The organism is Streptomyces sp. NPDC012474, assembly GCF_042955185.1.
In the GTDB taxonomy this organism is placed as follows: domain Bacteria; phylum Actinomycetota; class Actinomycetes; order Streptomycetales; family Streptomycetaceae; genus Streptomyces; species Streptomyces cahuitamycinicus.
In genome coordinates, this window is sequence record NZ_JBIBEP010000003.1 from 225594 (window position 1) to 336876 (window position 111283).

General features: G+C 69.1%; 118 protein-coding genes, 1 tRNA gene and 4 pseudogenes (2 of these 123 only partly in view). 99 read left to right on the top strand and 24 right to left on the bottom strand.

All coding sequences use genetic code 11. The annotated features are described in order from the left end of the window. Window positions 1-584, bottom strand: the start of a protein-coding gene (locus ACFY9S_RS09175) for an aminotransferase class I/II-fold pyridoxal phosphate-dependent enzyme (protein ID WP_391124786.1). It extends 643 nt beyond the left edge of the window; the window shows 584 of its 1227 coding nt (coding positions 1-584); it begins with the start codon at window positions 582-584; its stop codon lies beyond the left edge, outside the window. Between the two features lie 306 nt (window positions 585-890). On the opposite strand from ACFY9S_RS09175, the gene ACFY9S_RS09180 reads away from it, so the two are divergent. The 17 genes from ACFY9S_RS09180 (at window position 891) to ACFY9S_RS09260 (ending at window position 20993) form a co-directional block, all read left to right on the top strand. Next, a tRNA-Trp gene (locus ACFY9S_RS09180) sits at window positions 891-963 on the top strand. A 108-nt stretch (window positions 964-1071) separates the two neighbouring features. Next, the gene (secE, locus tag ACFY9S_RS09185; protein WP_102909645.1) at window positions 1072-1356 is read left to right on the top strand and encodes a preprotein translocase subunit SecE; all 285 of its coding nucleotides are present in this window, start codon (window positions 1072-1074) and stop codon (window positions 1354-1356) included. An 80-nt stretch (window positions 1357-1436) separates the two neighbouring features. Beyond that, on the top strand, window positions 1437-2285 hold the full coding sequence (gene nusG, locus ACFY9S_RS09190) for a transcription termination/antitermination protein NusG (RefSeq protein WP_391124789.1): 849 nt from the start codon (window positions 1437-1439) through the stop codon (window positions 2283-2285). 166 nt (window positions 2286-2451) lie between these two features. Next, complete coding sequence (gene rplK / locus ACFY9S_RS09195; RefSeq protein ID WP_003992325.1) at window positions 2452-2886, top strand: 50S ribosomal protein L11; 435 nt, start codon at window positions 2452-2454, stop codon at window positions 2884-2886. A gap of 77 nt (window positions 2887-2963) precedes the next feature. Continuing rightward, window positions 2964-3689, top strand: a complete 726-nt coding sequence (rplA, locus tag ACFY9S_RS09200; RefSeq protein WP_102909643.1) for a 50S ribosomal protein L1 — start codon at window positions 2964-2966, stop codon at window positions 3687-3689. Window positions 3690-3816: 127 nt separating this feature from the next. Further along, on the top strand, window positions 3817-4677 hold the full coding sequence (locus ACFY9S_RS09205; RefSeq protein ID WP_391124794.1) for a hypothetical protein: 861 nt from the start codon (window positions 3817-3819) through the stop codon (window positions 4675-4677). Window positions 4678-4769: 92 nt separating this feature from the next. After that, entirely contained in the window at window positions 4770-5597 is an 828-nt protein-coding gene (locus ACFY9S_RS09210; RefSeq protein WP_391124797.1) for a DUF1396 domain-containing protein, read from the top strand. A gap of 308 nt (window positions 5598-5905) precedes the next feature. Continuing rightward, the gene (gene rplJ, locus ACFY9S_RS09215) at window positions 5906-6436 is read left to right on the top strand and encodes a 50S ribosomal protein L10 (protein ID WP_283973857.1); all 531 of its coding nucleotides are present in this window, start codon (window positions 5906-5908) and stop codon (window positions 6434-6436) included. 114 nt (window positions 6437-6550) lie between these two features. Continuing rightward, entirely contained in the window at window positions 6551-6934 is a 384-nt protein-coding gene (rplL, locus tag ACFY9S_RS09220) for a 50S ribosomal protein L7/L12 (protein WP_102909639.1), read from the top strand. Window positions 6935-7503: 569 nt separating this feature from the next. Beyond that, window positions 7504-10989, top strand: coding sequence for a DNA-directed RNA polymerase subunit beta (rpoB, locus tag ACFY9S_RS09225; protein ID WP_391124801.1), 3486 nt, complete (start codon window positions 7504-7506; stop codon window positions 10987-10989). Window positions 10990-11092: 103 nt separating this feature from the next. Further along, window positions 11093-15016, top strand: coding sequence for a DNA-directed RNA polymerase subunit beta' (locus ACFY9S_RS09230; protein ID WP_391124804.1), 3924 nt, complete (start codon window positions 11093-11095; stop codon window positions 15014-15016). 159 nt (window positions 15017-15175) lie between these two features. Beyond that, a complete protein-coding gene (locus tag ACFY9S_RS09235) occupies window positions 15176-15694 on the top strand; it encodes a DUF1707 domain-containing protein (protein ID WP_391124806.1) in 519 nt (172 codons plus the stop codon). Window positions 15695-16014: 320 nt separating this feature from the next. After that, complete coding sequence (gene rpsL, locus ACFY9S_RS09240) at window positions 16015-16386, top strand: 30S ribosomal protein S12 (protein ID WP_003948652.1); 372 nt, start codon at window positions 16015-16017, stop codon at window positions 16384-16386. A gap of 2 nt (window positions 16387-16388) precedes the next feature. Then, the gene (rpsG, locus tag ACFY9S_RS09245) at window positions 16389-16859 is read left to right on the top strand and encodes a 30S ribosomal protein S7 (RefSeq protein WP_003974303.1); all 471 of its coding nucleotides are present in this window, start codon (window positions 16389-16391) and stop codon (window positions 16857-16859) included. A 39-nt stretch (window positions 16860-16898) separates the two neighbouring features. After that, a complete protein-coding gene (gene fusA / locus ACFY9S_RS09250) occupies window positions 16899-19025 on the top strand; it encodes an elongation factor G (protein ID WP_102912513.1) in 2127 nt (708 codons plus the stop codon). A gap of 156 nt (window positions 19026-19181) precedes the next feature. Next, a complete protein-coding gene (gene tuf, locus ACFY9S_RS09255; protein WP_030839706.1) occupies window positions 19182-20375 on the top strand; it encodes an elongation factor Tu in 1194 nt (397 codons plus the stop codon). Window positions 20376-20498: 123 nt separating this feature from the next. Then, a complete protein-coding gene (locus ACFY9S_RS09260; protein ID WP_391124811.1) occupies window positions 20499-20993 on the top strand; it encodes an NUDIX domain-containing protein in 495 nt (164 codons plus the stop codon). Here ACFY9S_RS09260 and ACFY9S_RS09265 read toward each other — a convergent pair. Further along, on the bottom strand, window positions 20891-21844 hold the full coding sequence (locus tag ACFY9S_RS09265; RefSeq protein WP_391124814.1) for a helix-turn-helix domain-containing protein: 954 nt from the start codon (window positions 21842-21844) through the stop codon (window positions 20891-20893). The genes ACFY9S_RS09260 and ACFY9S_RS09265 overlap by 103 nt on opposite strands. A 214-nt stretch (window positions 21845-22058) precedes the next feature. Beyond that, window positions 22059-22508: pseudogene (locus tag ACFY9S_RS09270) on the bottom strand (ATP-binding protein); the annotation flags it as partial. A gap of 155 nt (window positions 22509-22663) precedes the next feature. On the opposite strand from ACFY9S_RS09270, the pseudogene ACFY9S_RS09275 reads away from it, so the two are divergent. From ACFY9S_RS09275 to ACFY9S_RS09290, 4 genes and pseudogenes are all read left to right on the top strand, one after another. Further along, window positions 22664-22864, top strand: a pseudogene (locus ACFY9S_RS09275) (transcriptional regulator); the annotation flags it as partial. Window positions 22865-23515: 651 nt separating this feature from the next. Continuing rightward, window positions 23516-25267, top strand: coding sequence for a group II intron reverse transcriptase/maturase (gene ltrA / locus ACFY9S_RS09280; protein WP_391124817.1), 1752 nt, complete (start codon window positions 23516-23518; stop codon window positions 25265-25267). Window positions 25268-25343: 76 nt separating this feature from the next. Beyond that, window positions 25344-26020: pseudogene (locus ACFY9S_RS09285) on the top strand (DUF5753 domain-containing protein); the annotation flags it as partial. A gap of 5 nt (window positions 26021-26025) precedes the next feature. After that, a complete protein-coding gene (locus ACFY9S_RS09290; RefSeq protein WP_391125500.1) occupies window positions 26026-26226 on the top strand; it encodes a DUF397 domain-containing protein in 201 nt (66 codons plus the stop codon). On the opposite strand, the gene ACFY9S_RS09295 is transcribed toward ACFY9S_RS09290, so the two are convergent. Further along, window positions 26223-27608 carry a S41 family peptidase gene (locus tag ACFY9S_RS09295; RefSeq protein WP_391124819.1) on the bottom strand — a complete coding sequence of 462 codons (1386 nt, stop codon included), beginning with the start codon at window positions 27606-27608 and terminating at the stop codon, window positions 26223-26225. The genes ACFY9S_RS09290 and ACFY9S_RS09295 overlap by 4 nt on opposite strands. A 153-nt stretch (window positions 27609-27761) precedes the next feature. On the opposite strand from ACFY9S_RS09295, the gene ACFY9S_RS09300 reads away from it, so the two are divergent. From ACFY9S_RS09300 to truA, 38 genes are all read left to right on the top strand, one after another. Continuing rightward, window positions 27762-28271, top strand: coding sequence for a hypothetical protein (locus ACFY9S_RS09300; protein WP_391124821.1), 510 nt, complete (start codon window positions 27762-27764; stop codon window positions 28269-28271). 48 nt (window positions 28272-28319) lie between these two features. Beyond that, entirely contained in the window at window positions 28320-28967 is a 648-nt protein-coding gene (locus ACFY9S_RS09305; protein WP_362050583.1) for a hypothetical protein, read from the top strand. Between the two features lie 28 nt (window positions 28968-28995). Then, window positions 28996-29538: a barstar family protein gene (locus ACFY9S_RS09310; RefSeq protein WP_391124824.1), complete on the top strand. Its 543-nt coding sequence runs from the start codon at window positions 28996-28998 to the stop codon at window positions 29536-29538. A gap of 293 nt (window positions 29539-29831) precedes the next feature. Next, window positions 29832-34376, top strand: coding sequence for a DUF6531 domain-containing protein (locus ACFY9S_RS09315; RefSeq protein ID WP_391124828.1), 4545 nt, complete (start codon window positions 29832-29834; stop codon window positions 34374-34376). A 28-nt stretch (window positions 34377-34404) separates the two neighbouring features. Next, window positions 34405-34836: an SMI1/KNR4 family protein gene (locus tag ACFY9S_RS09320; RefSeq protein WP_391124831.1), complete on the top strand. Its 432-nt coding sequence runs from the start codon at window positions 34405-34407 to the stop codon at window positions 34834-34836. A gap of 150 nt (window positions 34837-34986) precedes the next feature. Continuing rightward, window positions 34987-35454: a hypothetical protein gene (locus ACFY9S_RS09325; protein WP_391124833.1), complete on the top strand. Its 468-nt coding sequence runs from the start codon at window positions 34987-34989 to the stop codon at window positions 35452-35454. After that, window positions 35445-36146: a hypothetical protein gene (locus ACFY9S_RS09330; RefSeq protein ID WP_391124836.1), complete on the top strand. Its 702-nt coding sequence runs from the start codon at window positions 35445-35447 to the stop codon at window positions 36144-36146. Before ACFY9S_RS09325 ends, ACFY9S_RS09330 begins: the two co-directional genes overlap by 10 nt. A 415-nt stretch (window positions 36147-36561) precedes the next feature. Continuing rightward, window positions 36562-36870, top strand: coding sequence for a 30S ribosomal protein S10 (gene rpsJ, locus ACFY9S_RS09335; RefSeq protein ID WP_003948644.1), 309 nt, complete (start codon window positions 36562-36564; stop codon window positions 36868-36870). Between the two features lie 17 nt (window positions 36871-36887). After that, a complete protein-coding gene (gene rplC, locus ACFY9S_RS09340; RefSeq protein WP_102909540.1) occupies window positions 36888-37532 on the top strand; it encodes a 50S ribosomal protein L3 in 645 nt (214 codons plus the stop codon). Window positions 37533-37536: 4 nt separating this feature from the next. Then, window positions 37537-38193, top strand: a complete 657-nt coding sequence (gene rplD / locus ACFY9S_RS09345; protein ID WP_102909541.1) for a 50S ribosomal protein L4 — start codon at window positions 37537-37539, stop codon at window positions 38191-38193. Next, window positions 38193-38612 carry a 50S ribosomal protein L23 gene (gene rplW / locus ACFY9S_RS09350; RefSeq protein WP_102909542.1) on the top strand — a complete coding sequence of 140 codons (420 nt, stop codon included), beginning with the start codon at window positions 38193-38195 and terminating at the stop codon, window positions 38610-38612. Before rplD ends, rplW begins: the two co-directional genes overlap by 1 nt. A gap of 38 nt (window positions 38613-38650) precedes the next feature. Continuing rightward, window positions 38651-39487, top strand: a complete 837-nt coding sequence (gene rplB, locus ACFY9S_RS09355) for a 50S ribosomal protein L2 (RefSeq protein ID WP_031141294.1) — start codon at window positions 38651-38653, stop codon at window positions 39485-39487. A 12-nt stretch (window positions 39488-39499) separates the two neighbouring features. Beyond that, the gene (rpsS, locus tag ACFY9S_RS09360; protein WP_003992359.1) at window positions 39500-39781 is read left to right on the top strand and encodes a 30S ribosomal protein S19; all 282 of its coding nucleotides are present in this window, start codon (window positions 39500-39502) and stop codon (window positions 39779-39781) included. Window positions 39782-39823: 42 nt separating this feature from the next. After that, on the top strand, window positions 39824-40171 hold the full coding sequence (gene rplV, locus ACFY9S_RS09365; protein WP_030839668.1) for a 50S ribosomal protein L22: 348 nt from the start codon (window positions 39824-39826) through the stop codon (window positions 40169-40171). Next, window positions 40171-40998 (top strand): 30S ribosomal protein S3, encoded by an 828-nt coding sequence (gene rpsC, locus ACFY9S_RS09370; RefSeq protein ID WP_030860973.1) that lies wholly within the window; start codon window positions 40171-40173, stop codon window positions 40996-40998. The genes rplV and rpsC overlap by 1 nt, the downstream gene beginning before the upstream one ends. A 5-nt stretch (window positions 40999-41003) precedes the next feature. Then, window positions 41004-41423, top strand: coding sequence for a 50S ribosomal protein L16 (gene rplP / locus ACFY9S_RS09375; protein ID WP_030839663.1), 420 nt, complete (start codon window positions 41004-41006; stop codon window positions 41421-41423). Then, on the top strand, window positions 41423-41647 hold the full coding sequence (rpmC, locus tag ACFY9S_RS09380) for a 50S ribosomal protein L29 (RefSeq protein WP_010036720.1): 225 nt from the start codon (window positions 41423-41425) through the stop codon (window positions 41645-41647). Before rplP ends, rpmC begins: the two co-directional genes overlap by 1 nt. Continuing rightward, window positions 41647-41934: a 30S ribosomal protein S17 gene (rpsQ, locus tag ACFY9S_RS09385; protein WP_010036717.1), complete on the top strand. Its 288-nt coding sequence runs from the start codon at window positions 41647-41649 to the stop codon at window positions 41932-41934. The genes rpmC and rpsQ overlap by 1 nt, the downstream gene beginning before the upstream one ends. 103 nt (window positions 41935-42037) lie before the next feature. Next, complete coding sequence (gene rplN / locus ACFY9S_RS09390) at window positions 42038-42406, top strand: 50S ribosomal protein L14 (protein WP_003992364.1); 369 nt, start codon at window positions 42038-42040, stop codon at window positions 42404-42406. A gap of 2 nt (window positions 42407-42408) precedes the next feature. Next, window positions 42409-42732: a 50S ribosomal protein L24 gene (gene rplX, locus ACFY9S_RS09395; protein ID WP_003992365.1), complete on the top strand. Its 324-nt coding sequence runs from the start codon at window positions 42409-42411 to the stop codon at window positions 42730-42732. Continuing rightward, entirely contained in the window at window positions 42732-43289 is a 558-nt protein-coding gene (rplE, locus tag ACFY9S_RS09400; protein ID WP_030839657.1) for a 50S ribosomal protein L5, read from the top strand. The genes rplX and rplE overlap by 1 nt, the downstream gene beginning before the upstream one ends. A gap of 5 nt (window positions 43290-43294) precedes the next feature. Next, window positions 43295-43480 carry a type Z 30S ribosomal protein S14 gene (locus ACFY9S_RS09405; RefSeq protein ID WP_003948630.1) on the top strand — a complete coding sequence of 62 codons (186 nt, stop codon included), beginning with the start codon at window positions 43295-43297 and terminating at the stop codon, window positions 43478-43480. 241 nt (window positions 43481-43721) lie between these two features. Further along, a complete protein-coding gene (rpsH, locus tag ACFY9S_RS09410) occupies window positions 43722-44120 on the top strand; it encodes a 30S ribosomal protein S8 (RefSeq protein WP_030839654.1) in 399 nt (132 codons plus the stop codon). Window positions 44121-44144: 24 nt separating this feature from the next. Beyond that, entirely contained in the window at window positions 44145-44684 is a 540-nt protein-coding gene (rplF, locus tag ACFY9S_RS09415) for a 50S ribosomal protein L6 (protein ID WP_102909543.1), read from the top strand. Between the two features lie 3 nt (window positions 44685-44687). Then, complete coding sequence (gene rplR / locus ACFY9S_RS09420) at window positions 44688-45071, top strand: 50S ribosomal protein L18 (protein WP_055622533.1); 384 nt, start codon at window positions 44688-44690, stop codon at window positions 45069-45071. 41 nt (window positions 45072-45112) lie between these two features. Further along, entirely contained in the window at window positions 45113-45718 is a 606-nt protein-coding gene (rpsE, locus tag ACFY9S_RS09425; RefSeq protein WP_102909544.1) for a 30S ribosomal protein S5, read from the top strand. A gap of 2 nt (window positions 45719-45720) precedes the next feature. Continuing rightward, entirely contained in the window at window positions 45721-45903 is a 183-nt protein-coding gene (rpmD, locus tag ACFY9S_RS09430; RefSeq protein ID WP_003974250.1) for a 50S ribosomal protein L30, read from the top strand. Between the two features lie 2 nt (window positions 45904-45905). Beyond that, window positions 45906-46361: a 50S ribosomal protein L15 gene (gene rplO, locus ACFY9S_RS09435; RefSeq protein WP_030839644.1), complete on the top strand. Its 456-nt coding sequence runs from the start codon at window positions 45906-45908 to the stop codon at window positions 46359-46361. Between the two features lie 234 nt (window positions 46362-46595). After that, on the top strand, window positions 46596-47909 hold the full coding sequence (gene secY / locus ACFY9S_RS09440) for a preprotein translocase subunit SecY (protein WP_391124849.1): 1314 nt from the start codon (window positions 46596-46598) through the stop codon (window positions 47907-47909). Continuing rightward, window positions 47909-48571: an adenylate kinase gene (locus ACFY9S_RS09445; protein WP_391124852.1), complete on the top strand. Its 663-nt coding sequence runs from the start codon at window positions 47909-47911 to the stop codon at window positions 48569-48571. Before secY ends, ACFY9S_RS09445 begins: the two co-directional genes overlap by 1 nt. Before the next feature lie 134 nt (window positions 48572-48705). Next, window positions 48706-49542, top strand: a complete 837-nt coding sequence (map, locus tag ACFY9S_RS09450) for a type I methionyl aminopeptidase (protein WP_391124855.1) — start codon at window positions 48706-48708, stop codon at window positions 49540-49542. A gap of 261 nt (window positions 49543-49803) precedes the next feature. Next, a complete protein-coding gene (infA, locus tag ACFY9S_RS09455; RefSeq protein ID WP_003948620.1) occupies window positions 49804-50025 on the top strand; it encodes a translation initiation factor IF-1 in 222 nt (73 codons plus the stop codon). A gap of 56 nt (window positions 50026-50081) precedes the next feature. Further along, window positions 50082-50195: a 50S ribosomal protein L36 gene (gene rpmJ / locus ACFY9S_RS09460; protein WP_003974245.1), complete on the top strand. Its 114-nt coding sequence runs from the start codon at window positions 50082-50084 to the stop codon at window positions 50193-50195. 194 nt (window positions 50196-50389) lie between these two features. Continuing rightward, window positions 50390-50770 (top strand): 30S ribosomal protein S13, encoded by a 381-nt coding sequence (gene rpsM, locus ACFY9S_RS09465; RefSeq protein ID WP_003974244.1) that lies wholly within the window; start codon window positions 50390-50392, stop codon window positions 50768-50770. A 64-nt stretch (window positions 50771-50834) separates the two neighbouring features. Then, complete coding sequence (gene rpsK, locus ACFY9S_RS09470; protein WP_003956432.1) at window positions 50835-51239, top strand: 30S ribosomal protein S11; 405 nt, start codon at window positions 50835-50837, stop codon at window positions 51237-51239. A 165-nt stretch (window positions 51240-51404) separates the two neighbouring features. Next, window positions 51405-52427, top strand: coding sequence for a DNA-directed RNA polymerase subunit alpha (locus ACFY9S_RS09475; protein ID WP_003966937.1), 1023 nt, complete (start codon window positions 51405-51407; stop codon window positions 52425-52427). A 180-nt stretch (window positions 52428-52607) separates the two neighbouring features. Further along, window positions 52608-53093, top strand: a complete 486-nt coding sequence (gene rplQ / locus ACFY9S_RS09480) for a 50S ribosomal protein L17 (RefSeq protein WP_391124858.1) — start codon at window positions 52608-52610, stop codon at window positions 53091-53093. Window positions 53094-53164: 71 nt separating this feature from the next. Beyond that, window positions 53165-54019, top strand: coding sequence for a tRNA pseudouridine(38-40) synthase TruA (truA, locus tag ACFY9S_RS09485; protein WP_391124861.1), 855 nt, complete (start codon window positions 53165-53167; stop codon window positions 54017-54019). 7 nt (window positions 54020-54026) lie between these two features. On the opposite strand, the gene ACFY9S_RS09490 is transcribed toward truA, so the two are convergent. Next, a complete protein-coding gene (locus tag ACFY9S_RS09490) occupies window positions 54027-54896 on the bottom strand; it encodes a hypothetical protein (RefSeq protein WP_391124864.1) in 870 nt (289 codons plus the stop codon). A 74-nt stretch (window positions 54897-54970) separates the two neighbouring features. On the opposite strand from ACFY9S_RS09490, the gene ACFY9S_RS09495 reads away from it, so the two are divergent. From ACFY9S_RS09495 to glmM, 4 genes are all read left to right on the top strand, one after another. Further along, window positions 54971-55282: a hypothetical protein gene (locus ACFY9S_RS09495; protein ID WP_391124867.1), complete on the top strand. Its 312-nt coding sequence runs from the start codon at window positions 54971-54973 to the stop codon at window positions 55280-55282. A gap of 217 nt (window positions 55283-55499) precedes the next feature. After that, window positions 55500-55943, top strand: a complete 444-nt coding sequence (gene rplM, locus ACFY9S_RS09500; protein WP_102912031.1) for a 50S ribosomal protein L13 — start codon at window positions 55500-55502, stop codon at window positions 55941-55943. Window positions 55944-55984: 41 nt separating this feature from the next. Continuing rightward, the gene (rpsI, locus tag ACFY9S_RS09505) at window positions 55985-56497 is read left to right on the top strand and encodes a 30S ribosomal protein S9 (protein WP_391124870.1); all 513 of its coding nucleotides are present in this window, start codon (window positions 55985-55987) and stop codon (window positions 56495-56497) included. A gap of 166 nt (window positions 56498-56663) precedes the next feature. Further along, window positions 56664-58022 carry a phosphoglucosamine mutase gene (glmM, locus tag ACFY9S_RS09510; protein ID WP_391124873.1) on the top strand — a complete coding sequence of 453 codons (1359 nt, stop codon included), beginning with the start codon at window positions 56664-56666 and terminating at the stop codon, window positions 58020-58022. Between the two features lie 103 nt (window positions 58023-58125). Here the strand turns inward: glmM and coaA are convergent, their stop codons facing one another. Beyond that, window positions 58126-59115: a type I pantothenate kinase gene (gene coaA, locus ACFY9S_RS09515; RefSeq protein ID WP_102912028.1), complete on the bottom strand. Its 990-nt coding sequence runs from the start codon at window positions 59113-59115 to the stop codon at window positions 58126-58128. Window positions 59116-59285: 170 nt separating this feature from the next. Between coaA and ACFY9S_RS09520 the strand changes: the two genes are divergently transcribed. The 3 genes from ACFY9S_RS09520 (at window position 59286) to glmS (ending at window position 63055) form a co-directional block, all read left to right on the top strand. Further along, window positions 59286-60293 carry an ATP-binding cassette domain-containing protein gene (locus ACFY9S_RS09520; protein WP_391124877.1) on the top strand — a complete coding sequence of 336 codons (1008 nt, stop codon included), beginning with the start codon at window positions 59286-59288 and terminating at the stop codon, window positions 60291-60293. After that, window positions 60290-61099 carry an ABC transporter permease gene (locus tag ACFY9S_RS09525; protein WP_391124880.1) on the top strand — a complete coding sequence of 270 codons (810 nt, stop codon included), beginning with the start codon at window positions 60290-60292 and terminating at the stop codon, window positions 61097-61099. Before ACFY9S_RS09520 ends, ACFY9S_RS09525 begins: the two co-directional genes overlap by 4 nt. A 108-nt stretch (window positions 61100-61207) precedes the next feature. After that, window positions 61208-63055: a glutamine--fructose-6-phosphate transaminase (isomerizing) gene (glmS, locus tag ACFY9S_RS09530; RefSeq protein WP_391124883.1), complete on the top strand. Its 1848-nt coding sequence runs from the start codon at window positions 61208-61210 to the stop codon at window positions 63053-63055. Window positions 63056-63163: 108 nt separating this feature from the next. On the opposite strand, the gene ACFY9S_RS09535 is transcribed toward glmS, so the two are convergent. Further along, window positions 63164-63523 carry a hypothetical protein gene (locus ACFY9S_RS09535; RefSeq protein ID WP_391124886.1) on the bottom strand — a complete coding sequence of 120 codons (360 nt, stop codon included), beginning with the start codon at window positions 63521-63523 and terminating at the stop codon, window positions 63164-63166. A gap of 152 nt (window positions 63524-63675) precedes the next feature. Here ACFY9S_RS09535 and ACFY9S_RS09540 point away from each other — a divergent pair, with 152 nt between their 5' ends. Then, window positions 63676-64047 carry a holo-ACP synthase gene (locus tag ACFY9S_RS09540; protein WP_102912033.1) on the top strand — a complete coding sequence of 124 codons (372 nt, stop codon included), beginning with the start codon at window positions 63676-63678 and terminating at the stop codon, window positions 64045-64047. Between the two features lie 28 nt (window positions 64048-64075). On the opposite strand, the gene ACFY9S_RS09545 is transcribed toward ACFY9S_RS09540, so the two are convergent. After that, window positions 64076-64348, bottom strand: a complete 273-nt coding sequence (locus ACFY9S_RS09545) for a hypothetical protein (protein ID WP_391124890.1) — start codon at window positions 64346-64348, stop codon at window positions 64076-64078. Between the two features lie 158 nt (window positions 64349-64506). Then, window positions 64507-65676: a hypothetical protein gene (locus ACFY9S_RS09550; RefSeq protein ID WP_391124892.1), complete on the bottom strand. Its 1170-nt coding sequence runs from the start codon at window positions 65674-65676 to the stop codon at window positions 64507-64509. A gap of 272 nt (window positions 65677-65948) precedes the next feature. Between ACFY9S_RS09550 and ACFY9S_RS09555 the strand changes: the two genes are divergently transcribed. The 5 genes from ACFY9S_RS09555 to ACFY9S_RS09575 all read left to right on the top strand — a co-directional run bounded on the left by ACFY9S_RS09555 (window position 65949) and on the right by ACFY9S_RS09575 (window position 71176). After that, a complete protein-coding gene (locus ACFY9S_RS09555; RefSeq protein ID WP_391124895.1) occupies window positions 65949-67397 on the top strand; it encodes an NAD(P)H-hydrate dehydratase in 1449 nt (482 codons plus the stop codon). Window positions 67398-67766: 369 nt separating this feature from the next. Next, a complete protein-coding gene (alr, locus tag ACFY9S_RS09560; protein ID WP_391124898.1) occupies window positions 67767-68933 on the top strand; it encodes an alanine racemase in 1167 nt (388 codons plus the stop codon). Window positions 68934-69079: 146 nt separating this feature from the next. Beyond that, window positions 69080-70339, top strand: coding sequence for an alpha/beta fold hydrolase (locus ACFY9S_RS09565; protein WP_391124901.1), 1260 nt, complete (start codon window positions 69080-69082; stop codon window positions 70337-70339). Beyond that, window positions 70308-70826, top strand: a complete 519-nt coding sequence (gene tsaE / locus ACFY9S_RS09570) for a tRNA (adenosine(37)-N6)-threonylcarbamoyltransferase complex ATPase subunit type 1 TsaE (RefSeq protein ID WP_102911879.1) — start codon at window positions 70308-70310, stop codon at window positions 70824-70826. Before ACFY9S_RS09565 ends, tsaE begins: the two co-directional genes overlap by 32 nt. A gap of 182 nt (window positions 70827-71008) precedes the next feature. Next, on the top strand, window positions 71009-71176 hold the full coding sequence (locus tag ACFY9S_RS09575) for a hypothetical protein (protein ID WP_391124905.1): 168 nt from the start codon (window positions 71009-71011) through the stop codon (window positions 71174-71176). A 31-nt stretch (window positions 71177-71207) separates the two neighbouring features. On the opposite strand, the gene ACFY9S_RS09580 is transcribed toward ACFY9S_RS09575, so the two are convergent. Further along, a complete protein-coding gene (locus tag ACFY9S_RS09580) occupies window positions 71208-71774 on the bottom strand; it encodes a hypothetical protein (protein ID WP_391124907.1) in 567 nt (188 codons plus the stop codon). A 111-nt stretch (window positions 71775-71885) separates the two neighbouring features. Between ACFY9S_RS09580 and tsaB the strand changes: the two genes are divergently transcribed. From tsaB to ACFY9S_RS09600, 4 genes are read left to right on the top strand one after another with little or no spacing between them, the layout of a single operon-like run. Beyond that, a complete protein-coding gene (tsaB, locus tag ACFY9S_RS09585; protein ID WP_391124910.1) occupies window positions 71886-72539 on the top strand; it encodes a tRNA (adenosine(37)-N6)-threonylcarbamoyltransferase complex dimerization subunit type 1 TsaB in 654 nt (217 codons plus the stop codon). Between the two features lie 29 nt (window positions 72540-72568). Continuing rightward, on the top strand, window positions 72569-73042 hold the full coding sequence (rimI, locus tag ACFY9S_RS09590; RefSeq protein WP_391125503.1) for a ribosomal protein S18-alanine N-acetyltransferase: 474 nt from the start codon (window positions 72569-72571) through the stop codon (window positions 73040-73042). After that, window positions 73035-74123, top strand: coding sequence for a tRNA (adenosine(37)-N6)-threonylcarbamoyltransferase complex transferase subunit TsaD (gene tsaD / locus ACFY9S_RS09595; RefSeq protein ID WP_391124913.1), 1089 nt, complete (start codon window positions 73035-73037; stop codon window positions 74121-74123). Before rimI ends, tsaD begins: the two co-directional genes overlap by 8 nt. Continuing rightward, window positions 74120-74377, top strand: coding sequence for a hypothetical protein (locus ACFY9S_RS09600; RefSeq protein WP_391124916.1), 258 nt, complete (start codon window positions 74120-74122; stop codon window positions 74375-74377). Before tsaD ends, ACFY9S_RS09600 begins: the two co-directional genes overlap by 4 nt. Before the next feature lie 135 nt (window positions 74378-74512). Here ACFY9S_RS09600 and ACFY9S_RS09605 read toward each other — a convergent pair whose 3' ends face one another. Then, window positions 74513-76825: a glycoside hydrolase family 3 N-terminal domain-containing protein gene (locus ACFY9S_RS09605; RefSeq protein WP_391124918.1), complete on the bottom strand. Its 2313-nt coding sequence runs from the start codon at window positions 76823-76825 to the stop codon at window positions 74513-74515. A gap of 137 nt (window positions 76826-76962) precedes the next feature. Here ACFY9S_RS09605 and ACFY9S_RS09610 point away from each other — a divergent pair, with 137 nt between their 5' ends. From ACFY9S_RS09610 to ACFY9S_RS09635, 6 genes are all read left to right on the top strand, one after another. Continuing rightward, window positions 76963-78027, top strand: coding sequence for a substrate-binding domain-containing protein (locus ACFY9S_RS09610; RefSeq protein WP_391124921.1), 1065 nt, complete (start codon window positions 76963-76965; stop codon window positions 78025-78027). 389 nt (window positions 78028-78416) lie between these two features. After that, window positions 78417-78728 (top strand): hypothetical protein, encoded by a 312-nt coding sequence (locus tag ACFY9S_RS09615; protein ID WP_391124924.1) that lies wholly within the window; start codon window positions 78417-78419, stop codon window positions 78726-78728. Between the two features lie 121 nt (window positions 78729-78849). After that, a complete protein-coding gene (locus tag ACFY9S_RS09620; protein ID WP_391124926.1) occupies window positions 78850-79056 on the top strand; it encodes a cellulose binding domain-containing protein in 207 nt (68 codons plus the stop codon). Between the two features lie 73 nt (window positions 79057-79129). Then, complete coding sequence (locus ACFY9S_RS09625; protein ID WP_391124928.1) at window positions 79130-80179, top strand: LCP family protein; 1050 nt, start codon at window positions 79130-79132, stop codon at window positions 80177-80179. Window positions 80180-80309: 130 nt separating this feature from the next. Further along, the gene (locus tag ACFY9S_RS09630; RefSeq protein WP_391124932.1) at window positions 80310-80666 is read left to right on the top strand and encodes a YciI family protein; all 357 of its coding nucleotides are present in this window, start codon (window positions 80310-80312) and stop codon (window positions 80664-80666) included. A gap of 308 nt (window positions 80667-80974) precedes the next feature. Further along, a complete protein-coding gene (locus ACFY9S_RS09635) occupies window positions 80975-82180 on the top strand; it encodes a sigma-70 family RNA polymerase sigma factor (protein WP_391125506.1) in 1206 nt (401 codons plus the stop codon). A gap of 3 nt (window positions 82181-82183) precedes the next feature. Here ACFY9S_RS09635 and ACFY9S_RS09640 read toward each other — a convergent pair whose 3' ends face one another. Further along, the gene (locus ACFY9S_RS09640) at window positions 82184-83353 is read right to left on the bottom strand and encodes a methyltransferase domain-containing protein (protein WP_391124935.1); all 1170 of its coding nucleotides are present in this window, start codon (window positions 83351-83353) and stop codon (window positions 82184-82186) included. A 291-nt stretch (window positions 83354-83644) separates the two neighbouring features. Here ACFY9S_RS09640 and ACFY9S_RS09645 point away from each other — a divergent pair, with 291 nt between their 5' ends. From ACFY9S_RS09645 to ACFY9S_RS09665, 5 genes are all read left to right on the top strand, one after another. Then, entirely contained in the window at window positions 83645-84580 is a 936-nt protein-coding gene (locus ACFY9S_RS09645) for a polysaccharide deacetylase family protein (protein WP_391124938.1), read from the top strand. Then, entirely contained in the window at window positions 84577-85326 is a 750-nt protein-coding gene (locus tag ACFY9S_RS09650) for a polysaccharide deacetylase family protein (RefSeq protein ID WP_391124941.1), read from the top strand. Before ACFY9S_RS09645 ends, ACFY9S_RS09650 begins: the two co-directional genes overlap by 4 nt. Before the next feature lie 169 nt (window positions 85327-85495). After that, window positions 85496-85804, top strand: coding sequence for a co-chaperone GroES (gene groES, locus ACFY9S_RS09655; protein WP_003974211.1), 309 nt, complete (start codon window positions 85496-85498; stop codon window positions 85802-85804). A gap of 115 nt (window positions 85805-85919) precedes the next feature. Continuing rightward, window positions 85920-87545, top strand: coding sequence for a chaperonin GroEL (groL, locus tag ACFY9S_RS09660; protein WP_391124944.1), 1626 nt, complete (start codon window positions 85920-85922; stop codon window positions 87543-87545). Window positions 87546-87718: 173 nt separating this feature from the next. Next, window positions 87719-88771 (top strand): hypothetical protein, encoded by a 1053-nt coding sequence (locus ACFY9S_RS09665; protein ID WP_391124946.1) that lies wholly within the window; start codon window positions 87719-87721, stop codon window positions 88769-88771. 35 nt (window positions 88772-88806) lie between these two features. Here ACFY9S_RS09665 and ACFY9S_RS09670 read toward each other — a convergent pair whose 3' ends face one another. After that, entirely contained in the window at window positions 88807-88989 is a 183-nt protein-coding gene (locus ACFY9S_RS09670) for a hypothetical protein (protein WP_391124949.1), read from the bottom strand. Window positions 88990-89280: 291 nt separating this feature from the next. Here ACFY9S_RS09670 and ACFY9S_RS09675 point away from each other — a divergent pair, with 291 nt between their 5' ends. Both ACFY9S_RS09675 and ACFY9S_RS09680 read left to right on the top strand, forming a co-directional pair. Next, entirely contained in the window at window positions 89281-89559 is a 279-nt protein-coding gene (locus tag ACFY9S_RS09675) for a type II toxin-antitoxin system Phd/YefM family antitoxin (RefSeq protein WP_102913711.1), read from the top strand. Continuing rightward, entirely contained in the window at window positions 89556-89813 is a 258-nt protein-coding gene (locus ACFY9S_RS09680) for a Txe/YoeB family addiction module toxin (RefSeq protein WP_391124952.1), read from the top strand. Before ACFY9S_RS09675 ends, ACFY9S_RS09680 begins: the two co-directional genes overlap by 4 nt. Here ACFY9S_RS09680 and ACFY9S_RS09685 read toward each other — a convergent pair. Beyond that, complete coding sequence (locus ACFY9S_RS09685; protein ID WP_391124955.1) at window positions 89807-90709, bottom strand: type II toxin-antitoxin system prevent-host-death family antitoxin; 903 nt, start codon at window positions 90707-90709, stop codon at window positions 89807-89809. The genes ACFY9S_RS09680 and ACFY9S_RS09685 overlap by 7 nt on opposite strands. A gap of 72 nt (window positions 90710-90781) precedes the next feature. Further along, window positions 90782-91324 (bottom strand): hypothetical protein, encoded by a 543-nt coding sequence (locus tag ACFY9S_RS09690; RefSeq protein WP_391124958.1) that lies wholly within the window; start codon window positions 91322-91324, stop codon window positions 90782-90784. On the opposite strand from ACFY9S_RS09690, the gene ACFY9S_RS09695 reads away from it, so the two are divergent. Further along, window positions 91304-91516: a hypothetical protein gene (locus tag ACFY9S_RS09695; RefSeq protein WP_391124961.1), complete on the top strand. Its 213-nt coding sequence runs from the start codon at window positions 91304-91306 to the stop codon at window positions 91514-91516. The genes ACFY9S_RS09690 and ACFY9S_RS09695 overlap by 21 nt on opposite strands. A gap of 22 nt (window positions 91517-91538) precedes the next feature. Here ACFY9S_RS09695 and ACFY9S_RS09700 read toward each other — a convergent pair whose 3' ends face one another. Together ACFY9S_RS09700 and ACFY9S_RS09705 are read right to left on the bottom strand one after the other, a co-directional pair. Beyond that, entirely contained in the window at window positions 91539-92492 is a 954-nt protein-coding gene (locus tag ACFY9S_RS09700; protein ID WP_391124964.1) for a hypothetical protein, read from the bottom strand. A 284-nt stretch (window positions 92493-92776) separates the two neighbouring features. After that, on the bottom strand, window positions 92777-93544 hold the full coding sequence (locus ACFY9S_RS09705) for a hypothetical protein (protein WP_391124967.1): 768 nt from the start codon (window positions 93542-93544) through the stop codon (window positions 92777-92779). Window positions 93545-93913: 369 nt separating this feature from the next. Here ACFY9S_RS09705 and ACFY9S_RS09710 point away from each other — a divergent pair, with 369 nt between their 5' ends. Together ACFY9S_RS09710 and ACFY9S_RS09715 are read left to right on the top strand one after the other, a co-directional pair. Next, window positions 93914-94762: a Scr1 family TA system antitoxin-like transcriptional regulator gene (locus ACFY9S_RS09710; protein WP_391124970.1), complete on the top strand. Its 849-nt coding sequence runs from the start codon at window positions 93914-93916 to the stop codon at window positions 94760-94762. After that, window positions 94759-94965, top strand: a complete 207-nt coding sequence (locus ACFY9S_RS09715) for a DUF397 domain-containing protein (RefSeq protein ID WP_391124973.1) — start codon at window positions 94759-94761, stop codon at window positions 94963-94965. Before ACFY9S_RS09710 ends, ACFY9S_RS09715 begins: the two co-directional genes overlap by 4 nt. Before the next feature lie 75 nt (window positions 94966-95040). Here ACFY9S_RS09715 and ACFY9S_RS09720 read toward each other — a convergent pair. From ACFY9S_RS09720 to ACFY9S_RS09735, 4 genes and pseudogenes are all read right to left on the bottom strand, one after another. After that, a pseudogene (locus tag ACFY9S_RS09720) lies at window positions 95041-95379 on the bottom strand (DUF7008 domain-containing protein); the annotation flags it as partial. 221 nt (window positions 95380-95600) lie between these two features. Then, the gene (locus ACFY9S_RS09725) at window positions 95601-96308 is read right to left on the bottom strand and encodes an ester cyclase (protein ID WP_391124976.1); all 708 of its coding nucleotides are present in this window, start codon (window positions 96306-96308) and stop codon (window positions 95601-95603) included. Between the two features lie 117 nt (window positions 96309-96425). Next, window positions 96426-97199 carry an SDR family oxidoreductase gene (locus ACFY9S_RS09730; protein WP_102908915.1) on the bottom strand — a complete coding sequence of 258 codons (774 nt, stop codon included), beginning with the start codon at window positions 97197-97199 and terminating at the stop codon, window positions 96426-96428. Between the two features lie 94 nt (window positions 97200-97293). Then, window positions 97294-97962, bottom strand: a complete 669-nt coding sequence (locus tag ACFY9S_RS09735) for an MOSC domain-containing protein (RefSeq protein ID WP_391124980.1) — start codon at window positions 97960-97962, stop codon at window positions 97294-97296. An 80-nt stretch (window positions 97963-98042) separates the two neighbouring features. Here ACFY9S_RS09735 and ACFY9S_RS09740 point away from each other — a divergent pair, with 80 nt between their 5' ends. Continuing rightward, window positions 98043-98939 (top strand): LysR substrate-binding domain-containing protein, encoded by an 897-nt coding sequence (locus ACFY9S_RS09740; RefSeq protein WP_391124983.1) that lies wholly within the window; start codon window positions 98043-98045, stop codon window positions 98937-98939. A gap of 67 nt (window positions 98940-99006) precedes the next feature. Here ACFY9S_RS09740 and ACFY9S_RS09745 read toward each other — a convergent pair whose 3' ends face one another. Then, complete coding sequence (locus ACFY9S_RS09745; RefSeq protein WP_004927066.1) at window positions 99007-99336, bottom strand: WhiB family transcriptional regulator; 330 nt, start codon at window positions 99334-99336, stop codon at window positions 99007-99009. 380 nt (window positions 99337-99716) lie between these two features. Between ACFY9S_RS09745 and ACFY9S_RS09750 the strand changes: the two genes are divergently transcribed. The 4 genes from ACFY9S_RS09750 (at window position 99717) to ACFY9S_RS09765 (ending at window position 104287) form a co-directional block, all read left to right on the top strand. Then, window positions 99717-100328 carry a response regulator transcription factor gene (locus ACFY9S_RS09750; RefSeq protein ID WP_003948568.1) on the top strand — a complete coding sequence of 204 codons (612 nt, stop codon included), beginning with the start codon at window positions 99717-99719 and terminating at the stop codon, window positions 100326-100328. Window positions 100329-100812: 484 nt separating this feature from the next. Then, window positions 100813-101400: a sigma-70 family RNA polymerase sigma factor gene (locus ACFY9S_RS09755; protein ID WP_033311556.1), complete on the top strand. Its 588-nt coding sequence runs from the start codon at window positions 100813-100815 to the stop codon at window positions 101398-101400. A gap of 153 nt (window positions 101401-101553) precedes the next feature. Continuing rightward, window positions 101554-103059 (top strand): IMP dehydrogenase, encoded by a 1506-nt coding sequence (gene guaB, locus ACFY9S_RS09760; protein ID WP_102908913.1) that lies wholly within the window; start codon window positions 101554-101556, stop codon window positions 103057-103059. A 103-nt stretch (window positions 103060-103162) separates the two neighbouring features. After that, a complete protein-coding gene (locus tag ACFY9S_RS09765; protein ID WP_391124988.1) occupies window positions 103163-104287 on the top strand; it encodes a GuaB3 family IMP dehydrogenase-related protein in 1125 nt (374 codons plus the stop codon). Between the two features lie 542 nt (window positions 104288-104829). Here the strand turns inward: ACFY9S_RS09765 and ACFY9S_RS09770 are convergent. Further along, the gene (locus ACFY9S_RS09770; protein ID WP_391124991.1) at window positions 104830-106038 is read right to left on the bottom strand and encodes a nucleotide sugar dehydrogenase; all 1209 of its coding nucleotides are present in this window, start codon (window positions 106036-106038) and stop codon (window positions 104830-104832) included. 269 nt (window positions 106039-106307) lie between these two features. On the opposite strand from ACFY9S_RS09770, the gene ACFY9S_RS09775 reads away from it, so the two are divergent. Beyond that, window positions 106308-108014, top strand: coding sequence for an FAD-dependent oxidoreductase (locus tag ACFY9S_RS09775; protein WP_391124993.1), 1707 nt, complete (start codon window positions 106308-106310; stop codon window positions 108012-108014). A 270-nt stretch (window positions 108015-108284) separates the two neighbouring features. On the opposite strand, the gene ACFY9S_RS09780 is transcribed toward ACFY9S_RS09775, so the two are convergent. Further along, entirely contained in the window at window positions 108285-109328 is a 1044-nt protein-coding gene (locus ACFY9S_RS09780) for a serine hydrolase (protein ID WP_391124996.1), read from the bottom strand. Between the two features lie 171 nt (window positions 109329-109499). On the opposite strand from ACFY9S_RS09780, the gene ACFY9S_RS09785 reads away from it, so the two are divergent. Continuing rightward, a protein-coding gene (locus tag ACFY9S_RS09785) for a protein kinase (protein WP_391124999.1) crosses the window boundary here: on the top strand, window positions 109500-111283 show its 5' portion. Its footprint extends 271 nt past the window's final position; the window shows 1784 of its 2055 coding nt (coding positions 1-1784); its start codon is at window positions 109500-109502; its stop codon lies off the right edge, out of view.

Below are 111283 nucleotides of genomic sequence, written 5' to 3' on the forward strand. Positions count from 1 at the left end.
GTCTCCTGCTCGGTGTAGACCGCGCCGGTCGGGTTGGACGGCGAGACGAAGAGGACGACCTTCGTCTGCTCCGTACGGGCCGCCTCCAGCTGATCCACGGTCACCCGGTAGCCGGTCGTCTCGTCGGCGACGACCTCCACCGGGACACCCCCGGCCAGCCGGATCGACTCCGGGTACGTCGTCCAGTACGGCGCGGGCACGATGACCTCGTCGCCCGGGTCGAGGATCGCGGCGAAGGCCTCGTAGATGGCCTGCTTGCCGCCGTTGGTGACAAGGATCTCCGAGACGTCGGGCTCGTAGCCCGAGTCGCGCAGCGTCTTCGCGGCGATCGCGGCCTTCAGCTCGGGGAGGCCACCGGCCGGCGTGTAGCGGTGGTACTTCGGGTTCGAGCAGGCCTCGATGGCCGCCTGGACGATGTAGTCCGGAGTCGGGAAGTCGGGCTCACCGGCGCCGAAGCCGATCACCGGCCGCCCGGCCGCCTTGAGGGCCTTGGCCTTGGCGTCCACGGCGAGGGTGGCGGACTCGGAGATCGCGCCGACTCGGGCGGAGACCCGGCGCTCGGTGGGAGGGGTTGCAGGGCTCATGAGCCCCATCGTTTCAGACCGGAAACGCGCGCGGCACGGGGGTTTCACAGACTGAACAACGTCGGGCAAACCCCTGAACAACAGTGCGGATCGCCCGCACGGCCTGCGTGATCTTCAGCGGATTCCCGTCAGTCCACCCCCCGTTCCGGAGGCGATCTTCCGCCAACGAGCCCTCACACGGGCCCTTTCTGTTCGACGACCGGCCGTGGAGCACGTACACTCTCACCTCGTTGGCCTTCAGCAGGCTGCGCCCGTTCGGTGCACACCAAGCATCCGGATGGATGCGGTACGTTGGGTGGCACACAAAGGGTCGTAGCTCAATTGGTAGAGCACTGGTCTCCAAAACCAGCGGTTGGGGGTTCAAGTCCCTCCGGCCCTGCTACACACACCTTCGCCAGGATGTGTGCGCATGTACGTACAGCAATGCACCGCCGTGCGGCTCAGACCGGGCGCGGCACGGCCACGACCCGGAATCAGGTGAGGACGAGTGACGGACGCCGTGGGCTCCATCGACATGCCTGATGCCCAGGACGAGGCGCCGGAGTCGAAGAAGGCCCGCAAGGGTGGCAAGCGTGGCAAGAAGGGCCCGCTGAAGCGCCTTGCCCTCTTCTACCGCCAGATCGTCGCGGAACTGCGCAAGGTCGTCTGGCCGACCCGCAACCAGCTGACGACCTACACGACCGTGGTGATCATCTTCGTCGTCATCATGATCGGCCTGATCACCGTGATTGACTATGGGCTCAGCAACGCCGCCAAGTACGTGTTCGGCTGAGCAGTCCGCGAAGAGCGCCGAGGTACCCGGCGCTCCTTTCGCATGTTCCACCCCCATGTATCCAGGAAGAAGCAGCCACCGTGTCTGACCCGAACGTGAACGACGCCATCGAGCCGGTCGAGTCCGTCGAGGACGAGCTCGACATCGTCGAGGGCGCGGACAACGAGGACACCGAGGCCTCCGCCGAGGCCGAGGCTGCCGACGCCGTCGAGGACGACGCCGCCGAGGCGGAGACCGAGGACGCCGCCGAGGCGGAGACCGAGGACGGCGAAGAGGCCGCGGAAGAACTCGAGGAAGAGCCCGAGGACGACCGCGACCCGATCGAGAAGCTCCGCGAGGAACTGCGGCTCCTGCCCGGCGAGTGGTACGTCATCCACACCTACGCCGGCTACGAGAACCGCGTGAAGACCAACCTGGAGCAGCGCGCCGTCTCGCTGAACGTCGAGGACTTCATCTTCCAGGCCGAGGTGCCGCAGGAAGAGGTCGCCCAGATCAAGAACGGCGAGCGCAAGACGATCAAGCAGAACAAGCTCCCCGGCTACGTCCTCGTCCGCATGGACCTGACGAACGAGTCCTGGGGCGTCGTCCGCAACACCCCCGGCGTCACCGGCTTCGTGGGCAACGCCTACGACCCGTACCCGCTGACCCTGGACGAGATCGTCAAGATGCTCGCTCCCGAGGCCGAGGAGAAGGCCGCCCGCGAGGCCGCCGAAGCCGAGGGCAAGCCGGCTCCGCAGCGCAAGGTCGAGGTCCAGGTGCTGGACTTCGAGGTCGGCGACTCGGTCACCGTCACCGACGGCCCCTTCGCCACGCTGCAGGCGACCATCAACGAGATCAACCCCGACTCGAAGAAGGTCAAGGGCCTCGTCGAGATCTTCGGCCGCGAGACGCCGGTCGAGCTCTCCTTCGACCAGATCCAGAAGAACTAACTTCCGGATTCACCGCTTCCGCGCAGGTCAGGCGATCGCTCCGGCGCTTGCCTGACCTGCGCGGTTTTTGGCCGCGCATCTATACCCGTTATCGTTGTGCGGTATGCCTGCATCCGGGTGGTCCCCGTATGCGGGCAGGACCCGAACCGAAAGGACCCGGAGAGCTATGCCTCCCAAGAAGAAGAAGGTCACGGGGCTCATCAAGCTCCAGATCCAGGCCGGTGCCGCCAACCCGGCCCCGCCGGTCGGCCCCGCGCTGGGTCAGCACGGCGTCAACATCATGGAGTTCTGCAAGGCCTACAACGCCGCGACCGAGTCGCAGCGTGGCTGGGTGATCCCGGTGGAGATCACGGTCTACGAGGACCGTTCCTTCACCTTCATCACCAAGACGCCGCCGGCCGCGAAGATGATCCTGAAGGCCGCGGGCATCGAGAAGGGCTCCGGCGAGCCGCACAAGACCAAGGTCGCGAAGATCACGCGTGACCAGGTCCGCGAGATCGCCACCACCAAGATGCCCGACCTCAACGCCAACGATCTGGACGCCGCCGAGAAGATCATCGCCGGCACCGCCCGTTCCATGGGCGTCACGGTCGAGGGCTGAGCCCCAACCTCCATCAGCAGAAGTGGCAGGGCCTGCTCGGCCCGGACCACGACTCCTAAGAACCCACAGGAGCAGTAGTGAGCAAGCGCAGCAAGTCCCTTCGCGCTGCGGACGCCAAGATCGACCGGGAGAAGCTCTACGCCCCGCTCGAGGCCGTCCGTCTCGCCAAGGACACCTCCACGACCAAGTTCGACGGCACCGTCGAGGTCGCCTTCCGCCTGGGTGTCGACCCGCGCAAGGCCGACCAGATGGTCCGTGGCACCGTGAACCTTCCGCACGGCACCGGCAAGACCGCCCGGGTCCTGGTCTTCGCGACCGGTGACCGTGCTGCGGCCGCGGAGGCCGCGGGCGCCGACATCGTCGGCTCCGACGAACTGATCGACGAGGTGTCGAAGGGCCGCCTGGACTTCGACGCCGTCGTCGCCACCCCGGACCTCATGGGCAAGGTCGGCCGCCTCGGCCGCGTGCTCGGTCCGCGTGGTCTGATGCCGAACCCGAAGACCGGCACCGTCACCCCCGACGTGGTCAAGGCCGTCAACGAGATCAAGGGCGGCAAGATCGAGTTCCGCGTCGACAAGCACTCGAACCTGCACTTCATCATCGGCAAGTCGTCTTTCGACGACACCAAGCTGGTGGAGAACTACGGCGCCGCGCTGGAGGAGATCCTCCGTCTGAAGCCGTCCGCCGCCAAGGGTCGCTACATCAAGAAGGCCGCCATCAGCACCACGATGGGCCCCGGCATTCCGATCGACCCGAACCGCACCCGCAACCTCCTCGTCGAGGAGGACCCGGCCGCGGTCTGAGCCTGACGGCTCACCCAACCGGTCACGGGCCCCGCACCTCTCACAGGTGCGGGGCCCGTTCCCCTTTCCGGTACGTACGCCGGTGGCCTGGGTTAACGTGCGGGAACCGGATACGAACGGGGGACGTATGCAGGGCACGACCGTGCGCCGCGCAGGCCTGGTGGTCGCTGTGGCGACCGCGCTGACGGGGGTGGCCGCCTGCACCTCCCCGGACTCCTCCGACGGCCCCGGCCAGAAGGAGGACCGCGCCGCGCATCGCCGTTCCCTGGCGGCCCTGCGCTCCGCCGAGCGTGCCACCGAGCGCGCCGAGTCCGCCCGGGTCGAGTCCACCACGACCATGGGCGCGCTGATGTCCATGACCGCCGACGGCACCCTCGGCTGGAGCGACGGCGTCACCGGCACCCTCACCATCACGTACACCGGCGGCACCATGGCCGACACCATGCGCCGGCTCGGCACCACCTCGATGGAGGCCCGCTACCTGCCCGACGCGTACTACGCGCGCATGGGCGCGAAGTTCGCCGAGCAGACCGGCGGCAAGCACTGGATCCGGTACGCGTACAACGACCTCGGAGCCCTCACCGGCGGTTCCGGCTCCCACCTCGGCGACCGGATGCGCAGCACCACCCCCAACCAGTCGGTGAAGCTCCTGCTGTCCTCCGGCGATGTCAGGAAGGTCGGCCAGGAGACCGTCCGCGGCCGGAGCGCCACGCACTGGTCCGGCACCGTGACGGCGGCCGACATCGCCGACGCCGGACTGAGGAAGCAGCTCACCGAGGCCGGAGTCACCACCGAGACCGTCGACATCTGGGTCGACCAGCGGAACCTGTTGGTCAAGAAGGTCGAGAAGGCGCGGATGACCACGGGCCTGATGACCCAGACCGCCCACTACGCCGACTACGGCGTCGCGGTCCGGGCCGAGCGGCCCCCGGAGTCCGACACCGGAGACTTCGAGGACCTGATGCGGAAGCGGACCGGCAAGCCCTGAGGCCTCCCTCAATTCGGATAGATCACTTGTGCCCTCTGGGATAGGCTCACTGCCTTGCTGTGAAGCAAGCATGTATTCCTTGGGGGGAATCAATGAGGACATCCATACCCGCCGCCGGGCTGGGCGCTCTGCTGCTCGCCGCCGGCGCTGTCGGCTGCGGTTCCGAGGAGTCGCCGGAGATGACGCCCGCGGCGGCCGTCGCCAAGGCGGCGAAGAACACGGAGGACATCACGTCCCTCCAGTACCGCATGAAGGGCACGGTCCCGGAGTCGGGCCGCGTCACGGGCGAGGCGTCCATGCGCCTGAAGCCCACGATCGCCATGAGCATGAAGATGCAGGCGCCCGATCAGGCCGCCGGTGAATCCGTGGAGATCCGTCTCGTCGACAAGGCCATGTATCTCGGTGGGGGAGCCGAGATGGCCAAGGAGATGGACGGCAAGCGCTGGCTGAAGTTCGATCTCTCCGGCTCCGACGCGGCCAAGGACCTGGACAAGATGGGGTCCACGAGCCAGGCCGAGCAGAACCCGGCAGCGGAGTCCACCTTCCTCACGGGCGCCAAGGACGTGAAGAAGGTCGGCAGCGAGAAGGTCGACGGCGTCGAGACCACCCACTACTCGGGCACGGTCACCCTCGCCGACCTGCGTGCTTCGCTCAAGGACAGCAAGGCGGAGACCCGCAAGCAGCGCGAGAAGAGCATCAAGCAGTACGAGAAGCTCGGCGTCGACAAGCTCACGATGGACATGTGGGTCGACGGCGAGGACCACACCAAGCAGTTCCGCATGAAGGGCCAGGCCGACAAGGGCCCGATGGACATGACCATCACCTTCCTCGACTACAACAAGCCGGTCACCGTCAAGGCACCGCCGGCCGGCGAAGTCGCGGACCTGGGCGAGATGTTCAAGGAGCTGGAGCAGGGCTGAACCGCCCCGCGCTGATCAGCCGTACGGGCGGATTTGCTTGACGGCGATCCGTTCCCGTACTCTCCTACAGAAGCCAAAGACCGCTGGTCGTTACCGCGCGCTCATCAGAGGGCGTGGTGGCCGAAGGATCCGCTGAACGGCGGACGACCCGCGCAGGTGACACTGGAGAAGCTCCCGGAGTCCGCCGCCTCGTGTGTGCGTGAAACCGGTCGAGCTACGCCCCGTGCGCTTGCGCCGGGGCGTTTCGTTTTCCCCAGTCCTCCTTCGGGTCCGCGCGGTCCGAATCACCCGGAAGGAGGCCGAGGCTCATGGCGAGGCCAGACAAGGTCGATGCCGTCGAGGAGATGCGGGAGAAGTTCCGCAACTCCAACGCTGCTGTCGTTACCGCGTACACCGGTCTCACCGTCGCGCAGCTCCAGCAGCTGCGTCGTTCACTCGGTGAGAACGCTCAGTACCGTGTGGCGAAGAACACGCTGACCAAGATTGCGGCCAACGAGGCCGGGATCACGACGCTGGACGACCTCTTTGCGGGTTCGTCGGCCGTCGCCTTCGTGACCGGTGACCCGGTCGAGGCGGCGAAGGGTCTCCGTGACTTCGCCAAGGACAACCCCAGTCTCGTCATCAAGGGCGGCGTCCTTGACGGCAAGGCGATGTCCGCCGATGAGATCAAGAAGCTTGCGGACCTCGAGTCCCGCGAGGTTCTGCTCTCCAAGCTGGCGGGTGCCTTCAAGGGCAAGCAGTCCCAGACTGCTCAGCTCTTCCAGGCGCTTCCCTCGAAGCTCGTCCGCACCGTGGACGCGCTCCGTGCCAAGCAGGACGAGCAGGGCGGTGCCGAGTAACTCGGCTCGCATCCCGGCCGCCGCTGCCTGAACGCGGCGACCGTAGCGGGCCAGACGTACGCCCGCCTCACATGTACATCCGGCACCTGCCGATTTAGTGGAAGGACCGCCATCATGGCGAAGCTCAGCCAGGACGACCTGCTCGCGCAGTTCGAAGAGATGACCCTCATCGAGCTCTCCGAGTTCGTGAAGGCGTTCGAGGAGAAGTTCGACGTCACCGCCGCCGCCGCGGTCGCCGTTGCCGGCCCGGCCGGCCCGGCCGCCCCGGCCGAGGCCGCTGAGGAGCAGGACGAGTTCGACGTCATCCTCACGGGTGCCGGCGACAAGAAGATCCAGGTCATCAAGGTCGTGCGTGAGCTGACCTCCCTGGGTCTGAAGGAGGCCAAGGACCTCGTGGACGGCGCCCCGAAGCCCGTTCTCGAGAAGGTCGCCAAGGACGCCGCCGAGAAGGCCGCCGAGTCCCTCAAGGGCGCCGGCGCCTCCGTCGAGGTCAAGTAACACCTCTCGGATCCGTCAGGATCCGGACACGTCCCACGGGACGTGTAACGCGTAAGCGCGGAAGAGCGATCATCCATCCGGGTGGTCGCTCTTCGGCGTTTTCGGGGGCGGGCCACGGTTACCTTGAAGCCCCGGTGACGGGGGGTATGGTGATCTTCGTCGTGTCTCCGGGCGGCTCCGGATCGGGCAGGGGGGCCTTGACGAACCGCACGCAGCGCGCAATTCTCAGGACGCGTCGTCACAGGATCCGAATCCGAGGCATGGATCGACGACGAAGAGGGCAGTATCAACGTGCGTTGAGGGCAGCGCCGTGTCGCAGGAGTGGAACAACGAGGGTGAACACGGGTTCCAGGACCCGCACTGGACATCAGTGGGCCAAGTGGCTACACTGACCCTTTGCGCTGCCTGTTAGCTGTCCCCTGTCCGTCACCAGGGGTCTGCCCTCGCCCGAGCATCGACGACAAGATCCGTTGACCGGCCTCATCGCCGGACCGACGCAGCTTGTCTCCGTGTACGGGAGAGGGGCCGGTACGCGCGTAGTGAGTCCGAGCCCTCGGAAGGACCCCCTCTTGGCCGCCTCGCGCAACGCCTCGACCGCGAATACGAACAACGCCGCCAGCACTGCCCCGCTGCGCATCTCTTTTGCAAAGATCAAGGAGCCTCTCGAGGTTCCGAACCTGCTCGCGCTGCAGACCGAGAGCTTTGACTGGCTCCTCGGCAACACCGCCTGGCAGAGTCGGGTCGAGGAGGCTCTCGAGAACGGTCAGGACGTCCCCACCAAGTCCGGGCTGGAGGAGATCTTCGAGGAGATCTCTCCGATCGAGGACTTCAGCGGGTCGATGTCGCTGACCTTCCGCGACCACCGCTTCGAGCCGCCGAAGAACTCCATCGACGAGTGCAAGGACCGCGACTTCACATACGCGGCCCCCCTCTTCGTCACCGCGGAGTTCACCAACAACGAGACCGGCGAGATCAAGTCCCAGACGGTCTTCATGGGCGACTTCCCGCTCATGACCGGTAAGGGCACCTTCGTCATCAACGGCACCGAGCGTGTCGTGGTGTCGCAGCTCGTCCGTTCGCCCGGTGTCTACTTCGACTCCTCCATCGACAAGACGTCCGACAAGGACATCTTCTCCGCGAAGATCATCCCGTCCCGGGGTGCCTGGCTGGAGATGGAGATCGACAAGCGCGACATGGTCGGTGTCCGCATCGACCGCAAGCGCAAGCAGTCCGTCACCGTCCTGCTCAAGGCTCTCGGCTGGACCACCGAGCAGATCCTGGAGGAGTTCGGCGAGTACGAGTCCATGCGCGCCACCCTGGAGAAGGACCACACCCAGGGCCAGGACGACGCGCTGCTCGACATCTACCGCAAGCTGCGTCCGGGCGAGCCCCCCACGCGTGAGGCCGCGCAGACGCTGCTGGAGAACCTGTACTTCAACCCCAAGCGCTACGACCTGGCCAAGGTCGGCCGCTACAAGGTCAACAAGAAGCTGGGTGCGGACGCTCCGCTGGACGCGGGCATCCTGACCGTCGAGGACATCATCTCGACGATCAAGTACCTGGTGAAGCTGCACGCGGGCGAGACCGAGACGGTCGGCGACAGTGGTACGAGCATCGTCGTCGAGACCGACGACATCGACCACTTCGGCAACCGCCGCCTGCGCAGCGTCGGCGAGCTCATCCAGAACCAGGTCCGTACGGGTCTGGCGCGTATGGAGCGTGTCGTCCGCGAGCGGATGACGACCCAGGACGTCGAGGCGATCACGCCGCAGACCCTGATCAACATCCGGCCGGTCGTCGCCTCCATCAAGGAGTTCTTCGGCACCAGCCAGCTGTCGCAGTTCATGGACCAGAACAACCCGCTGTCGGGTCTCACCCACAAGCGCCGTCTGTCGGCTCTTGGCCCGGGTGGTCTCTCCCGTGAGCGGGCCGGCTTCGAGGTCCGTGACGTGCACCCCTCGCACTACGGCCGCATGTGCCCGATCGAGACGCCCGAAGGCCCGAACATCGGTCTGATCGGCTCGCTCGCCTCCTACGGCCGGGTCAACGCGTTCGGTTTCGTGGAGACCCCGTACCGCAAGGTGTTCGAGGGCCAGGTCACCGACGAGGTCGACTACCTGACCGCCGACGAGGAGGACCGCTTCGTCATCGCGCAGGCCAACGCGCAGCTGACGGACGACCTCCGCTTCGCCGAGGCCCGGGTGCTGGTCCGCCGTAAGGGCGGCGAGGTCGACTACGTCACCGGCGAAGACGTGGACTACATGGACGTCTCGCCGCGCCAGATGGTGTCGGTCGCGACCGCCATGATCCCCTTCCTGGAGCACGACGACGCCAACCGTGCCCTCATGGGCGCGAACATGATGCGTCAGGCCGTGCCGCTCATCAAGTCCGAGTCCCCGCTCGTCGGCACCGGCATGGAGTACCGCTCCGCGGTCGACGCCGGCGACGTGGTCAAGGCCGAGAAGCCGGGTGTGGTCCAGGAGGTCTCCGCGGACTACATCACCACCGCCAACGACGACGGCACGTACATCACGTACCGCCTGGCCAAGTTCGCCCGCTCCAACCAGGGCACCTCGGTCAACCAGAAGGTCATCGTCAACGAGGGCGACCGGATCATCGAGGGCCAGGTCCTGGCCGACGGTCCGGCCACCCAGAACGGCGAGATGGCGCTGGGCAAGAACCTGCTCGTGGCGTTCATGCCGTGGGAGGGTCACAACTACGAGGACGCGATCATCCTGTCGCAGCGCCTCGTGCAGGACGACGTCCTCTCCTCGATCCACATCGAGGAGCACGAGGTCGACGCCCGTGACACCAAGCTCGGCCCCGAGGAGATCACCCGGGACATCCCGAACGTCTCCGAGGAGGTCCTCGCCGACCTCGACGAGCGCGGCATCATCCGTATCGGTGCCGAGGTCGTCGCCGGCGACATCCTCGTCGGCAAGGTCACGCCCAAGGGCGAGACCGAGCTGACGCCGGAAGAGCGCCTGCTGCGCGCCATCTTCGGTGAGAAGGCCCGTGAGGTCCGTGACACCTCGCTGAAGGTGCCGCACGGCGAGATCGGCAAGGTCATCGGCGTCCGCGTCTTCGACCGCGAGGAGGGCGACGAGCTTCCCCCCGGTGTGAACCAGCTGGTGCGCGTCTACGTCGCGCAGAAGCGCAAGATCACCGACGGTGACAAGCTCGCCGGCCGCCACGGCAACAAGGGCGTCATCTCGAAGATCCTGCCGATCGAGGACATGCCGTTCCTGGAGGACGGCACCCCGGTCGACATCATCCTCAACCCGCTCGGTGTGCCGTCCCGAATGAACCCGGGACAGGTCCTGGAGATCCACCTCGGCTGGCTCGCCAGCCGCGGCTGGGACGTCTCCGGTCTCGCGGACGACTGGGCCCAGCGCCTGCAGGCCATCGAGGCCGACCAGGTCGCCCCGGGCACCAACGTCGCAACCCCCGTCTTCGACGGTGCGCGTGAGGACGAGCTGGCCGGTCTGCTGAACCACACCATCCCGAACCGCGACGGCGAGCGCATGGTGCTCCCGACCGGTAAGGCGCCGCTGTTCGACGGCCGCTCCGGCGAGCCGTTCCCGGAGCCGATCTCGGTCGGCTACATGTACATCCTCAAGCTGCACCACCTGGTCGACGACAAGCTGCACGCCCGCTCGACCGGTCCGTACTCGATGATCACCCAGCAGCCGCTGGGTGGTAAGGCCCAGTTCGGTGGCCAGCGCTTCGGTGAGATGGAGGTGTGGGCGCTGGAGGCTTACGGCGCCGCGTACGCCCTCCAGGAGCTGCTGACCATCAAGTCCGACGACGTGACCGGCCGCGTGAAGGTCTACGAGGCCATCGTCAAGGGCGAGAACATTCCCGAGCCCGGCATCCCCGAGTCCTTCAAGGTGCTCATCAAGGAGATGCAGTCCCTGTGCCTCAACGTGGAGGTGCTGTCCTCGGACGGCATGTCCATCGAGATGCGCGACACCGACGAGGACGTCTTCCGCGCTGCGGAGGAGCTTGGCATCGACCTGTCCCGGCGTGAGCCGAGCAGCGTCGAAGAGGTCTGACGGGAGTCCGGAGGCCTTCACCGCGAGAAGCATGAAGGCCTCCGGCCCCAGGACCCCCGTATCAGACCCCATGACTTACAACCCTGAGAGGGATTGACGCATAGTGCTCGACGTCAACTTCTTCGACGAGCTCCGGATCGGTCTGGCCACCGCTGACGACATCCGTCAGTGGAGCCACGGCGAGGTCAAGAAGCCCGAGACGATCAACTACCGCACGCTCAAGCCCGAAAAGGACGGACTCTTCTGCGAGAAGATCTTCGGTCCGACCCGGGACTGGGAGTGCTACTGCGGCAAGTACAAGCGTGTCCGCTTCAAGGGCATCATCTGTGAGCGGTGTGGCGTCGAGGTCACCCGCGCCAAGGTGCGCCGTGAGCGGATGGGCCACATCGAGCTCGCCGCTCCCGTCACGCACATCTGGTACTTCAAGGGTGTCCCGTCGCGGCTGGGCTACCTGCTCGACCTGGCTCCCAAGGACCTCGAGAAGGTCATCTACTTCGCGGCGTACATGATCACGTACGTCGACGAGGAGCGCCGTACGCGCGACCTGCCCTCGCTGGAGGCCCACGTCTCCGTCGAGCGCCAGCAGGTCGAGCAGCGCCGCGACGCCGACCTGGAGGCCCGGGCCAAGAAGCTCGAGACCGACCTGGCCGAGCTGGAGGCCGAGGGCGCCAAGGCCGACGTGCGCCGCAAGGTGCGCGAGGGTGCCGAGCGTGAGATGAAGCAGCTGCGCGACCGTGCGCAGCGCGAGATCGACCGCCTCGACGAGGTGTGGAACCGCTTCAAGAACCTCAAGGTCCAGGACCTCGAGGGCGACGAGCTGCTCTACCGCGAGCTGCGTGACCGCTTCGGCACGTACTTCGACGGCTCGATGGGTGCCGCGGCGCTGCAGAAGCGCCTGGAGTCCTTCGACCTCGACGAGGAGGCCGAGCGCCTCCGCGAGATCATCCGCACCGGCAAGGGCCAGAAGAAGACCCGTGCGCTCAAGCGCCTCAAGGTCGTCTCCGCGTTCCTGCAGACCAGCAACAGCCCCAAGGGCATGGTGCTGGACTGCGTGCCGGTCATCCCGCCGGACCTCCGCCCGATGGTGCAGCTGGACGGTGGCCGCTTCGCGACCTCCGACCTGAACGACCTGTACCGCCGTGTGATCAACCGGAACAACCGCCTGAAGCGCCTTCTCGACCTCGGTGCGCCCGAGATCATCGTGAACAACGAGAAGCGCATGCTCCAGGAGGCCGTCGACGCGCTGTTCGACAACGGCCGCCGCGGTCGCCCGGTCACCGGTCCCGGTAACCGCCCGTTGAAGTCCCTCAGCGACATGCTGAAGGGCAAGCAGGGCCGCTTCCGTCAGAACCTGCTCGGTAAGCGTGTGGACTACTCCGCGCGTTCCGTGATCGTCGTCGGTCCGCAGCTGAAGCTGCACCAGTGCGGTCTGCCGAAGGCCATGGCGCTGGAGCTCTTCAAGCCGTTCGTGATGAAGCGCCTGGTCGACCTGAACCACGCGCAGAACATCAAGAGCGCCAAGCGCATGGTCGAGCGCGGCCGCACGGTCGTGTACGACGTGCTGGAAGAGGTCATCGCGGAGCACCCGGTTCTGCTGAACCGTGCGCCCACGCTGCACCGCCTCGGCATCCAGGCCTTCGAGCCGCAGCTGGTCGAGGGCAAGGCCATCCAGATCCACCCGCTCGTCTGCACCGCGTTCAACGCGGACTTCGACGGTGACCAGATGGCCGTGCACCTGCCGCTGTCCGCGGAGGCGCAGGCCGAGGCCCGCATCCTGATGCTGTCCTCGAACAACATCCTCAAGCCGGCCGACGGCCGCCCGGTGACGATGCCGACCCAGGACATGGTCCTCGGTCTGTTCTTCCTCACCACCGACGGCGAGATGCGCGACCTCAAGGGCGAGGGCCGTTCCTTCGCCTCGGTCGCCGAGGCGATCATGGCCTTCGACGCGGGCGAGCTCTCGCTCCAGTCGAGGATCGACGTCCGCTTCCCGGTCGGCACCATCCCGCCGCGTGGCTGGACCCCGCCGGCGGGTGAGGAGGGCGGTGCGTCCGAGGGCGGCTCCGCCGCGGGCGCGTGGCAGCAGGGTGACCCCTTCCGGCTGAACACCACGCTGGGCCGCGCGCTCTTCAACGAGCTGCTGCCCGAGGACTACCCGTTCGTCGACTACGAGGTCGGCAAGAAGCAGCTCTCCGAGATCGTCAACGACCTCGCCGAGCGCTACCCGAAGGTCATCGTGGCGGCGACGCTCGACAACCTGAAGGCGTCCGGCTTCTTCTGGGCGACCCGTTCCGGCGTCACCGTGGCCATCTCCGACGTCGTCGTTCCCGAGGCGAAGAAGGAGATCGTCAAGGGCTACGAGGCGCAGGACGAGAAGGTCCAGAAGCAGTACGAGCGCGGTCTGATCACCAAGGACGAGCGCACGCAGGAGCTCATCGCGATCTGGACCAAGGCGACCAATGAGGTCGCCGAGGCGATGAACGACAACTTCCCGAAGACCAACCCGATCTTCATGATGGTGAACTCGGGTGCACGAGGCAACATGATGCAGATGCGTCAGATCGCCGGTATGCGTGGTCTGGTGTCGAACGCGAAGAACGAGACGATCCCGCGTCCGATCAAGGCGTCCTTCCGTGAGGGCCTGTCCGTGCTGGAGTACTTCATCTCCACGCACGGTGCCCGTAAGGGTCTGGCGGACACCGCTCTGCGTACCGCCGACTCGGGTTACCTCACGCGTCGTCTGGTCGACGTCTCCCAGGACGTCATCATCCGCGAGGAGGACTGCGGCACCGAGCGCGGTCTGCGCCTCAAGATCGCGGACCGGAACGCCGAGGGCGGGCTGGTCAAGACCGAGGACGTCGAGACGTCCGTGTACGCGCGCTGCCTCGCCGAGGACATCGTGGTCGACGGTCAGGTGCTGGCCCCGGCCGGCACCGACCTGGGCGACGTCCTCATCGAGGAGCTCGTCCGGCGCGGTGTCGAGGAGGTCAAGACCCGCTCGGTCCTGACCTGCGAGTCCGCCGTCGGTACCTGCGCGATGTGCTACGGCCGTTCGCTGGCCACCGGCAAGCTGGTGGACATCGGTGAGGCGGTCGGCATCATCGCCGCCCAGTCCATCGGTGAGCCCGGTACCCAGCTGACGATGCGTACCTTCCACACCGGTGGTGTGGCCGGTGACGACATCACCCAGGGTCTGCCGCGTGTCGTCGAGCTCTTCGAGGCCCGTACCCCGAAGGGTGTCGCCCCGATCTCCGAGGCCCAGGGCCGCGTGCGGATCGAGGAGACCGAGAAGACCAAGAAGCTCGTCGTCACCCCGGACGACGGCAGCGACGAGACGGCGTTCCCGATCTCGAAGCGTGCCCGTCTCCTGGTCAGCGAGGGCGAGCACGTCGAGGTGGGCCAGAAGCTCACCGTGGGTGCCACCAACCCGCACGACGTGCTGCGCATCCTGGGCCAGCGTGCCGTCCAGGTCCACCTGGTCGGCGAGGTCCAGAAGGTCTACAACTCGCAGGGTGTGTCGATCCACGACAAGCACATCGAGATCATCATCCGGCAGATGCTCCGCCGCGTGACGATCATCGAGTCCGGCGACGCCGAGCTGCTGCCCGGCGAGCTGGTCGAGCGCTCGAAGTTCGAGACCGAGAACCGTCGTGTGGTCCAGGAGGGTGGTCACCCGGCCTCGGGTCGTCCGCAGCTCATGGGTATCACCAAGGCCTCGCTGGCGACGGAATCCTGGCTGTCGGCCGCCTCCTTCCAGGAGACGACCCGAGTTCTGACGGACGCGGCGATCAACGCCAAGTCCGACAGCCTCATCGGCCTCAAGGAGAACGTCATCATCGGTAAGCTCATCCCGGCCGGTACGGGTCTGTCCCGCTACCGCAACATCCGGGTCGAGCCGACCGAGGAGGCCAAGGCCGCGATGTACTCGGCCGTCGGCTACGACGACATCGACTACTCGCCGTTCGGCACGGGCTCCGGCCAGGCCGTTCCGCTGGAGGACTACGACTACGGTCCGTACAACCAGTAAGCGAGTCGCTTGAGTCGAAGGGCGGTCACCCTGCGGGGTGGCCGCCCTTCGGCGTGTCCGCGGTCCGGCCGACACGCGGTGCTTCGCCGTCGACGTACCGGTGCCGGAACCTCCGCTTCGGCGCATCATGGAAGGACTCCGGCACCCGGGAGGTGCGCCGTGTCGCAGCCCTATCCGTCCTGGCAGCCCTGGCAGGGCTCCGGCCCTCCGTCCATGCTCGCGTCGCACGCCGACCGGGAGCGGGCCGTGGACGTGCTCAGAGCCGGGTACGGCGAGGGGCGGATGGAGCAGGGGGAGTTCGAGAGGCGGGTCGGGCGGGCGTACGCTGCGCGGACCGTGGGGGAGCTGGCGCTGCTCGTCGCGGACCTGCCGCAGGGGCCGCTGCCGCAGCCTGCGTCGTTCGGGGCCGTGCCGGCGTCGTTCCTGCCCGTGCCACGGCCGCGGACCAACGGCAAGGCCGTCGCGGCCGGGGTGTGCGGGCTGCTGTGCGTGCCCTCCATGGGACTGACCGGGATCCCGGCCGTCGTGCTGGGGCATGTGGCCCGGGCCGAGATCCGCAGCCGGGGAGAGCTGGGGGACGGGCTCGCGCTGACCGGTCTCGTGCTCGGGTGGTTGTCCACGGCAGGTTGGGCACTCGTTCTGGTGTTGCTGACGGTGGTGTCCGTCGTAGCATCCTGAAGGTGTGCATATCGGACACTCGCCGACGAATTGAAGATCGACAACGCCTGAGGGGCTTGACATGTCCCGCCCGGCGATGCGGGCGGTGCCCATTTGTTTTGACCGCAGCGAATGCGGTAGGTACGCTCAGACCTTGTGCCTGGGGTGTGCCCTGGCTCGCGTGTGTGCCATGAACCGCACGGCGAGCCGATGTCGGCCACTGTGATCCGCGCTTTTTTCTGCCTTGCGGCGGGAGTCCACGGATTCGACACACCCGACCGCGTGGGTCGGAGATGTTCCAGGTTAGCTTCACCATTCGGCACACAGAAACCGGAGAAGTAGTGCCTACGATCCAGCAGCTGGTCCGGAAGGGCCGGCAGGACAAGGTCGAGAAGAACAAGACGCCCGCACTCGAGGGTTCGCCCCAGCGTCGCGGCGTCTGCACGCGTGTGTTCACGACCACCCCGAAGAAGCCGAACTCGGCCCTGCGTAAGGTCGCGCGTGTGCGTCTGACCAGCGGGATCGAGGTCACCGCTTACATTCCGGGTGAGGGACACAACCTGCAGGAGCACTCCATCGTGCTCGTGCGCGGCGGCCGTGTGAAGGACCTGCCGGGTGTTCGCTACAAGATCATCCGCGGCTCGCTCGACACCCAGGGTGTCAAGAACCGCAAGCAGGCCCGCAGCCGCTACGGCGCCAAGAAGGAGAAGTAAGAATGCCTCGTAAGGGCCCCGCCCCGAAGCGCCCGGTCATCATCGACCCGGTCTACGGTTCTCCTCTGGTGACCTCCCTCATCAACAAGGTGCTGCTGAACGGCAAGCGCTCCACCGCCGAGCGCATCGTCTACGGCGCCATGGAGGGTCTGCGTGAGAAGACGGGCAACGACCCGGTCATCACGCTGAAGCGCGCGCTGGAGAACATCAAGCCGACCCTCGAGGTCAAGTCCCGCCGTGTCGGCGGTGCGACGTACCAGGTTCCGATCGAGGTCAAGCCCGGTCGCGCCAACACGCTCGCGCTGCGCTGGCTGGTCGGTTACTCCCGCGCCCGTCGCGAGAAGACCATGACCGAGCGTCTGCTCAACGAGCTTCTCGACGCCTCCAACGGCCTCGGTGCCGCTGTGAAGAAGCGCGAGGACACCCACAAGATGGCCGAGTCCAACAAGGCCTTCGCGCACTACCGCTGGTAGTCGCTACCCACATCGAGACCGAGAGAAGACTGAAGCCTTATGGCTACCACTTCACTTGACCTGGCCAAGGTCCGCAACATCGGGATCATGGCCCACATCGACGCGGGCAAGACGACCACCACCGAGCGGATCCTGTTCTACACGGGCGTGTCGTACAAGATCGGTGAGGTCCACGACGGCGCCGCCACCATGGACTGGATGGAGCAGGAGCAGGAGCGTGGCATCACGATCACCTCTGCTGCGACCACCTGTCACTGGCCGCTCGAGGACAACGACTACACCATCAACATCATCGACACCCCGGGTCACGTCGACTTCACCGTCGAGGTGGAGCGCTCCCTGCGCGTGCTCGACGGTGCCGTGACGGTGTTCGACGGTGTCGCCGGTGTCGAGCCGCAGTCCGAGACGGTGTGGCGTCAGGCCGACCGTTACGGCGTGCCGCGCATCTGCTTCGTCAACAAGCTGGACCGTACCGGCGCCGAGTTCCACCGCTGCGTGGACATGATCTCGGACCGCCTGGGCGCGCAGCCGCTGGTCATGCAGCTGCCGATCGGTGCGGAGGCGGACTTCAAGGGCGTCATCGACCTCGTGACGATGAAGGCCCTGGTCTGGTCGGCCGAGGCGACCAAGGGCGAGATGTACGACACCGTCGACATCCCGGACACCCACGCCGAGGCTGCCGAGGAGTACCGCGGCAAGCTGCTCGAGGCCGTCGCCGAGAACGACGAAGAGCTGATGGAGCTGTACCTGGAGGGCACCGAGCCCACCGTGGAGCAGCTCTACGCCGCGATTCGCCGTATCACGATCGCGTCCGGCAAGAGCGGCGGCACCACCGTCACCCCCGTGTTCTGCGGCACCGCGTTCAAGAACAAGGGCGTTCAGCCCCTGCTCGACGCGGTCGTGCGCTACCTGCCCACCCCGCTTGACGTCGAGGCCATCGAGGGCCACGACGTGAAGGACCCGGAGCAGGTCGTCGTGCGCAAGCCGTCGGAGGACGAGCCCCTCGCCGCGCTCGCGTTCAAGATCATGAGCGACCCGCACCTCGGTAAGCTCACCTTCGTCCGGGTCTACTCGGGCCGCCTGGAGTCCGGCACCGCCGTGCTGAACTCCGTCAAGGGCAAGAAGGAGCGCATCGGCAAGATCTACCGCATGCACGCGAACAAGCGTGAGGAGATCGCCGCGGTGGGCGCCGGCGACATCGTCGCCGTCATGGGCCTGAAGCAGACCACCACCGGTGAGACGCTGTCCGACGACAAGAACCCGGTCATCCTGGAGTCCATGGACTTCCCGGCGCCGGTCATCCAGGTCGCCATCGAGCCCAAGTCGAAGGGCGACCAGGAGAAGCTGGGCGTCGCGATCCAGCGCCTGGCCGAGGAGGACCCGTCCTTCCAGGTCCACTCGGACGAGGAGACCGGCCAGACCATCATCGGTGGCATGGGCGAGCTGCACCTCGAGGTGCTGGTCGACCGTATGCGCCGTGAGTTCAAGGTCGAGGCCAACGTCGGCAAGCCGCAGGTCGCGTACCGCGAGACCATCCGCAAGGCGGTCGAGCGGGTCGACTACACGCACAAGAAGCAGACTGGTGGTACCGGCCAGTTCGCCAAGGTGCAGATCGCGATCGAGCCGATCGAGGGCGGCGACGCCTCGTACGAGTTCGTGAACAAGGTCACCGGTGGCCGTATCCCGAAGGAGTACATCCCTTCGGTGGACGCCGGTGCGCAGGAGGCCATGCAGTTCGGCATCCTCGCGGGCTACGAGATGACGGGCGTCCGCGTCACGCTCATCGACGGTGGCTACCACGAGGTCGACTCCTCCGAGCTCGCGTTCAAGATCGCCGGTTCGCAGGCCTTCAAGGAGGCCGCGCGCAAGGCCAGCCCCGTACTGCTCGAGCCGATGATGGCCGTCGAGGTCACCACGCCCGAGGACTACATGGGTGAGGTCATCGGTGACATCAACTCCCGCCGTGGCCAGATCCAGGCCATGGAGGAGCGGGCCGGTGCCCGCGTCGTGAAGGGCCTCGTGCCCCTCTCGGAGATGTTCGGCTACGTCGGCGACCTGCGCAGCAAGACGTCCGGCCGTGCGAGCTACTCCATGCAGTTCGACTCCTACGCCGAGGTTCCGCGGAACGTCGCCGAGGAGATCATCGCGAAGGCCAAGGGCGAGTAACGCAGAGCGTCTGCACGCCGTAGGCTTGACTCCGGAGCCTTGAGGGGCATTCCGCCGCAATAGCGGTGAGAGTGCCCCGGGGCCCGGGCTTTCCAGCAAAGATCACCTGGCGCCGATGAGTAAGGCGTACCAGAACCACTCCCCAGGAGGACCCCAGTGGCGAAGGCGAAGTTCGAGCGGACTAAGCCGCACGTCAACATCGGCACCATCGGTCACATCGACCACGGTAAGACGACCCTCACGGCCGCCATTACCAAGGTGCTGCACGACGCGTACCCGGACCTGAACGAGGCCTCGGCCTTCGACCAGATCGACAAGGCTCCTGAAGAGCGCCAGCGCGGTATCACCATCTCCATCGCGCACGTCGAGTACCAGACCGAGACGCGTCACTACGCCCACGTCGACTGCCCCGGTCACGCGGACTACATCAAGAACATGATCACGGGTGCGGCGCAGATGGACGGCGCCATCCTCGTGGTCGCCGCCACCGACGGCCCGATGCCGCAGACCAAGGAGCACGTGCTCCTGGCCCGCCAGGTCGGCGTTCCGTACATCGTCGTCGCGCTGAACAAGGCCGACATGGTGGACGACGAGGAGATCCTGGAGCTCGTCGAGCTCGAGGTCCGTGAGCTCCTCTCCGAGTACGAGTTCCCGGGCGACGACCTGCCGGTCGTCAAGGTCTCGGCGCTCAAGGCGCTCGAGGGCGACAAGGAGTGGGGCAACTCCGTCCTCGAGCTCATGAAGGCCGTGGACGAGAACATCCCGCAGCCCGAGCGTGACGTCGACAAGCCGTTCCTCATGCCGATCGAGGACGTCTTCACGATCACCGGTCGCGGTACGGTCGTCACCGGCCGTATCGAGCGTGGTGTCCTCAAGGTCAACGAGACCGTTGACATCGTGGGCATCAAGCAGGAGAAGACCACCACCACGGTCACCGGCATCGAGATGTTCCGGAAGCTCCTCGACGAGGGCCAGGCCGGTGAGAACGTCGGTCTGCTGCTTCGTGGCATCAAGCGCGAGGACGTCGAGCGCGGCCAGGTCATCATCAAGCCGGGCTCGGTCACCCCGCACACCGAGTTCGAGGCGCAGGCCTACATCCTGTCCAAGGACGAGGGTGGCCGCCACACGCCGTTCTTCAACAACTACCGCCCGCAGTTCTACTTCCGTACGACGGACGTGACCGGCGTGGTGACCCTCCCCGAGGGCACCGAGATGGTCATGCCGGGTGACAACACCGAGATGAAGGTGGAGCTCATCCAGCCCGTCGCCATGGAGGAGGGCCTCAAGTTCGCCATCCGTGAGGGTGGCCGGACCGTGGGCGCCGGCCAGGTCACCAAGATCAACAAGTGAGTCTTCGGACTGGCTTGAGGGTCTACTGACCTGAGTGGCTCGAAGGGGCCCGTACGACTTCGGTCGTGCGGGCCCTTTTGCTGTGCCGGTCCGTCCCGTATCCCGTGCGGTTAGCGTGTCCGGGTGCCGTCTGTGAACCTGCGCCATTCAGTCCGCGCGCTCATCCTCGACGAGGACGACCGCATCCTCCTCTGCCGGTTCGCGATTCCGGAGCCGGCGGAAACCGTGGTGTGGGCAGCGCCCGGTGGCGGGATCGAGCCGGGTGAGACACCGCTTGCCGCGTTGCGCCGGGAACTGCTGGAAGAGGTGGGTCTCGCCGTCAGCGCCGATCCGCCGCACGTCTGGCACCAGGAAGTCGTGGCGCCCGGACACGCCGCGGGCTACGACGGCGTCATCAACGACTACTTCCTCGTACGCACTGCCGGTTTCGATCCGCGCGGGACGCTGTCCGACGTCGAGCTCGCCGCGGAGAACATCAGCGGTCTGGAGTGGTGGCACCCGTCCGAAGTGGCCCGTTACGACGGTCCGGACCTGTTCTCTCCGCGTGACCTCTCGACTCCGCTGACGGCCTTGATCACCTCGGGTGTTCCGGTCAGGCCGGTGCGGCTCGGGCTCTGAGCGGACAGCGCGGCGGCTGACCGGCAGTCGCGGCAGTGGCAGGGTTTCGGGGCGCGGAAAGCGCGGTCGCAGCCGTCGCAGGTCTGGAGGGGGTGCCGGGTGGGTGGTGGGGCCGTCGGTGGGGCGAAGGGCGGTGGGGGTGGCAGCTGGGCTGTGAGGCGGTGGGCCAGTAGGGCGGCCGGGCGGTGGAGGGGCTCTCGTGGGAGGTCCGTCGTCAGAGCGTGGCGCACGGCGGCCAGGGGGACGTCGCGCTCCAGCCAGGCGGCGACGCCCGGGGCGAGGTGGGCCGTGTCGCACACGGACAGGAGCAGGCGGGGGTCTTCTCGGCGGAGCCGGCTGAGGAGGTCCGTGGCCTGTTGGAGAAGGGCGGGGGCGGAGCAGGCCGGGCGCGGTACCGCGGGAAGGGGTTTGCCGCCCGGTTGCCTCGTCCGCTTCCTCGGGGCCGGGCGCGAGGTGTCCGTACCGCTGTGACCCGGCTGGTTGCAGGAGGTCGTGCGGGTGATGATCCGGCCGTCCGGGACGCGCTCACGGGTGCGGCGCAGGTAGCCGTGCGCCTCCAGCTCGCGCAGGGCCGAGGCGATGCGGGTCGTGCCCTCCGGGAAGCGGGCGGCCAGGGACTTGATGTCGATGCGGGCGCCCGCCGGGAGCGACTGGATGTGCACCGACAGTCCGATCGCGAGCAGCGACAGCTCCGGGTGCTGGGCCAGGTGGTTGCCGATCACCGTGAAGCGGGTGGTGTGGCGGGCGTTGTCGTGCACCAGGCCTGAGTGGGGGTGCCGCCGGTTCGGGTGCTTCTTTCCGGCAACCCGGGTGTGGGCGTGCGTGGGCACGTTAGGGTTCTGCGTATCCATCGGGAAGCTCCTACTTCCTCGGTGGTCAGGCCCTCGCACTGGGATTGCCGTCCCGGCGGGGGCCGTCGCATGTCTGCGGTTGTGTCGTGACGTGTTGCGCTGAGCGTAGGGCAGACAAGGGGCCTCGAATCCAGCTGAGTTGGTGATGTTCACCCGCGAGGGTGAGGCAGCCCGGCGGCTGGGTGGAGGGGTGGGGCTTGGTGGGGTTCTTTCGCCCTTGTGGTCCTTGGGGGAGGGTGCCTGCGCCGCCGGAGCGTGGGTTTTCGGGCTGCGGTGCGAGGTCGATCTCGGCCCAGACGGTCTTGCGGGGCGGCAGGCCCCGGGTGACGCCTCAGCGGTCGGCGAGTGCGTCGACCAGGAGGAGACCCAGGCCGGGAGGGGCTGTCGGCAAGCGGTCCGCGCGGGTGTCCGTCACCTCGATGCGGAGGGTGTCGGCGACGACGTAGAGGAGCAGGCGGAAGTCGCGGCCGGGGGTTCGGCCGTGTGTCGCCGCGTTGGTCGACAGCTCCGCGATGACCTGCCTTGCCGGGTCCAACGGCAGTCCCCAGGAGCGCAGTTGTTCGGCGGTGAGGAGACGGGCCAGGCGGGCGCCGCGTGGGGTGGCGGAGAGCTGGAGGCTGAAGTTACGGATGGGGGTGCGGAGTTCGGGGGAGTTCTGCTTCACGTCACTCAGCGTGGCCGTCCGCGCTTACCGTGAACAGTGACTCAGCGGATGCGTACGGTGACCGTCCGGAGCTTGTCCGGTGGTGTCCGGGCTGTCGGGGCTGGGCGTGCGGGTAGGCCGCTGGGCACGGTGGTACGACGGCGGAAGGGTGCGGGATGACGGTCGAGGCGGACTCGGGGCGGCTCAAGAGCGAGTCGGACGAGCCGGGTTGGGAGGTGGACCCGGACGACGAGTGGGGCGTCGCGGTCATCGCCACGGTGGGGCGGCAGCTGAAGCTGCGGCGGGAGGCGGTGGGGATGCGTGCCGCAGAGTTCGGGACGGCGGTGGGGTACGGCGAGGACATGGTCTACAAGATGTGCGACCTGAAAGCCGCACAACCGAGCAAGCGTTGGGACGGAGATATCGACGCTTTCGACCTGTGACCAACTGGTCGATTCCCCAGCCAGCGTGCGGAGGAAGTAATTCCTCGGTGCGAAGCCTGGCCAGCAGACCGAAGGCCGAGACGACCACTGGATCGGTACGGGTCGGGGAAAGTCCGGACGGATGAACACAAGTGAACCCTTGATGAGGACTCGTAAAGACCACCCGTCTCAGTGGGAGTTGTCGAGGCGGTACAGGAGCTATCGGGTGAGAACCCCTGCGCGACTTCGGACGTCATCTGGAGTTTCCGGAGTAGGTCACCGCGGCTCTCGGGTCAGAGAGGGCATCCACCCCGGACGTATCTCGTGTGTGTGGAACAGGGAAACCCCGTAGAGGTCCCTCTGGGTAGGCCGGAGGCAACGAAGGCTGAACTCCTCTGCGGGAAAAGGATGGTCCGAGAAGCGAATGCCGTCACGCCGAAAGGCAAGGGGAAAGGTCGGATACAGGGGCTCCACCCTCCGGCTATAACTCGGCGGATACCGGGCTGATGCCCGGGTCCGAAAGGACGCCCAAGCGGACCGGGTGGGTCTTTGAAGTACCGATGACGAATCGAGTTCACGACAGTGCAAGTTGGACAGGGAGGGTGCGTGGACCAGAACAACGGGCAGGTGCCCTTCTGGAACGGAGCTGTCGGCGACGCGGACGCCTGGCATCAGATCGACTGGGGCCGGGTCGACCGTGAAGTAACGAGATTGCGACAGAGGATCTTCAAGGCCGCCCAGGCTGGTGACATGAAGAAGGTTCGAAACCTCCAGAAGCTCATGATGCGGTCGGCCGCGAACACGCTGCTGAGCGTGCGGCGGGTCACCCAGGTGAGCCGGGGGCGGAAAACCTCTGGGGTGGACGGGGAAACGGCGCTGAACCCGAAGCAACGGGGTCGGCTCGCCCGTCATCTCCTGCGGGACGGGGCCACCCGGCCCCGCCCGGTCAAGCGAGTACAGATTCCAAAGGCGAATGGGAAAATGCGCCCACTCGGTATCCCGGTTATCCGGGACCGGGTCCACCAGGCCAGGGTGAAGAACGCCCTGGAACCGGAGTGGGAAGCGCGTTTCGAGGCGCGAAGCTACGGCTTCCGCCCCGGCCGGGGATGTCATGACGCCCTGGCGGCCATCTTCCAGGTGGGCAAGCCTGCCAGCAACCGGAGATGGGTGCTGGACGCCGACCTGTCGGCGGCGTTCGACCGGATCGACCATGCGCACCTGATGCAAGCCATCGGCCGCTTCCCCGCCAGGGATGCGATCGAGGGATGGCTGAAGGCCGGAGTGATGGACAGGGGAGTCTTCGCGCCCACGGTGGAAGGCACCCCGCAAGGAGGAGTCATCAGTCCGCTCCTTCTCAACATTGCTCTGCACGGAATGGAGGAGGCAGCCGGGGTCTCCTGGAAGAAGCAGCGGGGCTCCCGCGTTCTCAAGGAGGACTCCCCGGCACTTGTTCGGTATGCGGACGACTTCGTGGTCATCTGTCACACGGAGCAGGCCGCGCACGAGGCGTACCAACGGCTGAAGGGATGGTTCACGCCCAGAGGGCTGGCCTTCAACGAGGAGAAGACGAAAGTCCGACACCTCACGGATGGCTTTGACTTCCTCGGGTGCACCATCCGGACCTACGCCAACGGCTACACACTTGTGACACCGAGCAAGAACGCGGTAATGAAGGCCAGGGAACGTATCCGGGACATTGCCCGGACGCATCGGGGCAGTCCAGCGGATCGGCTGATTCGCGCGATGAACTCGTTCGTCCGGGGATGGACCATGTACTACCGCCCCTGGAGCTCCAAGAGAGCTTTCAGCGACCTCGATCGGATCATGTTCGGACAGTTGTGGAACTGGGCGAGCAGGCAGCATCGGCGGAAGGGAAAGCAGTGGATCGCGGCCCGGTACTGGGACAAGCGGATTCCCGGGAGTGAGAATCGCTGGATCTTCGGAGAAGGTTCGGTGCACATCAAGCCCGCCGCGATGACCAGTATCGTCCGGCACGTGCCAGTCCTTGGAACCCATTCCAAGGACGATCCGGCGCTGGCCGGCTACTGGGCCGAGCGCGCGGCCAAGCGGACAAAGCTGAGGCTGGAGAACAAGTTCGTCCAGACCCTGGCCGTCCGCCAGAAGGGCCGATGCGCACGGTGCGGCCTCGATCTCGTCGAAGGAGCTGAGTTCGAACCGGACAACGTTCACGACTGGGTGTCCTGGTTCGACGCTGTCCGCCGGACGCTGAACGTGCACCACATCGTGCACCGTAAGCACGGCGGCGGGAACGACCTGAAAAACCTCGAACTCCTGCACTCGCAATGCCACCAGCAGCATCACGCGCTCGAAGGCGCAGATGCGGGCAGGCCCATGTGACCTGCTTGAGCCGTGGTGCGGTGAAAACCGCATGCCCGGTTCTGAGGGGGCCGGGGTCCCAGCAATGGGCCCCGGCTACCCGACCGAGGGCGGGAAGCGGATCCCTCGGCAGGACTGTCTGGTCAGGGCTGATGAGGTTGCTGGGGGCGGGTGGGCTGATTGCGGCGGCCTGGGAGGACGTGAAGAGGGTTCGGTACCCCAAGAGGGTGCGGGAGCTTGCCAAGTTGGAGGGGCAGGCGGTGAAGATCGGGGTGTATGAGTGCAACAGCGTCCATGGCTTGTTGCAGATCCCGGAGCGCGCGCGTGCCTTGTTCGAGGCAGCGCAGCCGCCGTACTCACCGGACGACGTGGAACGGATGGTTGCTGCCCGCATGGCCCGGCAGTCGGTCTTCGCACGTGACCCTGCCCCGTCGGTGCACTACGTCCTGGAGGAGGCGGTGCTGCGTCGACGGGTCGGGGGGCACAATGGTGTGGCGACAGCAGCTCGAACGGCTGTTGGAGGTGGGCCGCTTGCGCAACGTCACCTTTCAGAACATGCCGACCGACACGGATGCTCACCCCGGGGTGGACGGCAAGATCGAGCTGCTGAAGTTCCCGGACGGTACGGCGGTGGGTCGCTCCGACGGAGCGTTCAGCGGACGGCCGACCAGTGATCCGAAGCAGCTCCGCATCCTTGAGCTGCGGTATGGCACCATCCGTGCGCAGGCTCTCTCCCCTCGGGAGTCGCAGGCCTTCATCGAGCAAGTGCTGTGAGAAACCTGATCCGCAACGCTTCTGCCGGGGATACCTCCGAACTGGCCTGGTTCAAGAGCAGCTACAGCAGTGGCACGGACGGCAACTCCTGCGTCGAGATCGCCATAGCCCCCCACACCATCCACGTCCGAGACTCCAAGCACACCGAAGGCCCCCGGCTCGCGCTTGCGCCGGAGGCCTGGTCGGAGTTCCTGGCCTCCTTCTAGCCGTCGTTCCGAAGGACGCTCACCGCGCGGTCGAACGCCGAGTCCCGGTTCTTGGCGAACTCCTCCTTGGTGAACACCGGCTCGGTGATGTGGGGCGGGATGCCGGAGCCGTCGTAGGTGCGGCCCGAGCGGTTCAGGAACTCCTCGTTCGGAAGCCAGGCCGTCATGCCGCCCGGCAGGTTGCGTGCCATGACGTCCGAGAACACGCCCTGGGTGGGCCGGCCGACGCGGATGGTGCCGCCCGGGCGGTCGATGAGGGCCTGGGTGAAGGTCTCGCCCGCGCTGACGGTGGAGCCTCCGGTCAGTACGGCGATCGGGCCGGTGTAGCGGGGCCCGTCGGCCGGTACGACCCTGATGGGCTCGGGGCGGGTGTGCCGGTCCGGGTCGGTGGGGTGGTTGCGGGCGCGCTTGGTGTAGGCGACGTAGGGCGTGTCCGTGAGGCGCTCGGCGATGTGGATGCCGAGGGCGTCGGAGCCGCCACCGTTGATGCGCAGGTCGATGATCAGGCCGTTGAGCCGCCGGGCGCGGTCGCTGGTGAGGATCGTGTCCAGGGCCCTGTCCAGCTCGGCGAGGTGGGCGGGGTAGGGGGAGCCGTCAGGGGCGTATCCGCCGAAGCCGGAGATGCGGAGGTAGCCCTGGCCGGAGGCGCGGCCGGGCAGATCGGCGTAGGTGATCCGGCCGTTGGCGAAGTCCTGGCGGTACGGGGCGTGCTTGAGGTCGCGTTCCGTGATGAACTTCTTGACCTTGGAGTCGAGTTCGGGTGAGGGCGGCTCGGTGCCGGGCCGCACCTGGGCGAAGACCCGCTCCCCGTCCTGGACGGCGACATGGGCGTCGTGGAGCGGCCGCACCATGTCGCTGAAGATGCCGAAGAGTTCCTCGCGGGTGGTGTCCTGGTGCACCTTGGGCCGGTACCGGTCCCTCACGTCCTGCCAGTCGACGCCCTTCGCGGCGAAGAAGGGGTAGTTCTCGGCGAAGGAGTGCCAGAAGACGTCGAAGGCGGCGCGGGGGTCCTTCGGGACGGGCCGAGTGCAGTCGGCCGGCAGTTCGTGGATCCGCTGCAGCGTGCGGTGTCCGACCGAGGTGTCGGCGCCGAGGGTGGCGCGGTCCCGGCTCGGGCCGGGGCGGACGGTCAGTGTGGTGCCGTCGGGGGTCGCGTAGGTGCCGGGGGCGGTCCGGCGGGCCGTGTCGCCCTTGAGGCAGCTGACGGACGTCCTCTGGAACTCCTGGAGGGTGTCGCCGTCGAGGGAGAGGACGGTGCCGTAGCCGTCCATGCGCCACAGGCCGTCGGTGCTCGGCTTGCCGGAGGTGGCGGCGGCTGTGGCGGGCACTGCGGCGGTTGCGGCGAGGGCCAGGGTGAGGACGGTGGCGGTGGCGGCGCGCATGATGAATCCCCCGGTCATGTGGTTCGGTCGTGTGCCGGTCGTGTGCCCTACGGTGCCTGGGGGAGTGGGGAGCGGACCATCCGGTGGGCTGGTGGGCCGGGGTGGGGGCAGCCCCCGGAAACGGTTAGGCCGACGGGGTTGTAACACTGGGGCATGACTTCCGAACCCGTTTGCGAAGGCCTCGACTTGGATGCCATCGAGGAGGCGTGCGCGGCGCCGGGCCCCGCCTTCGTCGCCATGGCGAGAGAGGCGGTGCCGCGTCTCGTGGCGGAGGTCAGGCGCCTGCGGTGGCTCGTCGAGTACGGGGCATGTCCCACGGCCGGCACCACGGGCACGGAGTTCGTGCTTCCGCTCGACGACGAGATGCTTGCCTGCTTCCGCGAGATGACGGACGTACTGGTGGAGCGGATCGGTATCTCCCGCGCGGAGGCGGTTGCCAGGATCAACGCGATGTACGGAACGCGGGAGTCGGCCGCGTGGGGCGTGGAGCTGATGGGCCACGAACTGCCGGAGTACTGGGCGTACGGGACGTACTACAGCCCCGATCACCGGAAACGCCTCCCGGTTGGAGATCCGCAGGTGGACGCGGACATCGACTTCGGCACCCATCCCGTACGCCCGGCACCTCCGAAGGACTCACCGTTCTGGACGCTGGAGGAGTAGTGGCACGATGTGCGCACACGTGATCGAGCGAACGGGGAGACCGGCGTCATGGCCCGCTACATGGAGACACTGACCGTCGAGCGGGGCGGTTTCCGGATCAAGGTGCCGGAGTCCTGGTGGGAGTTCGACGTACGGCCGGAGTCGCGGGACGACTCGATCCGGCGGATGGTGAGCGAGCGCGTACGGCAGCGCCCGGAACTGGAGCAGTACCGGGACGCGTACGTCGACTTCCTCCAGAAGGCCGCCGCGGATGCCTGGAAGTCGGGCGCGATGTACTGCGGCTGCATGGCGGAGAGCTTCGGCGGGGACACGCCGATCACGGGTTCAGTGACCGTCTCTCTCGTCGGCGGCCGAAACGAGCGGGGTGAGCCGCTGTCGAACGACCCGGCCGTCATCGCGAGTCAGCTCGCGGTCAAGGAGGCGAAGCGGGAGGGCGACTCGTGGCGGAAGGTCACGACCGTCGAGATCCCGGGCGTCGGCCCGGCCGCGCGCACGTACGGCATCGAGGACATCGCCGTGCCGGGCGACGCGCTCAACCGCACCATCCGCGCAGTGCTGATGCAGACGTACATCCCCGTGCCGGGCCAGGAGGGCAAGGTCGCTCTGGTCGCCGGCAGCAGCCAGGTCCTCGACCTCGCGGACTCCTTCTTCGACATCTTCGACGCGATCACGTCGACGTTCCGGTTCACGGGATGATCCTGTTGCTGCAAGCACTGAATCAGCAATGACCAGCTTTGACACCACGGGGACATCAAAGCCCTGGGTCATCTTCGTTTCGCAAGGAGAGAGCAGGATCAAGCGGCAGCTGTCGAGACTGGAGGCGAAGGGAGGGCGTGTCCACCGCTTCGACTCCCGCGACCTGCTGACCGAGCAGGGTGCCTGCCGCTCGTTCGCGGAAGCCCTGCAATTCTCCGGCTACTTCGGCGGGAACTGGGACGCGTTGGTGGACTGCCTGGACGACCTGTGCGGCGCGGTGACAGGCGGAGTCGGGATCGCGGGGGTGATTCATGACGCGGATCGCCTGCTGCAAGCGCCACACTTCCCGCTCTTCGTGTCCGTTCTTTGCCAGGGCGCGGACCGTGCGAACTCTGCGGTGGATCTCGATGGTTTCCCCCTGGAACGGCCCGCGACCGCCCAACACTTCGTATTCGAGTTCCTGAGCTTCGATCGCGAGGCAGTGGCCGCGAGGATCGAACAGCCTGACCTGACCGTCGTGACCGGAGAAACGTTCGTCGCTGCCGAACTCTCCTGGGAGCAATGGCACTGAGTCGCGGAGAGCAGCCACGGAGAGGGCGTATGACTGGGAGACCGATGAGGTCTGTTGCACCCCTGATCACCGGCGCCGCACGAGGCGCCGCGTGCCAAGGGCCCTGACGGGGCCGCCGAGCACCCCTGTGCTCCTGACGCCGGCCTGCGCAGCTCGCAGCACAAGCCCCACCTTTCCGTCGAACGGCTGTGCCTTGTAAGTTCACGTGTGCATACGGTTGTTGACGTTGATGTGCGCGTGACGGGGGTTGCGGTATGGCGGGGCACAGGCCTGCGGACTGGCATGTCCTTGATTTGGACAAGGATCCGACGCCTGGTGATCCGCAGCGGGTACGCACACTCGCGAAGCACCTGCACGACTTCGCCGACGACGTGTCCGATGCGCTGCGTCTGGTCAAGGGCATGGCGGGGGAGGGCACGCTCCTGGAGTGGGCGGGCAAGTCGGCGGATGTCTTCAAGGAGGACTTCGCGGATGTGCCGAAGAACCTCAAGAAGCTGAAGAAGTCCTATGAGATGTGCGGGGACGCGCTGGCGGACTTCTGGCCGAAGCTGGAGCGTGCGCAGTCGCTGGCGGACAAGGCCCTGCGCAAGGGCCGTGAGGCCCGCGACAGCCTCTCCTCGGCCCAGTCCCGTCTCACCTCGGCCGACTCGTGGGTGACGCGGGCGGGCAAGGAGGCGGACAAGTACAAGGACGACCCGACCGGCAGCAAAGGCGCCGAGAAGCCTGATGAGGCCAAGGTGCGGGCCGCGACGCGGGATGTCCAGCACGCCGAGTCGGCCCAGTCCAAGGCTCAGTCGGACGTCTCCGACGCGCAGGACGCGCTGGCCGCGGCGAAGAAGATGGCCGCGGACGCGCGCAAGATGCGTGACGAGGCGGCCCGCGAGGCGAAGTCGAAGATCGACGAGGCCTCGGACGCCGGTATTCAGAACCGGTCGTGGTGGGAGGAGGTCGGCGACTGGTTCGTCGATAACTGGGACACCATCGTCGCGGTCTGCAAGGTCGTCGTGGCGGTGGTCGGCATCGTTGCGATGATCATCGGAGGGCCGATCCTCGGTGCGATCGTGCTGATCGCCGCCGCGGTCGTGCTCGCCGACACGCTCTACAAATACAGCAAGGGTCAGGCGTCCCTGTGGGACGTGGGGCTGGCCGCGCTGGACTGCATACCGGGCATGAAGGGGCTGACCACGCTCGGGGGGCTGGCCAAGGGCCTGAAAGTTCTCGGCAGAGGCGGCCTCAAGGGCATGGCCCTGGGTGTCAAAGGACTCGGGAGGAGTGCCAAGGGCCTGGTCGGGGACGGCGCCAAGGGGGCCTACAACCGTCTGAAGACCAAGATTTTCGGATGCGGTGACCCCGTCGACATAGCAACGGGCGCGATGTATCTGCAGCAGACGGATGTTGAGCTACCCGGCCTGTTGCCTCTCGTGTTCACACGTCGTGCCTCCTCGAACTACCGCTGCGGATGGTGGTTCGGTCCGACCTGGGCCTCCACGCTGGACCAGCGGCTGGAGGTGTCCGACGGCAGCGCCGTCTTCGTCACCGAGGACGGCATGTTGCTCACCTATGAGACCCCCTCCACCACCGGCGCTTGTTCCTATCCGGATCAGGGACCTCGCTGGCCGCTCACCCTCCTCGACGGCGGCGGCTTCGAGATCCAAGACCACGACACCGGACACACACGGACCTTTGCGCCTGCGATACGAGGTCTGGCACTGCTGGACGAGATATCCGACCGGAACGGCACCTCCATCACGTTCGACTACGAGCCGGACGGCACACCGCTCGCCATGCGGCACTCCGGTGGCTACCACCTGACGTTCACCGTGGCCGACGACAGGGTTCGTGCGCTGCATCTGCGTGGGGCCGGCGAGGACGGAGTCGACGTCACCGTCAAGCGCTTCCTCTACACGGACGGTCGGCTCACTGGAATCGTCGGATCCGCCGGGGCCCCGCTGAGGCTCACCTATGACGATCAGCACCGAATCACGGCGTGGACCGACACCAACGGCAGTTCGTACCGCTACACCTACGACGAACGAGGCCGTTGCACCGCGCAGGGCGGTGAGGCGGGCCATGTCTCCTTCACCTTCGCCTACGACGGCATCGATGGCGACCGACCAGGTCATAGGGTCACGACGGTGACCAGCGCTTCCGGCGCCTCGAGCCGCTACGTCATCAACGCCGACTCGCAGGTGGTGGCCGACGTAGACCCCCTCGGCGGCCGGCGGACAAGGACGTACGACAGCAACCACCACCTCTTGTCGCACACCGATCCGTTGGGCAGGACCACGCGGGTCGAGTACGACGGTGAGGGCCGTTGCGCGGCGGTCGTGCGTCCTGACGGCGCTCGCAGCGAGTACACGTACAACGCACTCGGCCTGGCCGTGATGGTCGCTCTACCCGACCGCACGTCTGTCCGGAGTTCCTACGACGAGAAGGGGAACCGCACAGCGGTCACAGACCCCGACGGTGCCACGAGCAAGTACGCGTATTCGGCGGCTGGGCACCTGCGTGGAATAACGGACGCCCTTGGGCATACGACGACGATCCGCACCGATAAGGCGGGGCTACCCGTCGAAATAACCGATCCGCTCGGGGGTGTGATCCGCCACGAACGCGACGCGTTCGGACGCACTGTCCGGTTGACGGACCAGATGGGTCACGTCACCAGTCTCGAATGGTCCGTTGAAGGATGGCTGACTCGGCAGACGGACGCCGATGGCACGGAGGCATGGGAGTACGACGGTGAGGGAAATTGCCTCCGCCACGAGGACACCGCCGGCCATGTGACCACCTACGAATACACACACTTCGACCTACTGTCGGCCAGAACGGATTCTGCAGGGACGCGGTTCACCTACTCATATGATACGGATCTGCGCCTCAGCCAGGTGACCGCGCCCACAGGCGATACGTGGCGGTACATCTATGACGCCGCCGGTCGAATGGTGTCGGAGACGGACTTCGACGGTGCGACCACCCGATACGCCTATGACCTTGCTGGGCAGCTCACCGCGCGAACAAATTCCATGGGCCAAGCCATTCACATGGAACACGACATTCTGGGTCGCATGCTCCGAAAGCGCCTGGATGGAAAGACCACAAACTTCCGATACGACCTGGGCGGCCGCCTTACTGAGGCGATGAGTCCGGAAGCAACGGTCACCGTGACCCACGACGAGACGGGGCGGATCCTCACCGAAACGACCAACGGCCGTCATCTGACTCACACCTACGACCTGACGGGGCGTCGGCGAAGCCGCATTACCCCCAGCGGTGCCGTCAGCAACTGGAGCTATGACTCGGCGGGCAGCGCCGTCGAGTTCGTCACCTCGGGAAACACCATAAGCTTCGACCGAGACGGTCTGGGACAGGAACTGGCACGCCGGTTCGGCGACCGCACTGTATTGGCCAACACGTACGACCCGCGCGGACGTAGGCTCACCCAAAATCTGGTTCACGACGGCCACACGCGAGGGTGGCGTCGCTACAGCTACCGGTCCGACGGATACCTCCGAGACATCGAGGACTCGGCCGGGGCCCGCAGTGGCTACGAGACGGACCTGACGGGACGCGTGACCGCGGTGCATGGTCCGCAGGGCACGGAACGCTATGGCTACGACGCACAGGGGAACCAGACGCATGCGTCTTGGCCGGCCGTGTTCCCCGGCCAGGAAGCAGTGGGCGACCGCAGGTACCGGGGGTTGCGTCTGGAAAGGGCCGGCGGCGTGCGGTACGAGTACGACGCACAGGGACGCATCACGCTCCGGCAGAAGACACGGCTGTCGCGCAGGCCGGACACCTGGCGTTACGAGTGGGATGCCGAAGACCGTCTGACGGCAGTCACAACCCCCGATGGCACCCGCTGGACGTATCTCTACGATCCGCTCGGGCGTCGTATCGCCAAACAACGGCACACCGCGGACGGTGTCGGCATCGCGGAGCGCACTGACTTCGCGTGGGACGGCACCACGCTGTGCGAGCAGAGGACTTGGTCCGTCGACCAGCCGCAGGCAGTCGTCTTGACGTGGGACCACCAAGGGCAACACCCCATAGCCCAGACCGAACGCATACTGGATGCGGATGCCGGTCAACAAGAAATCGATCGGCGATTCTTCGGCATCGTGACCGACCTCATCGGCACCCCCACCGAACTCGTCGATGAGGAAGGAGAGATAGCTTGGCTCGCGCGGGCGACTCTCTGGGGCGCCACCACCTGGAGCCGCACCGCGCGCGCTTACACCCCACTGCGTTTCCCCGGTCAGTACTTCGACCTGGAAACCGGTCTCCACTACAACGTCTTCCGCTACTACGACCCCGAAACCGCTCGATATCTCAGTAGTGATCCTCTGGGTCTGGCTGCGAGCCCAAACCCCGCCACCTATGTCCACAATGCGTTGACGTGGTCGGACCCGTTGGGGCTCACTCCTTGCGAAGACGCTGCCAGGCAGGCCGCAGCCCGGAACGAGACAGTGCTGGGTCCGAACGTGCCCGCGCGAACCGAAGCGTCTGTCGGCAGCGCCGCAAGTCACAATTACAAGAAGACATTCTTCGAGGCGCATCCCGGGCTCAAGGGGAAGGTTGTCGTCCATCACGCAATCGAGCAACAGGTACTGAAGCGATATCCGGGTCTGTTTTCGGCGGACGAAATGCATTCCTTGGAAAACCTGCGAGGAATACCGAAGGGTGACATTAACAGCAGGGTTCACCTGAGTCAGATCCGTGTCGAGTGGAACAGGTTTTACGAGGCGAACCCTAACCCGACTCGACAGGAAGTGCTGGATCAAGTGACGCGAGTCGATGATATGCTCGGCAACTGGTTCAGCCCGCGCATCCGCTAGTCGTGCACGGAAAGATTGGTCCGAAAATATGTGGCGTGAGATCCTTGAAGCGTTCCCGTCGGCGGAACTTCGTGGCCCTGTTGATTCCAGCGCTCTCGACCGGATCGAGGGGGCCCTCGGTCAGCCGCTTCCCGCTGACCTCCGAGCGTTTTTGCTCGAGAGTGACGGACTTTCCGACGAGTACGGCACCGACGTCGTGTGGTCCGCAGAGCGGATTCTAGGTGACAATCTCTCGTTTCGCGGCGATGAACAGTACCGCTCGCTGTACATGTCTTTCGACTCTCTGATCTTCTTCGGCGACAACGGCGGTGGTGATCAGTTCGCTTTCGTGCGGCTGCCTGAACGTAATGAGGTGTTTGTCTGGGACCACGAGACGGACAGCAGAATTCTCGTGGCCCCGACTCTCGAGAGCTACGTGCGCAGCGCGCTCGAGAGCGACGGCGAGGACTGGTACCGGTAGTTCTATGGGCGGCCACTGGTGGCCCCGGTAGTTGCGAAGTTTCTCAAGAAAGCGTTTCAGGGTGGTCGCGAGGGGCGTCCGAGTGGTGGGTGACGAGTTCCGCAAATGATGGCCGTAAGTGGAGAACTGAGTCGCCTTTCCGGCCTCAGCATGCTCACCGGCCCGGCGGTGGCCGCCGTTCTCGACGCATCGGGCTGGGAAGGCGAACGCAGGAATCCGGCGAAGCAGTGGGCGACGACGTGGCGCCGCGATGACGCGCACGCCTGGATCCAGGGCGACGGCCCGGTGGAGGTGGAGTTCACGCTCTGGCACTGGGAGGTCGAGGACGAGCGGCCGGACCCTGACACCTACATCGACGACCTGTACGACGCCGCGTCCGCCGAGCTCCCCCGCGTGGTCGCCCAACTGGAATCGGGAGCCCTGGGGGCGCGACTCGAGACCGTGGACGAGGACCTGACGGACGGGGCGGACTACATCGACCACACGGCGTGGCGGATCGCGGACAAGGTCCTCCTGGCCGGCGTCAAGCATGACGACACCGACGCACCTGTTCAGCTGGTGGTGGTGATGCGGGAGTACGGCACGGGTGAACAGGACGACGCGGGGGAGTGGCTCTGACGCGCAGCCTGGCGTGCGGCGACGGCCCGCTCCCCTCGGCCCGAGCCGAGCGCATGGCGCGTGGGGTCTTCGCCGCCCTCGGCGGCATCGTGGAGATCGGCGCTGTCCGCTCCAACGGAACCTGGCTGCTCCCCGACGTCTCGGTCGGGGCGTTCCTCGGACCCCGGCAGGAGGATCTGGGCCGCCTCATGGAGGGGGTGCGCGTGGTCGGGCGGTTCTCCGGCGAGGTCATGGCCATCGCCGACGCGCTCGGCTACTTCCAGGACCACGAGGTGCACGCAGCCTCCCTGCTGCTGTGGTCCGAAGGGATCGCCGGCCTCCCCGGCCCCGTGGAGCGGCTGGAGGAGCCCGCGCTGGTGCGGCGCATGTGCCGTATCGGCGCCGATCTTCAGCTGACCCGGCTGCTTCAGGCCCTCGTCACCGCCGCCCTCGCCGCAGGCACCGAGCCGGGGGAGGGAGCCGCCGGGATCGCGGAGATCCTCCGTGTCGCATGCGGCCTCGTCGAACCGGGCCGCGCTCTGATCATCCCCGCCGAAGTCCACCGTATGTGGCGCGTCGCCCACCTCCCCGCCATCCTCCGCCCGGCGTCCGACGCACCCGAGTGGGGGAAGACCGGCTATCGGGCCTACGACGCAGAGCTGGAGCGGGTTCTTCAGAGGAAGAGGCCTCGGCCCGTCCGGCCGTGTGTTTGACCCACGTCACCCCCGGGGTATTCTCCTCAGCTCGATTGGCGTCCGCCATGCCCCGTATGGCAGACTGTCCGAGTTGCTCGGTCGAGTGTTGATGCTGCGCGCCTCCCGCCGGGAGGACCGGAAGCGAGTCCCACAGTACTCGTCGCCCTAACTGCCATCACGGCAGCGCTGGGGCGGACGTACGGGAATCTTTCGGGAAGTGTCAGTGCAGCGCCGACCAGGCACCCGGTGGGCCTTTCGCCCCCGGCTCGCGGTTCCGGTAGGGCCGTGCGCGATCCCGCAGGGATGTTCGAACAAGGGGCATCTGTGTCAGCGAGACTGCGACACGCCCGACCGCGTGGGTCGGAGGAGCGAAGGCAGCAACAGGGATCCACCGGGTTCCAGAGCGTTAGAGAGACAGGACTACTGAGTAGCCATGGCGGGACAGAAGATCCGCATCCGGCTCAAGGCCTACGACCACGAGGTCATCGACTCTTCGGCGAAGAAGATCGTCGAGACGGTGACTCGCACTGGTGCGTCGGTCGCGGGCCCGGTGCCGCTGCCCACTGAGAAGAACGTGTACTGCGTCATCAAGTCGCCGCACAAGTACAAGGACTCGCGCGAGCACTTCGAGATGCGCACGCACAAGCGCCTGATCGACATCCTCGACCCGACCCCCAAGACCGTTGACTCTCTGATGCGACTCGACCTCCCGGCCGGTGTCGACATCGAGATCAAGCTCTGAGGCCGGTGATCTGAACGATGGCTAAGCAGATCAAGGGCATCCTGGGCGAGAAGCTCGGCATGACGCAGGTGTGGGACGCGAACAACCGTGTTGTTCCGGTCACCGTCGTCAAGGCCGGCCCCAACGTCGTCACCCAGGTCCGCACGAACGACACCGACGGCTACGAGTCCGTCCAGATCGCGTTCGGCGAGATCGACCCGCGCAAGGTGAACAAGCCCCTCAAGGGCCACTTCGCCAAGGCCGACGTCACTCCCCGCCGCCACCTCGTCGAGATCCGTACCGCTGACGCCAGCGAGTACACCCTCGGCCAGGAGATCACCGCTGAGGTGTTCGAGGCCGGCATCAAGGTCGACGTGACCGGCAAGAGCAAGGGCAAGGGCTTCGCCGGTGTCATGAAGCGTCACAACTTCAAGGGCCTCGGCGCCGGACACGGCACCCAGCGCAAGCACCGCTCCCCCGGTTCCATCGGTGGCTGTGCCACCCCGGGCCGTGTGTTCAAGGGCCTCCGCATGGCGGGTCGTATGGGCAACGAGCGGGTCACCACCCAGAACCTGACCGTCCACGCCGTTGACGCGGAGAAGGGTCTGCTGCTCATCAAGGGCGCGGTTCCCGGTCCGAACGGCGGCCTCGTCCTGGTCCGCACCGCGGCCAAGGGGGCCTGAGGTAATGAGCACTGTTGACATCCTTTCGCCGGCGGGCGACAAGGCCGGTTCCGTCGAGCTCCCCGCGGAGATCTTCGACGTTGAGAAGGTCAGCATTCCGCTGATCCACCAGGTCGTCGTCGCACAGCTGGCCGCTGCCCGTCAGGGCACGCACAAGACCAAGACCCGCGGCGAGGTTCGCGGTGGCGGCAGGAAGCCGTACCGCCAGAAGGGCACCGGCCGCGCCCGCCAGGGTTCGACCCGTGCGCCGCAGTTCGCCGGCGGTGGCGTCGTCCACGGCCCGCAGCCGCGTGACTACTCGCAGCGGACCCCGAAGAAGATGAAGGCCGCGGCCCTGCGCCACGCCCTCACCGACCGGGCCCGCCACAACCGCATCCACGTCGTCTCCGGCGTGATCGAGGGCGAGACGCCGTCCACGAAGGCCGCCAAGTCGCTGTTCGGCAAGATCTCGGAGCGCAAGAACCTGCTCCTGGTCGTCGACCGCGCCGACGAGGCCGCGTGGCTGTCCGCCCGCAACCTGCCCCAGATCCACATCCTGGAGCCGGGCCAGCTGAACACGTACGACGTTCTCGTCTCGGACGACGTGGTCTTCACCCAGGCCGCCTTCGAGTCCTTCGTGTCCGGCCCGCAGGCCAATGACACCGAAGGGAGCGAGGTCTGATGGCTATCCGTCACCCCGCTATCGCCTCCAAGGCGGCGAAGAAGGCCAAGGCCGCGCGCGTCGCCAAGGCGCGCCGCCACGCCACCGAGGGCAAGAACACCGTCGAGACCCCGCTGAGCAAGTCCTTCACGGACCACCGTGACGTGCTGCTCAAGCCGGTCGTCTCCGAGAAGAGCTACGCGCTTCTCGACGAGGGCAAGTACACGTTCATCGTGGACCCGAGCGCCAACAAGACCCAGATCAAGCAGGCCGTCCAGGCGGTCTTCTCGGTCACGGTCACCGGGGTCAACACGATCAACCGCCAGGGCAAGCGCAAGCGGACCCGCACCGGCTTCGGCCAGCGCGCGTCCACCAAGCGCGCGATCGTGACCCTCGCTGAGGGCGACCGTATCGACATCTTCGGCGGTCCGACCGCGTAAGCGGGTCGGATCGTCCGATATCGGACGAGGACTGAGAAATGGGAATCCGCAAGTACAAGCCGACTACGCCGGGCCGTCGTGGCTCCAGCGTCGCCGACTTCGTCGAGGTCACGCGGTCCACGCCGGAGAAGTCGTTGGTCCGCCCCCTGCACAGCAAGGGTGGCCGTAACAACTCCGGTCGTGTGACCGTCCGCCACCAGGGCGGTGGCCACAAGCGCGCCTACCGCGTGATCGACTTCCGTCGTCACGACAAGGACGGCGTGCCGGCGAAGGTCGCGCACATCGAGTACGACCCCAACCGCACCGCGCGCATCGCGCTCCTGCACTACGCGGACGGCGAGAAGCGCTACATCCTCGCGCCGCGTGGCCTGAGCCAGGGCGACCGCGTCGAGAACGGTCCCGGGGCCGACATCAAGCCGGGCAACAACCTTGCCCTGCGCAACATCCCGGTCGGTACCACGCTGCACGCCATCGAGCTGCGTCCGGGCGGCGGCGCGAAGTTCGCCCGCTCCGCCGGCGCCTCGGTGCAGCTGCTCGCGAAGGAGGGCTCCATGGCCCACCTGCGCATGCCGTCCGGTGAGATCCGCCTGGTCGACCAGCGCTGCCGCGCCACGGTCGGCGAGGTGGGCAACGCCGAGCAGAGCAACATCAACTGGGGTAAGGCGGGCCGTAAGCGCTGGCTGGGCGTTCGCCCGACCGTGCGTGGTGTGGTCATGAACCCGGTGGACCACCCGCACGGTGGTGGCGAAGGCCGTACCTCGGGTGGTCGCCACCCGGTGTCCCCCTGGGGCAAGAAGGAAGGCCGTACTCGTTCGCCCAAGAAGGCGTCGAACAAGTACATCGTCCGCCGCCGCAAGACGAACAAGAAGCGCTAAGGACGGGTTGAGATGCCTCGTAGCTTGAAGAAGGGGCCCTTCGTCGACGACCACCTGATCAAGAAGGTGGACGCCCAGAACGAAGCCGGCACCAAGAACGTCATCAAGACCTGGTCCCGTCGCTCGATGATCGTGCCGGCCATGCTCGGCCACACGCTCGCGGTGCACAACGGCAAGACCCACATTCCGGTGTTCGTCACCGAGTCGATGGTCGGCCACAAGCTCGGCGAGTTCTCGCCGACGCGCACCTTCCGGGGTCACGTCAAGGACGACCGGAAGTCGAAGCGCCGCTAAACGCGGGGTGGAATGACCATGACAGACACTGGAAGGACAACCATGGAAGCCAGGGCCCAGGCGCGGTACATCCGCGTCACGCCCATGAAGGCCCGCCGAGTGGTGGACCTCATCCGTGGCCTGAACGCCACGGAGGCTCAGGCGGTCCTGCGTTTCGCCCCGCAGGCCGCGAGTCAGCCGGTCGGCAAGGTGCTTGACAGCGCCATCGCCAACGCCGCGCACAACTACGACCACACCGATGTCGACAGCCTCTTCGTCTCCGAGGCCTACGTCGACGAGGGCCCGACCCTGAAGCGGTTCCGTCCGCGTGCCCAGGGCCGTGCCTACCGGATCCGCAAGCGGACCAGCCACATCACCGTGGTCGTCAGCAGCAAGGAAGGAACCCGGTAATGGGCCAGAAGGTAAACCCGCACGGGTTCCGGCTCGGTGTCACGACCGACTTCAAGTCGCGTTGGTACGCCGACAAGCTGTACAAGGACTACGTCAAGGAAGACGTCGCCATCCGTCGGATGATGACGTCCGGCATGGAGCGCGCCGGCATCTCCAAGGTCGAGATCGAGCGCACCCGTGACCGCGTGCGTGTGGACATCCACACCGCTCGTCCGGGCATCGTCATCGGCCGCCGCGGCGCCGAGGCCGACCGCATCCGCGGTGACCTCGAGAAGCTCACGGGCAAGCAGGTCCAGCTGAACATCCTCGAGGTCAAGAGCCCCGAGACGGACGCTCAGCTGGTTGCTCAGGCCGTCGCCGAGCAGCTCTCCTCCCGCGTCTCCTTCCGTCGCGCCATGCGTAAGAGCATGCAGGGCACGATGAAGGCCGGCGCCAAGGGCATCAAGATCCAGTGCGGTGGCCGCCTCGGTGGCGCCGAGATGTCCCGCTCGGAGTTCTACCGCGAGGGCCGTGTGCCCCTGCACACGCTCCGCGCGAACGTGGACTACGGCTTCTTCGAGGCCAAGACGACCTTCGGCCGCATCGGCGTGAAGGTCTGGATCTACAAGGGCGACGTCAAGAACATCGCCGAGGTCCGCGCCGAGAACGCCGCCGCCCGCGCGGGCAACCGCCCGGCCCGTGGTGGCGCTGACCGCCCGGCCCGTGGTGGCCGTGGTGGCGAGCGTGGCGGGCGCGGTCGTAAGCCGCAGCAGGCTCCGGCTGCCGAGGCCCCCAAGGCCGACGCTCCCGCCGCCGCTCCGGCTGAGAGCACCGGAACGGAGGCCTGACCGAAATGCTGATCCCCCGTAGGGTCAAGCACCGCAAGCAGCACCACCCCAAGCGCAGCGGCATGGCCAAGGGTGGCACTGAGGTCGCGTTCGGCGAGTACGGCATCCAGGCGCTGACCCCGGCGTATGTGACGAACCGTCAGATCGAGGCCGCTCGTATCGCCATGACCCGCCACATCAAGCGTGGCGGCAAGGTCTGGATCAACATCTACCCGGACCGCCCCCTCACCAAGAAGCCCGCCGAGACCCGCATGGGTTCCGGTAAGGGTTCTCCTGAGTGGTGGATCGCCAACGTCAAGCCCGGACGCGTGATGTTCGAGCTGTCGTACCCCAACGAGAAGATCGCGCGCGAGGCCCTGACCCGTGCGGCCCACAAGCTGCCGATGAAGTGCAAGATCGTCAAGCGCGAGGCAGGTGAAGCGTGATGTCGGCCGGTACCAAGGCGTCCGAGCTGCGCGAGCTGGGCAACGAGGAGCTGCTCAACAAGCTCCGCGAGGCCAAGGAAGAGCTGTTCAACCTCCGCTTCCAGGCGGCGACGGGCCAGCTCGAGAACCACGGTCGGCTCAAGGCCGTCCGTAAGGACATCGCGCGGATCTACACCCTGATGCGTGAGCGCGAGCTGGGCATCGAGACGGTGGAGAGCGCCTGATGAGCGAGAGCAACGTGACTGAAGAGACCAAGACGGACCGCGGTTTCCGCAAGACCCGTGAGGGTCTGGTCGTCAGCGACAAGATGGACAAGACCGTCGTCGTCGCCGTCGAGGACCGCGTCAAGCACGCGCTGTACGGCAAGGTCATCCGCCGTACGAACAAGCTCAAGGCCCACGACGAGCAGAACGCCGCGGGTGTCGGCGACCGTGTCCTCCTCATGGAGACCCGGCCGCTGTCCGCGACCAAGCGCTGGCGCGTCGTCGAGATCCTCGAGAAGGCCAAGTAATCCCGCCTGGGGGGACCCCCCAGGCATCGTTCCGCCAGGCTCGGGGCGGGTGTGCAAGTGACGCATCCCGCCCCGGGAACCGGCAGACAATCAGGAGATAGACGTGATCCAGCAGGAGTCGCGACTGCGTGTCGCCGACAACACTGGTGCGAAGGAAATCCTTTGCATCCGTGTGCTCGGCGGCTCCGGTCGCCGCTACGCGGGTATCGGTGACGTCATCGTCGCCACCGTCAAGGACGCGATCCCCGGTGGCAACGTGAAGAAGGGTGACGTCATCAAGGCGGTCATCGTTCGCACCGTCAAGGAGCGCCGCCGTCCGGACGGCTCGTACATCCGCTTCGACGAGAACGCCGCCGTCATTCTCAAGAACGACGGCGACCCTCGTGGCACCCGTATCTTCGGCCCGGTCGGCCGGGAGCTGCGCGAGAAGAAGTTCATGAAGATCATCTCCCTCGCGCCGGAGGTGCTGTGAGCATGAAGATCAAGAAGGGCGACCTGGTTCAGGTCATCACCGGTAAGGACAAGGGCAAGCAGGGCAAGGTCATCGCGGCCTTCCCCCGTGAGGACCGCGTCCTGGTCGAGGGTGTCAACCGGGTCAAGAAGCACACCAAGGCCGGTCCGACGGCTCGCGGTTCGCAGGCCGGCGGCATCGTCACCACCGAGGCGCCGATCCACGTCTCCAACGTCCAGCTGGTCGTGGAGAAGGACGGCAACAAGGTCGTGACCCGCGTCGGTTACCGCTTCGACGACGAAGGCAACAAGATCCGCGTTGCCAAGCGGACGGGTGAGGACATCTGATGACGACCACCACCAGCCCGCGTCTGAAGCAGAAGTACCGTGAGGAGATCACGGGCAAGCTGCGTGACGAGTTCAAGTACGAGAACGTCATGCAGATCCCCGGTCTCGTCAAGATCGTGGTCAACATGGGTGTGGGCGACGCCGCCCGCGACTCCAAGCTGATCGAGGGCGCCATCCGCGACCTCACCACGATCACCGGTCAGAAGCCGGCCGTCACCAAGGCTCGCAAGTCCATCGCGCAGTTCAAGCTGCGTGAGGGCCAGCCGATCGGTGCCCACGTCACACTCCGTGGCGACCGCATGTGGGAGTTCCTGGACCGCACCCTGTCGCTCGCGCTGCCGCGCATCCGCGACTTCCGTGGCCTGTCCCCCAAGCAGTTCGACGGCCGTGGCAACTACACCTTCGGTCTCACGGAGCAGGTCATGTTCCACGAGATCGACCAGGACAAGATCGACCGCACCCGGGGTATGGACATCACCGTGGTGACCACGGCGACCAACGACGCTGAGGGCCGCGCGCTCCTTCGTCACCTCGGCTTCCCCTTCAAGGAGGCGTGAGCGAGATGGCGAAGAAGGCTCTGATCGCTAAGGCTGCTCGCAAGCCCAAGTTCGGTGTGCGTGGCTACACCCGCTGCCAGCGCTGTGGCCGCCCGCACTCCGTGTACCGCAAGTTCGGCCTGTGCCGCGTGTGCCTTCGTGAGATGGCTCACCGTGGCGAGCTGCCGGGCGTGACCAAGAGCTCCTGGTAATCCCCCTCATCAGGGATTGCAGGGCTCTCGGTAAGCAAGTAGGGGTGGCAAGGCGTCCAGCTCGCATGCCGTAGGCTTGCGGGGTTGGGCGTCTGCCGCCGCCCTTACGATCGCGGACACCTGTCCGCTCATTGAATGCTTACTACGCCGTAGGTCCACCGCGCCGCACCCGTCCCGTCTCGGATCGGGGAGAGGGATGGCGCACCAGGAAACCCCGGCGAGAGAGGCCGAAGGCCAATTCATGACCATGACTGATCCGATCGCAGACATGCTGACCCGTCTGCGGAACGCGAACTCGGCATACCACGACTCCGTGACGATGCCGGCATCGAAGATCAAGTCGCACATCGCGGAGATCCTCCAGCAGGAGGGCTTCATCACGGGCTGGAAGGTCGAGGACGCCGAGGTCGGCAAGAACCTCGTCCTGGAGCTGAAGTTCGGCCCCAACCGTGAGCGCTCCATCGCGGGCATCAAGCGCATCTCCAAGCCCGGTCTCCGGGTGTACGCGAAGTCCACCAACCTGCCGAAGGTTCTGGGCGGCCTGGGCGTGGCCATCATCTCCACGTCGCACGGGCTCCTGACCGACAAGCAGGCGCAGAAGAAGGGCGTGGGTGGGGAAGTCCTCGCCTACGTCTGGTAATTCGGGAACGGAGGAGAGACAGCAATGTCGCGTATCGGCAAGCTCCCCATCCCGGTTCCCGCCGGCGTGGACGTCACCATCGACGGCCGTACGGTCGCGGTCAAGGGCCCCAAGGGCGAACTGACCCACACCGTCATCGCGCCGATCGACATCGCGAAGGCCGAGGACGGCACCCTTCAGGTGCTGCGGCCGAACGACGAGCGGCAGAGCAAGGCCCTGCACGGCCTGTCCCGCACGCTGGTGGCGAACATGATCACCGGTGTGACCCAGGGATACGTCAAGAAGCTCGAAATCAGCGGTGTCGGTTACCGTGTCGTGGCCAAGGGCTCCAACCTGGAGTTCTCCCTCGGCTACAGCCACCCGATCCTGGTCGAGGCCCCCACGGGCATCACCTTCAAGGTGGAGTCCCCGACCCGTTTCTCGGTCGAGGGCATCGACAAGCAGAAGGTCGGCGAGGTTGCGGCCAACATCCGCAAGCTGCGCAAGCCCGACCCGTACAAGGCCAAGGGCGTCAAGTACGAGGGCGAAGTCATCCGCCGCAAGGTCGGAAAGGCGGGTAAGTAAGCCATGGCATACGGACAGAAGATCCTTAAGGGCGACGCCTACAAGCGCGCCGCGATCAAGCGCCGCCACATCCGGATCCGTAAGCACATCAACGGTACGGCGGAGCGTCCGCGTCTGGTCGTTACCCGCTCGAACCGCCACATCGTGGCCCAGGTGATCGACGACATCAAGGGTCACACCCTTGCGTCGGCGTCCACCCTGGACACCACGATCCGCGGTGGCGAGGGCGACAAGTCCGCGCAGGCCAAGCAGGTCGGCGCCCTGGTCGCCGAGCGCGCCAAGGCCGCCGGTGTCGAGGCCGTCGTGTTCGACCGTGGTGGTAACCAGTACGCGGGGCGCATCGCCGCCCTGGCGGACGCCGCCCGCGAGGCCGGACTCAAGTTCTGAGTCGGTTCCGTAGCTAGCGGAAACAGAGAGAGGTAATTCCAATGGCTGGACCCCAGCGCCGCGGTGGCGGTGCCGGTGGCGGCGAGCGGCGGGACCGGAAGGGTCGCGACGGTGGCAACGCCGCCGCCGAGAAGACCGCGTACGTTGAGCGCGTAGTCGCGATCAACCGCGTCGCCAAGGTTGTGAAGGGTGGTCGTCGCTTCAGCTTCACCGCGCTGGTCGTGGTGGGCGACGGTGACGGCACCGTGGGTGTCGGATACGGCAAGGCCAAGGAGGTGCCGGCCGCCATCGCCAAGGGTGTTGAGGAGGCCAAGAAGCACTTCTTCAAGGTCCCCCGCATCCAGGGCACCATCCCGCACCCCATCCAGGGTGAGAAGGCTGCCGGCGTCGTGCTGCTCAAGCCCGCGTCGCCCGGTACCGGTGTTATCGCCGGTGGTCCGGTGCGCGCCGTGCTCGAGTGCGCCGGTATCCACGACGTGCTGTCGAAGTCGCTCGGCTCCGACAACGCGATCAACATCGTGCACGCGACCGTGGCAGCCCTGAAGGGTCTGCAGCGTCCCGAGGAGATCGCGGCCCGCCGTGGTCTGCCGCTCGAGGACGTCGCCCCCGCGGCTCTGCTGCGTGCACGTGCCGGGGCGGGTGCGTAATCATGGCGCAGCTCAAGATTACGCAGGTCAAGTCCTACATCGGCAGCAAGCAGAACCACCGTGACACCCTGCGTTCCCTTGGTCTCAAGGGCATCAACACGCAGGTCGTCAAGGAGGACCGCCCCGAGTTCCGCGGAATGGTGCACACCGTCCGCCACCTCGTGACGGTCGAGGAGGTCGACTGATCATGGCGGAGCAGAACCCGCTCAAGATCCACAACCTCCGTCCCGCCCCGGGCGCCAAGACCGCCAAGACCCGTGTGGGTCGTGGTGAGGCGTCGAAGGGTAAGACGGCCGGTCGTGGTACCAAGGGCACGAAGGCCCGTTACCAGGTTCCGGAGCGCTTCGAGGGTGGCCAGATGCCCCTCCACATGCGTCTCCCGAAGCTGAAGGGCTTCAAGAACCCGTTCAAGACCGAGTTCCAGGTCGTGAACCTCGACAAGCTGGCCGCGCTCTACCCCGAGGGTGGCGAGGTCACCGTCGAGGGTCTGGTGGCCAAGGGGGCCGTTCGCAAGAACAGCCTCGTCAAGGTCCTCGGCCAGGGCGAGATCTCCGTGGCGCTGCAGGTGACGGTCGACGCCGTCTCCGGCTCCGCCAAGGAGAAGATCACCGCCGCCGGCGGTTCCGTCACCGAGCTCGTCTGAACCCCACAGGCGTCTCGATGACCTGAGCGATCCCGACCGGGGATACCCCACATATGGGGTATCCCCGGTTGGTCGTTCCTAGGGCGGCAGCTCGCCGGTAAGGTGGCCTGCACTGCCCACTTTTCACTGGGTGCTTCACTTCGGGCACTCTCAGCGGCAGTTGACCGTTACCTATTCGTCGAACCTCAAGACCGTCACCCTTGACGCAGTAGCGCGGGGGTCGCAGGAGGCACCGTGCTCACCGCGTTCGCCCGGGCGTTCAAGACGCCCGACCTGCGCAAGAAGCTGCTCTTCACGCTCGGGATCATCGTGGTCTACCGGGTCGGTACGCACGTACCCATCCCAGGCGTCGACTACCGGAACGTCCAGACCTGTATCGACAACGCCCAGGCCAACCAAGGTCTCTTCGGCCTGGTCAACATGTTCAGTGGCGGCGCGTTGCTGCAGATCACGATCTTCGCGCTGGGCATCATGCCGTACATCACGGCGAGCATCATTCTGCAGCTGCTGACCGTGGTGATCCCGCGTCTGGAAGCCCTGAAGAAGGAGGGCCAGGCCGGTACGGCGAAGATCACGCAGTACACCCGTTACCTGACGATCGCCCTCGCCATCCTTCAGGGCACCGGCCTCGTCGCCACCGCCCGCAGCGGCGCGCTGTTCCAGAACTGCCCGGTGGCCAGCCAGATCGTCCCCGACCAGTCGATCTTCGTCACCATCACCATGGTCATCACCATGACCGCCGGTACGGCCGCCGTGATGTGGCTCGGCGAGCTCATCACCGACCGCGGTATCGGCAACGGCATGTCGATCCTGATGTTCATCTCGATCGCCGCCACCTTCCCGTCCGCGCTGTGGGCCATCAAGGCGGAGGGCTCGCTGGCCGGCGGCTGGATCGAGTTCGGCACGGTCATTGTCGTCGGCCTCGTCGTGATCGCCCTGGTGGTCTTCGTCGAGCAGGCTCAGCGCCGCATTCCGGTCCAGTACGCGAAGCGCATGATCGGCCGCCGGTCCTACGGCGGTACGTCGACGTACATTCCGCTGAAGGTCAACCAGGCCGGCATCATCCCTGTGATCTTTGCCTCGTCGCTGCTCTACATCCCGGCGTTGGTCGCCCAGTTCGCCGGTGGCAACTCCGGCTGGAAGATCTGGATCGAGAAGAATCTCGCGCTACCGGACTCCCCGATGCACATGGTTCTCTACTTCTTCCTGATCATCTTCTTCGCCTTCTTCTACGTGGCCATCTCGTTCAACCCCGAGGAAGTCGCGGACAACATGAAGAAGTATGGTGGCTTCATCCCGGGCATCCGGGCTGGCCGACCGACCGCTGAGTACCTGAGCTACGTACTCAACCGGATCACCTGGCCGGGTTCGCTGTACTTGGGGCTGATCGCTCTCGTGCCGACGATGGCGTTGGCAGGTTTCGGGGCAAACCAGAACTTCCCGTTCGGCGGGACCAGCATCCTGATCATCGTGGGTGTCGGACTCGAGACCGTGAAGCAGATCGAGAGCCAGCTTCAGCAGCGCAATTACGAAGGGTTCCTCCGCTGATGCGTATCGTCCTCGTCGGGCCGCCGGGCGCCGGTAAGGGAACGCAGGCCGCGTTCCTGGCACAGAACCTGTCGATCCCGCACATCTCCACGGGCGACCTGTTCCGGGCCAACATCAGCCGGCAGACGGAACTCGGCAAACTGGCGAAGTCCTACATGGACGCGGGCAATCTCGTGCCCGACGAGGTCACCATCGCGATGGCGAAGGACCGCATGGAGCAGCCGGACGCCGAGAACGGCTTCCTGCTCGACGGCTTCCCCCGCAACGTCTCGCAGGCCGAGGCGCTCGACGAGCTGCTCGAGGCCGAGAGCATGCAGCTCGACGCGGTGCTGGACCTGGAGGTCCCCGAGGACGAGGTGGTCAAGCGCATCGCCGGCCGCCGCATCTGCCGTAGCGACTCCTCGCACGTCTTCCACGTGACGTACAAGCAGCCGGCCAAGGACGGCGTCTGCGACGTCTGCGGCGGCGAGCTGTACCAGCGCAACGACGACTCCGAGGAGACGGTCCGGACGCGCCTGGAGGTCTACCACACCCAGACCGAGCCGATCATCGACTACTACAAGGCCCAGGGCCTGGTGGTCACGATCTCGGCGCTCGGCAAGGTGGAGGACGTCACGACCCGCGCCATGGAGGCGCTGAAGCGTGGCGAGGGCGACAAGTAGTCGTCCGTACGCAGCTACGGCCGCGGTTTTCCCCTCGGGGAGCCGCGGCTGCTGTGTGGGCGGGGCCGGTCACGCGGCCCCGTATCGTTGAAGGCGTTCGTTTCCGCCGAAGGTCCAGAAAGGCCGTAGCTCCCATGGTGCAGATCAAAAGCCCCGAGCAGATCGCCAAGATGCGTGAGGCAGGGCTGGTCGTCGCCGCCATTCACGCGGCGACCCGTGAGGCCGCCGTGCCCGGGGCCACGACGAAGGATCTGGACCAGGTCGCCCGCAAGGTGCTCGCCGAGCACGACGCCAAGCCGAACTTCCTCGGCTACGGCGGTTTCCCGGCGACGATCTGCACGTCGGTGAACGAGGTCGTCGTCCACGGCATCCCGTCCGACGACGTCGTCCTCAAGGACGGGGACGTCATCTCCATCGACTGCGGCGCGATCATCGACGGCTGGCACGGCGATGCGGCGTACACGGCCTTCGTGGGCTCCGGTCACGCTCCGGAGCTGGTCGAGCTCTCCCGGGTGACCGAGGAGTCGATGTGGGCCGGCATCGCCGCCATGAAGCAGGGCAACCGCCTGGTCGACGTCTCCCGGGCCATCGAGACGTACATCCGCCGCCAGCCCAAGCCGGGCGGCGGCAAGTACGGGATCATCGAGGACTACGGCGGCCACGGCATCGGCACCGAGATGCACATGGACCCGCACCTGCTGAACTACGTCGAACGGCGGCGCGGCAAGGGCCCCAAGCTGGTGCCCGGCTTCTGCCTCGCGATCGAGCCGATGGTGTCCCTGGGGACGCCGAAGACGGAGGTCCTCCAGGACGACTGGACCGTCATCACGACGGACGGCACCTGGTCGTCGCACTGGGAGCACTCCGTCGCCCTGACGGAGGAGGGTCCGCTGGTGCTGACGGCTCCCGACGGGGGGAAGACGAAGCTCGCCGAGCTGGGGATCGTGGCCGCGCCGGATCCGCTGGGCTGAGTGCGCCTTCCGGGTCGGGTCGCCCTGCCGGCGGGCGGCTGCCGGCTCGTGGTGGCTTGTCGCGCCCACGCCGCGGAGCCGCATGTCGACACAGCCCAGCGCCCCTTCGAGGGCGCTTAAAGCGCTGCCCGGTGGGGCAGACTCTCTCGATTCGTGTTTCCGGGAGCCCTGTCGTAGACTGACTCGTCGGCTCTTGTGTACCCGCATGCCTGCATGCGCTCGCACAGAGTCGATCAAGGTAGTCGATTCGAAGGGCGAAGCGTGGCCAAGAAGCAAGGTGCCATCGAGATCGAGGGCACTGTCGTCGAGTCTCTTCCGAACGCCATGTTCAAGGTCGAGCTCCAGAACGGCCACCAGGTCCTGGCACACATCAGCGGCAAGATGCGCATGCACTACATCCGCATCCTCCCTGACGACCGGGTCGTGGTGGAGCTGTCTCCGTACGACCTGACGCGTGGCCGGATCGTCTACCGCTACAAGTAGATCTTGCCCGCGCCCCGGCTTCCGGGGTGGTGGCACTGACCCGGAGAACCTCACCCATGAAGGTCAAGCCGAGCGTCAAGAAGATCTGCGACAAGTGCAGGGTGATCCGCCGTCACGGCCGGGTCATGGTCATCTGCGACAACCCGCGCCACAAGCAGCGCCAGGGCTGACGCACGACCGATCCCTCTGCATCCATCGCAGAGATTCGCGCGACGCAAGCTGAATATGTTCATACGCAGGACCCAGGCGAACGAGCGTCCGCCTGACACCCCCGGTTCGGAGGCTGGGGACCCAGTTCGTACCTGGTACGGCGACTGGGAGTCGGTTCTGTGGAAGACCTCCGACAAGTAACTGGAGCCATTGAATGGCACGCGTTTCCGGTGTTGACATCCCGCGCGAAAAGCGCGTGGAGATCGCCCTCACCTACGTGTTCGGCATCGGCCGGACCCTCTCCCAGCAGACGCTGGCCGCCACCGGCGTGGACCCGAACACGCGTGTTCGGGACCTCTCCGAGGAGCAGCTGGTCGCGATCCGCGAGTACGTCGACAACAACATCAAGACCGAGGGTGACCTCCGCCGCGAGGTCCAGGCCGACATCCGCCGCAAGGTCGAGATCGGTACCTACCAGGGTCTCCGTCACCGTCGTGGTCTGCCCGTCCGCGGTCAGCGCACCAGCACCAACGCTCGTACCCGCAAGGGCCCGCGTCGCGCCATCGCCGGCAAGAAGAAGCCGGGCAAGAAGTAGTCCACAGCGGACGCCTGTCCACGGTCTTCGCTGTAGGACCGACCACCTCCCGTAGGAGTTATAGATGCCCCCCAAGGGTCGTCAGGGCGCTGCCAAGAAGGTGCGCCGCAAGGAAAAGAAGAACGTCGCTCACGGCCACGCGCACATCAAGAGCACGTTCAACAACACGATCGTCTCGATCACGGACCCGTCCGGCAACGTGATCTCCTGGGCCTCCGCCGGCCACGTCGGCTTCAAGGGCTCCCGGAAGTCCACGCCGTTCGCCGCGCAGATGGCCGCCGAGTCGGCTGCCCGCCGCGCGCAGGAGCACGGCATGCGCAAGGTGGACGTGTTCGTCAAGGGTCCCGGCTCCGGCCGTGAGACCGCGATCCGCTCCCTCCAGGCCACCGGCCTCGAGGTCGGTTCGATCCAGGACGTCACGCCGACCCCGCACAACGGCTGCCGTCCGCCGAAGCGCCGCCGCGTCTGACCTCTCGGGGCGGGTGCACGGCCGCTTGTCGGTCTGAGGGTTTTCGGGCGGTATGGCTCTTCGGGGCCATATCGCCCGTACCCTTGTAACTGCAACACAGATCGGGCTGCCGCCCGGTGGCAAGGGCATCAAATAGTGGGTGCCCCTGACTGAAGGACTCACCACATGCTGATCGCTCAGCGTCCCTCGTTGACCGAAGAGGTCGTCGACGAATTCCGCTCCCGGTTCGTGATCGAGCCGCTGGAGCCGGGCTTCGGCTACACCCTCGGCAACTCCCTGCGCCGGACCCTCCTCTCCTCGATCCCGGGTGCGGCGGTCACGTCCATCCGCATCGACGGCGTGCTGCACGAGTTCACCACCGTGCCGGGCGTCAAGGAGGACGTCACCGACCTGATCCTCAACATCAAGCAGCTGGTCGTCTCCTCGGAGCACGACGAGCCGGTCGTGATGTACCTGCGCAAGCAGGGCCCGGGTCTGGTCACCGCCGCCGACATCGCGCCCCCGGCCGGTGTCGAGGTGCACAACCCCGACCTCGTCCTCGCCACGCTCAACGGCAAGGGCAAGCTGGAGATGGAGCTCACGGTCGAGCGTGGCCGCGGCTATGTCTCCGCCGTGCAGAACAAGCAGGTCGGCCAGGAGATCGGCCGGATCCCGGTCGACTCCATCTACTCGCCGGTGCTCAAGGTCACGTACAAGGTCGAGGCCACGCGTGTCGAGCAGCGGACCGACTTCGACAAGCTGATCGTCGACGTCGAGACCAAGCAGGCCATGCGTCCGCGTGACGCCATGGCGTCGGCCGGCAAGACCCTGGTCGAGCTGTTCGGTCTGGCCCGCGAGCTCAACATCGACGCCGAGGGCATCGACATGGGCCCGTCCCCGACGGACGCCGCCCTGGCCGCCGATCTGGCGCTGCCGATCGAGGAGCTGGAGCTCACCGTTCGGTCGTACAACTGCCTCAAGCGCGAGGGCATCCACTCCGTGGGTGAGCTCGTCGCCCGTTCCGAGGCGGACCTGCTCGACATCCGCAACTTCGGTGCGAAGTCCATCGACGAGGTCAAGGCCAAGCTCGCGGGTATGGGGCTTGCGCTGAAGGACTCGCCTCCCGGGTTCGACCCGACCGCCGCGGCCGACGCCTTCGGCGCCGACGACGACGCGGACGCGGGCTTCGTGGAGACCGAGCAGTACTGAGAGCCCGGGCCATCCGGTCCGTTCTCGGGTGCGGGAGCGCTGTGCTTGATCGCGCAGTTCCCCGCGCCCCTTCCGGACAGGCCCTTCGGGGCCTTGTCCGGATCTCCGACGGGCGACCGCCCGCTCGGATACTGACCTCGGTACCTGATACGGCCGGGGCAGACACCTAGGAGAAGCACCATGCCGAAGCCCACCAAGGGTGCCCGTATGGGCGGCAGCGCCGCGCACGAGAAGATGTTGCTCGCGAACCTCGCGAAGTCGCTCTTCGAGCACGGTCGTATCACCACCACCGAGGCGAAGGCGCGCAAGCTGCGGCCGTACGCCGAGCGTCTGGTCACCAAGGCGAAGAGGGGCGACCTTCACAACCGCCGTCAGGTGCTCCAGGTCATCACGGACAAGAGCATCGTGCACACGCTCTTCACCGAGATCGGCCCGCGCTACGAGAACCGTCCGGGTGGCTACACCCGCATCACCAAGATCGGTAACCGCCGTGGCGACAACGCGCCCATGGCTGTCATCGAGCTGGTCGAGGCGCTGACGGTGGCGCAGGAGGCGACGGGCGAGGCCGAGGCCGCGACCAAGCGCGCCGCCAAGGACACCGAGGCCGCCGAGGCTCAGGTCGACACGACCAAGGCCGAGGACGCCGAGGAGTCGAAGGACGCGTAAGCGTCTGCAGGGCGGGTCCGTTCCCTTTTCAGGGGGCGGGCCCGCCTTTGCGTTGGTGAGAGGATCCTGGGGTGAGTGACGAAGTAGAGGCCGGCCACGTCCGGGTCCGGCTCGATCTGTCCTACGACGGGAGCGAGTTCTCCGGGTGGGCCAAGCAGGCCGGGGGGCGGCGTACCGTCCAGGGGGAGATCGAGGACGCCCTGCGGACCGTGACGCGGTCGCGGGAGACGTACGAGCTGACCGTCGCGGGGCGTACCGATGCCGGCGTGCACGCGCGGGGACAGGTCGCCCATGTGGACCTGCCGCGTGAGGTGTGGGCCGAGCACCACCAGAAGCTGCTGAAGCGGCTCGCGGGACGGCTGCCGAGGGACGTCCGGGTCTGGGCCCTCAGGGAGGCGCCCAGCGGCTTCAACGCCCGTTTCTCGGCCGTCTGGAGGCGGTACGCGTACCGGGTCACCGACAACCCCGGGGGCGTCGACCCGCTGCTGCGCGGCCATGTGCTGTGGCACGACTGGCCCCTCGACGTGAACGCCATGAGCGAGGCGGCCCGGGGGCTGCTGGGCGAGCACGACTTCGCCGCCTACTGCAAGAAGCGGGAGGGCGCGACCACGATCCGCACGCTCCAGGAGCTGAGCCTGGTGCGGGGGGACGACGGGATCATCACCGCCACCGTGCGGGCCGACGCCTTCTGCCACAACATGGTGCGCTCGCTCATCGGGGCGCTGCTGTTCGTCGGGGACGGGCACCGGCCGGCCGACTGGCCGGGGAAGGTGCTGGCGGCCGGCGTACGGGACTCGGCCGTGCACGTCGTACGGCCGCACGGGCTGACGCTGGAGGAGGTCGGCTACCCGGCCGACGGACTGCTCGCCGCGCGCAACAAGGAGGCGCGGAACAAGCGGTCGCTGCCGTCGGCGGGCTGCTGCTGACGTCCGGCTATTCGTCGGCCGCGGCCGAGGCCTGGACCTCGCCGCGGCGGCGGATCTGGTCGAACGTGAACTGGGCCAGGTCGTCGCCGGTCTTGTAGACCGGGATGTCCTTGGGCGTCACGTTCTTGCCGTTGGTGAACCCGGCGTTCGTGAAGTAGGCGTAGCGGCCGTAGGAGTTGGTGGTCGTGCGGCAGAACCCGGCTTCGCAGAAGGGCTTCACGCCGCCGCCGGAGAGCGACTTCACGAAACTCTTCTTGGTGCTCTGGCCCTTGGCCTTCACGGCCTGCGCCTCGGTGTCGAAGACGGCCACGCCGACCGTCACGGCGATGCCGTCCTTGACGTAGGTGGCGCGTATCAGGCGGGTGCAGTCGTTCGCCGTGAGGATCTTGGGGAGCGTGCCGCCGGCCGCCGAGGCGCAGGTGCGGGTGTCGGCGGTGGGGCCCTTCTTGTACACCGTCCCGGCCTCGGTCAGCTGGGTGCCCGGGAAGAGGGTGTCCGGGCTGAGCGGGGCCTTGTCCTTCTTCGCGCTGGCGATGAAGTCCTTCGGGTCCAGCGGGGGAGGGGCGCTGGTCGGGGCGAAGGACGGGGCCGAGGCGGTCTGGCTCGGGATGTCGGCCGACGGCAGGGCGGTCGGGTTCCCCTGGTTGTCGCCGCCCGCCGAGACGACGGCCACCGCGACGGCGGTGCCGATCGCGACGGTGGCGAACGCGCCGCCGCCGATCAGCAGCAGCCGGCGTCGCTTGTTGCGGGCCTCGGAGGCTTCAGCGAGCGCTGCCCAGTCGGGCGACTGGCCGCCCCCGCTGTTCCAGGGCTGCTGCGACTGCGGTTTCCAGGGATCCCACTGGGACTGGGGTCCCCCCTGCTGCCCAAAGCTCATGGGCCGCATCTTAGACGGGACAAGGGGTGTGCTGGTCCGCCCGGACGGGCACCGCAGCCCCTAGCGTTCCTCCCATGCGCACGGGCAAAGGCGACATCTCCGGGTGGTTGGGGCGAGTGCTGCCGGCGGTGGTGCTGACGGGGTGCCTGCTGGCGTGGCCGGTCCTCGCGGCCGGGGTGTGGCCGTCGGTCGTGGTGGGGGTGCTGCGGGCGGGCCGTCGTCCGCGTGCCGGTGGATCCGCGGTGCGCTGGTGTGCGGCCTTCGCCGTGGACGTCGCCGTCTCGGCGGTGTTTCCTTACGCGCGCCCGCTGCGCCGGCGGACGCTGCGGAGGGTCATGACGCTCTGTGCCGCCCTGTACGTTTCCGTGACCGAGCGGCTTGAGTGATACCGCGTTTTGACCCTTGTGCTGTACCCCGGTATTCTGCTTGTTCGTTGTGTATTGGCTTGCTCATTCTCACGGGACGGGCCCTTACACCGGTCCACCGGGCCGATGACCAGCGACCCCACGTACGCGGTATGCGTCGCCGCAGTGCGGTCCAGGCTGTCGTGATCGTTTCGGTGACCAGTTATGGACCATTCACTCGAAGCGAAGGCTACGAACCGTGCGTACGTACAGCCCCAAGCCCGGCGATGTGACGCGCCAGTGGCACGTCATCGACGCCCAGGACGTTGTCCTGGGTCGTCTCGCCACCACTGCCGCGACGCTCCTCCGGGGCAAGCACAAGCCGATCTACGCGCCGCACGTCGACGCTGGTGACTTCGTCATCATCATCAACGCCGACAAGGTGCACCTGTCCGGCAACAAGCGGACCCAGAAGATGGCGTACCGCCACTCCGGCTACCCGGGTGGTCTGCGCTCCGTCCGTTACGACGAGCTGCTGGACAAGAACCCCGAGAAGGCCGTCGAGAAGGCCATCAAGGGCATGCTCCCCAAGAACACGCTGGGCCGTCAGATGCTCTCGAAGCTGAAGGTCTACAAGGGTGACCAGCACCCGCACGGCGCGCAGCAGCCGCAGCCGTTCGAGATCACCCAGGTCGCGCAGTAACTCCGGCCACCCCCAAGACTGAAGAGAATCTGAGGAGCATCGTGGCCGAGACCACTGCCGAGCAGCCGCTCGAAGAGCTTGACATCGACAGCTACACCACCGAGTCCGAGGTCCCCGTCGAGGGTGAGTACACCTCGGAGTCCATGGCCTCCCGCTTCGGCGAGCCCCAGCCGGCCGCCGGCCTGGGCCGTCGCAAGAACGCCATCGCCCGCGTCCGGATCGTCCCGGGCACCGGCAAGTGGAAGATCAACGGTCGCACCCTTGAGGACTACTTCCCCAACAAGGTGCACCAGCAGGAAGTCAACGAGCCGTTCAAGGTTCTCGAGCTCGAGGGCCGCTACGACGTCGTCGCCCGCATCTCCGGTGGCGGTGTCTCCGGCCAGGCCGGTGCGCTCCGTCTCGGTGTCGCCCGTGCGCTGAACGAGGCGGACGTCGACAACAACCGCGGCGCGCTGAAGAAGGCCGGCTTCCTCAAGCGCGACGACCGTGCGGTCGAGCGCAAGAAGGCCGGTCTGAAGAAGGCTCGCAAGGCTCCGCAGTACAGCAAGCGCTAATCGCGTCGCCCGTCCTGGCGACTGGCTTCGCAACGATCGCCCCGGCGGCACGGATTGTGCTGCCGGGGCGGTTCGTTTACACAACCCCTACGGCCCCCGGACAGTCTCAGGGGGTGGGATCGGGGATGTGCGCCGCATTCCCTTCAGCAATTCGGAGGACACCACTGTGGGACGACTCTTCGGCACGGACGGCGTGCGCGGTGTCGCCAACGCGGATCTGACGGCGGAGATGGCCCTGGGCCTCTCCGTGGCCGCGGCACACGTACTGGCCGAGGCGGGCACGTTCGAGGGACACCGGCCGACCGCCGTGGTCGGGCGTGACCCCCGTGCGTCCGGGGAGTTCCTGGAAGCCGCCGTGGTCGCGGGTCTCGCCAGCGCCGGAGTGGACGTCCTGCTGGTCGGCGTGCTGCCGACGCCCGCCGTGGCGTACCTGACCGGGGAGCTGGGGGCCGACCTCGGTGTGATGCTCTCCGCGAGCCACAACGCCATGCCGGACAACGGCGTCAAGTTCTTCGCCCGTGGTGGGCACAAGCTCGCCGACGAGCTGGAGGACCGGATCGAGTCCACATACGAGGAGCACCGCACCGGCGCCCCGTGGGACCGGCCGACCGGAGCCGGGGTGGGCCGTGTGCGCGTGTACGAGGAGGGCTTCGAGCGGTACGCCACGCATCTGCTGAGCGTCCTGCCGAACCGGCTCGACGGGCTGAAGGTCGTCCTCGACGAGGCACACGGCGCCGCAGCCCGCGTCTCGCCCGAGGTGTTCCAGCGGGCCGGTGCCGAGACCGTCACGATCGGGGCCGAGCCGGACGGGCTCAACATCAACGACGGGTGCGGTTCGACGCACCTGGACAAGATCAAGGCCGCCGTCGTCGAGCACGGGGCCGACCTCGGCATCGCGCACGACGGTGACGCCGACCGGTGTCTCGCCGTCGACCACACCGGCGCGGAGGTGGACGGGGACCAGATCCTCGCCGTCCTCGCGCTGGCGATGCGGGAGCGCTCCGTGCTGCGGTCCGAGACGGTCGTGGCCACGGTGATGTCCAACCTCGGGTTCAAGCTCGCCATGGAGCGCGAGGGCATCAGGCTGGTGCAGACCGCCGTCGGCGACCGGTATGTGCTGGAGGAGATGAAGGAGCACGGGTTCGCCCTCGGGGGCGAGCAGTCCGGGCACGTGATCGTCCTCGACCACGCGACGACCGGCGACGGGACGCTGACCGGGCTGATGCTGGCGGCTCGGGTGGCTCAGAGCGGGCGTACGCTGCGCGAGCTCGCCGCCGTCATGGAGCGGCTGCCGCAGGTGCTGATCAATGTGCCGGACGTCGACAGGACGCGGGTGGGGACGTCCGCGGAGCTCGCGACGGCCGTCGCTGACGCGGAGCGGGAACTGGGGGCGACGGGGCGGGTGCTGCTGCGGCCCTCCGGGACCGAGCCGTTGGTGCGGGTGATGGTCGAGGCGGCCGATATCGAGCAGGCCCGGTCCGTCGCGGGGCGGCTTGCCGACGCCGTGAAGTCCGCGCTGGGCTGATGAACGGGCCGGGGGCGGGGACCGTGGTTGTTCGCGGTCTGCGGGTGGTGGGTGGCTTGCCGCGCAGTTCCCCGCGCCCCTGAAGCTCGGCGGTCCCCTGCCGTCACAGCTTGCGCAGGCTGAGCCGCTGCACCATGTGGTCCGGGCCCTTGCGCACGACGAGGGTGGCCCGGCCGCGGGTGGGCGCGATGTTCTCGACCAGGTTGGGCCGGTTGATCGTGCGCCACATCGTCCGGGCGTAGTCGAGGGCCTCCTCCTCCGAGACCTGTGTGTACTTGCGGAAGTACGAGGACGGGTTCTGGAAGGCGGTCGCGCGCAGCTTGCGGAAACGGTTGAGGTACCAGGTCTCGATGTCCTCGACGCGGGCGTCGACGTACACGCTGAAGTCGAAGTAGTCGGCGAGGCCGACGCGGGTGCGGCCGTCCTTGCCGGGCAGGGCCGGCTGGAGGACGTTCAGGCCCTCGACGATCAGGATGTCGGGGCGGCGGACCGTGAGCCTCTGGTCGGGGACGATGTCGTAGATGAGGTGGGAGTAGACGGGGGCCGTGACCTCGTCCTTGCCGGCCTTGATGTCGGCGACGAAGCGGGTCAGGGCGCGACGGTCGTACGACTCGGGGAAGCCCTTGCGGGACATCAGGCCGCGGGCCTGGAGCTCCTGGGTGGGCAGGAGGAAGCCGTCGGTGGTGACCAGCTCGACGCGCGGGTGCTCGGGCCAGCGCGAGAGCAGGGCCTGGAGGAGGCGGGCGACCGTCGACTTGCCGACGGCGACCGAGCCGGCCACGCCTATGACGAACGGGGTGCCCGACTGGGAGCCCTTCTCGCCCAGGAACGTGTTCAGCGCGCCTCTGAGGCCGTCGGTGGCACCGACGTAGAGGTTGAGGAGGCGGGACAGGGGGAGGTAGATGTCCCGCACCTCGTCGAGGTCGATCACGTCGCCGAGACCGCGCAGCTTCTCGACCTCCTCGGCCGTCAGAGGCAGCGGCGTCTTGTCACGCAGCGCGCTCCACTCGGCTCGGGTGAGGTCGAGGTAGGGAGTCGCCTCCGGCCGCTGCCGGTGGGCGCTCCGGGATATCGAGGAGACCGGAGAGATCACAGTCCATTGTTACGGGCGTTCGAACGCACCGTGAGGTGGGATCCGTCACGCGAGTCGATCGCCCCGCTTCCTCCCGAGAAATGCCGGTGCGGGAGGAATGTCAGTGGCGTGCGTCACAGTTGTGGGAGAAGTGGGCCCGGTCCGGGGTCCACGAATGCCTGGGGGTACCCATGACGTACGCGATAGAGGCGGAAGGCCTGGTCAAGCGGTTCAAGGAGACCGAGGCGCTGGCCGGCGTCGACCTGGCGGCCCGCAAGGGCACGGTGCTCGGGCTGCTGGGCCCCAACGGTGCGGGGAAGACGACCGCGGTGCGGATCTTCGCGACCCTGCTGCGCCCGGACCGGGGCAGGGCCCGGGTGGCAGGCCACGACGTGGTCCGGGAGGCCGGGGTCGTACGCTCCCTCGTCGGGCTGACCGGGCAGTACGCGGCGGTCGACGAGAACCTGACCGGGACGGAGAACCTGCTGCTCATCGGCCGGCTGCTGGGCCTGCCGAGGCGGGAGGCGAAGGCGCGGGCCGGTGAACTGCTGGAACGGTTCCAGCTGACCCACGCGGCGGGACGAGCCGCGAAAACCTTCTCGGGCGGCATGCGCAGACGCCTGGACCTCGCGGCCAGTCTGGTGGGGCGGCCCAGCATCCTCTTCCTCGACGAGCCGACCACCGGCCTCGATCCGCACAGCCGTGGTGAGCTGTGGGACCTGCTGCGCGGCCTGGTCGCGGACGGTGCGACCGCCCTGCTGACCACGCAGTATCTGAACGAGGCCGACGTCCTCGCCGACGACATCGTGGTGATCGACAAGGGTCGTGTGATCGCCGAGGGCACGCCGGACCAGTTGAAGGCGCAGGTCGGTGGCCAGGTGCTGGAGCTCAGGCCGATCGCCCGGCAGGACCTCGCGCGGGCGCACGCGCTGGTGACCGGGGCCGCCGGGTCCGAGGCCCGGATCGAGGGCGAGACGGTCACCGCCCCGGTGAAGGACCCCGAGCTCATGCCGGCCGTCGTGCGCGCGCTGGACCGGGAGGGCATCGCGGTCGGGGAGCTGGCCCTGCGCCGCTCCTCGCTCGACGAGGTCTTCCTCTCCCTGACCGGCCACCGCGCCGAGCCGGGCCAGGCCGAGGAGGACGGCGGTGCGGCCGTCCGGGAGGACGAGGAGCTGGAGAAGGCGGTGAGCCCGTCATGACCGCCACCGGCCTCACCGCGCCGGTCACGGGATCCGGTAGGGTGCCCGCCCTCTCCGGGCTGCGGCAGACCTTCACGATGGCCTGGCGGAGCCTGGTCGCCGTCAAGCACAACCCGCTCGAACTGGTCGACTACAGCATCACGCCGATCATGTTCGTGTTCCTGTTCACGTACGTCCTGGGCGGGCAGATGGCCGGGTCGCCCGACGCCTACCTGAAGTACGCGCTGCCCGGGATCATCGTGCAGAACACCCTGTTCATGACGATGTACACGGCTATGGCACTCAACACCGATCTCACCAAGGGCGTCTTCGACCGGCTGCGCAGCCTGCCCATCGCCCGCTCCGCCCCGCTCATCGGCCGGATCACCGCGGACCTCGCGAAGCACCTGTGGGCGCTGCTGCTGATGATCGGCCTCGGCCTGGCGCTCGGGTTCCGGATCACCGGCGGATTCGGCGGCTTCCTGCTCGGGACCCTGCTGGTGGTGGTGTTCGCCGCGGCCGTGTCCTGGAGCGCGGTGCTGATCGGGATGCTGGCCGGCGACGCCGAGAAGGTGCAGGCGTTCGCTTTCACGCTGATCTTCCCGATCACCTTCACCAGCAGCGCGTTCGTCGTCGTCGACACGATGCCCGGTTGGCTCCAGGCGTGGAGCGACGTCAATCCGGTGACACACCTGTCGGACGCGTTCCGGGGGCTGTTGCTGGGCGGGGCGGTGGCGGAGCCGGTGTTGTGGTCGTTGGTGTGGGCGGCGGGTATAGCGCTGGTGTTCTATCCGCTGGCTATGCGGGCTTACCGGGCGAAGGTCTGATCAGCGTTTCATACGGGCTTCATACGGGCCTCACACCCCGGCGGGAATTTCCGATTTCGGGCACAGAACGGGCGGTTCGGCACTCGAATCGACCCTAAGCTGCCGCCCATGTGTGGAATCGTGGGATACGTGGGGCCGCAGCCGGCGCTCGATGTGGTGATGGCCGGGCTGAAGCGGCTGGAGTACCGGGGGTATGACTCGGCGGGCGTCGCCGTCCTGGCCGACGGCGGGCTGGCGGCGGCGAAGAAGGCCGGCAAGCTCCTCAACCTGGAGAAGGAGCTGGACGGCAGGCCGCTGCCGACCGGCGCCACGGGCATCGGGCACACCCGTTGGGCCACGCACGGCGGGCCGACGGACGCCAACGCCCACCCGCACATCGACAACGCGGGACGGGTCGCGGTGGTGCACAACGGCATCATCGAGAACTTCGCCCTGCTGCGGGCCGAGTTGGCGGAGCGCGGCCACGATCTGACCTCCGAGACGGACACCGAGGTCGTCGCGCATCTGCTCGCCGAGGAGTTCTCCTCCTGCGCGGATCTCGCCGAGGCGATGCGGCTGGTGTGCCGGCGGCTGGAGGGGGCGTTCACCCTGGTCGCGGTGCACGCCGACGAGCCGGACGTGGTGGTGGGCGCGCGGCGGAACTCACCGCTGGTGGTCGGCGTCGGTGAGGGCGAGGCCTTCCTCGCCTCGGACGTCGCCGCGTTCATCGCCCACACGCGTTCGGCCATCGAGCTCGGCCAGGACCAGGTGGTGGAGCTGCGCCGGGACGGCGTGACGGTGACCGGCTTCGACGGCCGACCGGCCGACGTCCGCTCGTACCACGTCGACTGGGACGCGTCGGCCGCCGAGAAGGGCGGCTACGACTACTTCATGCTCAAGGAGATCGCCGAGCAGCCCAAGGCGGTCGCCGACACGCTCCTGGGCCGGATCGACGGTTCCGGTTCGCTGACCCTGGACGAGGTGCGGATCCCTCCGGGAGTGTTGCGGGAGATCGACAAGGTCGTCATCGTCGCGTGCGGTACGGCCTTCCACGCCGGGATGATCGCCAAGTACGCCATCGAGCACTGGACGCGGCTCCCCTGCGAGGTGGAGCTGGCGAGCGAGTTCCGCTACCGGGACCCGATCCTGGACGCGCAGACGCTCGTCATCGCCATCTCGCAGTCCGGCGAGACCATGGACACGCTGATGGCGCTGCGGCACGCCCGCGAGCAGGGCTCCAAGGTGCTGGCGATCTGCAACACCAACGGCTCGACGATCCCTCGCGAGTCGGACGCGGTGCTGTACACGCACGCCGGGCCGGAGGTGGCCGTCGCCTCGACCAAGGCGTTCCTCACGCAGCTCGTGGCGTGCTATCTGGTCGCCCTGTACCTGGGCCAGGTGCGGGGCACCAAGTGGGCCGACGAGATCCGGGCGGTGATCCGCGACCTGTCCTCGATCGCCGGGGCGGTGGAGCGGGTGCTGGGCACGATGGAGCCGGTGCGGGAGCTGGCACGCACCCTGGCCTCGAAGAGGACGGTGCTGTTCCTCGGGCGGCACGTGGGGTATCCGGTGGCGCTCGAAGGCGCGCTGAAGCTCAAGGAACTCGCCTACATGCACGCGGAGGGGTTCGCCGCCGGGGAGCTGAAGCACGGGCCGATCGCCCTGATCGAGGAGGACCTGCCGGTGGTCGTGGTGGTGCCGTCGCCGCGTGGACGCTCGGTGCTGCACGACAAGATCGTGTCCAACATCCAGGAGATCCGGGCGCGGGGCGCCCGGACGATCGTGATCGCGGAGGAGGGCGACGAGGCGGTCGTGCCGTACGCGGACCATCTGGTCCGGATTCCCGCGACGCCGACCCTGCTGCAGCCGCTCGTCGCGACGGTGCCGCTTCAGGTGTTCGCGTGTGAGCTGGCGACGGCCCGCGGGAACGACGTGGACCAGCCGCGGAACCTGGCCAAGTCGGTGACGGTGGAGTGAGGGTGGGGGAGTGAGCGGGCCGCGTCTCCCGGACGCGTGAAGAAGGGGGCGAACGGCTGTGCTCCGTTCGCCCCCTCGGCCAGCCGGTCGGGCCGTCGGGTGCCCGGCTCAGATGGGCAGGCAGGTCGCCGGGACCCAGCCTTCCTTGCTGGTGCTGTTGGGGCCGCCGAAGTACCACTTGTTGCTCGTCTTGCCGCAGGCCGTGTAGCTGCCGCCCTTGGTGGGCTTGCGGTCGTCGAAGCAGACAGCGCCCGCCTTGCCCTTGCCCCAGGTGCCGAGTGCCGTGGAGCTCGTCTTGGGCGAGCTGCGGAGGTTGACGGTCTCCTTGGGCTTCACGTTGGTCAGCGCACTGCTGCAGTCCGGCTTCGTGGCCGCCGCGGCGGTGCCGGCGGTGGCGACGGCGCCGGTGAGAGCCGTGGCGAAGAGGGCTACGGCCGTGGCCGCGGTCCCCAGCGACTTGAACTTCATGATGTCCTCCCGTTGCGTGCGATGCCGTTTGCTCATCGCGGTCGGCGCGAACTCTACAGAAGGGAAAGGGAGTTGAAGATCGCAGGGTCGCTCGGGCGGTGCAGCGGGAGCCGTTCCCGCCGGACGTGGCCCGTCACCGTAGGGTGCTGCCCATGAGCATCATCGGGGTCGGCATCGACGTTGCCGAGATCGAACGGTTCGCGGCTTCACTGGAGCGTACGCCCGCGCTGGCCGGGCGGCTGTTCGTGGAGCGGGAGTTGCTGCTGCCCAGCGGGGAGCGGCGGGGGGTCGCCTCGCTCGCCGCGCGGTTCGCGGCCAAGGAGGCACTGGCCAAGGCGCTCGGTGCTCCGGCCGGGCTGCTCTGGACCGACGTCGAGGTATGTGTCGAGGACAGCGGGCAGCCCCGGCTGCGGGTGACCGGGACGGTGGCCGCGCGGGCCGCCGAACTCGGCGTGCGGACCTGGCACGTGTCGCTGAGTCACGACGCGGGCATCGCCTCGGCCGTGGTCATCGCCGAGGCGTGAGACTCCCGCTCAGGGGGTGCGGCAAGCTCTAGGCCAGGCCCCAGAGCAGCGTGACCGTGCCGATGAGGCCGGTCGCACCCAGGACCGTACCGGCCGCCGCTGGCCACAGCCGGCCGGTTCCCCCGCGGGCGTAGTGGAGGCCCATCGCCCCGAAGGTCACCGAGAGCGCTCCGGCCAGTACCGTCCACGGGAACAGGAACGCCCAGGTGCCCACGGCCGAGAAGATGCCGAGGACCAGGGCCGTGGGGCCCAGGGCGGTGGCGGGGCTGTCCCTTTCCCCGGATGCTGTCGAGCTGGTCATGTCTCGTCGATCCCCCTTTCTCGATTGACGTTTTGAACGAGTTCAAAACACGCCTCGATCATACGCCTGGGGACGGGACGGGACGGGACGGGGTGGAGGGCGGGGGTAAGGCCCCGGAGCCCTCGCCGAGTGGGGTGGCGAGGGCTCCGGGAGCAGGGTCAGCAGATCGACTGGCTGCTGTTCACCCGCGTGATGTTGCGGAAGGTCGTGTTCTCACCGCAGGGGCTCTCCCTGATGGCCGAGTTGGTGACCGTCAGGTTCTGGATGGTGATGTCCTTGTTGTTCGGGAACTGCGAGCGGGCGGCCAGGCGCAGCTCGCCGCCGCCCGTGATCGTGCCGCTCTGCGCCGCGAGGCTGACGTTGTAACAGTTCTCGATCAGGACCGAGTTGTTGCCGGTGGCGGAGAGCGTCACCTTGTCGATGACGGCCCCGCCGCTCTCCGAGACGCAGAACACACCACGTCCGCCGCCCCGGGCGACGACCTCGCCGACGCGGATGTTGGTGGGGTAGCCGCTGCCGACCCTGCCGTTGCGGTTGGCCATGCGGAAGGCGGCGTAACCGGTGCCCGTGCCGGCGTTCTCCGCGTCCACCTTGGTGACGCGGGCATTGATGGTCTGGTTCAGCAGCAGGCCCGACTCGCCGACGTTGCGGGCCGTCACCGTGCCGATGGTGATGCCGTCGACGCCGTAGGTCTCGACCGCGTGGCTGGACGCGCCGGAGACGTAGACGTTGTCGATGCGGACGTTGCGCGTCCACTGGCTGGTGTCGCCGCGGTTGTCGATGCGGACGCCCAGGCCGCGGGAGAGGCGCATGTCGATCTGCCCGAGCACCACGTTCTGGACGTTGCGCAGGAAGATGCCGTACAGCGGCGTGCCGGTGAGCTTGAGGTTCTGCACCTCGACGTCGCGGGTGCCGCGCGAGTAGACCGGCGCCTGGTCGCCCGAGCCGCTGCCGGTGACGTTGATCGTGCCGCAGACGTCGAGGACGGTGTAGCTCGGCAGGGAGATGCGGGAGCCCGCCGAGATCGAGCCCGAGCCGCGGACCACGACCCGTTCCTTCGCGGTGCGCCCGGAGGTGAGGCTGTTGACGGCAGCCTGGACGGCCGCGCGCATGTCGGTGCCGGTGTAGACCGTGCGGCCGCCGCGCCGGGCGGTCCAGTTGCCGCCGCTCTGCACGGCTTCGGCCTGGTAGGAGCCGTCGCCACAGGCCAGTGCTCGCGTGGGGGCGGCCGTGGTGGGGGCGGCCATGGCGGGGGCGGTCAGGGTGCCGGCGGCGGTGAGGAGGGCGGTGGCACCGGCGGCGGCCAGTAATGCGGCTCTGTGTCCCATGGGGGCCTCGGTTTCGTCGAACGAGGGGGTGTGTGCAAGCGCTTTCTGTGCGGCCGGGAGTCTGGCAAAGGGGCGGCAGAGCGTCAATGGATGCGACACGCTTCGCAGCGGGCCGGCCGGGCGGGGAGATGCGGGAGGTGCGTGTGAGGGGAGTGGCCGGCCGGGCGGGGATGCGGGAGGTGCTTGTGAGGCGGGGTGGCCTGGCCGGGCGGGGATGCGGGAGGTGCGTGTGAGGAGGAGTGGCCCGGCGGTCGTACGGGAAACTCGACGGCATGCGTACTGCGTACAGCGTGGAGACGGTCCGGACCGCCGAACGGGAGCTGATGGCGCGGCTGCCGGAGGGGGCGCTGATGCAACGCGCCGCCGCCGGACTCGCCGCGGCCTGCGCCGACCTGCTGGGGCGGGTGTACGGGAGCAGGGTGGTGCTGCTCGTCGGCAGCGGCGACAACGGGGGTGACGCCCTGTATGCCGGGGCCCGGCTGGCCCGTCGGGGAGCCGGGGTCTCGGCGGTGCTCCTCGCGCCGGAGCGGACGCACGCGGCGGGGCTCGCGGCGTTGCGGCGGGCCGGGGGGCGGGTCGCGGGGGCCGGTGCGGGCGAGGCGCTTGTGGAGTGCGAGGCGCTCGTGGAGGGCGCGGACCTCGTCCTCGACGGGATCGTCGGGATCGGCGGGAAGGGCGGGCTGCGGCCGGACGCCGTGCCGTTGGCGGCTGCCGCCGGGCGGTCGAGGGGGGCCGTCGTCGCCGTCGATCTGCCGAGCGGCGTCGACGCCGACACCGGCGAGGTGCACGGGGTCGCCGTACAGGCCGATCTGACCGTGACGTTCGGGACGCACAAGCCGGGACTCCTGATCGATCCCGCCCGGGAGTACGCGGGCTCGGTCCGGCTCGTCGACATCGGGCTGGAACTGCCCGCCGAGCCGGAGCTGGAGGCGTTGCAGCACCTGGATGTGGCCCGGCTGCTGCCGGTGCCGCGGGCGGAGAGCGACAAGTACCGGCGGGGCGTGGTCGGGATCGCCGCCGGGTCGGCGCGGTATCCGGGGGCCGCTGTGCTGGCCGTGTCGGGCGCGCTGCGGGGCGGGGCCGGGGCCGTGCGCTACGTCGGGCCGGCCGGGGACGCCGTCATCGCGCGGTTCCCCGAGACGCTCGTGTCGGACCAGGGGCCGAAGCAGGCAGGCCGGGTGCAGGCGTGGGTCGTCGGGCCGGGGGCCGGGGACGACGCGGCGACGGTCGCGGAGGTGCTGGCGGCGGACGTGCCGGTGCTGATCGACGCGGACGGGCTGCGGCTGGCGGACGCGGAGGTCGTGCGCGGGCGGCGGGCGCCGACGCTGATGACGCCCCATGCCGGGGAGGCCGCGGCCCTGCTGGGTGTGGAGCGGGGGGAGGTCGAAAGGGGGCGGCTGACCGCGGCGCGGGAGCTGGCGCGGCGGTACGGGGCGACCGTGCTGCTGAAGGGGTCCACGACGCTGGTGGCCGACTCGGGGGGCGGGGCGGTGCGGGTGAACCCGACCGGGACGGGGTGGCTGGCCACGGCCGGGAGCGGGGACGTGCTGTCCGGGCTGGGCGGGTCGTTGCTGGCGGCGGGGCTGTCCGCGATGGATGCGGGGAGTGTCGGGGCGTATCTGCACGGGTTGGCCGGGCGGTTGGCGGCGGAGGGGGCGCCGGTGGGGGCGCATGACGTGGCCGACGCGCTTCCGGGGGCTTGGCGGAATGTTCTGGGGTGAGGGGTGAGGGATGTTGCCCGGGGGTGAGGTTGAGGGTTGATTGCGGGTGCGGGTGCGGGTGCGGGTGCGGGTGCGGGTGCGGGTGCGGGTGCGGGTGCGGGGCGGTGGGGGTTGCTGTGGGAGTGGGTCGCCCCCTCCGCCCCTTCCCGTCCCGACTCCGGGGGCTGCCGCTCCCTGGCCCCCGCTTCGGCCTGGACGGCCTCGTCCTCAAGCGCCGGACGGGCTGGTGGTGGTTGAGCGGCATGGTCGGGTGCGGCGGACGGCTGGTGGTTGAGCGGCGTCGGAGCAGGGCGACCGGGTGTCCGCGCGCGGGCGGCGGCCCGGGACGTAGCGGACCTGCTGCCGGAGCCCTCTGAGACACTGGGCGCGATGAGCGAGAGAACAGCCCCGACCGCGCCCCTGCGGGCCCGTGCCGAGATCGACCTGGCCGCCCTGCGGGCCAATGTGCGGGCCCTGCGCGCCCATGCTCCGGGCGCGGCCGTGATGGCCGTGGTCAAGTCCGAGGCATACGGCCACGGGGCTGTTCCGTGCGCTCGCGCGGCCGTCGCCGCGGGGGCGAGCTGGCTGGGCACGGCCACGCCCGAGGAGGCCCTCGCCCTGCGGGCCGCCGGGCTGCCGGGCCGCATCATGTGCTGGCTGTGGACACCCGGCGGGCCCTGGCGCGAGGCGATCGAGGCCGAGCTGGACGTGTCCGTCAGCGGGATGTGGGCCCTGGCGGAGGTCGTCGAGGCGGCCAGAGGAGCCGACCGGTCCGCCCGCGTGCAGCTCAAGGCCGACACCGGCCTCGGGAGGGGCGGCTGCCAGCCCGGGCAGGACTGGGCCGAGCTGGTCCGGCAGGCGCTGCGGGCCGAGGCCGAGGGGCTGCTGCGTGTCACGGGGCTGTGGTCGCACTTCGCCTGCGCCGACGAGCCCGGGCATCCCTCCATCGCCGACCAGCTCGGCGTGTTCCGGGAGATGGTCGCGTACGCCGAGGGGCAGGGCGCGCGGCCCGAGGTCCGGCACATCGCCAACTCGCCTGCCACCCTCACGCTCCCCGAGAGCCACTTCGACCTGGTCCGCACCGGCATCGCCACCTACGGCATCGCGCCCAGCCCCGAGCTGGGCACCCCGGCCGACTTCGGACTGCGGCCGGTGATGACGCTGTCCGCCTCGCTGGCCCTGGTCAAGCAGGTCCCGGGCGGGCACGGAGTCAGCTACGGCCACCGGTACGTGACACCCGGCGCGACCACCCTCGGCCTGGTGCCGCTGGGCTACGCCGACGGCATCCCGCGACATGCCTCCTCGGCCGGGCCGGTCCTGGTCGAGGGCAAGTGGCGCACGATCGCCGGGCGGGTCGCCATGGACCAGTTCGTGGTGGATCTGGGCGGCGACAAGCCCGCGGCGGGGGCCGAGGCGGTCCTGTTCGGGCCCGGGGACCGCGGAGAGCCCACCGCGGAGGACTGGGCCCAGGCGGCCGGAACCATCGCCTACGAGATCGTGACCCGGATCGGAACGCGTGTTCCTCGCGTCTATGTGAACGAGGAACGGGACAGGTAACCCGCACGGGGAACCCGTCACGCGAGGAACACCAGGAACACCGGGAACACCGGGAACACCAGGCACCTGGCAGCACCACCATCGGCCCACCGGTTCACCCGACCGGGTGAGCCACCCGACCAGCACCCGGCGAAGAGGAGCGGTACGTGAGCGAGAGCAGTGCGGAGGTCGTCGCGGACGTCGCCTCCGCGGCCGTCGCGGTCTCCGCCGCGGGGGCCGCGGGGGGCTGGCGCCGGGCGACCGGCATCGCCGGCGTGGCGATAGGCGTGGTGGCCGCGGGTGCCGCCGCCGGCGTCGCCCTGGAGCGGATGACGGTCGGCCGCGGCATGCGGCAGAAGGCCCGGCTCGCCCTGGACTCCGCGGGGCCGTACGGGGCGCTGCGCGGCATGCCCGGCAAGGCGTTCGCCGACGACGGCACGGAGTTGTACTACGAGGTCGACGACCTCGACGCGGAGGCCGCTCCCGCCGCCATCGGCCCGCGCCGCCGACGGCTCTTCGGCCGCAAGTCCCCGGCCCCCGTCACCGTCGTCTTCAGCCACGGCTACTGCCTCAGCCAGGACTCCTGGCACTTCCAGCGGGCCGCCCTGCGGGGCGTCGTACGGACCGTGCACTGGGACCAGCGCAGCCACGGCCGGTCCGGGCGGGGCGTGGCCCAGACGCGGGACGACGAACCGGTCACCATCGAGCAGCTGGGCCGGGACCTGAAGGCCGTCATCGACGCGGCCGCCCCCGAGGGGCCGCTCGTGCTCGTCGGGCACTCCATGGGCGGCATGACGGTGATGGCGCTGGCCGACCAGTACCCCGAGCTGATCCGGGAGCGGGTCGTCGGGGTCGCCTTCGTGGGGACGTCGTCGGGGCGGCTCGGCGAGGTCAACTACGGTCTGCCCGTCGCCGGGGTCAACGCCGTGCGGCGGGTGCTGCCCGGGGTGCTGAAGGCGCTGGGGCAGCGGGCCGAGCTGGTGGAGAAGGGGCGCCGGGCGACCGCGGACCTGTTCGCCGGGGTCATCAAGCGGTACTCGTTCGCGTCCCGGGACGTCGACCCGGCCGTCGCCCGGTTCGCCGAGCGGATGATCGAGAGCACGCCGATCGACGTGGTCGCCGAGTACTACCCGGCGTTCAACGATCACGACAAGACCGAGGCGCTCGTTCACTTCGCGGACCTGCCGGTGCTCGTCCTGGCCGGGGTGCAGGACCTGGTCACGCCGAGTGAGCACAGCGAGGCCATCGCCGATCTGCTGCCGGACGCCGAGCTGGTGCTGGTGCCGGACGCCGGGCACCTGGTGATGCTGGAGCACCCGGAAGTGGTCACCGACCGGCTCGCCGACCTGCTCACCCGCACGGGTGCCGTGCCCGCAGGGGCTACCGTGAAGGGCTATGGAAGCAGCAGCACCGCACAGCCCGGCTGAGCCCGGATCCGTACAGATCGTCGTCACGTCCCCCGAGCAGATGCGGGAGCTGGGCCGCCGGCTCGCGAAGCTGCTGCGCGCGGGTGACCTGGTGATGCTCAGCGGAGAGCTCGGCGCGGGCAAGACGACGCTGACCCGCGGCCTGGGCGAGGGGCTCGGCGTGCGCGGGGCCGTCACCTCGCCGACGTTCGTGATCGCCCGGGTGCACCCCTCGCTGGGCGACGGTCCGCCCCTGGTCCACGTCGACGCCTACCGGCTCTCCGGCGGTCTCGACGAGATGGAGGACCTCGACCTCGACGTCTCGCTGCCCGACTCCGTGGTCGTCGTGGAGTGGGGTGAGGGCAAGGTCGAGGAGCTGACGGAGGACCGGCTCCAGGTCCTGATCCACCGGGCGGTGGGCGACACGACCGACGAGGTCCGGCAGATGACGGTCACCGGTGTGGGGGAACGCTGGGCCACGGCGGACCTGAGCGTCCTCGCCGCCTGAGCATCTGAGCGTCCTCGCCGCCTGAGCCTCCCGCGTGCGTCCTGGTGTGCGGTCATTCGATGAACGTTCCGACAAGACGTCGGCAAGATGTTGCGTTCGGTGTCTCATGCGTGGTCACATGGTATCCAGTTCGTAGTTAGGTGTACCTAACTTCGTCGGGCCCGATCCTTCGGGAGGCGTCCATGTCGGCTACAGAGAGCAAGGGGCAGCCGCAGCGGTTCGCGGTCGCCGGGGTGTCCATGCGCGACCTGCTGGCGGCCGGCGAGGCAGCGGCGCTGATCTCCACACCGCCGCGCGCTCCCGACCCGGAGCTCTCCGAGCGGGCCCCCGTGCACCGGGAAGCGGCCTAGTCGGGGTCGACGACTCTGTCGGTCACCAGACCTAGCGGACGACCACGACCCTGCGGCCGATCGTCGCGAACGTCCACATCGCGTCACCGTCCGCGCGGGACTCGCGGATGCCGCCCGTGCGGACCTTCGGGTCGGGGACGGGCGCGGGGGCGCTCGGGCCGCCCACGGCCGCGCTGAAGCCGATGACCACGCCGTCCACGTCGGCGAAGCGCACCACGTGCTCGACCGGGACGCCGTCGGAGCCGGTGACCGCGTTCGAGCGGGACGTCACCGAGTAGCTGCCCGGGGCCGGGTCCACCGTGCTCGGCTCGACCTCGAACGTGCGGCTGACCGCCTCGTCCCCGGCGACCAGCCAGACCCGGTCGCCGCGCAGCGAGTACACGACCCGGGCGCCCTTGCCGGAGTCGCCGGGCAGTGCGGTGGGGTCCCTCTTGACCTGGGGTGCCTTCGACGTACCGGCCGCCGGTGCGGCGCCCGTCCGCGCTGCCGTGCCGAGCCCGGCCGGAAGGGTCTCGGCCGCCTGGTGGGCGAGGTAGCCGACCGTCGCGAGGGCCGCGGCGGTGAGCCCGGCCACGATTCCCGAGCTGCTGGCTGACACCGGAGTCCACCTCACGTCGTATCGCTGTCGTGACGGTAGGTGACGGTAGCAGCAGGTGACGACCCGACAGGCGCGACCGACACGGCCCCCGGGGAGCCGTAGGCTGTTTGCGTGCTCTTGCTCGCTCTGGATACCGCCACGCCCGCCGTCACCGTCGCGCTGCACGACGGACGCGATGTCATCGCCTCGTCGAGTCAGGTGGACGCGCGGCGGCACGGGGAACTGCTGCTGCCGGCGATCGACCGGATGCTCGACGAGGCCGGTCTGCGGCTCGACGCCGTCACCGGGATCGTCGCCGGGATCGGTCCCGGACCGTACACCGGGCTGCGCGTCGGCCTGATGACCGCGGACACCTTCGGGCTCGCGCTCGGTGTCCCCGTGCACGGCGTGTGCACGCTGGACGGTCTCGCCTACGCAGCCGACCGGGAGGGCCCGTTCGTCGTAGCGACCGACGCCCGCCGCAAGGAGGTGTACTGGGCCCGCTACGCCGACTCCCGCACCCGGGTCACCGACCCCGCCGTGGACCGGCCCGCCGACATCGCCGAGCGGGTCGCGGGGCTGCCCGCGGTCGGCGCCGGCGCGCTGCTGTACCCGGACACCTTCCCCACGGCGTACGAGCCGGAGCACGTGTCCGCCGCCGCCCTCGCCCGGCTGGCCGCCGAGAAGCTGGCAGCGGGCGAGGAACTCCCCGCGCCCCGGCCGCTGTACCTGCGCCGCCCCGACGCCCAGGTCCCCAAGAACTACAAGGTGGTCACCCCCAAGTGACCGAAGCCGTGACGTGCGCGCTGCGCGAGATGCGCTGGTGGGACATCGACGCCGTGCTGGAGCTGGAGCGGAACCTGTTCCCCGAGGACGCCTGGTCCCGGGGCATGTTCTGGTCCGAGCTGGCCCACGCGCGGGGGCCCGAGGCCAACCGGCGGTACGTGGTCGCCGAGGCCGGCTCCCGGATCGTCGGGTACGCCGGTCTGGTCGCCACCGGTGAGCAGGCCGACGTCCAGACCATCGCCGTGTCCCGGAACCTGTGGGGCACCGGCCTCGGCGGACGGCTGCTGGCCGAACTGCTGCGGGCGGCCACCACCTTCGAGTGCGCCGAGGTGATGCTGGAGTGCCGGGTCGACAACGTCCGCGCACAGAAGCTGTACGAGCGCTTCGGCTTCGAGCCCATCGGTTTGCGGCGCGGCTACTACCAGCCCGGGAACGTGGACGCCCTGGTGATGCGCCTGACCGCCCCCGAGAACTCCGTACAAGGAACCGAGATCAATGGCTGACGAACCCCTCGTGCTGGGAATCGAGACGTCCTGCGACGAGACCGGCGTCGGCATCGTGCGGGGCACCACCCTGCTGGCCGACGCCGTCGCCTCCAGCGTCGACGAGCACGCCCGCTTCGGCGGCGTCGTCCCGGAGGTCGCGAGCCGCGCCCACCTGGAGGCGATGGTCCCCACCATCGACCGCGCGCTGAAGGAGGCGGGCGTCACCGCCCGCGACCTCGACGGCATCGCCGTCACCGCCGGTCCCGGTCTCGCCGGTGCCCTGCTGGTCGGCGTCTCCGCGGCCAAGGCCTACGCCTACGCGCTCGGCAAGCCCCTCTACGGCGTGAACCACCTCGCCTCGCACATCTGCGTGGACCAGCTGGAGCACGGGGCGCTGCCCGAGCCGACCATGGCCCTGCTGGTCTCCGGCGGCCACTCCTCGCTGCTGCTGTCCTCGGACATCACCTCCGACGTCCGCCCGATGGGCGCGACCATCGACGACGCGGCCGGTGAGGCCTTCGACAAGATCGCCCGCGTGCTGAACCTCGGCTTCCCGGGCGGCCCGGTCATCGACCGGTACGCGAAGGAGGGCGACCCGACGGCGATCGCCTTCCCCCGGGGCCTGACCGGCCCGCGCGATGCGGTCTACGACTTCTCCTTCTCGGGGCTGAAGACCGCGGTGGCCCGCTGGATCGAGGCCAGGCGGGCGGCGGGCGAGGAGGTGCCGGTGCGGGACGTGGCGGCCTCCTTCCAGGAGGCGGTCGTGGACGTGCTGACCCGAAAGGCCGTCCGGGCCTGCAAGGACGAGGGCGTCGACCACCTGATGATCGGCGGCGGCGTGGCGGCCAACTCGCGGCTGCGCGTCCTCGCCCAGGAGCGCTGTGAGGCCGCCGGGATCCGGCTGCGCGTGCCGCGGCCCAAGCTGTGCACGGACAACGGCGCGATGGTCGCCGCCCTCGGCGCCGAGATGGTCGCCCGGGGCCGGGCCGCGTCGAGCTGGGACCTGTCGGCCGACTCCTCGCTTCCGGTGACGGAGCCTCACGTCCCGGGCGGCCACGACCATGTGCACGAGGTCAGCAAGGAGAACCTCTACTCGTGACGGTCGCGTTGATGTGGGAGGCCCGGGCCGTGCCCGGGCGCGGGGAGGACCTGCTCGCCTGGGCCCGCGCCCAGGAGCTGCCGCATGAGCCGCTGCGCCGCGAAACCCTGCGCGCTCCCCAGGACCGGGTCCTCATCCTGACCTGGTGGGACGCCCCTCTCGACGCCGACCTGCCCGAACTGCCCGAGCCGGACGGAGAGCTGGTCACCCGGCCGGTGCATCGCTGGCGGTTCGAGTCGGTGGCGGTCGACTGACCGGGCCGGTCATCCGAGGGCCGGGGACACCTCCGTCTCACAGCGCAGCCGCCGGTCCGCTCCGGCCTCGCGGACCGGGCCGGTGAGCGTGAGGTGCGCCGTGTGGCGTACGTCCGTGCTGGATGACCGGGCCGGTCATCCGAGGGCCGGGGACACCTCCGTCTCACAGCGCAGCCGCCGGTCCGCTCCGGCCTCGCGGACCGGGCCGGTGAGCGTGAGGTGCGCCGTGTGGCGTACGTCCGTGCTGGACGCCGCCAGCCGCAGTTCCAGGGCGCCCGGTTCGACCACCCTGCGGCCCGAGCGGTCCGTGAAGGACGACAGGTCCGCGTGGAAGCGGAACGTGACCCGGGCCGCCTCGCCCGGGGCCAGTTCCACCCGCCGGTAGCCGATCAGCCGTACGTCGGGGCGGGTCACCGAGGCCACCGGGTCGTGCAGGTACAGCTGCACGACCTCCGCGCCCGCGCGCCCGCCCGTGTTCCGGACGGTCACCGACACGTCGTGGGAGCCGTCGGTGCCGAGCTCGGCCGGTTCCGTCGAGGTGCAGTCCTCCCAGGCGAACGCCGTGTACGAGCGGCCGTGGCCGAAGGCGTACAGCGGGGTCGGGTCGAGGTTGCTGACCTCGCCCGCCAGGCCCAGGGGCGGCTGGAGGTAGGTCCAGGGCTGCCCGCCGGGGACCTGCGGGACGCTGACGGGCAGGCGGCCCGAGGGGTTCACTCGGCCCGCGAGGACGCCCGCGACCGCCGGGCCGCCCTCCTCGCCCGGGAAGAACGCCTGGACGACCGCGCCGAGGCGGCCGTGCCAGCGGCCCAGGGCGTAGGGGCGACCCGTCAGCAGCACCAGCACCACGGGGACGCCGGTGGCGACCAGCGCGTCCAGCAGCTCGCCCTGGGCGCCAGGCAGGCCGAGGTCGCTCGCGTCGCAGCCCTCGCCCGAGGTGCCGCGGCCGAACAGGCCCGCCCGGTCGCCGAGGACCGCCACGCACACGTCCGCCTCGGCGGTGCGGGCGACGGCCTCCTCGAAGCCGGCGGTGTCCGGGTCCGTCACGTCGCAGCCCTGAGCGAACGTCACCTTGGCGTCGGGGAGTTCGCCGCGCAGGGCGTCCAGGAGGGTCGGAATCTCGATGCCGGCCGGCACCTCGGGGTGGTGGGTGAGGACGTGGGACGGGAAGGAGTAGCAGCCCAGCATGGCCAGGGCGTCGGCCGCCCGGGGACCGACCACCGCGATCCGGGTGTCCGGGGCCAGCGGGAGCAGGCCGTCGGGGTTGTCGAGCAGGACCACCGACTCCTCGGCCAGGCGGCGGGCCAGGATGCGGTTGCCCGTCGAGTCGAGGTTGACCTCGGCGGCCGGCTCGGGAGTCCAGTCCTCGTCCAGCAGGCCCAGTTCGCACTTCTGGAGCAGGACGTGGCGGGCCGCCCGGTCCACGAGCTCCTCGGGGACCTCGCCCGCCCGGACCGCCTCCAGCAGCGGCCGGCCGTAGCACTTGACGGTGGGCAGTTCGACGTCGATGCCGGCGGTGAGGGCCGCGTGGGCCGCCTCGGCCGGGGCGCCGGCGACGCGGTGGAGGGTCTGGAGGAACGCGATGCCGAAGTAGTCGGCGACGACCGTGCCGGTGAAGTCCCACTCCTCGCGCAGGAGACGGGTCAGCAGCCCCGGGTCCGCGGAGGCCGGTACGCCGTCCGTCTCGGTGTAGGCGGCCATCACCGAGCGGGCGCCGCCCTCGCGCAGGGCCATCTCGAAGGGCGGGAGGGTGACGTCGGCGAACTCGCGAACGCCGGCCCGCACCGGGGCGAGGTTGCGGGCACCCGCCGAGGAGGCGTACCCGGCGAAGTGCTTGAGCGTGGCGACGACCCCGGCCGACTCCAGGCCCCGCACATAGGCCGCACCGACCGTGCCGACCAGGTACGGGTCCTCGCCGATCGTCTCCTCCACGCGGCCCCAGCGCGGATCGCGTACGACGTCCAGCACGGGCGCGAGCCCCTGGTGCACGCCGACCGAGCGCAGGTCGTCGCCGATGCGGCGGGCCATCTCCTCGACCAGCGGCGGATCCCAGGTCGCGCCCCAGGCGAGCGGCACCGGATAGGCCGTGGCCTGCCAGGCGGTGAAGCCGGCCAGGCACTCCTCGTGCGCGATCGCCGGGATGCCGAAACGGCCGGCCTCGGCGATGCGGCGCTGGGCGCGGGCCAGTGCCTGCGCGCCCAGCGCCGGGTCCACGGGGGCGGTGCCGAAGGAGCGGGTGAGCTGGCCCAGGCCGTGGGTGATCAGCTCCTCCCAGTCGTACTCGACGGCCATGTCGTGCTGGTGCGGAGCGACCCCGTCGCCGTCCGTCGCGGCGCCCACCCACACGCCGTACAACTGGGCGGTCTTCTCCTCCAGGGTCATCCGGGAGAGCAGGTCGTCGACGCGGACGGCGGCGGGCAGCGCGGGGTCACGCCAGGGCGCGGTGGTCATGAAGCTCCTGTCGGGTGGACGGACGGCCCTCTCACGAACGTTTCAACGAATGTTTCGATGCCAACTTCGAATGTTCCGGGAACCTATGGCGGTGCGAGGACTTCGTCAAGGGGGCCGGCAGGGTTACGATCGCCGCCATGACATCCCCGGAGCCGGTTGAAAGCCGGACGCAGACCCGGACACAGGGGCGCAGCGCGCAGACGGCGACGCTCGCCGAGATCGCCCGTGAGGCGGGCGTCTCGGCCCCGACTGTTTCGAAGGTCCTCAACGGCCGGGCCGACGTCGCCCCGGCCACCCGGTCCCGCGTCGAGGACTTGCTGCGCGCCCACGGCTACCGGCGCCGCCGGGCCGAGGCGACCCGTTCGCCCCTGATCGACCTGGTCTTCCACGAGCTGGAGAGCGCCTGGGCGATGGAGGTCATCCGAGGCGTGGAGCACGTGGCCCGGGACGCCGGGCTCAGTGTCGTGCTGTCCGAGAGTGCGGGGCGGCTCACCCCGGGGCGGACCTGGGCCGACCAGGTCGCCGCGCGTCGGCCGCACGGCGTGATCCTGGTCCTGTCCGGGCTCGACGAGTCGCAGCGGGCCCTGCTCACCAGCCGCTCCATCCCGTTCGTGGTGATGGACCCGGCCGGCGACCCCGGCACCGACGTGCCGTCGATCGGCGCGACCAACTGGCAGGGCGGTCTGGCCGCCACCCGGCATCTGGTCGAGCTGGGGCACCGCAGGATCGGCGCGATCAGCGGGCCCGCGCAGATGATGTGCAGCCGGGCCCGGATCGACGGCTACCGGGCAGCGCTGGAGACGGCCGGGCTGCCGGTGGACCCCGCCCTGATCGCGACCGGCGACTTCCACCACGAGGCCGGCTACCGGCGGGGTCTGGAACTGCTGCGCCGCCCGGACCGGCCGACCGCCGTCTTCGCCGGGAACGACCTGCAGGCGCTCGGGCTGTACGAGGCGGCGCGCGAGCTGGGGCTGCGCATCCCCGAGGACCTGAGCGTGGTCGGCTTCGACGACCTGCCGGTGGCGCCCTGGGTCGGGCCGCCGCTGACGACCGTACGGCAGCCGCTGACGGAGATGGCCGAGGCGGCGGCCAAGCTGGTCCTCGACCTCGGACGGGACGAGGGGACCGAGGCGGCGACCCGGGTGGAGCTGGCGACGAGTCTGGTGGTGCGCAGCAGCACTGCGGGGCCGGCGCAGGCGTAGGTGCCGCACTGACGGGTGTTCCGGACGCCTCCACCCTGCACCGACGCCAATCGGTGGCACCACCGAAACTTTCGAGTGTGCCCGCGATGAGATCCCCGAGATCGGGCTCACTGCCTGACATCCCTGCCGGCCTCGGTCGTCACCACCTTCTCCGCACTGCTCGCGGCCCCCGCCTCGCACGCCGCCGACACTCCCCTGCGCGACCTGGCCGAAGCGAAGGTCAGGTCAGGTCGACGTCGTCTCTGCGATCTCGGAGTTGCGGCGAGAGGCAGCCGAGGCGAGCACGACCCGCGTTACAACGGCGGGCCGTACTGGGAGACCGACGACGCCCAGGACTACGGGCGTCGGTTCGCGAACAATCTGAACGAGGCAAGGAACGGACTGCGCTGATGACCAGCCCTTCCCACGTGGACGACGACCGCGGCTGCCTCCGTGTGGTCCTCGCTGTACCCCTCACCCTGCTCACCCTCATCGCCGCTTGTTTCTGCTGGACGGCACTGACCATCACGCCGTCCGGAACGTGGGACGACGGCGCGTACGCCGGAATCGTTCTGTCGTGTGTCGTCACCATCGCGGCAGCCGGGGCCGCGGCGGCGCTGTGGCTGGTGCCTTCGGTACGGAGGGTCATGCCGTGGTGGTGGATACTTCCAGCTCTGCTGTTGGGCATGGGTGCAGGAGCGCGCTGGGTGGTGGCCGGTTAGGCCCACCGCCACCGTCGCACTCGATTCGCCGCACATGCGCGAACCTCCGAAGCGAGCCGCGCCCCCCTGCCGGCGGGGCACGACCCGCGCGTCAGGCCTTCGCCCTTGGGGGAGGCAGCGCATGACGGCGTCGGACTCGGCGGCAGCGACCTCGAACTCGGAGCGGCTCACCCGGGCCTGGAACGCGGACTGCACCCGGTCGGGCGCGGCGGTCGGTTGCACCAACGTCCCGTACAACGGCTGCCTACCGGACGGCGGTTCGGTGACGTCCCCGTTCAACGGCTCCTGGAGCGGCAGCGATCCGGTGCCGGTGGTGACACCGGGGTGAGCCCGGGGCCTGAATTCTGAGAATTTCCCAAGAAAAGGAGCCGTGGGCTCCCTGCCCGTAATAATTCGGACTTATGTTCCTGCCCGTGACGGGACACCACGGGGACGAGGGCAAGGAAGCGGGCCGGCGGTCGAGAGCGCTGAAGATCGCCGGCCTCGCCCTGGCCGGGACGCTGGTGCTGGGCGCCGGAGCGGCGGGCTGGGCCTACTGGCATCTCAGCGACAACATCACCGGCGTCGACATCGACAACGCCCTGGGCGACGACCGGCCGCCGAAGCCGGTGACCACACCGGCGCCCTCGGCCCCTGCCCTGCCGAGCGAGGCCCTCAACATCCTGGTCCTCGGCTCGGACTCGCGCAGCGGCAAGGAGAACCGCAGGCTCGGCGGCGGCGACAGCTCCGGTGCCCGCTCCGACACGGCGATGGTCGTCCATCTCGACGCCGGGCGGACCAGCGCGACGGTGGTGAGCATCCCGCGCGACACCCTGGTCACCCGCCCGCCCTGCCCGCGTCCGTCCGGCGGCACGACGGCGGTCGCCCCCCACTCCATGTTCAACAGCGCGTACGAGGTGGGCGGTCCGGTCTGCGCGGTCAAGACGGTCGAGGAGATGACCCAGGTCCGCATGGACCACTACCTCGAAATCGACTTCACCGGTTTCGCCCGGCTGGTCGACGCGCTCGGCGGGGTCACCGTCACCACGGACGAGGACATCGCCGACGAGGACAGCCATCTGCGGCTGAAGGCGGGCACCCACCACCTGGACGGCACCCAGGCCCTCGGCCTCGCCCGCACCCGGCACGGCATAGGCGACGGCAGCGACCTGGGCCGCATAGGCCTCCAGCAGAAGCTGGTGAAGGCACTGCTGGAGCAGATCGCCTCCCAGGACCTGCTCACCGACCCGGCCAGGCTGTATCGCGTCGCGGACGCGGTGACGGCAGGCCTCACCACGGACACCGGCCTGGACTCCCTCGCCGAACTGACCCGGCTCGGACAGAGTCTGCAAGGCCTCTCGGCGAGCGGGGTGCGGACGGTGATGATGCCCGTGGTGCGGGCGCCGTCGGATCCCAACCGGGTGGTGGCGGAGGAGCCGGAGGCGGGGAAGCTGTGGGAGTCACTGCGCTGACCTGCGTAAACGACTCCCGGAGAAAATTCTCCGAAGAAATTCCGCGAGCGTGTCGATCCGGCGGCCTCCCGATCGACGCAGGGGTGAGAGCGGGGAGGAGCCCCGCTCCCGAGGACCCCGAGGAGTCACCATGCCGCGCTTTCTCACCCTGATCCGCATCGACGAGAAGAACAGCCCCGCCGAGGGCCCCAGCCCCGAGCTCATGGAGCGGATGGGCAAGCTGCTGGAGGAGATCACCAAGGCGGGCGTCATGCTCGACACGGCCGGGCTCACGCCGACCTCGGACGGCAGCCGGGTGACCTGGGAGGGCGGGCAGCTCTCCGTCACCGACGGGCCGTTCACCGAGTCCAAGGAGGTCATCGGCGGTTACTCGATCAGCCAGTGCAAGGACAAGGCCGAGGCGATCGAGTGGACCAAGCGGTTCCTCTCCCTGCACGAGGACTACTGGACGATCACCGCGGAGGTCCGGCAGATCACCGAGGACTGACCGGTCCCCACGCCGGTCCTGCTTGGCCGGGCGTCGCCGAGGGTGTCTGATGGTGGGCTGTGACCTCGCAGCCCACCCCGGCCTCTCGTCCGACCCCGACCCCGGCTTCGGAGCCGGCGTCGTTGGCCTCTCGTCCGACCTCGGTCTCGGCTTCGGAGCCGACCTGGGTGGCCTCTCGTCCGACCCCGGTCTCGGAGCCGACTCCGGCCTCGCAGCCCACCTCGGCCCCTCGTCCGACCCCGGCCCCGGCCCCGTCGCCGGCGCCCCGGGCCGACCGCGCCGTCGGGGCCATCGAGACCGTCTTCCGCATGGAGTCGCCCCGGATCATCGCCGGCGTCACCCGGATCGTCCGGGACGTCGGCATCGCCGAGGAACTCGCGCAGGACGCGCTGGTCGCGGCGCTGGAGCAGTGGCCGCGGGACGGGGTGCCCGACAACCCGGGCGCCTGGCTCATGACCACCGCCCGCCACCGCGCCGTCGACCTGGTCCGGCGCCGGGAGAACTACGCCCGCAAGCTGGCGGAGATCGGCCGGGACCTGTCGGCCACGACTCCCCCTCAGGAGCCGGCCGACCCCGACGACATCGACGACGACCTGCTCCGCCTGGTCTTCACCGCCTGCCACCCGGCCCTGTCCACCGAGGCGCGCACCGCCCTGACCCTGCGCCTGCTCGGCGGCCTCACCACGGCGGAGATCGCCCGCGCCTTCCTGGTCCCGGAGCCGACGATCGCGCAGCGCATCGTCCGCGCCAAACGCACCCTGGCGACGAGGAACGTCGCCTTCGAGGTGCCGCACGGCCCCGACCGCGAGGCCCGCCTCGGCTCGGTCCTCGACGTCATCTACCTGATCTTCAACGAGGGGTACGCCGCCACGGCCGGCGACGACTGGCTCCGCCCGTCCCTGTGCGAGGACGCCCTGCGGCTGGCCCGGGTGCTCACGGCCCTCATGCCGAAGGAACCGGAGGTGCACGGCCTCACCGCGCTCCTGGAGCTCCAGTCCTCCCGTACGGCGGCCCGCACCGGCCCCCGTGGCGAGCCGGTCCTCCTGAAGGACCAGAACCGCTCCCGCTGGAACCGCATGCTCATCGCCCGCGGCATCGCCGCACTGGGCCGGGCCGAGGCCACCTCCAGCGGTGCCCCGGGACCGTACCTCCTCCAGGCGGCCATCGCCGCCTGCCATGCGCACGCGTACACCTACGAGGAGACCGACTGGCCCCGCATCGCCACCCTCTACGGCCTCCTGGCCGCCCGCTCCCCGTCCCCGGTCGTGGAGCTGAACCGCGCGGTGGCCGTCTCGATGTCCGAGGGCCCGGCGGCAGCACTCGTCCTCGTCGACGCCCTGGCCGACGACCCCGCCCTGCGGGACTACCACCTGCTGCCCAGCGTCCGGGGCGACCTCCTCGCCCGCCTGGGCCGTTCGGCCCAGGCCCGCGCCGAGTTCGAACGGGCGGCGTCCCTGACCCGCAACGAACGGGAGCGGGAGCTGCTGCTGAGGCGGGCGGCGGAGCGGTCCTGACGCTTACGGACGGGCCGGGTGCCCGATGAGCATCGCCGGTGCCCCCGCGACCCGGGTCAGGAACACCGTGGCCGCGTGCGGGCCCTGCGGCTTGACCTTCCTGCGGAGCTCCTCCGGCTCGACCGCCGAGCCCCGCTTCTTCACGGTCAGCGTGCCGACCCGCCGCTCCCGCAGCAGCGCCTTCAGCTTCTTGACGTTGAAGGGCAGATGGTCGGTGATCTCGTAGGCCGTGGCGTACGGCGTCGGGTGCAGGGCGTCGGCCGTGACGTACGCGATGGTCGCGTCGAGCAGCCCGCCCTCGACCCGGTCGGCCACCTCGGCGACCAGGTGGGCCCGGATGACGGCGCCGTCGGGCTCGTAGAGGTAGCGGCCGGGCGGGCGGACCGCGGGATCGGGCAGGCCGCGGGAGAGCAGGGTGCGGGGCCCCGGCAGCAGGGTCGCCCGGACCGCCCCCGGCTCGGTGCCGAACCACAGCACCGCCTCCTTGACGTCCCCGCCGTCGGAGATCCACTCGGCCTCGGCGTCCTCGGGGACCGCCTCGTGCGGGACGCCGGGGGCGATCTTCAGCGCGGCGGCACGAGGAGCCCGGCGGGCGGCGGACACGGCCCAGGACAGGGGCGGTGAGTAGGCCTCGGGGTCGAAGATCCGGCCGCGGCCGCCGCGCCGGGCGGGGTCGACGAACACGGCGTCGAAACCGGCCGTGTCCACGTCCGTGACGTCCGCCTCGCGGACCTCGACGAGGCCGGCCAGGCCCAACGCGTCGACGTTCGCCCGGGCCGCGGCGGCCGTCCGCGGGTCCCGGTCCACGGCCAGCACCCGGATCCCGGCGCGGGCCAGCGCGATCGCGTCACCGCCGATGCCGCAGCACAGATCGGCGACCGAGGTGATGCCCAGGCCGGCCATACGGCGGGCCCGGTAGGCCGCCACGCTCGCCCGGGTCGACTGCTCGACCCCGTTCGGCGTGAAGAACATCCGGCCCGCGTCCTCGGCCCCGAACTTCACCACCGCCCGCTGCCGCAGCCGGGCCTGGCCCAGTGCCGCCGACACCAGCTCGGCGGGGTGCTCGCGGCGCAGCCGGGTCGCGACGGCCAACTCCTGCGCCGGGTCGGTGTCCCGCACCTCGTCGAGGAGGGCGCGGCCTTCGGGGGTGAGGAGGAGGGCGAGGTCGTTCACCGGATCATTGTCGGCCACGGCGGGGGTCGCGGGGCGTGTGGGCCAGTCGGTGGACGAGGCGGCACCGGCCACGGCGGCGGTCCGGAGGCGTGCGGGCCAGTCGGAGGATGGTGCGGCGGGGGGCGTGTGGATGGTGCGGCGGCGGTCCGGAGGCGTGTGGGCCGGGCGGTGGATGGTGCGGCACCGGCGACGGCGGCGGTCCGGAGGCGTGTGGGCCAGTCGGTGGATGGTGCGGCACCGGCCGCGGTGTCGGGCCGGGATCGGCGGGAGGGGCTGCGAGGATCCGGCACCATGCGAGCAGTCGTACAAAATGACAAAAGCCGGGCAGGGGGGCGCGCGCCCGCACGCGCACGGATCGGCCTCGCCGTGCTCGTGCTCGCCGCCATCGCCTCCGGCTGCGCGCAGGACGGCGGCAGCGACGTCACCCCGGCCGGCGGCCAGCAGCCCCTCGACGCGCCCCCGGCCCGCGCGCTCGACTCACACGCGGGCAAGCTGCGCGCCGCGCACGCCGCCCGGGCCGCCGCCGCGCACCGCTGGGACCTGCGCAGGGCCCCACTCGCCGCACCGCCGCCCCCGACGGAGAAGCCGAGGATCAGGACCCGCAAGGGCTTCGAGGTGAAGGGCCACCGGAAGTCGGGCCTCCCGCCCGTCTTCACCACGATCCCCACCCGGGACAAGGTCGTCTTCCTCACCATCGACGACGGCGCCGAGAAGGACCGGGCGTTCCTGCGGATGATGAGCGACCTGGACGTCCCGTACACCGCGTTCCTCAGCGGTTACCTGGTCAAGGACGACCCCCGCTACTTCCGGAAGATGCAGTCCGGGGGTGTGGTCCTGAACAACCACACCCTCCACCACCCCAACCTGCGGGGCCTGTCGTACCGGGCGCAGAAGCGCGAGATCTGCGGCATGCAGCGCTACATGGAGAAGCGGTTCGGCAAGCGTCCCGCCCTCTTCCGCCCGCCCTTCGGCAGCTACGACCGGGCGACCCTGCGCGCCGCCAGGGCCTGCGGCATCGCGTACGTGCCCCTGTGGAACCAGGAGGTCTTCGCCGACCACTGGGAGTACCGCGAAGGGGACCGCAAGCTGCGCCCGGGGGACATCGTCCTCACGCACTTCCGGGGCCGCGACGAGGGGAAGGGCACGATGGCCGACATGATCCGCCGCTTCCTGAACAAGGTGACGGCCGAGGGGTACGCGGTGGGGCGGCTGGAGGACTACCTGTGAGGCGGCCGGCCGCCGCCGTGCTGTGCGCGGCCCTGCTGGCCGGCTGCGCCGGGGCCGCGGGGGAGCGGTCGGGCCCCGCCGACGGCCGCGCGCAGGATCCGGCACGCGCGGTGAGCGACAGCCGCCATCTGCCGCCCGTCGTGGACCACGTCCCCACCCGCGACCCGGTGGTCTTCCTCACCTACGACGACGGCGCCGAACGCGACCCCCGCTTCGTCGGGCTCGTCCGCGAACGGCGGCTCCCGGTCAGCATGTTCCTCACGGACAGCGTCGTGGGCCCCGGCTACGGCCACTTCGCCCGGCTGCGCGCGGTCGGCGCGTCCATCCAGAACCACACCCTCGACCACCCCGCCCTGCGCGGTCTGCCCTACGCCGGGCAGCGCGCCGAGATCTGCGGCCAGCAGCACAAGCTCCGCTCCCGCTTCGGCATCCGCCCCCGCCTCTTCCGCCCGCCCTACGGCACCTACGACACGACGACCCTGCGCGCCGCCGCCGACTGCGGCATCACGGCGGTCGTCCTGTGGCGCGCGTCCCTGGACGCCGGTGGCGAACTGACCTACACCCGGGGCGAGCCCGGCCTGCGCGCCGGCGACATCGTCTCGGTGCCGTCCGGCGAGACCGGGTCCCTGACCCTCACGGAGCGGACCGAACGCCTGCTGCGGGAGATCGCGAAGCGCGGTCTGCGGGTGGGGCGGCTGGAGGACCACCTGGCGAGAGAATCCGGCCGACGCGCCGCGGGCAATTAGCAGTCCGCTTGACCGAGTGCTAATCGCAGTCATAGTCTCGGCTCTGGCACTCCCCATAGGAGAGTGCCAACACAGCGACGGGCAGGTCCGGCACCCGCGACGACGGATCCACCTGGTCGCCACCTCAGACAGTTAACCCCGTGAGATCTCCGAAGGGGGAGGTCGGATCGTGACGACCACCAGCTCCAAGGTTGCCATCAAGCCGCTCGAGGACCGCATTGTGGTCCAGCCGCTCGACGCCGAGCAGACCACCGCCTCTGGCCTGGTCATCCCGGACACCGCCAAGGAGAAGCCCCAGGAGGGCGTCGTCCTGGCCGTGGGCCCGGGCCGCTTCGAGGACGGCAACCGTCTTCCGCTCGACGTCTCCGTCGGCGACGTCGTGCTCTACAGCAAGTACGGCGGCACCGAGGTGAAGTACAACGGCGAGGAGTACCTCGTCCTCTCGGCCCGCGACGTGCTCGCGATCGTCGAGAAGTAATTCACCCCAAGCACATTGCTTTGAACTGCGCCCCTGGCCCCCCGCGATCGACAGAAGCCGGGCGCCCGGGGCGCAGTGCCGTAACCCCTGATTCCGGAAGAGGGCTCACGCTCCCATGGCGAAGATCCTGAAGTTCGACGAGGACGCCCGTCGCGCCCTCGAGCGCGGCGTCAACAAGCTTGCCGACACGGTCAAGGTGACGATCGGCCCCAAGGGCCGCAACGTCGTCATCGACAAGAAGTTCGGCGCTCCCACCATCACCAACGACGGTGTGACCATCGCCCGCGAGGTCGAGGTCGAGGACCCGTACGAGAACCTCGGTGCCCAGCTGGTGAAGGAGGTGGCGACCAAGACCAACGACATCGCGGGTGACGGTACGACCACCGCCACCGTGCTCGCCCAGGCGCTCGTGCGCGAGGGCCTGAAGAACGTCGCCGCCGGTGCCTCCCCGGCCGCCCTGAAGAAGGGCATCGACGCCGCCGTCGCCGCGGTCTCCGAGGAGCTCCTCGCGACCGCCCGGCCGATCGACGAGAAGTCCGACATCGCCGCCGTCGCCGGTCTGTCCGCCCAGGACACGCAGGTCGGCGAGCTCATCGCCGAGGCGATGGACAAGGTCGGCAAGGACGGTGTCATCACCGTCGAGGAGTCCAACACCTTCGGTCTGGAGCTGGACTTCACCGAGGGCATGGCCTTCGACAAGGGCTACCTGTCGCCGTACTTCGTGACGGACCAGGAGCGCATGGAAGCCGTCCTGGACGACCCCTACATCCTCATCACGCAGGGCAAGATCTCCGCCATCGCGGACATGCTGCCGCTGCTGGAGAAGGTCATCCAGGCCAACGCCTCCAAGCCGCTGCTGATCATCGCCGAGGACGTCGAGGGCGAGGCCCTCTCCACCCTCGTCGTCAACAAGATCCGCGGCACCTTCAACGCCGTCGCCGTGAAGGCCCCCGGCTTCGGCGACCGCCGCAAGGCGATGCTGCAGGACCTGGCCGTCCTCACCGGCGCCACGGTCGTCTCCGAGGAGGTCGGCCTCAAGCTCGACCAGGTCGGCCTGGACGTGCTCGGCTCCGCCCGCCGCGTCACCGTCACCAAGGACGACACCACGGTCGTCGACGGTGCCGGCAACAAGGACGACGTGCAGGGCCGCGTCGCCCAGATCAAGGCCGAGATCGAGACCACCGACTCCGACTGGGACCGCGAGAAGCTCCAGGAGCGCCTCGCGAAGCTGGCCGGCGGCGTGTGCGTCATCCGTGTGGGTGCCGCCACCGAGGTCGAGCTCAAGGAGCGCAAGCACCGTCTGGAGGACGCCATCTCCGCGACCCGCGCCGCGGTCGAGGAGGGCATCGTCTCCGGTGGTGGTTCCGCGCTGGTCCACGCCGTGAAGGTCCTCGAGGGCAACCTCGGCAAGACCGGCGACGAGGCCACGGGTGTCGCGGTCGTCCGCAAGGCCGCCGTCGAGCCGCTGCGCTGGATCGCCGAGAACGCCGGCCTGGAGGGTTACGTCATCACCTCCAAGGTCGCCGAGCTCGACAAGGGCCAGGGCTTCAACGCCGCCACCGGCGAGTACGGCGACCTGGTGAAGGCCGGCGTCATCGACCCGGTCAAGGTCACCCGCTCCGCCCTGGAGAACGCCGCCTCCATCGCCTCCCTCCTCCTCACGACCGAGACCCTGGTCGTCGAGAAGAAGGAAGAGGAGGAGCCGGCCGCCGGTGGCCACAGCCACGGCCACTCCCACTGAGGCATGACGGCTGAGGGCTGACGACGTCAGCCCGCCCGAGCCCGAGCGAAGGCCCGGCACCCCGGAGACGGGGTGCCGGGCCTTCGCCGTGCGCCTTTCTCCGCCGGTCGGGGAACCGTGCCGGGGCCGGCGACGGTCTACCCGCAGAGCAGTCGGATCATGAGGGGGTAGGGATGAACCAGGTGCTCTACGGGGAACGGTCCCGCAACCCGCTGGCGCGGACGGTGCGGCTCACCGAGGTGGGACTGGGCAGGGGCGGCAGGACGACCCCGCTGGACGAGCTGAACCTCGCCGCCATGGCAGAAGCGTTCCTGCGGGGCTGCTGGCTCGGCGGCGGAGGCGCCGAACGCCCCCTGGGGATGCTGCCCCAGGGCCCCGGCGTCGTCCCGGTCACCCGCGTGACCGGCACCACCACCCCCCTGAAGGCCCGTCAGGCTGCCGACTTCGCCCGCGCGCTGGGCGAACTGGCGGTACGCAGGTGCGGCGGGCCGGACCACGTGGCCGACCTCGCCGCACGGGCGCAGGCGGAGGGCGTACCGCTGTGGATCGCGCGCCGCCACGCGCACGGCCCCGCCGGACGGGTGACCGTCGCCGTGGACCGGCGCTCGGTACGCGTGGACGTCTGGGGCACGCACGCCCCCGCCGTGCGCCTGCGGGCACCGTACGGCTACCGCCCCGACGCCGCCGACCTGGCCAACGGCCTGATCATGACCGTCGGTGACATCACCGCACGGCTCGAACTGCGCAAGAGGATGCGCAAGTCCAAGAGCAGCGTCGAGATCCGCCTGCCCGACCGGCAGTGGACACTGCGCCGCGAGAACGGCGAGAGCTCGTGGCTGCTGCGCGACGACCGGCACGTCGCGCTGCTGACCCGCCCCTCACGGTGGCCCGGCCCTCCGCCCGGCTCGGTGCTGCTGCCGCTGGCCGACGTGCGCCACGAGAGCCCCGACGCCCTGGACGCAGTGATGGCCCACGCGGTAGCCGTGTCCTTCGGCCTCGGCGACACCACGGGCCTGGCCAGGTTCCGCGCCGTGGGCTCCCGCCGGAACACCGGCGACGACATCTGGGAGCGTCCCTGGTTCAGCAACCTCGGCAGGGACCGTGACGACAATGAACCCGGCGGCGGCGATGGCTGGGGCAGCGACGGCGGGGACGGCGGCGACGGGGGCGGCGGCGGCAGTGACGGCGGTGGTGGGGACGGAGGGGGCGGTGGCGGAGGCGACTAGGGCCCTTCCGCAGCCTGAGACCTTCGCCCGGCGGCTCACCAGGACTTCGTGTGGTCGAACTCCGTGATGTTGATCTTCAGGTTCGGAGTCTTGAGCGTGGTGGGGGACTCACCCGTGGCCGTCTGCCCCGGCTCGGCGACGGCGTCGAGCAGCGGCTCGATGTCGAGGTCGGACAGGTGCAGAGAGAACACCGGGTCGGCCTCGCCGTCCGCGCGCAACCTCGGACGGGAACGTCCTCCTTGATGTCGAGTACGTCCCTCAGTACGACCGTCTCGCCCGCGCCCCTGGCCATCAGCCGCTCCCACGCCCCACAGCACACGCCCGGCCACCCCCGCGGCCAGGCCTCGTTCCGGGCCCGCACGGTGAAACCAGGGCCCCTTACAGCTCTCCTTATCCTGCCAGCCGGGGAGGGAATCCCGGTCGGAGAAGCGCGAGGCCGGCGACTCGTACCGGGCCCCTGTACCATCCGACTGGTACGGCTTTTCCGTACCAGTTCCTGGAGGAGGGGCATGTCCATCACCGCCAGCGAGGCCCGGGCCAGGCTTTTCCCGCTGATCCAGCAGGTCAATGACGACCATGAACCGGTGGAGATCACCTCCCGGGCCGGCAACGCCATACTGATGTCGGCCGACGACTTCCGTTCCTGGCAGGAGACCGTCTACCTGCTGCGTTCGCCGGCCAATGCCGCCCATCTCATGGCGGCCGTCGCCGCGGACAAGGCCGCCGACACCCCGGTGATCACCCGGAGTATGGCGGAGCTGGAGGCCCTGGCGGAGGACGGCGAGTGAGGGACGTACGGTTCCGTCCCACCGGCTGGGAGGACCTGCTCTACTGGCAGGCCGCCGACAGGAAGCTCTTCCGTAAGCTCGTCCGCCTTATCGCCGAGATCCAGAGGGACCCCTTCACGGGCATCGGCAAACCGGAGCCGTTGAAGGGCGACCTGTCGGGCTACTGGTCACGCCGGATCGACGACGAGCACCGCCTCGTCTACCGGGCCACCGAAAAGGAAGTCGTGATCATCAAGGCCCGCTACGACTACTGACGGGATCGGGTCCTTCCCCCCGGCTCACCCGTGGACCGGCACGGCGGGGACCACCGCCCAGACGGTCTTGCCGGGGGCGCCCGGGCGTGGGGCCGTTCCCCACTCCTCGGCCAGGGCGGTACGAGGAGGAGTCCCCGCCCGCCGTTCCTCACCGCTTCCGATGTCCCGCGCCCCGGGCAGCCGTTCCCCCGCGCGTCGCTCACCTCGACGCGTACGTACCCGCCGTCCTCCCGGCTGAGCCGCAGCTCGGCATCCCGGCCGGGCACCCGGCCGTGGGTCACGGCGTTGGCTGCCAGTTCGGCCACGATCAGTTTCACGGAGTCGTGCGCCGGGGTGCCGTACCGCCGGCCCCAGGCGTCCATCCGGCAGGACGCGAGCCGGCGGGCGAGCCGGGCGCCGCGGGGCGAGGCGGTGAAGCGGAACGAGAACACCGTCTGATCGGCGAGCGGGAGCGGCAGCGGACCGCCGCGCCTGGCTGGGGGAAGTGGCCATGCCCCGAAGATCCCGTGGCAGCAGCCCTTCTCACCAGGTACGACGCCCCCACAGCGGTTGTCTGTCGGGGTGGCGGGGGGCGATGTCGGGCTTGTCGGGGGTGATCTCCGGGCAGCCCGGCGCGGCCCGTGCGAGGCGCTGACGCCTCCGGCCATCTCTTCGAGCGAGACCGACCCGTCGGTGCCCTCGGACTCGGCTTCGTCGGCCAGCCGGTTGAGCCATGCCTCTTCGGCGTCCTCGGCGAGTTGGCGGAGACGCTGGTACTCCTCGATGCCGATCACGACGGCTTCCTGCTTGCCACGTCGCGTGATGATCGTCGGCGTTTCCTCACGGCGGGCGCGGTCGATGACATCGGCGAGGTGGCTACGGACCTCGGCCATGGTTTCCACAACCGGCTCACTCATGTCACGAATGTAGGGGATGCACATCACAGGGTCGGTGTGTCCAGAGGGGGAGGTCCGTCGGCTCGCTGTGGATCAGGCAGGCAGCCGACGCACCTCGCTGTCGTCCGTGACCTCGTACACGTCGATCCGCAGCAGCTCGCGGACATGGGCCGGAACCCGCTCGACGGCCTTGACGGACGAGGACGGCACGACGAGTACGTACCGTATCCGGGGGTCCTGGCTCGTCATACGCCGCAGCAGCTGCCTGTAGGAGATGTCCGCGTCGATGCCCTTCTCCTCAGTGCGGCCCTTGGCCTCGCAGATCAGCCGCTCCTCGCCGCGCACGGCTTCGAGGTCGGTCCAGCGGTCCGTGGGCTCGACGGGTGTCCACCCCTCGCCGAGCAGCCAGGCGCGGAAGGCGTCGGTGACCCGGTCCTCGTCGCTGACCCGGGGCAGGATCTTCCGCAGCGCCGCCAGGTCGGCCTCCTCCTTGCGCCGGAGCCTGCTGCGTCCGTCCGCGTCGAGGTCGCCGGGCCGGACCACGATCAGCCGCAGCCCGTGGGCAGGAATCTCGGAGTCTCGGCGGGCGTCGTACAGGGCCTGCTGCTCGCCCCGGTGGACGGCACGATCGGTCAACTCGTGCTGGCCATAGTGCTGTTCGGGCCGAACCTCATCGTCCTGGTCAAGATGTTCACGCTCCGGCGCAGCGACCCGCAGGACATCTTCCGGGTCACCACCGCAATGCGCGCCGCTTCCTCGGCGCTGCCGCCACCCGACCCCGCGCCGGGAGCCTCGCCCGGCGCGGGTCCCGGCGCGGCCGCTCTCTGACGCGACGAGTTGTCGGCCGGAGTCACGGGCAGGGAAGGCGGTGCCGCGAGCAAGCACGGCACAGCGTCTCCTCCGCGACTGGCCGGAAGAGGGTCGCCTGTACGTGGTCGCCCTCGCACTCGCGGAGGGCGGCGAGACGGCTGGACAGACGGGTGGGGTCGGATGGTCGGGCGGCCGGGGGAGAGGTGGCGGCGCCCGGGGCCGGGGCCGGGGCGGCGGGCGCGGGCGGCACGTCGCGGAGCAGGTAGCGCAGGAGGCCGCCGGGGCGGTGGACTGGGGTGCCGTCGTCGGGGAGGCCGCGCAGGATGTGCGTGCGGATGTCGGGGGGAGTGTGACCGGCCGCGAGCCAGCGGGAGACGAGCCGGGCCAGTTCGTCGTGCATGCCTCGGGGGATGCGGCGGAGGTCGGGGGAGAGGTGGGGGAGGGCGGCGACGAGGGCGCGGGCGGTTTCGGGGACCTCGACTGTGTCCGGGGCGGGCTCCGGCCTCGCATCCGGATCCGGCCGGGCGGGACGGTGGGAGGTGTTTTCCCCAGGGTCTTTCTCTGGATGACCGTCGGCGGGCGGACGGGTCGGAGCACCGACGGCCGGAACGCGGGCACTCGGGGCGAGCTGGCGCGACGCGGGGGCGTCGGGCACGTGGACGGGCATCCGGGCGAGGATCTTGCCGGCCTCGGCCTCGCTCAACGGCACGTTGGAGACAAGCTGTTGGGTCACCCAGCGACCGCCGGGCCCCTGGAGCCGCCGCTCATGCACGAAGCCCTCCTCCTTGAGCTGTCGCTTGGCCCGCGTGAAGGCGCACGCCCCGATGCGGGCGCGCTCGGCGGTACGCGACAACGACTCGCGCGCCCCTTCAGGGAGCGAGAGCTGCCAGGTCAGCAGCCGCACGGCGTCGGAGGACAGCCGGGGGTGCCGGATGAGGTCGTGGGAGAACTGCGTGAAGGCGCGCGGGGGCGCGATATGGTGCCGGTAAATCACGGTGGAGTCCTTTTCCACTGGTGGTTCAGGCCCTCGCGGACGGCTGCAACCGTCGCGGGGGCCGTCTTCGTTGGTGCCCGGCGTGGCACGCGGAAGACGTGATGTCGAGGCGACGCTATCGCACGCTGCGTGCGTGGATGTACGCGTTGAGTGAAGAAGGCTTTCACGCGAGGGCGATCGCTCTGTCAGCGCGGCCCGTCACCCGCCGATGTCGATGCACGGCTCCCAGCGGCGAAGAGTGGGCCTCTGCGCATCGGGTCGTCGCATGCCGCTTGGTCCCCGTCTCACCGGGGGACATCCTTGATTTTCCCGATCAGAACGCCCGACGCTTGTGCCCGCTCCCTCAGTCCGGAGCTCAGGTCTACGGCATCCTCGAGCACCACTACCCGTTGGACCTGGCCGTGCCGGGCAACAGACCGGGCCGACCTGCTGACGTACTCGACGGCCTCGGAGAGGCGCTTCGTCTCTTTGTCGCCTGATTGCTCGGGAGCCGCGACCCACGCGCCGTACGCGGTCCGTTCGCTGATCCAGCCGAGGTCGAACTGCGGGCCCCGTCGCGCTGGAGCGCGAACGTCGAGCGTCGCTCGACCAGCGACCCGCTCGATGAGGCGTGACAGCAGCTTCTCGTGTCGCGGCGTGCCCCGCCCCAGCAGCCCGGCCTCCAACCGGTTGATGCCCCGAGTGCGCAGACGAAGCCTGTCGAACGGGCCGCCGAGGAACCCTTCCCCCACCTCAGGCATGACGGTTACGTGCTCGCCCTGCACCTTGAGGTCTCGGCACTGGGCCGGAGCTCCGAACAGAAGATCTGAGTAGCCGGCATTGTCGACCACGTGTATGTGTCGACCTGCTCGTCGTGACTCGATGACTGCCAGCAGTTTTCTGCTCAGCTCCCGGTCCGCGTCCTTGACGTTGCCTGTCAACTCTCCATGGACGACGAGGGTCACCTTCCTGGAGAAACTGTTCTGGTAGGCAGCTCCTAACGCCTGCGCACGAGAGAAGCACTTCTTACGGACAACCCAATCACCGTCCACCAGGGTTTTGCCGGTGAACATGAGTGTGTGACCTCGGAGCTCGTGTATCCAGCCAGTGCACGGTGCGGACACGCTCGTCAACCTCCCACCGGAGTCTCAACGTCCCTGTTGCGCAGAGTACTTCGAGTTGTGCGGAGAAGGAGGAATGTCGCGAAAGTCGAACTCCACCCCCACTTCCGAGTTCCCGGGTGAGGGGTGGCGTAGGCGACCTGTGCCGCCGCACGCCGACGTTCTTTTGGCCTGCTCGGCCATGGGCCATGGTTCACCTAGTGACTTGCTCGTTCACTCTTCAGGCGCAACTTGGACCGCTACTGGCGTGGTTGACACGGCGGCGTCCTACGGTGCGAGCACGGGTGACCGGTGGACGGATGTGCTGAGGGGGCGGGTGCGATGGAGTCGGGAGCGGACTCGGGTGCGGGCGTGGAGGGCGCGGGCGCTGATTCCAACGGGGAGTTCCTGCGCTGCTTCGGCCGCCAGATGAAGCTGCTGCGGGAGATCACGGGGCTGACGCAGGCGCAGTTGGGGGAGCGGGTCGGGTACGGCGAGGCGCAGATCGCGGCGGTGGAGCAGGGGCGGCGGATTCCCCGGCCGGAGCTGGTGGACGCGGTGGATCGGGAGGTGGGAGGGCGGGGGCTGCTGGTGGCCATGAAGGGGGAGGTGGCGAAGGCTCGGTATCCGGGGTTCTTCCGGCGGTATGCGGAGCTGGAGGGACAGGCGGTCGAGCTGCACGCCTACTCCGACCATGTGGTCAAGGGGATCTTGCAGACGGAGGAATACGCACGTGCGGTCTTCCGCATGTGGCGTCCGTTGTTGGACGAGGAGACGATCGAGCAGGGCGTGACGGCACGGATGGAACGCCGGAAGCTCTTCGCTCGTCGGCCTGCTCCGTTGCTGAGCTTCGTCATTGAGGAACATGTTCTGCAGCGACCTCTTGGAGGTCCGGAGGTGCTGCGGGGCCAACTGGAACAACTACTGCTGTACGGGCATGAACGTAACGTCGAGTTGCAGGTCATGCCGACACGGCGCGACGAGCACGCAGGACTGGCAGGCCCCTTCACATTGATCCATCTCGCCGATCAGCGCAGGATGGCCTACATGGAGGTACAGGACACGAGTGCCCTGTACTCGGACCCGAAGAAGGTCAGCCCGTTGGAGGCGACGTACAGACTCCTCGCGGCGCAGGCGCTGACTCCCAGGGAGTCGCTGGCCTTCATCGAGAAGCTGTTGGGAGAGCTATGAAGACAGGCAGCCCCGCGCCTGCCGCTGGCGAACTGCGATGGATCAAGAGCAGCTACAGCGCGGGCAACGGCGGTGATTGCGTCGAGGTCGCGGACGCCGGTACGGCCGTACTGATCCGCGACTCCAAGCGCCCGGACCTGGCGATACTCAACGTGCCGTCTGCCCAGTGGACGGCGTTCGTGCGGATGGCCACAGGCGCCTGAGACGAACGAGGGGCGGTGGGAAGCCGTTTGCGCTCCCCACCGCCCCTCACTCATACCCGAAGGGCACTGCTCTGCTCACTCACTCTTCTTCTGCCGCCCGCGCGCCTTCTTCTCGGGACGCCAGTTGAGGAGATCCGCCTCGGACAGTTCGCGCTCCGTGCGGCCGGTGTCGAGGGCGGCCTGGAACTCTTCGGCGGGGTTGCCCTCCCACTCCTCGTCGCACTCGCCGTACCACTGGTGCACCCAGGGCAGCACCTCGCGCAGACCGGCGAGCAGCGGTACAAAACGGCGGTCCTCCTTGGTCCAGCCGCCGGTCTCGACGTGGCTGCGGATCAGTCCGACGAGGGCGTCGGCCTGGTCGCGGTGGTTCCAGCCGGCCCAGTCGAGCAGGAGGGAGCCGTCGGTCTCGGGGGTGGGCGCCGGAAACCTGCGACCGCCATCAGGGCCCGGAGCTCCTCCGCCTGTTGCGACGAGCTGAGCAGCTCACGCGATCCGTCGCCCCCACCGAACCCCAGACGGAGGAGTGATCCGCATGCGCGTCCGACTCGTCCAAGGCCTCGCCCTGCTGTCCACCGGTGCCCTCGCCGGCGCATTCGGCTACGGAGCGGCCAACCTCGTCCTGGAGCGCCGTGGGGTCAGAGTTCCGTAGGCTCCAGAGCCCCGAGCTGCTGCATCAGCCCCAGCCGGTCGTACTGCCACCAGCCCTCGGCGATCTTCCCGTCCGGTGTGCAGCGGTGCACGGTCGTCCCCGTCATGGTGACCTCCTGCCCGGTCGGCGGGATCCCGAGGAAGTCGCCCGTGTGGCGCCCGCGGAAGGTCCACCGGGTGCACACCCGGTCACCCTGTGCCATCTGGTCCTCGATCGTGAACGAGAAGTCGAACCCGCCCCGCCACACCTCCACCTCGCGCCGCATCGCGTCCAGCCCGATGACGTCCGACACATTGGCGGGATCGTGGTCGTGGTAGTCCTCGATGAACACGTCGTTCATCGGCGGCGCGTCCCCCTGGCCGGGCAGGAGCTCGAAGAACCTGCGCGCGGTGGCCGCGTACAGCTGCTCGTCCCGCACCACGTCCAGGTCCGTGAAGGTCGGCGTCTCGTCACAGAGCGCCACCATGTCCTGGAAGATCCGGTCGGTCTCCGGCAGCCCGGAGTTGCGCATCGCCTCCTCGTACGACGGGAACTCCACGATCTCCACGATGTGCGACGCGTCGGCCCGGTCCTTCGCCACCACACTGTGCGACGCGGTCCGCTTGCCCTTGGTCTGCTCGACCCACCGGTCCATCAGCCGGTTCATCTCGTCGAGCCGGCTGGTCCTGCATTCGATGAGCTGTACGAAGGTCATGGCCTCGCCTCCGGCCCCCCTGGGTCCGGCTGAACAGCTCCATTGTCCCAAGGGGCCGGCCCGTGTGCCTCCCGGCTCCGGGGGAGGGGGACGAGCGGCCGGGCCGGCCGCGTACGCCTACTGCGGCCCGTACTTCCGGCCCGTCCGGGAGGAAACCGCCCCGAGCATCCCCCGCGGCACCAGCTTCGCCGCCCCCATCAGCGCCTTGTAGCGCGGGTCCGGAATGGACAGCGTCTTGCCGCGCGCCAGATCGTGCAGCGCCGCCGCCACCAGCTTGTCCGGGTCGAGCCACATCCAACCCGGGATGTTGTCGGTGCCCATCCCGGCGCGGTCGTGGAACTCGGTGCGCACGAAGCCCGGGCAGAGCGCCATCAGCCGTACGCCGCTGCCGGCCAGATCACGCGCCGCGCCCTGCGTGAACTGCACGACCCACGCCTTGGAGGCGCCATAGGTGCCGCGGGGCACGAAGGCGGCCACCGACGCGACGTTGACGACGCCGCCGCGGCCGCGCTCGCGCATCGCCCCGGTCGCCGCCGACGTCAGCCGCAGCACCGCCTCGCAGTGCACCTTCAGCATCCGCAGCTCGTCGGCCATGGAGACGTCGAGATAGCGGCCCTTGTTGCCGAACCCGGCGTTGTTGATCAGCAGGTCGACGGAGTTCATGCGGTCGCCGAGGCGCTCGGCCACCGCCTCGATGCCCTGGTCCTCGGCCAGGTCGGCCGTCAGCACCTCCGCCTCGATGCCGTGCCGGTCGTGCAGTTCGGTCGCCTGTTCCCGGAGCCGCTTGGTGTCGCGGGCCACCAGCACCAGGTTGTGCCCGTCGGCCGCCAGTCGCCGCGCGAACGCGGCCCCGATGCCTGCCGTCGATCCCGTAATCAGAGCCGTTGTCATGGCAGAAGGTTAGTGACCTGGACTGAGTGCATCCGCTTCCGCGTGCGGCCGTCCGTGGTGAAGGGTCGGTGGAGACAGGCGTGGTGAGCGGCCATCAGGCCCCGTACCTCTCCTCGTACTCCCGAGCCGTCCTCAGCAACTCCGGATGCAGGGCCTCGCCCGCGGCCAGCAGGCGCGGCAGCAGCGTCCGCTCCAACGTCACCGCCCGGAACTGCAGGGCCACCGTCACGTCGTGGCCGGGCCGATGCACGATCTCGACGGCATCGCCCGCGCGGATCTCCCCGGGCACGATCACCCGCAGATACGCCCCCGGCGCACCCCGCTGCGTGAACCGCTTGACCCAGCCCTTCTCGCCCATGTGGCCCTGGAACGTACGGCACGGGATCCGCCCGGAGGTGACCTCCAGCACCGCCTCGGGCCCCACCCGCCAGCGCTCGCCGATCAGGGCACCGGACACGTCCAGGCCGCGGGTCGTGAGGTTCTCGCCGAACGCGCCGTGGGCCAGCGTCCGGCCCAGCTCGCGCTCCCAGTCGTCCATATCCTCACGGGCCATGGCGTACACCGCCTGGTCGTCGCCGCCGTGGTGCTCCAGCTTGCACACCGCGTCCCCGGCCAGCCCGCTCCCGCCGACGCCCTTGGGCCCGGGCGCGGACACCCGCACCGGCCCGTCCACCGGCCGCTTGTCGATCCCGGTCACGCCCTCGGCGTTGTCCGTGTACGGCACGGCCTCGGCGCGGCCCAGATTCACTGACAGAAGCCTCATGCCAGAACGGTAGGCGACCGTCACCCAAAGCGTCGACGCATTATCGGGACCGACATCAAAGGGCCGCTTATCCTGGAAGAGTGATCGAAGCTCGTCATCTCCGCGTCCTGCGCGCCGTCGCCACCACCGGCTCCTTCTCCGCCGCCGGCCGCGAGCTGGGCTGCACCCAGCCTGCCGTCAGCCAGCAGATGAAGGCACTGGAAACCTCCGTCGGCACACCGCTGCTGATCCGCACCGGACGGGAGATGCGACTGACCCAGGCGGGCGAGGCCCTGGTGCGGCACGCCGCCGGCATCCTCGCCGGGCTCACGGCGGCCGAGGAGGAGGTCGCCGCCATCGCCGGGCTGCGCGCGGGCCGGGTCCGGCTCGTCTCCTTCCCCAGCGGCAGCTCCACCCTCGTCCCCACGGCCCTCGCCGCGCTGCGCGAGGCGCACCCGGGCACCCGGGTCTCCCTGGAGGAAGCCGAGCCGCCCGCCTCCGTAGGGCTGCTGCGCGAGGGCGACTGCGACGTGGCGCTCGCGTTCCGTTACGAGGGGGCGGCGGGCGCGGAGGAGTGGGACGACCTCGTCGTACGGCCGTTGCTGTCGGACCGGCTCGTCGCGCTCGTGCCGGAGCGGCACCGGCTCGCCGGCTCGGAGTCCGTCGCCATCGGCGAGCTCACCGAGGAGCCGTGGATCGCGGGCTGCCCGCGCTGCCGCGGACAGCTGGTCGAGGTGTGCGCGGCGGCCGGCTTCACCCCGCGCATCGACTTCGCGACCGACGACTACCCGGCCGTCGTCGGCCTCGTCGGCGCCGGTCTGGGCGTGGCCGTGCTGCCCCAGCTGGCCGTCGAGTCGGTACGGCCCCGGGGTGTGCGCACCGTGCGCCTCGAACCGGCGGTGCGGCGGGAGATCGTCGCGCTCACCCTGCCCGACCTCGCACAGGTACCGGCCGTGGCGGCGACACTCGAACAGCTGGCCCGGGCCGCCCGCCGCTAGCAGCCGCCCGTGCGCGTCCCGAAAACCAACGGCACGCGTGCGCGTGCCCGTCCGCAGAAACGTTCCTTCAGTTGTTCGAGGCGGTGTGTCCGCCCGATGCCGACGCCGACACCAGCCGGTTGCGCGCCCGCCCCATCAGCTCTTCGCGCTCGTCCTCGGTCAGCCCGCCCCACACGCCGTACGGCTCGCGTACCGCCAGGGCGTGGGCGGCGCACTCGGCGCGTACCGGGCACCTCATGCAGACCTCTTTGGCCGAGTTCTCACGAGCGCTCCTCGCCGCACCGCGCTCACCCTCCGGATGGAAGAAGAGCGAGCTGTCCACGCCGCGACAGGCAGCCAGCAGCTGCCAGTCCCACAGGTCCGCGTTCGGTCCGGGAAGGCGGGAGAAATCTGCCATTACGTGACCCCTTGTAGCCGTTCTGGGCGGATCCGGTGCCTACGACCGTACAACTACGATCTAAGGAGATGAAAATATGACTCATTGCGAATCTAGCTCCAGACACTGGCAAAGCGGAAGAAATGGGTCTGAATGGGGCATGGGTTGTGATGAAAGTTCGAGGGTCTGCTGCGCATATCTGCACCGTGTCCGGCCCCTCACGTAGAGTGCCGAAGATGGCAGCCGCCCCCGTAACTCTTTCGGGTGACCGTCGTTGAGAGTGCGAGGCGGTTGAAGGAACAAGCGCTCGGACGGGCGTCCGAGACGGTCGACCGCACAGGTGACGATTTCGTACCAGCCTGGAGGCTCAAGGTGACGCGCATCAGCTGCGGAGGGCGGTCATGACATCCGTCCTCGTCTGCGACGACTCCCCGCTTGCCCGAGAGGCGCTCCGTCGTGCGGTCGCGACCGTGCCCGGCGTAGAGCGCGTGACGACGGCGGCCAACGGCGAGGAAGTCCTCCGCCGCTGGGGGGCCGACCGCTCGGACCTGATTCTGATGGACGTACGCATGCCCGGACTGGGCGGCGTCGAGACGGTCCGGCGGCTGCTGTCCGCCGACCCCGGTGCGCGCATCATCATGCTCACCGTCGCCGAGGACCTGGACGGCGTGGCCCTCGCGGTCGCCGCCGGCGCCCGCGGCTATCTGCACAAGGACGCCTCCCGCGCGGAACTGCGCGCGACGGTGACCCAGGCCCTGGCCGACCCGACCTGGCGGCTCGCCCCGCGCCGGCTGCGCTCGGCCGAGATGGGCGCCGCGCCCACGCTCACGGCGCGTGAGATCCAGGTCCTCGAAGGCATGAGCCACGGCCGCTCGAACGCGGAGATCGGCCGTGAGCTGTTCCTCTCCGAGGACACCGTCAAGACGCACGCCCGGCGCCTGTTCAAGAAGCTCGGCGCCTCGGACCGGGCCCACGCCGTGGCGCTCGGTTTCCGGTGGGGTCTGGTGCGCTAGGGCCTGTCGTTCGGATCACGCCCGTCCTGCGGACCGGGCCGGTTTCGACGCGCGGCCTCCGGTCGGCACCGGAGGGCGGGGGCACCCGGATGCCCCCGCGCGAGCCGCACCCGCGAGGGCCGAGGCCGGTGGCCGGCGACAGCGTCGTCAGGGCTCTGCCCCGGCCGAGGCGAGGTCCAGAGCCCGGGAGGGTGCAGGCGAGGCCTCACCTCCCCGGGAGGATTCGAACAGCAGGCCCCAGCGGTCCTCGTGAGAGCACGGAATGCCAGGTGGGCGTGGGTGGACCGGAGGTTCGCCGGGTGCCCGCTGCTCGTTTCGCCGCGGATGCCGCATCCTTGAGGGTGTGGAGTTCCTCGGGGACGAGTCGGTCGAGCGGAAGGGGAGGGCGCAGGGGATGAGTGCCGGCGCACCTGCTCATAACGCTTCGGTGCACAACAACGGGAGCGGTGCCGCGGAGTCGGCGGCCGCAAGGCACCATGGACCGATGCGCGACGACGAGGCGGCCCATGCCCAGGGCGCGATCGGTGCGCTCGTCCACCGCGCCGTCGACGGGGACGAGCAGGCGACACACGACCTGCTCGCCCATGTCCACCCCTTGGCCCTGCGCTACTGCCGCACCCGTCTGTCCCGTCTCCCGGGCGACGCGCGGCACTTCGTGGAGGACCTCGCGCAGGAGGTCTGCGTGGCGGTGCTGCTCGCACTGCCCCGCTACCGGGACACCGGGCGCCCCTTCGAGGCGTTCGTCTTCGCCATCGCCGCGCACAAGGTCGCCGACCTCCAGCGCGCGGCGATGCGCCACCCCGGCTCGACGGCCGTCCCCTCCGACGAGATGCCCGAGCGCCCGGACGACTCCCTCGGCCCGGAGGAGCGCGCCCTGCTCAGCAGCGACGCGGAATGGGCCAAGAAGCTCCTGGCCAACCTCCCCGAGAACCAGCGGGAGCTGCTGCTGCTGCGGATCGCGGTGGGGCTGACGGCAGAGGAGACCGGCCAGATGTTGGGAATGTCACCCGGGGCGGTCCGGGTGGCGCAGCACAGGGCGCTGAGCCGGCTGCGGGCGCTGGCCGAGCAGTAGCCCTGCTTGAAGAACCCCTCAGTTGAACAGGCGGTGCGCCGCTTCCGTACGAACATACGAAGCCCGGAGCCAGGCGAAACCGTGGAATGAGACAGCCCCGCTTCCCGTTAGCATGGACATCCGCACCGATCAAGGCCATTTGGGGAAGGTGTCATGACTGCCAACGTCGACGGAGTGCCCGGTAAATTCGCGACACTCGGGCTGACCTACGACGACGTGCTGCTGCTGCCGGGTGCATCCGAAGTGCTCCCCAACGCGGTCGACACCTCGTCCCGCATCTCCCGCAACGTCCGGGTCAACATCCCGCTGCTCTCCGCGGCGATGGACAAGGTGACCGAGTCCCGCATGGCGATCGCGATGGCCCGCCAGGGCGGCGTCGGCGTCCTGCACCGCAACCTCTCCATCGAGGACCAGGTCAACCAGGTCGACCTGGTGAAGCGCTCCGAGTCCGGCATGGTCACCGACCCGATCACGGTGCACCCCGACGCGACGCTGGGCGAGGCCGACGCCCTGTGCGCCAAGTTCCGCATCAGCGGCGTCCCGGTCACCGACGGCAACAAGAAGCTGCTCGGCATCGTCACCAACCGCGACATGGCCTTCGAGACCGACCGCACGCGTCAGGTGCGCGAGGTCATGACCCCGATGCCACTGGTCACCGGCAAGGTCGGCATCTCCGGCGCCGACGCCATGGAGCTGCTGCGCCGCCACAAGATCGAGAAGCTTCCGCTGGTCGACGACGCGGGTGTCCTCAAGGGCCTCATCACGGTCAAGGACTTCGTCAAGGCCGAGCAGTACCCCAACGCGGCGAAGGACTCCGAGGGCCGACTGCTCGTCGGTGCGGCCGTGGGAGCCAGCCCCGAGGCCCTGGAGCGCGCCCAGGCGCTCGCCGGTGCGGGCGTGGACTTCCTGGTCGTCGACACCTCGCACGGCCACAACAGCAACGCCCTCAGCTGGATGGCGAAGATCAAGTCGAGCGTCGGCGTCGACGTGATCGGCGGCAACGTCGCCACGCGTGACGGCGCCCAGGCGCTGATCGACGCCGGCGTCGACGGCATCAAGGTGGGCGTGGGCCCGGGCTCCATCTGCACGACCCGCGTGGTCGCCGGCATCGGTGTCCCGCAGGTCACCGCCATCTACGAGGCGTCCCTCGCGGCCCGTCCGGCGGGCATCCCGCTGATCGGCGACGGCGGCCTGCAGTACTCCGGCGACATCGGCAAGGCCCTGGCCGCCGGCGCCGACACCGTGATGCTGGGCAGCCTCCTCGCCGGCTGTGAGGAATCCCCGGGCGAGCTGCAGTTCATCAACGGCAAGCAGTTCAAGTCGTACCGCGGCATGGGCTCGCTCGGCGCGATGCAGTCCCGCGGCCAGGGCAAGTCGTACTCCAAGGACCGCTACTTCCAGGCCGAGGTCGGCTCCGACGACAAGCTCGTGCCCGAGGGCATCGAGGGCCAGGTGCCCTACCGCGGTCCGCTGGCCAACGTCCTGCACCAGCTCGTCGGCGGTCTGCGGCAGACGATGGGCTACGTGGGCGCCGCCTCCATCGACGAGATGGAGACCAAGGGCCGCTTCGTCCGCATCACGTCGGCCGGTCTCAAGGAGAGCCACCCGCACGACATCCAGATGACGGTCGAGGCACCGAACTACAGCCGCAGCAAGTAGCGGCCCGGCCTTCCAGGGCGGCCCCGGGCATCCGGGGCCGCCCTCGCCGTGCCCGTCGGCGATACTGGAAGACGCTGCAACGCATCAGGGAAAGGCCACAGACGTGACTGAGATCGAGATCGGGCGCGGCAAGCGCGGCCGCCGGGCGTACGCCTTCGACGACATCGCCGTCGTCCCCAGCCGCCGTACGCGGGACCCGAAGGAGGTCTCCATCGCCTGGCAGATCGACGCCTACCGCTTCGAGCTGCCCTTCCTGGCCGCCCCCATGGACTCGGTCGTCTCCCCGGCCACCGCGATCCGCATCGGCGAGCTCGGCGGCCTCGGCGTGCTGAACCTCGAGGGCCTGTGGACGCGCTACGAGGACCCGCAGCCGCTGCTCGACGAGATCGCCGGTCTCGACTCGGAGACCGCGACCCGCCGTCTGCAGGAGATCTACGCGGCTCCCATCAAGGAGGAGCTGATCGGGCAGCGGATCAAGGAGGTGCGCGACTCCGGCGTCGTCACCGCCGCCGCGCTCTCCCCGCAGCGCACCGCCCAGTTCTCCAAGGCCGTCGTGGACGCGGGCGTGGACATCTTCGTCATCCGCGGTACGACCGTCTCGGCGGAGCACGTCTCCGGCGCGCACGAGCCGCTGAACCTCAAGCAGTTCATCTACGAGCTGGACGTCCCGGTGATCGTCGGCGGCTGCGCCACGTACACGGCGGCCCTGCACCTGATGCGCACCGGCGCGGCCGGTGTGCTCGTCGGCTTCGGCGGCGGCGCCGCACACACCACGCGCAACGTGCTCGGCATCCAGGTCCCCATGGCGACGGCGGTCGCCGACGTGGCCGCGGCGCGCCGTGACTACATGGACGAGTCCGGCGGCCGGTACGTGCACGTGATCGCGGACGGCGGTGTCGGCTGGTCCGGCGACCTGCCCAAGGCGATCGCCTGCGGCGCGGACTCGGTGATGATGGGCTCCCCGCTGGCCCGTGCGACCGACGGCCCGGGCAAGGGCCACCACTGGGGCATGGAAGCCGTGAACGAGGAACTGCCGCGCGGCAAGAAGGTCGCCCTCGGCACGGTCGGCACCCTGGAGGAGATCCTCACGGGCCCGTCCCACACCCCCGACGGATCGATGAACCTCTTCGGCGCCCTGCGCCGGGCCATGTCCACGACGGGCTACAGCGAGCTGAAGGAGTTCCAGCGCGTCGAGGTGACGGTGGCGGACTCGCAGCACCGGCGGTAGCCCGCTCAGCTTGAGAAGGGCCTGGTCACTCGGGGGAGTGGCTGGGCCCTTTCGCATGCCCAAGTGGGCGTGAAGGGGCGCGTGTTGCCGTTGGAGGGCGCACGAGTGCTTTCGGGCCGTTCGGCCCCGTTGAGGGTGGTTTTGAGGCGCTAGTGTCCTTGATCGGCGCCCAGGTTCTTCTGGGTGCCCCCTTCCAAGGACATGGTCCGGACCCCGCCCTCGGGGCCCGGCCCGATTCCGAAGTGCCGTCCACCGGGTCAATGGGCGGCGTCGTGGAAGGGGGCGCCCATGGGACGTCACGCAAGCCCACCCGCTGGGACCGACTCCGTCTTCGGACGGTGCAGTGCCGGAGGAGGTGGATCTTGCGGATTTTCGGATGGTGAGCGGCCGCCCCCAAGAAGGCTAGGGGCGGACACTCCGTGATCCATCCAGGAGCCTGCCGCAGTGACCCCTGCGGCGGGCTCCGCCTGTGTCCGTAAGGTACCCGCGCCGCGTGCCGCATGCCACCAGTCCCACGGCTCACGCACCCCGCGCGCCCCCCTTCACAACCGATGCGCCGCCCCCGTAGGGGCTGCTCCCCGTGTGTCCAGCAGCAGCTGGGCCTTCACCGACAGGCCCTGGAGGTCGTACGTGCGGTGCTGCTGGAGCAGGATGGTCAGGTCCGCGTCGGCTGCCGCCTCGTAGAGGGAGTCCGCGCGCGGGACGGGGTGGTCGAGGACGCTCCAGGAGGGGACGTACGGGTCGTGGTAGCTGACCGAGGCGCCCAGTTCCCTCAGACGCAGGGCGATCTCCTGGGCGGGGGTGCCCTGGAGGTCGGCGAGGTCGGGCTTGTACGTGACGCCGAGGAGGAGCACGCGGGCGCCCCGGGCCGACTTGCCGTGCTCGTTGAGGAGCGTGGCGGCGCGCTGGACGACGTAGCCCGGCATGCGGTGGTTGACCTCCTGGGCCAGTTCCACCATGCGCAGGCCGCGGCCGCCGCCGGCGGTCATGTCCTGGGGGACGGAATGGCCGCCCACGCCGGGGCCCGGGCGGAAGGCCTGGAAGCCGAACGGCTTGGTCTCCGCGCAGCGGATGACGTCCCAGAGGTCGACGCCCAGGTCGTTGCAGAGGACGGCCATCTCGTTCACGAGGGCGATGTTCACGTGCCGGTAGTTGGTCTCCAGCAGTTGCACGGTCTCCGCTTCGCGGAGTCCACGCGCGCGTACCGCCTTGTCGGTCAGCCGGGCGTAGAACGCGGCGGCCGACTCGGTGCACGCCGGGGTGAGACCGCCGATGACCTTGGGGGTGGTGGCGGGCGTGACGTCGCGGTTGCCGGGATCGACGCGGCTGGGGGAGTACGCGAGGTGGAAGTCGCGGCCGGCGCGCAGACCGGAGCCCTCCTCCAGAAGCGGACGCAGGAATTCCTCCGTCGTCCCCGGGTACACGGGTGACTCCAGGATCACTGTGGTGTGCGGGCGCAGATGGGCGGCCAGAGTGCTGGCGGCCGTCTCCAGCTGGCTCAGGTCGAGCCCGCCGTCCGCGCTCCGCGGGGTCGGCGCGCAGATGACCGCGGTGCGCACCCGGCCGAGCTCGGCCGGGTCGGTGGTCGGCCGGAAGCCCCCCGAGAGCATCCGGCGCAGTTCGGCGGGGCTGAGCGAGCCCGCCTCGGGTCCGGTCCGGTAGCCGATGGTGGGGACGCCGGCGGCGACGGCGGCCTGGGCCAGTGGCAGGCCGTACGGGCCGAGTCCGATGACGGCGAGATCTGCGGGCATGGCGGCCGTCCTTCCCGATAGCCGAAGTGGGACAGGTGCGCAAGCCCTGTGGACAGGACGGGCGAGCGCAATGTCAGACTAGGAGTAAATATGACCGATATGCGGGATTGCCCGGCCGAGTTTCGGTGAGTGTTCCGTGAGCGTTGTCCACAGGCTGCGGGCCCGTGGTGGCTGAAGTCGGGCAACCCGGTCAGAATCTGGGCAGGGGGATACGGACGGGGCCTCACCCGACGGGTGCGGCCGGCACGACCGATGAGCGGGAGGCAGCGGTGAGGACAGCGACACTCGGACCGGCGCAGCGAGCCGAGTCACTCGCATCTATGGCCGAGCGCGAGCTGGACGTGCTGGTCGTGGGTGCAGGCGTGGTCGGTGCGGGCACCGCGCTCGACGCCGTGACGCGGGGATTGTCCACCGGTCTGGTCGAGGCGCGTGACTGGGCGTCCGGCACCTCCAGCCGGTCCAGCAAGCTCATCCACGGCGGCCTGCGCTATCTGGAGATGCTCGACTTCACACTCGTCCGCGAGGCCCTGAAGGAACGCGGCCTGCTGCTCGAGCGGCTCGCCCCGCACCTGGTGAAGCCCGTGCCGTTCCTGTACCCGTTGCAGCACAAGGGCTGGGAGCGGCTGTACGCCGGGTCGGGCGTGGCCATGTACGACGCGATGTCCATGGCGCGCGGGCACGGCCGGGGCCTGCCGATGCACCGTCACCTGACGCGCTCTCACGCCCTGCGCGTGGCGCCCTGCCTGAAGAAGGACGCCCTGGTGGGGGCGTTGCAGTACTACGACGCCCAGATGGACGACGCCCGGTACGTGGCGACCCTGGTGCGCACGGCGGTGGCGTACGGCGCGCAGGCGGCCAACCGTGCCCGCGTGACGGGATTCCTGCGCGAGGGCGAGCGGGTCGTCGGCGCGATGGTGCAGGACGTGGAAGGGGGCGGCGAGTACGAGATCCGCGCCAAGCAGGTCGTCAACGCCACCGGCGTGTGGACGGACGACACCCAGGCCATGGTCGGGGAGCGCGGCCAGTTCCACGTCCGGGCGTCCAAGGGCATCCACCTGGTCGTGCCGCGCGACCGGATCCACTCCACGACCGGCCTGATCCTGCGCACGGAGAAGTCGGTGCTGTTCGTCATCCCCTGGGGCCGGCACTGGATCGTCGGCACCACGGACACCGACTGGGACCTCGACAAGGCTCACCCCGCCGCGTCCAGCGCGGACATCGACTACCTGCTGGAACACGTGAACTCGGTCCTCTCGGTGCCGCTCACGAGGGACGACGTCCAGGGCGTGTACGCGGGCCTGCGGCCGCTGCTCGCCGGCGAGTCGGACGCCACCAGCAAGCTGTCGCGCGAGCACACGGTGGCGCATCCCGTGCCCGGGCTGGTCGTCGTGGCGGGCGGCAAGTACACGACGTACCGGGTCATGGCCAAGGACGCGGTGGACGCGGCGGTGCACGGGCTGGACATGCGCGTCGCCGAGTGTGTCACCGAGGACGTGCCACTGCTGGGCGCCGAGGGATACCGGGCGCTGTGGAACGCGCGGGCGCGGATCGCCGCCCGGACCGGACTCCACGTGGTGCGGGTCGAGCACCTGCTGAACCGCTACGGGACGATGACCGAGGAGCTGCTCGCGCTCATCGCGGAGGACCCGTCGCTGGGCGAGCCCCTGGTGGCGGCCGACGACTATCTGCGCGCCGAGATCGTGTACGCGGCCTCCCACGAGGGGGCGCGGCACCTGGACGACGTGCTGACGCGGCGGACGCGCATCTCGATCGAGACCTTTGACCGGGGCGCCCGCAGCGCACGCGACGCCGCCCAGCTGATGGCGCCCGTGCTCGGCTGGGACAAGGACCAGATCGAGCGCGAGGTCGAGCACTACCAGAAGAGGGTGGAGGCCGAGCGGGAGTCGCAGCGGCAGCCCGACGACCTGACGGCGGACGCGGCGCGGCTGGGGGCGCCGGACATCGTGCCGTTGTGATTCTGCCGGGTGGTTGGTCTGCGGGGCCGTTGTCGTGCGGGTTCGATGTCCAGCGGGGCCGTTGTCCTGCGGGGTCGATGTCCTGAGGGGTGACGGTCTTGCAGGGCTGATTCTGCGCTTGCCGTTGTCCTGCGGGGGTTCTCCGGGCCGCGTTCCTGCGAGGCCGTTCCTGCGCGGCCGTTGCCCTGTCAGGCCGCTCTTACCGGGCCGTTCCGGACATCACTCGAACGAGTGTCAGGAGACGGGATCTCCGTTCGGAACCGGGTCGTTCTACGGGGTGCGGGGGCAGAACTCGGCAGCGAGTAAGGCGGGTTCGAGGCCGGGATCTGCGATCGCGTCCGTGTTCACGCGGAGGGTGAGGACATGCCGGCCGTCGACAGTGGCTGCGGTGCGCACGTAGCTGCCGGATATGTGCCCGTCGTGCCCCCACACCGTCGTGCCGCACGGAAGTTTCTCGGGAAACAGCCCCATGCCGTACGCGCCGCGTGCGGCGCGGGTGTCGAGCATCTCGCGCAGCCAGTGCGGGGGCAGCAGCCGGCCGCCGAGCAGGGCCGCGTAGAAGCGGTCCAGGTCGGCGAGCGTGGTCACCAACTCGCCCGCGGCTCCGGCCACCCGCGGGTCGAGTTCGGTGACGTCGGTTCCGTCGGCGGCGTAGGCGCGGCCGTGCGGAGAGGGCAGCGAAGAGCGGGATCCAGGGAAGGAGGTGCCCGTCAGACGCAGGGGAATGATGATGCGGCGCTCGGCTTCGGTGGCGTACGAGTGGCCGGTGGTCTGCCGGATGACCATGCCCAGCAGGACGTAGTTGGTGTTCGAGTAGGCGAAGCGGCCGCGTTCGGCCGGGGGGTGGGTGAGAGCGATGTCCAGGGCCTGACGGGGTGTGACGGGCGCGGTCCCGCCGGTGTCCGTGGTGAAGTCGTGCAGTCCGCTGGTGTGGGTGAGCAGGCTGCGCAGGGTCAGTGCGCGGCCGTCGTTGCCTGATCCTCGCACCAGACCCGGCAGGTGCCGCTCCACCGTGTCGGACAGCGACAGCCGGTGCTCGGCGGCCAGTTGCAGCACGACCGTCGCTATGAACGTCTTCGTGATGCTTCCGGCGCGGAAATGGTCCGGCCGGGCGATTCCCGGCCCGGTGCCGGCATAGCGGGTCGTGGTGCCCTCCCGGGCGAGCAGGGCCGCGGCCGGCGCCCTGCCCTGGGTCACCAGGAGCGGCAGCACTGCGTCGGTGGGCGGCATCGACAGGGCGGACGAGTCGGCCGGCGGCAGACCCAACAGGGCCGCGGCCACGGGTAGTGCCAGCAATGTCCGAAACGGCGGCATGCGGGTTCCTCCCTGGTCAGGGCCCATCATGCAAGGCCGCGTGAGGCAGACCGCACCCGGGTTGCCGGGGGGCGGGCCCGCGGGTGCTCGCCAGAGGGCCCCTGGGCGCCGGGCACTTGTCGGGTGAGAGACAATGGAGGTTCGGTCAGGGCGGGTTGTATGAGGGGACGCATGTCGGAGGCGGAGCGGGCGGGCACATCTCGTCAGGACACTCGTCAGGACAACAGGGAGCGTCTCCTCGCGGAGCGTTACCGACTGGGCGAAGTGCTCGGCCGGGGAGGCATGGGCACGGTGTGGCGGGCCCAGGACGAGACCCTCGGGCGGACGGTCGCCGTCAAGGAGCTGCGGTTCCCGTCGAACATCGACGAGGAGGAGAAGCGGCGGCTGATCACGCGGACGCTGCGCGAGGCCAAGGCGATCGCGCGGATCCGCAACAAAAGCGCCGTGACGGTCTTCGACGTCGTCCAGGAGGACGACCGGCCCTGGATCGTGATGGAACTCGTCGAGGGCAAGTCGCTCGCCGAGGTCATCCGGGAGGACGGCCTCCTCGAACCGAAGCGCGCAGCCGAGGTCGGACTCGCCGTCCTCGACGTGCTGCGGTCCGCTCACCGCGAGGGCATCCTGCACCGCGACGTGAAGCCGTCGAACGTGCTGATCGCCGAGGACGGACGGGTCGTGCTCACCGACTTCGGCATCGCCCAGGTCGAGGGCGACCCGTCCATCACCTCGACCGGCATGCTCGTCGGCGCGCCCTCCTACATCTCGCCGGAGCGGGCGCGCGGGCACAAACCGGGCCCGGCGGCCGACCTGTGGTCGCTCGGCGGGCTGCTGTACGCGGCGGTGGAGGGCGCGCCGCCGTACGACAAGGGGTCGGCCATAGCGACCCTCACGGCCGTGATGACCGAGCCGCTGGAGGAGCCGAAGAACGCGGGTCCGCTGAAGGACGTCATCTATGGGCTGCTCACCAAGGACCCCGCGCAGCGACTGGACGACGTGGGCGCCCGGGCGATGCTGAACTCGGTCCTGCGCGCACCCGAGACGGCCGAGCCGGAGCCGTTGGACGCGACGAAGGTCGTGCCGCTGCCGGCGCAGCCGGACAGGTCCTCGGGCAAGGGCGGTTCGCCGGGGTCCGGGAGCAAGCGGGGCGAGGAGGCCGGGGAGCGGTTGCGCGGGGCGCTGCGTTCCGTGCGCAAGGCCACCGTGGGGACGGCTGCCGCGGGCTCGGCCGCCAGCGCCACTCCAGGAGGCAAGTCCGGAACCGCCAAGGGCGCCTCCCCGGCGGCGGGCACGGCCTCCGCCGAGCCGGACAGTGGTACGGGCCGGGGCGGGGCCGCGGGTGTGTCCGGGGCGCAGTCGGGCTCGGCGGCCGCCGGTGCCGGTGAGCGGAAGGGGACGGAAGCGAAGTCGGCGTCCGGGGGGCGGAGTTCTGGGTGGCCCGTCGTGCCGCCGCCGGACCTGCCGCCGCGGCCCGTGCCGCGGGCGCCGCTCACCGACGTGGTGCCGCGGCGGACCCTGGTGATCATCGCGGTGGTCGTGGTGCTCGCCGTGATCGGCACCGTGCTCGCGATCGTGCTCAGCGGTGACGGCAAGGACTCGAAGGGCGCCTCGGGAGAGGGCGGCGGGAAGACCGTCGCGACGGCGTCGAGCAGCGGCGACACCAAGGGCGACGATGCCGACGGTACGCGGACGGACGGGCAGACCCAGCCCGCGCCGTCCCGGCCCTCGAACAGCACACCGAGCGGCGGCGCGAGCGGTTCCTCGGGCGAGGGCGGCACCGGCGGCGGGAAGGGCACCGCGGCGGAGTCGACCCACCGGGGCGGCCAGGGGTACTCGATCGGTCTGCCGAAGGGGTGGAAGTACCGGTCCACAGGTGCGGCGGGCGACCGCTTCACCGGGCCCGACGGGCAGAAGCTGCTCATCGCCTGGACGTCCACGCCCAAGGGCGACCCGGTGGC

Coding starts and splice junctions, on each gene's coding strand:
- rplK (WP_003992325.1), top strand. CDS start 2,452: ATGCCTCCCAAGAAGAAGAAGGTCACGGGGCTCATCAAGCTCCAGATC.
- ACFY9S_RS09205 (WP_391124794.1), top strand. CDS start 3,817: ATGCAGGGCACGACCGTGCGCCGCGCAGGCCTGGTGGTCGCTGTGGCG.
- ACFY9S_RS09210 (WP_391124797.1), top strand. CDS start 4,770: ATGAGGACATCCATACCCGCCGCCGGGCTGGGCGCTCTGCTGCTCGCC.
- rplJ (WP_283973857.1), top strand. CDS start 5,906: ATGGCGAGGCCAGACAAGGTCGATGCCGTCGAGGAGATGCGGGAGAAG.
- rplL (WP_102909639.1), top strand. CDS start 6,551: ATGGCGAAGCTCAGCCAGGACGACCTGCTCGCGCAGTTCGAAGAGATG.
- rpsG (WP_003974303.1), top strand. CDS start 16,389: ATGCCTCGTAAGGGCCCCGCCCCGAAGCGCCCGGTCATCATCGACCCG.
- fusA (WP_102912513.1), top strand. CDS start 16,899: ATGGCTACCACTTCACTTGACCTGGCCAAGGTCCGCAACATCGGGATC.
- ACFY9S_RS09265 (WP_391124814.1), bottom strand. CDS start 21,844: ATGGATACGCAGAACCCTAACGTGCCCACGCACGCCCACACCCGGGTT.
- ACFY9S_RS09295 (WP_391124819.1), bottom strand. CDS start 27,608: ATGCGCGCCGCCACCGCCACCGTCCTCACCCTGGCCCTCGCCGCAACC.
- ACFY9S_RS09300 (WP_391124821.1), top strand. CDS start 27,762: ATGACTTCCGAACCCGTTTGCGAAGGCCTCGACTTGGATGCCATCGAG.
- ACFY9S_RS09305 (WP_362050583.1), top strand. CDS start 28,320: ATGGCCCGCTACATGGAGACACTGACCGTCGAGCGGGGCGGTTTCCGG.
- ACFY9S_RS09310 (WP_391124824.1), top strand. CDS start 28,996: ATGACCAGCTTTGACACCACGGGGACATCAAAGCCCTGGGTCATCTTC.
- ACFY9S_RS09320 (WP_391124831.1), top strand. CDS start 34,405: ATGTGGCGTGAGATCCTTGAAGCGTTCCCGTCGGCGGAACTTCGTGGC.
- ACFY9S_RS09325 (WP_391124833.1), top strand. CDS start 34,987: ATGCTCACCGGCCCGGCGGTGGCCGCCGTTCTCGACGCATCGGGCTGG.
- rpsJ (WP_003948644.1), top strand. CDS start 36,562: ATGGCGGGACAGAAGATCCGCATCCGGCTCAAGGCCTACGACCACGAG.
- rplC (WP_102909540.1), top strand. CDS start 36,888: ATGGCTAAGCAGATCAAGGGCATCCTGGGCGAGAAGCTCGGCATGACG.
- rplD (WP_102909541.1), top strand. CDS start 37,537: ATGAGCACTGTTGACATCCTTTCGCCGGCGGGCGACAAGGCCGGTTCC.
- rplW (WP_102909542.1), top strand. CDS start 38,193: ATGGCTATCCGTCACCCCGCTATCGCCTCCAAGGCGGCGAAGAAGGCC.
- rplB (WP_031141294.1), top strand. CDS start 38,651: ATGGGAATCCGCAAGTACAAGCCGACTACGCCGGGCCGTCGTGGCTCC.
- rpsS (WP_003992359.1), top strand. CDS start 39,500: ATGCCTCGTAGCTTGAAGAAGGGGCCCTTCGTCGACGACCACCTGATC.
- rplV (WP_030839668.1), top strand. CDS start 39,824: ATGGAAGCCAGGGCCCAGGCGCGGTACATCCGCGTCACGCCCATGAAG.
- rpsC (WP_030860973.1), top strand. CDS start 40,171: ATGGGCCAGAAGGTAAACCCGCACGGGTTCCGGCTCGGTGTCACGACC.
- rplP (WP_030839663.1), top strand. CDS start 41,004: ATGCTGATCCCCCGTAGGGTCAAGCACCGCAAGCAGCACCACCCCAAG.
- rpmC (WP_010036720.1), top strand. CDS start 41,423: ATGTCGGCCGGTACCAAGGCGTCCGAGCTGCGCGAGCTGGGCAACGAG.
- rpsQ (WP_010036717.1), top strand. CDS start 41,647: ATGAGCGAGAGCAACGTGACTGAAGAGACCAAGACGGACCGCGGTTTC.
- rplX (WP_003992365.1), top strand. CDS start 42,409: ATGAAGATCAAGAAGGGCGACCTGGTTCAGGTCATCACCGGTAAGGAC.
- rplE (WP_030839657.1), top strand. CDS start 42,732: ATGACGACCACCACCAGCCCGCGTCTGAAGCAGAAGTACCGTGAGGAG.
- ACFY9S_RS09405 (WP_003948630.1), top strand. CDS start 43,295: ATGGCGAAGAAGGCTCTGATCGCTAAGGCTGCTCGCAAGCCCAAGTTC.
- rpsH (WP_030839654.1), top strand. CDS start 43,722: ATGACCATGACTGATCCGATCGCAGACATGCTGACCCGTCTGCGGAAC.
- rplF (WP_102909543.1), top strand. CDS start 44,145: ATGTCGCGTATCGGCAAGCTCCCCATCCCGGTTCCCGCCGGCGTGGAC.
- rplR (WP_055622533.1), top strand. CDS start 44,688: ATGGCATACGGACAGAAGATCCTTAAGGGCGACGCCTACAAGCGCGCC.
- rpsE (WP_102909544.1), top strand. CDS start 45,113: ATGGCTGGACCCCAGCGCCGCGGTGGCGGTGCCGGTGGCGGCGAGCGG.
- rpmD (WP_003974250.1), top strand. CDS start 45,721: ATGGCGCAGCTCAAGATTACGCAGGTCAAGTCCTACATCGGCAGCAAG.
- rplO (WP_030839644.1), top strand. CDS start 45,906: ATGGCGGAGCAGAACCCGCTCAAGATCCACAACCTCCGTCCCGCCCCG.
- ACFY9S_RS09445 (WP_391124852.1), top strand. CDS start 47,909: ATGCGTATCGTCCTCGTCGGGCCGCCGGGCGCCGGTAAGGGAACGCAG.
- map (WP_391124855.1), top strand. CDS start 48,706: ATGGTGCAGATCAAAAGCCCCGAGCAGATCGCCAAGATGCGTGAGGCA.
- rpmJ (WP_003974245.1), top strand. CDS start 50,082: ATGAAGGTCAAGCCGAGCGTCAAGAAGATCTGCGACAAGTGCAGGGTG.
- rpsM (WP_003974244.1), top strand. CDS start 50,390: ATGGCACGCGTTTCCGGTGTTGACATCCCGCGCGAAAAGCGCGTGGAG.
- rpsK (WP_003956432.1), top strand. CDS start 50,835: ATGCCCCCCAAGGGTCGTCAGGGCGCTGCCAAGAAGGTGCGCCGCAAG.
- ACFY9S_RS09475 (WP_003966937.1), top strand. CDS start 51,405: ATGCTGATCGCTCAGCGTCCCTCGTTGACCGAAGAGGTCGTCGACGAA.
- rplQ (WP_391124858.1), top strand. CDS start 52,608: ATGCCGAAGCCCACCAAGGGTGCCCGTATGGGCGGCAGCGCCGCGCAC.
- ACFY9S_RS09490 (WP_391124864.1), bottom strand. CDS start 54,896: ATGAGCTTTGGGCAGCAGGGGGGACCCCAGTCCCAGTGGGATCCCTGG.
- ACFY9S_RS09495 (WP_391124867.1), top strand. CDS start 54,971: ATGCGCACGGGCAAAGGCGACATCTCCGGGTGGTTGGGGCGAGTGCTG.
- ACFY9S_RS09520 (WP_391124877.1), top strand. CDS start 59,286: ATGACGTACGCGATAGAGGCGGAAGGCCTGGTCAAGCGGTTCAAGGAG.
- ACFY9S_RS09525 (WP_391124880.1), top strand. CDS start 60,290: ATGACCGCCACCGGCCTCACCGCGCCGGTCACGGGATCCGGTAGGGTG.
- glmS (WP_391124883.1), top strand. CDS start 61,208: ATGTGTGGAATCGTGGGATACGTGGGGCCGCAGCCGGCGCTCGATGTG.
- ACFY9S_RS09535 (WP_391124886.1), bottom strand. CDS start 63,523: ATGAAGTTCAAGTCGCTGGGGACCGCGGCCACGGCCGTAGCCCTCTTC.
- ACFY9S_RS09540 (WP_102912033.1), top strand. CDS start 63,676: ATGAGCATCATCGGGGTCGGCATCGACGTTGCCGAGATCGAACGGTTC.
- ACFY9S_RS09545 (WP_391124890.1), bottom strand. CDS start 64,348: ATGACCAGCTCGACAGCATCCGGGGAAAGGGACAGCCCCGCCACCGCC.
- ACFY9S_RS09550 (WP_391124892.1), bottom strand. CDS start 65,676: ATGGGACACAGAGCCGCATTACTGGCCGCCGCCGGTGCCACCGCCCTC.
- ACFY9S_RS09555 (WP_391124895.1), top strand. CDS start 65,949: ATGCGTACTGCGTACAGCGTGGAGACGGTCCGGACCGCCGAACGGGAG.
- alr (WP_391124898.1), top strand. CDS start 67,767: ATGAGCGAGAGAACAGCCCCGACCGCGCCCCTGCGGGCCCGTGCCGAG.
- tsaE (WP_102911879.1), top strand. CDS start 70,308: ATGGAAGCAGCAGCACCGCACAGCCCGGCTGAGCCCGGATCCGTACAG.
- ACFY9S_RS09575 (WP_391124905.1), top strand. CDS start 71,009: ATGTCGGCTACAGAGAGCAAGGGGCAGCCGCAGCGGTTCGCGGTCGCC.
- rimI (WP_391125503.1), top strand. CDS start 72,569: ATGCGCTGGTGGGACATCGACGCCGTGCTGGAGCTGGAGCGGAACCTG.
- tsaD (WP_391124913.1), top strand. CDS start 73,035: ATGGCTGACGAACCCCTCGTGCTGGGAATCGAGACGTCCTGCGACGAG.
- ACFY9S_RS09605 (WP_391124918.1), bottom strand. CDS start 76,825: ATGACCACCGCGCCCTGGCGTGACCCCGCGCTGCCCGCCGCCGTCCGC.
- ACFY9S_RS09610 (WP_391124921.1), top strand. CDS start 76,963: ATGACATCCCCGGAGCCGGTTGAAAGCCGGACGCAGACCCGGACACAG.
- ACFY9S_RS09615 (WP_391124924.1), top strand. CDS start 78,417: ATGACCAGCCCTTCCCACGTGGACGACGACCGCGGCTGCCTCCGTGTG.
- ACFY9S_RS09620 (WP_391124926.1), top strand. CDS start 78,850: ATGACGGCGTCGGACTCGGCGGCAGCGACCTCGAACTCGGAGCGGCTC.
- ACFY9S_RS09625 (WP_391124928.1), top strand. CDS start 79,130: ATGTTCCTGCCCGTGACGGGACACCACGGGGACGAGGGCAAGGAAGCG.
- ACFY9S_RS09630 (WP_391124932.1), top strand. CDS start 80,310: ATGCCGCGCTTTCTCACCCTGATCCGCATCGACGAGAAGAACAGCCCC.
- ACFY9S_RS09635 (WP_391125506.1), top strand. CDS start 80,975: ATGGAGTCGCCCCGGATCATCGCCGGCGTCACCCGGATCGTCCGGGAC.
- ACFY9S_RS09645 (WP_391124938.1), top strand. CDS start 83,645: ATGCGAGCAGTCGTACAAAATGACAAAAGCCGGGCAGGGGGGCGCGCG.
- groL (WP_391124944.1), top strand. CDS start 85,920: ATGGCGAAGATCCTGAAGTTCGACGAGGACGCCCGTCGCGCCCTCGAG.
- ACFY9S_RS09665 (WP_391124946.1), top strand. CDS start 87,719: ATGAACCAGGTGCTCTACGGGGAACGGTCCCGCAACCCGCTGGCGCGG.
- ACFY9S_RS09675 (WP_102913711.1), top strand. CDS start 89,281: ATGTCCATCACCGCCAGCGAGGCCCGGGCCAGGCTTTTCCCGCTGATC.
- ACFY9S_RS09685 (WP_391124955.1), bottom strand. CDS start 90,709: ATGAGTGAGCCGGTTGTGGAAACCATGGCCGAGGTCCGTAGCCACCTC.
- ACFY9S_RS09705 (WP_391124967.1), bottom strand. CDS start 93,544: ATGTTCACCGGCAAAACCCTGGTGGACGGTGATTGGGTTGTCCGTAAG.
- ACFY9S_RS09710 (WP_391124970.1), top strand. CDS start 93,914: ATGGAGTCGGGAGCGGACTCGGGTGCGGGCGTGGAGGGCGCGGGCGCT.
- ACFY9S_RS09715 (WP_391124973.1), top strand. CDS start 94,759: ATGAAGACAGGCAGCCCCGCGCCTGCCGCTGGCGAACTGCGATGGATC.
- ACFY9S_RS09725 (WP_391124976.1), bottom strand. CDS start 96,308: ATGACCTTCGTACAGCTCATCGAATGCAGGACCAGCCGGCTCGACGAG.
- ACFY9S_RS09730 (WP_102908915.1), bottom strand. CDS start 97,199: ATGACAACGGCTCTGATTACGGGATCGACGGCAGGCATCGGGGCCGCG.
- ACFY9S_RS09735 (WP_391124980.1), bottom strand. CDS start 97,962: ATGAGGCTTCTGTCAGTGAATCTGGGCCGCGCCGAGGCCGTGCCGTAC.
- ACFY9S_RS09745 (WP_004927066.1), bottom strand. CDS start 99,336: ATGGCAGATTTCTCCCGCCTTCCCGGACCGAACGCGGACCTGTGGGAC.
- ACFY9S_RS09750 (WP_003948568.1), top strand. CDS start 99,717: ATGACATCCGTCCTCGTCTGCGACGACTCCCCGCTTGCCCGAGAGGCG.
- ACFY9S_RS09755 (WP_033311556.1), top strand. CDS start 100,813: ATGCGCGACGACGAGGCGGCCCATGCCCAGGGCGCGATCGGTGCGCTC.
- guaB (WP_102908913.1), top strand. CDS start 101,554: ATGACTGCCAACGTCGACGGAGTGCCCGGTAAATTCGCGACACTCGGG.
- ACFY9S_RS09770 (WP_391124991.1), bottom strand. CDS start 106,038: ATGCCCGCAGATCTCGCCGTCATCGGACTCGGCCCGTACGGCCTGCCA.
- ACFY9S_RS09780 (WP_391124996.1), bottom strand. CDS start 109,328: ATGCCGCCGTTTCGGACATTGCTGGCACTACCCGTGGCCGCGGCCCTG.